The organism is Streptomyces sp. NPDC002588 (assembly GCF_040295925.1).
Lineage (GTDB): Bacteria > Actinomycetota > Actinomycetes > Streptomycetales > Streptomycetaceae > Streptomyces.
In genome coordinates this window covers 1-110351 of sequence record NZ_JBEOWF010000009.1, presented here as the reverse complement: position 1 = coordinate 110351, position 110351 = coordinate 1, and the positions used below count along the sequence as shown (strand labels likewise).

At 72.1% G+C, this 110351-nt stretch carries 112 protein-coding genes, 2 tRNA genes and 1 riboswitch (1 of these 115 running past the window's edge); of the genes, 35 read left to right on the top strand and 79 right to left on the bottom strand.

Features of this window, described 5'->3' with window-relative positions; all coding sequences use genetic code 11:
- Positions 1-855, top strand: the 3' portion of a protein-coding gene (locus ABT057_RS12575; RefSeq protein ID WP_352342688.1) for a class I SAM-dependent methyltransferase. It extends 213 nt beyond the left edge of the window; the window shows 855 of its 1068 coding nt (coding positions 214-1068); its start codon lies beyond the left edge, outside the window; it ends in the stop codon at positions 853-855.
- A 113-nt stretch (positions 856-968) separates the two neighbouring features.
- A complete protein-coding gene (locus tag ABT057_RS12570) occupies positions 969-1925 on the top strand; it encodes an alpha/beta hydrolase (RefSeq protein ID WP_352342686.1) in 957 nt (318 codons plus the stop codon).
- Between the two features lie 42 nt (positions 1926-1967).
- Here the strand turns inward: ABT057_RS12570 and ABT057_RS12565 are convergent, their stop codons facing one another.
- The 5 genes from ABT057_RS12565 to ABT057_RS12545 all read right to left on the bottom strand — a co-directional run bounded on the left by ABT057_RS12565 (position 1968) and on the right by ABT057_RS12545 (position 8449).
- A complete protein-coding gene (locus tag ABT057_RS12565; RefSeq protein WP_352342685.1) occupies positions 1968-3029 on the bottom strand; it encodes an Ldh family oxidoreductase in 1062 nt (353 codons plus the stop codon).
- 18 nt (positions 3030-3047) lie between these two features.
- The gene (locus ABT057_RS12560) at positions 3048-4757 is read right to left on the bottom strand and encodes a thiamine pyrophosphate-dependent enzyme (protein ID WP_352342683.1); all 1710 of its coding nucleotides are present in this window, start codon (positions 4755-4757) and stop codon (positions 3048-3050) included.
- Positions 4758-4769: 12 nt separating this feature from the next.
- Positions 4770-5630, bottom strand: a complete 861-nt coding sequence (locus tag ABT057_RS12555; RefSeq protein WP_352342682.1) for an amidohydrolase family protein — start codon at positions 5628-5630, stop codon at positions 4770-4772.
- A 135-nt stretch (positions 5631-5765) separates the two neighbouring features.
- A complete protein-coding gene (lhgD, locus tag ABT057_RS12550) occupies positions 5766-6974 on the bottom strand; it encodes an L-2-hydroxyglutarate dehydrogenase (protein ID WP_352342681.1) in 1209 nt (402 codons plus the stop codon).
- Positions 6975-7000: 26 nt separating this feature from the next.
- Positions 7001-8449 carry an aldehyde dehydrogenase family protein gene (locus tag ABT057_RS12545; RefSeq protein WP_352342680.1) on the bottom strand — a complete coding sequence of 483 codons (1449 nt, stop codon included), beginning with the start codon at positions 8447-8449 and terminating at the stop codon, positions 7001-7003.
- A gap of 177 nt (positions 8450-8626) precedes the next feature.
- On the opposite strand from ABT057_RS12545, the gene ABT057_RS12540 reads away from it, so the two are divergent.
- On the top strand, positions 8627-8914 hold the full coding sequence (locus tag ABT057_RS12540; RefSeq protein ID WP_352342679.1) for a putative quinol monooxygenase: 288 nt from the start codon (positions 8627-8629) through the stop codon (positions 8912-8914).
- A gap of 55 nt (positions 8915-8969) precedes the next feature.
- On the opposite strand, the gene ABT057_RS12535 is transcribed toward ABT057_RS12540, so the two are convergent.
- The 9 genes from ABT057_RS12535 to ABT057_RS12495 form a co-directional block, all read right to left on the bottom strand.
- Positions 8970-9974 (bottom strand): methionine synthase II (cobalamin-independent)-like protein, encoded by a 1005-nt coding sequence (locus tag ABT057_RS12535; RefSeq protein ID WP_352342678.1) that lies wholly within the window; start codon positions 9972-9974, stop codon positions 8970-8972.
- 3 nt (positions 9975-9977) lie between these two features.
- A complete protein-coding gene (locus ABT057_RS12530; RefSeq protein WP_352342677.1) occupies positions 9978-10454 on the bottom strand; it encodes a GlcG/HbpS family heme-binding protein in 477 nt (158 codons plus the stop codon).
- Positions 10451-11236, bottom strand: coding sequence for an alpha/beta fold hydrolase (locus ABT057_RS12525; protein WP_352342676.1), 786 nt, complete (start codon positions 11234-11236; stop codon positions 10451-10453). Before ABT057_RS12525 ends, ABT057_RS12530 begins: the two co-directional genes overlap by 4 nt.
- A gap of 26 nt (positions 11237-11262) precedes the next feature.
- Entirely contained in the window at positions 11263-11634 is a 372-nt protein-coding gene (locus ABT057_RS12520) for a VOC family protein (protein ID WP_352342675.1), read from the bottom strand.
- Positions 11631-12404, bottom strand: coding sequence for a fumarylacetoacetate hydrolase family protein (locus ABT057_RS12515; protein WP_352342674.1), 774 nt, complete (start codon positions 12402-12404; stop codon positions 11631-11633). The genes ABT057_RS12520 and ABT057_RS12515 overlap by 4 nt, the downstream gene beginning before the upstream one ends.
- On the bottom strand, positions 12401-13849 hold the full coding sequence (locus ABT057_RS12510) for an NAD-dependent succinate-semialdehyde dehydrogenase (protein ID WP_352342672.1): 1449 nt from the start codon (positions 13847-13849) through the stop codon (positions 12401-12403). Before ABT057_RS12510 ends, ABT057_RS12515 begins: the two co-directional genes overlap by 4 nt.
- A gap of 22 nt (positions 13850-13871) precedes the next feature.
- The gene (locus ABT057_RS12505; RefSeq protein WP_352342670.1) at positions 13872-14792 is read right to left on the bottom strand and encodes a VOC family protein; all 921 of its coding nucleotides are present in this window, start codon (positions 14790-14792) and stop codon (positions 13872-13874) included.
- Between the two features lie 97 nt (positions 14793-14889).
- Complete coding sequence (locus ABT057_RS12500; RefSeq protein WP_352342668.1) at positions 14890-15801, bottom strand: LysR family transcriptional regulator; 912 nt, start codon at positions 15799-15801, stop codon at positions 14890-14892.
- A gap of 172 nt (positions 15802-15973) precedes the next feature.
- A complete protein-coding gene (locus tag ABT057_RS12495; protein WP_352342865.1) occupies positions 15974-16513 on the bottom strand; it encodes a carboxymuconolactone decarboxylase family protein in 540 nt (179 codons plus the stop codon).
- A 203-nt stretch (positions 16514-16716) separates the two neighbouring features.
- Here ABT057_RS12495 and ABT057_RS12490 point away from each other — a divergent pair, with 203 nt between their 5' ends.
- Complete coding sequence (locus ABT057_RS12490) at positions 16717-17130, top strand: cupin domain-containing protein (protein ID WP_352342666.1); 414 nt, start codon at positions 16717-16719, stop codon at positions 17128-17130.
- 25 nt (positions 17131-17155) lie between these two features.
- On the opposite strand, the gene ABT057_RS12485 is transcribed toward ABT057_RS12490, so the two are convergent.
- From ABT057_RS12485 to ABT057_RS12445, 9 genes are all read right to left on the bottom strand, one after another.
- On the bottom strand, positions 17156-17944 hold the full coding sequence (locus ABT057_RS12485; RefSeq protein WP_352342664.1) for an alpha/beta fold hydrolase: 789 nt from the start codon (positions 17942-17944) through the stop codon (positions 17156-17158).
- A gap of 70 nt (positions 17945-18014) precedes the next feature.
- Complete coding sequence (locus ABT057_RS12480) at positions 18015-19337, bottom strand: MFS transporter (RefSeq protein ID WP_352342662.1); 1323 nt, start codon at positions 19335-19337, stop codon at positions 18015-18017.
- Positions 19338-19488: 151 nt separating this feature from the next.
- Positions 19489-20439, bottom strand: a complete 951-nt coding sequence (locus ABT057_RS12475) for a VOC family protein (RefSeq protein ID WP_352342660.1) — start codon at positions 20437-20439, stop codon at positions 19489-19491.
- Positions 20436-21512, bottom strand: a complete 1077-nt coding sequence (locus ABT057_RS12470) for a 4-oxalomesaconate tautomerase (protein ID WP_502973879.1) — start codon at positions 21510-21512, stop codon at positions 20436-20438. The genes ABT057_RS12475 and ABT057_RS12470 overlap by 4 nt, the downstream gene beginning before the upstream one ends.
- Before the next feature lie 32 nt (positions 21513-21544).
- Positions 21545-22249 (bottom strand): 4-carboxy-4-hydroxy-2-oxoadipate aldolase/oxaloacetate decarboxylase, encoded by a 705-nt coding sequence (locus ABT057_RS12465; protein WP_352342657.1) that lies wholly within the window; start codon positions 22247-22249, stop codon positions 21545-21547.
- Positions 22246-22998: a PIG-L deacetylase family protein gene (locus ABT057_RS12460; RefSeq protein WP_352342655.1), complete on the bottom strand. Its 753-nt coding sequence runs from the start codon at positions 22996-22998 to the stop codon at positions 22246-22248. Before ABT057_RS12460 ends, ABT057_RS12465 begins: the two co-directional genes overlap by 4 nt.
- Positions 22999-23045: 47 nt before the next feature.
- Positions 23046-23696 carry a GntR family transcriptional regulator gene (locus tag ABT057_RS12455; protein ID WP_352342654.1) on the bottom strand — a complete coding sequence of 217 codons (651 nt, stop codon included), beginning with the start codon at positions 23694-23696 and terminating at the stop codon, positions 23046-23048.
- A gap of 110 nt (positions 23697-23806) precedes the next feature.
- Positions 23807-24319, bottom strand: a complete 513-nt coding sequence (locus tag ABT057_RS12450; RefSeq protein ID WP_352342653.1) for a hypothetical protein — start codon at positions 24317-24319, stop codon at positions 23807-23809.
- Between the two features lie 38 nt (positions 24320-24357).
- Positions 24358-25356 (bottom strand): LacI family DNA-binding transcriptional regulator, encoded by a 999-nt coding sequence (locus ABT057_RS12445; protein WP_352342652.1) that lies wholly within the window; start codon positions 25354-25356, stop codon positions 24358-24360.
- A 153-nt stretch (positions 25357-25509) separates the two neighbouring features.
- On the opposite strand from ABT057_RS12445, the gene ABT057_RS12440 reads away from it, so the two are divergent.
- Complete coding sequence (locus ABT057_RS12440; protein WP_352342650.1) at positions 25510-26676, top strand: Gfo/Idh/MocA family protein; 1167 nt, start codon at positions 25510-25512, stop codon at positions 26674-26676.
- Positions 26677-26813: 137 nt separating this feature from the next.
- Positions 26814-27482: a hypothetical protein gene (locus tag ABT057_RS12435; protein ID WP_352342649.1), complete on the top strand. Its 669-nt coding sequence runs from the start codon at positions 26814-26816 to the stop codon at positions 27480-27482.
- Positions 27483-27526: 44 nt separating this feature from the next.
- Here ABT057_RS12435 and ABT057_RS12430 read toward each other — a convergent pair whose 3' ends face one another.
- Positions 27527-28561, bottom strand: a complete 1035-nt coding sequence (locus ABT057_RS12430; protein WP_352342647.1) for a LacI family DNA-binding transcriptional regulator — start codon at positions 28559-28561, stop codon at positions 27527-27529.
- A 116-nt stretch (positions 28562-28677) separates the two neighbouring features.
- Here ABT057_RS12430 and ABT057_RS12425 point away from each other — a divergent pair, with 116 nt between their 5' ends.
- Together ABT057_RS12425 and ABT057_RS12420 are read left to right on the top strand one after the other, a co-directional pair.
- Entirely contained in the window at positions 28678-29454 is a 777-nt protein-coding gene (locus tag ABT057_RS12425) for an SDR family oxidoreductase (RefSeq protein WP_352342645.1), read from the top strand.
- A gap of 60 nt (positions 29455-29514) precedes the next feature.
- Positions 29515-30519 carry a Gfo/Idh/MocA family protein gene (locus ABT057_RS12420; protein ID WP_352342643.1) on the top strand — a complete coding sequence of 335 codons (1005 nt, stop codon included), beginning with the start codon at positions 29515-29517 and terminating at the stop codon, positions 30517-30519.
- A gap of 60 nt (positions 30520-30579) precedes the next feature.
- On the opposite strand, the gene ABT057_RS12415 is transcribed toward ABT057_RS12420, so the two are convergent.
- The 5 genes from ABT057_RS12415 to ABT057_RS12395 form a co-directional block, all read right to left on the bottom strand.
- Positions 30580-30753: a hypothetical protein gene (locus tag ABT057_RS12415; protein WP_352342642.1), complete on the bottom strand. Its 174-nt coding sequence runs from the start codon at positions 30751-30753 to the stop codon at positions 30580-30582.
- 170 nt (positions 30754-30923) lie between these two features.
- A complete protein-coding gene (locus tag ABT057_RS12410) occupies positions 30924-31826 on the bottom strand; it encodes a sugar phosphate isomerase/epimerase family protein (RefSeq protein WP_352342640.1) in 903 nt (300 codons plus the stop codon).
- Position 31827: 1 nt separating this feature from the next.
- Complete coding sequence (locus tag ABT057_RS12405) at positions 31828-32745, bottom strand: ATP-binding cassette domain-containing protein (protein ID WP_352342639.1); 918 nt, start codon at positions 32743-32745, stop codon at positions 31828-31830.
- A gap of 5 nt (positions 32746-32750) precedes the next feature.
- Positions 32751-33827: an ABC transporter permease gene (locus ABT057_RS12400; RefSeq protein ID WP_352342638.1), complete on the bottom strand. Its 1077-nt coding sequence runs from the start codon at positions 33825-33827 to the stop codon at positions 32751-32753.
- Positions 33827-34843 (bottom strand): sugar ABC transporter substrate-binding protein, encoded by a 1017-nt coding sequence (locus ABT057_RS12395; protein ID WP_352342636.1) that lies wholly within the window; start codon positions 34841-34843, stop codon positions 33827-33829. The genes ABT057_RS12400 and ABT057_RS12395 overlap by 1 nt, the downstream gene beginning before the upstream one ends.
- Before the next feature lie 307 nt (positions 34844-35150).
- Between ABT057_RS12395 and ABT057_RS49165 the strand changes: the two genes are divergently transcribed.
- A complete protein-coding gene (locus tag ABT057_RS49165; protein WP_502973874.1) occupies positions 35151-35450 on the top strand; it encodes a hypothetical protein in 300 nt (99 codons plus the stop codon).
- A complete protein-coding gene (locus ABT057_RS12385) occupies positions 35434-36219 on the top strand; it encodes a GntR family transcriptional regulator (protein ID WP_352342634.1) in 786 nt (261 codons plus the stop codon). Before ABT057_RS49165 ends, ABT057_RS12385 begins: the two co-directional genes overlap by 17 nt.
- 9 nt (positions 36220-36228) lie before the next feature.
- On the opposite strand, the gene ABT057_RS12380 is transcribed toward ABT057_RS12385, so the two are convergent.
- The 5 genes from ABT057_RS12380 to ABT057_RS12360 form a co-directional block, all read right to left on the bottom strand.
- Entirely contained in the window at positions 36229-36987 is a 759-nt protein-coding gene (locus ABT057_RS12380; RefSeq protein WP_352342864.1) for an SDR family NAD(P)-dependent oxidoreductase, read from the bottom strand.
- Between the two features lie 2 nt (positions 36988-36989).
- Complete coding sequence (locus ABT057_RS12375) at positions 36990-38168, bottom strand: acyl-CoA dehydrogenase family protein (protein WP_352342633.1); 1179 nt, start codon at positions 38166-38168, stop codon at positions 36990-36992.
- Positions 38169-38317: 149 nt separating this feature from the next.
- Complete coding sequence (locus ABT057_RS12370; RefSeq protein ID WP_352342632.1) at positions 38318-38890, bottom strand: TetR/AcrR family transcriptional regulator; 573 nt, start codon at positions 38888-38890, stop codon at positions 38318-38320.
- A gap of 38 nt (positions 38891-38928) precedes the next feature.
- On the bottom strand, positions 38929-39915 hold the full coding sequence (locus ABT057_RS12365; RefSeq protein WP_352342630.1) for an aldo/keto reductase: 987 nt from the start codon (positions 39913-39915) through the stop codon (positions 38929-38931).
- A gap of 156 nt (positions 39916-40071) precedes the next feature.
- Positions 40072-40148 (bottom strand) — tRNA-Pro (locus tag ABT057_RS12360).
- Between the two features lie 100 nt (positions 40149-40248).
- Here ABT057_RS12360 and ABT057_RS12355 point away from each other — a divergent pair.
- Together ABT057_RS12355 and cobF are read left to right on the top strand one after the other, a co-directional pair.
- Positions 40249-40755: a DUF309 domain-containing protein gene (locus tag ABT057_RS12355; RefSeq protein WP_352342629.1), complete on the top strand. Its 507-nt coding sequence runs from the start codon at positions 40249-40251 to the stop codon at positions 40753-40755.
- A 53-nt stretch (positions 40756-40808) separates the two neighbouring features.
- Positions 40809-41582, top strand: a complete 774-nt coding sequence (gene cobF / locus ABT057_RS12350; protein WP_352342628.1) for a precorrin-6A synthase (deacetylating) — start codon at positions 40809-40811, stop codon at positions 41580-41582.
- A gap of 9 nt (positions 41583-41591) precedes the next feature.
- Here cobF and ABT057_RS12345 read toward each other — a convergent pair whose 3' ends face one another.
- Positions 41592-42365, bottom strand: coding sequence for a sulfite exporter TauE/SafE family protein (locus ABT057_RS12345; RefSeq protein WP_352342627.1), 774 nt, complete (start codon positions 42363-42365; stop codon positions 41592-41594).
- Between the two features lie 115 nt (positions 42366-42480).
- Here ABT057_RS12345 and ABT057_RS12340 point away from each other — a divergent pair, with 115 nt between their 5' ends.
- From ABT057_RS12340 to ABT057_RS12325, 4 genes are read left to right on the top strand one after another with little or no spacing between them, the layout of a single operon-like run.
- A complete protein-coding gene (locus ABT057_RS12340; RefSeq protein WP_352342626.1) occupies positions 42481-43317 on the top strand; it encodes an alpha/beta hydrolase in 837 nt (278 codons plus the stop codon).
- Between the two features lie 11 nt (positions 43318-43328).
- Positions 43329-43619, top strand: a complete 291-nt coding sequence (locus ABT057_RS12335; protein WP_352342625.1) for a WhiB family transcriptional regulator — start codon at positions 43329-43331, stop codon at positions 43617-43619.
- The gene (locus ABT057_RS12330) at positions 43616-44098 is read left to right on the top strand and encodes a Dps family protein (RefSeq protein ID WP_352342624.1); all 483 of its coding nucleotides are present in this window, start codon (positions 43616-43618) and stop codon (positions 44096-44098) included. The genes ABT057_RS12335 and ABT057_RS12330 overlap by 4 nt, the downstream gene beginning before the upstream one ends.
- A 23-nt stretch (positions 44099-44121) precedes the next feature.
- Positions 44122-44454 carry a DUF3140 domain-containing protein gene (locus ABT057_RS12325; RefSeq protein ID WP_352342623.1) on the top strand — a complete coding sequence of 111 codons (333 nt, stop codon included), beginning with the start codon at positions 44122-44124 and terminating at the stop codon, positions 44452-44454.
- Here ABT057_RS12325 and ABT057_RS12320 read toward each other — a convergent pair.
- Entirely contained in the window at positions 44444-45694 is a 1251-nt protein-coding gene (locus tag ABT057_RS12320) for an amidohydrolase (RefSeq protein ID WP_352342622.1), read from the bottom strand. The two genes, ABT057_RS12325 and ABT057_RS12320, sit on opposite strands and share 11 nt — an antisense overlap.
- An 86-nt stretch (positions 45695-45780) precedes the next feature.
- Positions 45781-46635 carry a Cof-type HAD-IIB family hydrolase gene (locus tag ABT057_RS12315; RefSeq protein ID WP_352342621.1) on the bottom strand — a complete coding sequence of 285 codons (855 nt, stop codon included), beginning with the start codon at positions 46633-46635 and terminating at the stop codon, positions 45781-45783.
- A 138-nt stretch (positions 46636-46773) separates the two neighbouring features.
- On the opposite strand from ABT057_RS12315, the gene ABT057_RS12310 reads away from it, so the two are divergent.
- The 6 genes from ABT057_RS12310 to murJ all read left to right on the top strand — a co-directional run bounded on the left by ABT057_RS12310 (position 46774) and on the right by murJ (position 52774).
- Complete coding sequence (locus tag ABT057_RS12310; protein ID WP_352342620.1) at positions 46774-47562, top strand: SAM-dependent methyltransferase; 789 nt, start codon at positions 46774-46776, stop codon at positions 47560-47562.
- 28 nt (positions 47563-47590) lie between these two features.
- Positions 47591-48994, top strand: coding sequence for a glutamine synthetase family protein (locus ABT057_RS12305; RefSeq protein ID WP_352342619.1), 1404 nt, complete (start codon positions 47591-47593; stop codon positions 48992-48994).
- A 1-nt stretch (position 48995) separates the two neighbouring features.
- Positions 48996-50129, top strand: coding sequence for an amidohydrolase family protein (locus ABT057_RS12300; RefSeq protein ID WP_352342618.1), 1134 nt, complete (start codon positions 48996-48998; stop codon positions 50127-50129).
- Between the two features lie 15 nt (positions 50130-50144).
- Positions 50145-50684 carry an NUDIX hydrolase family protein gene (locus ABT057_RS12295; protein WP_352342617.1) on the top strand — a complete coding sequence of 180 codons (540 nt, stop codon included), beginning with the start codon at positions 50145-50147 and terminating at the stop codon, positions 50682-50684.
- A gap of 5 nt (positions 50685-50689) precedes the next feature.
- The gene (locus tag ABT057_RS12290; RefSeq protein WP_352342615.1) at positions 50690-51088 is read left to right on the top strand and encodes a (2Fe-2S) ferredoxin domain-containing protein; all 399 of its coding nucleotides are present in this window, start codon (positions 50690-50692) and stop codon (positions 51086-51088) included.
- A 126-nt stretch (positions 51089-51214) separates the two neighbouring features.
- Complete coding sequence (murJ, locus tag ABT057_RS12285; RefSeq protein WP_352342862.1) at positions 51215-52774, top strand: murein biosynthesis integral membrane protein MurJ; 1560 nt, start codon at positions 51215-51217, stop codon at positions 52772-52774.
- Here murJ and ABT057_RS12280 read toward each other — a convergent pair.
- From ABT057_RS12280 to ABT057_RS12215, 14 genes are all read right to left on the bottom strand, one after another.
- Positions 52749-53711: an XdhC family protein gene (locus ABT057_RS12280; RefSeq protein WP_352342613.1), complete on the bottom strand. Its 963-nt coding sequence runs from the start codon at positions 53709-53711 to the stop codon at positions 52749-52751. The two genes, murJ and ABT057_RS12280, sit on opposite strands and share 26 nt — an antisense overlap.
- Positions 53712-53799: 88 nt before the next feature.
- A tRNA-Pro gene (locus ABT057_RS12275) sits at positions 53800-53876 on the bottom strand.
- Between the two features lie 90 nt (positions 53877-53966).
- A complete protein-coding gene (locus ABT057_RS12270; RefSeq protein ID WP_352342612.1) occupies positions 53967-54326 on the bottom strand; it encodes an MmcQ/YjbR family DNA-binding protein in 360 nt (119 codons plus the stop codon).
- A 30-nt stretch (positions 54327-54356) separates the two neighbouring features.
- Entirely contained in the window at positions 54357-54878 is a 522-nt protein-coding gene (locus ABT057_RS12265; protein WP_352342610.1) for a GNAT family N-acetyltransferase, read from the bottom strand.
- Entirely contained in the window at positions 54875-55450 is a 576-nt protein-coding gene (locus ABT057_RS12260) for a helix-turn-helix domain-containing protein (protein WP_352342609.1), read from the bottom strand. Before ABT057_RS12260 ends, ABT057_RS12265 begins: the two co-directional genes overlap by 4 nt.
- A gap of 40 nt (positions 55451-55490) precedes the next feature.
- Positions 55491-56393 (bottom strand): LysR family transcriptional regulator, encoded by a 903-nt coding sequence (locus ABT057_RS12255; RefSeq protein ID WP_352342607.1) that lies wholly within the window; start codon positions 56391-56393, stop codon positions 55491-55493.
- Positions 56394-56414: 21 nt separating this feature from the next.
- The gene (locus ABT057_RS12250) at positions 56415-57620 is read right to left on the bottom strand and encodes a glycine C-acetyltransferase (protein WP_352342605.1); all 1206 of its coding nucleotides are present in this window, start codon (positions 57618-57620) and stop codon (positions 56415-56417) included.
- Between the two features lie 17 nt (positions 57621-57637).
- The gene (gene tdh, locus ABT057_RS12245) at positions 57638-58666 is read right to left on the bottom strand and encodes an L-threonine 3-dehydrogenase (RefSeq protein WP_352342603.1); all 1029 of its coding nucleotides are present in this window, start codon (positions 58664-58666) and stop codon (positions 57638-57640) included.
- Between the two features lie 169 nt (positions 58667-58835).
- Positions 58836-59393 (bottom strand): GAF domain-containing protein, encoded by a 558-nt coding sequence (locus ABT057_RS12240; protein WP_352342602.1) that lies wholly within the window; start codon positions 59391-59393, stop codon positions 58836-58838.
- An 85-nt stretch (positions 59394-59478) separates the two neighbouring features.
- On the bottom strand, positions 59479-60192 hold the full coding sequence (locus ABT057_RS12235) for a GTP-binding protein (protein ID WP_352342601.1): 714 nt from the start codon (positions 60190-60192) through the stop codon (positions 59479-59481).
- Positions 60170-60541 carry a DUF742 domain-containing protein gene (locus ABT057_RS12230; RefSeq protein WP_352342861.1) on the bottom strand — a complete coding sequence of 124 codons (372 nt, stop codon included), beginning with the start codon at positions 60539-60541 and terminating at the stop codon, positions 60170-60172. The genes ABT057_RS12235 and ABT057_RS12230 overlap by 23 nt, the downstream gene beginning before the upstream one ends.
- 2 nt (positions 60542-60543) lie before the next feature.
- A complete protein-coding gene (locus tag ABT057_RS12225) occupies positions 60544-60978 on the bottom strand; it encodes a roadblock/LC7 domain-containing protein (RefSeq protein WP_352342599.1) in 435 nt (144 codons plus the stop codon).
- Positions 60979-61037: 59 nt separating this feature from the next.
- Positions 61038-63452: a sensor histidine kinase gene (locus tag ABT057_RS12220; RefSeq protein WP_352342598.1), complete on the bottom strand. Its 2415-nt coding sequence runs from the start codon at positions 63450-63452 to the stop codon at positions 61038-61040.
- Between the two features lie 352 nt (positions 63453-63804).
- Positions 63805-65034 carry an MBL fold metallo-hydrolase gene (locus tag ABT057_RS12215; RefSeq protein WP_352342597.1) on the bottom strand — a complete coding sequence of 410 codons (1230 nt, stop codon included), beginning with the start codon at positions 65032-65034 and terminating at the stop codon, positions 63805-63807.
- A gap of 137 nt (positions 65035-65171) precedes the next feature.
- Between ABT057_RS12215 and ABT057_RS12210 the strand changes: the two genes are divergently transcribed.
- On the top strand, positions 65172-66353 hold the full coding sequence (locus tag ABT057_RS12210) for a glutamate dehydrogenase (RefSeq protein ID WP_352342595.1): 1182 nt from the start codon (positions 65172-65174) through the stop codon (positions 66351-66353).
- A gap of 39 nt (positions 66354-66392) precedes the next feature.
- Positions 66393-67031, top strand: coding sequence for a TetR/AcrR family transcriptional regulator (locus tag ABT057_RS12205; RefSeq protein WP_352342593.1), 639 nt, complete (start codon positions 66393-66395; stop codon positions 67029-67031).
- An 84-nt stretch (positions 67032-67115) separates the two neighbouring features.
- Here the strand turns inward: ABT057_RS12205 and ABT057_RS12200 are convergent, their stop codons facing one another.
- The 3 genes from ABT057_RS12200 to ABT057_RS12190 form a co-directional block, all read right to left on the bottom strand.
- The gene (locus ABT057_RS12200; protein WP_352342591.1) at positions 67116-67901 is read right to left on the bottom strand and encodes an SGNH/GDSL hydrolase family protein; all 786 of its coding nucleotides are present in this window, start codon (positions 67899-67901) and stop codon (positions 67116-67118) included.
- 304 nt (positions 67902-68205) lie between these two features.
- Positions 68206-69141, bottom strand: coding sequence for a M23 family metallopeptidase (locus tag ABT057_RS12195; protein ID WP_352342590.1), 936 nt, complete (start codon positions 69139-69141; stop codon positions 68206-68208).
- A gap of 4 nt (positions 69142-69145) precedes the next feature.
- Positions 69146-69305: riboswitch (cyclic di-AMP (ydaO/yuaA leader) on the bottom strand.
- 302 nt (positions 69306-69607) lie between these two features.
- Complete coding sequence (locus tag ABT057_RS12190) at positions 69608-71695, bottom strand: alpha-galactosidase (RefSeq protein WP_352342588.1); 2088 nt, start codon at positions 71693-71695, stop codon at positions 69608-69610.
- A gap of 218 nt (positions 71696-71913) precedes the next feature.
- Between ABT057_RS12190 and ABT057_RS12185 the strand changes: the two genes are divergently transcribed.
- A complete protein-coding gene (locus ABT057_RS12185) occupies positions 71914-72711 on the top strand; it encodes a tyrosine-protein phosphatase (RefSeq protein ID WP_352342586.1) in 798 nt (265 codons plus the stop codon).
- A 19-nt stretch (positions 72712-72730) separates the two neighbouring features.
- On the opposite strand, the gene ABT057_RS12180 is transcribed toward ABT057_RS12185, so the two are convergent.
- The 20 genes from ABT057_RS12180 to ABT057_RS12085 form a co-directional block, all read right to left on the bottom strand.
- A complete protein-coding gene (locus ABT057_RS12180; RefSeq protein WP_352342584.1) occupies positions 72731-72853 on the bottom strand; it encodes a DUF6126 family protein in 123 nt (40 codons plus the stop codon).
- Complete coding sequence (locus ABT057_RS12175; RefSeq protein ID WP_352342583.1) at positions 72850-73470, bottom strand: helix-turn-helix domain-containing protein; 621 nt, start codon at positions 73468-73470, stop codon at positions 72850-72852. Before ABT057_RS12175 ends, ABT057_RS12180 begins: the two co-directional genes overlap by 4 nt.
- 68 nt (positions 73471-73538) lie before the next feature.
- Positions 73539-74924, bottom strand: a complete 1386-nt coding sequence (locus ABT057_RS12170; protein ID WP_352342581.1) for an aspartate aminotransferase family protein — start codon at positions 74922-74924, stop codon at positions 73539-73541.
- Entirely contained in the window at positions 74921-76822 is a 1902-nt protein-coding gene (dxs, locus tag ABT057_RS12165; RefSeq protein WP_352342580.1) for a 1-deoxy-D-xylulose-5-phosphate synthase, read from the bottom strand. Before dxs ends, ABT057_RS12170 begins: the two co-directional genes overlap by 4 nt.
- A gap of 27 nt (positions 76823-76849) precedes the next feature.
- Positions 76850-78007 (bottom strand): flavodoxin-dependent (E)-4-hydroxy-3-methylbut-2-enyl-diphosphate synthase, encoded by a 1158-nt coding sequence (ispG, locus tag ABT057_RS12160; protein ID WP_352342579.1) that lies wholly within the window; start codon positions 78005-78007, stop codon positions 76850-76852.
- Between the two features lie 4 nt (positions 78008-78011).
- A complete protein-coding gene (hpnH, locus tag ABT057_RS12155) occupies positions 78012-79034 on the bottom strand; it encodes an adenosyl-hopene transferase HpnH (protein ID WP_352342577.1) in 1023 nt (340 codons plus the stop codon).
- Between the two features lie 5 nt (positions 79035-79039).
- Positions 79040-79681 carry a phosphorylase family protein gene (locus tag ABT057_RS12150; RefSeq protein WP_352342575.1) on the bottom strand — a complete coding sequence of 214 codons (642 nt, stop codon included), beginning with the start codon at positions 79679-79681 and terminating at the stop codon, positions 79040-79042.
- Entirely contained in the window at positions 79681-81702 is a 2022-nt protein-coding gene (gene shc, locus ABT057_RS12145; protein WP_352342573.1) for a squalene--hopene cyclase, read from the bottom strand. The genes ABT057_RS12150 and shc overlap by 1 nt, the downstream gene beginning before the upstream one ends.
- 119 nt (positions 81703-81821) lie before the next feature.
- Positions 81822-82961, bottom strand: a complete 1140-nt coding sequence (locus ABT057_RS12140) for a polyprenyl synthetase family protein (RefSeq protein ID WP_352342571.1) — start codon at positions 82959-82961, stop codon at positions 81822-81824.
- Positions 82961-84361, bottom strand: a complete 1401-nt coding sequence (gene hpnE / locus ABT057_RS12135) for a hydroxysqualene dehydroxylase HpnE (RefSeq protein ID WP_352342569.1) — start codon at positions 84359-84361, stop codon at positions 82961-82963. The genes ABT057_RS12140 and hpnE overlap by 1 nt, the downstream gene beginning before the upstream one ends.
- The gene (locus ABT057_RS12130) at positions 84358-84462 is read right to left on the bottom strand and encodes a DUF6380 family protein (RefSeq protein ID WP_352342860.1); all 105 of its coding nucleotides are present in this window, start codon (positions 84460-84462) and stop codon (positions 84358-84360) included. The genes hpnE and ABT057_RS12130 overlap by 4 nt, the downstream gene beginning before the upstream one ends.
- 128 nt (positions 84463-84590) lie before the next feature.
- On the bottom strand, positions 84591-85541 hold the full coding sequence (gene hpnD, locus ABT057_RS12125) for a presqualene diphosphate synthase HpnD (RefSeq protein ID WP_352342567.1): 951 nt from the start codon (positions 85539-85541) through the stop codon (positions 84591-84593).
- Entirely contained in the window at positions 85538-86440 is a 903-nt protein-coding gene (gene hpnC / locus ABT057_RS12120) for a squalene synthase HpnC (protein WP_352342565.1), read from the bottom strand. Before hpnC ends, hpnD begins: the two co-directional genes overlap by 4 nt.
- Positions 86441-86803: 363 nt before the next feature.
- The gene (locus ABT057_RS12115) at positions 86804-87583 is read right to left on the bottom strand and encodes an ABC transporter ATP-binding protein (RefSeq protein ID WP_352342564.1); all 780 of its coding nucleotides are present in this window, start codon (positions 87581-87583) and stop codon (positions 86804-86806) included.
- Entirely contained in the window at positions 87576-88505 is a 930-nt protein-coding gene (locus tag ABT057_RS12110) for an ABC transporter permease (protein ID WP_352342563.1), read from the bottom strand. The genes ABT057_RS12115 and ABT057_RS12110 overlap by 8 nt, the downstream gene beginning before the upstream one ends.
- Positions 88506-88607: 102 nt before the next feature.
- Complete coding sequence (locus ABT057_RS12105) at positions 88608-89453, bottom strand: glycosyltransferase family 2 protein (protein ID WP_352342859.1); 846 nt, start codon at positions 89451-89453, stop codon at positions 88608-88610.
- Between the two features lie 32 nt (positions 89454-89485).
- Positions 89486-90265 (bottom strand): CDP-alcohol phosphatidyltransferase family protein, encoded by a 780-nt coding sequence (locus ABT057_RS12100; RefSeq protein WP_352342561.1) that lies wholly within the window; start codon positions 90263-90265, stop codon positions 89486-89488.
- Positions 90243-91304, bottom strand: coding sequence for an iron-containing alcohol dehydrogenase family protein (locus ABT057_RS12095; RefSeq protein ID WP_352342559.1), 1062 nt, complete (start codon positions 91302-91304; stop codon positions 90243-90245). The genes ABT057_RS12100 and ABT057_RS12095 overlap by 23 nt, the downstream gene beginning before the upstream one ends.
- A complete protein-coding gene (locus tag ABT057_RS12090; RefSeq protein ID WP_352342557.1) occupies positions 91292-92044 on the bottom strand; it encodes a phosphocholine cytidylyltransferase family protein in 753 nt (250 codons plus the stop codon). Before ABT057_RS12090 ends, ABT057_RS12095 begins: the two co-directional genes overlap by 13 nt.
- Positions 92041-93834 (bottom strand): DUF5941 domain-containing protein, encoded by a 1794-nt coding sequence (locus tag ABT057_RS12085; RefSeq protein ID WP_352342556.1) that lies wholly within the window; start codon positions 93832-93834, stop codon positions 92041-92043. The genes ABT057_RS12090 and ABT057_RS12085 overlap by 4 nt, the downstream gene beginning before the upstream one ends.
- Positions 93835-94387: 553 nt before the next feature.
- Here ABT057_RS12085 and ABT057_RS12080 point away from each other — a divergent pair.
- A complete protein-coding gene (locus ABT057_RS12080; protein ID WP_352342554.1) occupies positions 94388-95329 on the top strand; it encodes a cation diffusion facilitator family transporter in 942 nt (313 codons plus the stop codon).
- A gap of 207 nt (positions 95330-95536) precedes the next feature.
- Complete coding sequence (gene idi, locus ABT057_RS12075; RefSeq protein ID WP_352342552.1) at positions 95537-96130, top strand: isopentenyl-diphosphate Delta-isomerase; 594 nt, start codon at positions 95537-95539, stop codon at positions 96128-96130.
- A gap of 3 nt (positions 96131-96133) precedes the next feature.
- Here idi and ABT057_RS12070 read toward each other — a convergent pair whose 3' ends face one another.
- The gene (locus ABT057_RS12070; protein ID WP_352342858.1) at positions 96134-96676 is read right to left on the bottom strand and encodes an ATP-binding protein; all 543 of its coding nucleotides are present in this window, start codon (positions 96674-96676) and stop codon (positions 96134-96136) included.
- A gap of 212 nt (positions 96677-96888) precedes the next feature.
- On the opposite strand from ABT057_RS12070, the gene ABT057_RS12065 reads away from it, so the two are divergent.
- Complete coding sequence (locus tag ABT057_RS12065) at positions 96889-97638, top strand: enoyl-CoA hydratase/isomerase family protein (protein WP_352342551.1); 750 nt, start codon at positions 96889-96891, stop codon at positions 97636-97638.
- Here the strand turns inward: ABT057_RS12065 and ABT057_RS12060 are convergent.
- On the bottom strand, positions 97625-98260 hold the full coding sequence (locus ABT057_RS12060; RefSeq protein ID WP_352342550.1) for a DJ-1/PfpI family protein: 636 nt from the start codon (positions 98258-98260) through the stop codon (positions 97625-97627). The two genes, ABT057_RS12065 and ABT057_RS12060, sit on opposite strands and share 14 nt — an antisense overlap.
- A gap of 46 nt (positions 98261-98306) precedes the next feature.
- On the bottom strand, positions 98307-99269 hold the full coding sequence (locus ABT057_RS12055) for a GlxA family transcriptional regulator (RefSeq protein WP_352342549.1): 963 nt from the start codon (positions 99267-99269) through the stop codon (positions 98307-98309).
- Positions 99270-99410: 141 nt separating this feature from the next.
- Between ABT057_RS12055 and ABT057_RS12050 the strand changes: the two genes are divergently transcribed.
- The 4 genes from ABT057_RS12050 to ABT057_RS12035 all read left to right on the top strand — a co-directional run bounded on the left by ABT057_RS12050 (position 99411) and on the right by ABT057_RS12035 (position 103315).
- Complete coding sequence (locus ABT057_RS12050) at positions 99411-99542, top strand: LPFR motif small protein (protein ID WP_020129452.1); 132 nt, start codon at positions 99411-99413, stop codon at positions 99540-99542.
- Between the two features lie 93 nt (positions 99543-99635).
- Positions 99636-102056 (top strand): Tex family protein, encoded by a 2421-nt coding sequence (locus ABT057_RS12045; protein ID WP_352342548.1) that lies wholly within the window; start codon positions 99636-99638, stop codon positions 102054-102056.
- 48 nt (positions 102057-102104) lie between these two features.
- The gene (locus ABT057_RS12040) at positions 102105-102671 is read left to right on the top strand and encodes a putative glycolipid-binding domain-containing protein (protein WP_352342547.1); all 567 of its coding nucleotides are present in this window, start codon (positions 102105-102107) and stop codon (positions 102669-102671) included.
- A gap of 41 nt (positions 102672-102712) precedes the next feature.
- A complete protein-coding gene (locus tag ABT057_RS12035; protein WP_352342545.1) occupies positions 102713-103315 on the top strand; it encodes a DinB family protein in 603 nt (200 codons plus the stop codon).
- On the opposite strand, the gene ABT057_RS12030 is transcribed toward ABT057_RS12035, so the two are convergent.
- Entirely contained in the window at positions 103312-104952 is a 1641-nt protein-coding gene (locus ABT057_RS12030) for an ABC-F family ATP-binding cassette domain-containing protein (protein WP_352342544.1), read from the bottom strand. The two genes, ABT057_RS12035 and ABT057_RS12030, sit on opposite strands and share 4 nt — an antisense overlap.
- A gap of 75 nt (positions 104953-105027) precedes the next feature.
- Between ABT057_RS12030 and ABT057_RS12025 the strand changes: the two genes are divergently transcribed.
- Complete coding sequence (locus ABT057_RS12025; protein WP_352342542.1) at positions 105028-105984, top strand: NAD(P)/FAD-dependent oxidoreductase; 957 nt, start codon at positions 105028-105030, stop codon at positions 105982-105984.
- Positions 105985-105991: 7 nt separating this feature from the next.
- Here the strand turns inward: ABT057_RS12025 and ABT057_RS12020 are convergent, their stop codons facing one another.
- A complete protein-coding gene (locus ABT057_RS12020; protein ID WP_352342540.1) occupies positions 105992-107941 on the bottom strand; it encodes a Xaa-Pro dipeptidyl-peptidase in 1950 nt (649 codons plus the stop codon).
- 223 nt (positions 107942-108164) lie between these two features.
- Here ABT057_RS12020 and ABT057_RS12015 point away from each other — a divergent pair, with 223 nt between their 5' ends.
- Positions 108165-109649, top strand: a complete 1485-nt coding sequence (locus tag ABT057_RS12015; RefSeq protein ID WP_352342538.1) for a M1 family metallopeptidase — start codon at positions 108165-108167, stop codon at positions 109647-109649.
- Positions 109650-109784: 135 nt separating this feature from the next.
- The gene (locus ABT057_RS12010; protein ID WP_352342537.1) at positions 109785-109952 is read left to right on the top strand and encodes a hypothetical protein; all 168 of its coding nucleotides are present in this window, start codon (positions 109785-109787) and stop codon (positions 109950-109952) included.
- Positions 109953-110351 lie beyond the last annotated feature (399 nt).

Genomic DNA, 110351 nt, shown 5'->3' with positions numbered 1-110351 from the left:
CACACCTTCCAGAACCCCCGGCTGAGCGCGGCGGGACTGGAGTTCTACTACCGGGACTTCTACGACGGTCTGGGCGAGAAGAAGCTCGGGGACACCTTCGGCGGGCGGACGAAGGCGTACCGGGGGCGGGCCGAGTCGATGCTCCCGCACGATCCGCGGCCGAAGACCTGGCTGGACGTCGGTACCGGGCACGGGCATTTCTGCGCGGCCGCGCGGGACGTGCTGCCGGCGACGACGTTCGACGGGCTCGACTTCACCGACGGGGTCGAACTCGCCGAGCGCGAGGGCCGGGTGGAGCGCGGCCACCGCGGCTCCTTCCCCGACCTGGCGCCCGAACTGGCCGGCCGCTACGACGTGGTGAGCATGTTCCACTACCTGGAGCACTCCACCGATCCCGACCGCGAACTGCGGGCGGCGCGGGAGGCGGTGCGGCCGGGCGGGCATCTGCTCATCGAGGTGCCCGACCCCGAGAGCCGCTACGCCCGGCTGCTCGGCCGCTGGTGGCTGCCGTGGCTGCAGCCGCAGCACCTGCACCTCGTGCCCGTGGGCAATCTGCGGGACCGGCTGACGGAGCTGGGTTTCACGGTGGTCGCGGAGCAGCACGCCGAGCCGCACGATCCGGTGGATCTGCTGGCCGCGGTATGGCTCGCGCTGGACCACGTGGCGCCGCGCGAGGACGCGCCGTGGCTGACCGGCCCGCCGGGTGCCGCGCGCCGCGCTCTGCGGGCCGCGCTGCTGATCGCCGGGATCCCCGCGCTGATCGCGGGCACCCTGCTGGACCGGTTCGCGGTCCGGCCGTTCTCCCACCGGCTGGGGGTGTCGAACGCGTACCGGCTCGTCGCCCGGCGCGACTGACCGGTGACCGAAGGGTGTGCAGGTGGGTTTCCACGTGCTAGCTTCGGACCCGCTGAATCATCAGGATTCCTGGCGGTTGAAGGTTCAGGTACGGCTCGGAGAACGGAACGCGCATGTCCCTTCTGGCCAGACCGGCGGTGGCCGCCCGCGCCGCCCGGACGATGCAGGGGCTCACCCGGCTGGCGAGCCGCCGGCCGGGCGGCTCCGGCTCCACGGCCGCCTGGCAGGCCCGGCTCCCCGAGTACCCGCGCGACACCAGGGCGCTGACGGTCCCGACGACGGTCGCCCCGGCCCCGGTCACGGTGTACCTGCCGCCGGGCGGGACGGCGACCCGGCCGCCGGTGCACGTCAACTTCCACGGCGGCGGCTACGTCGTGTCGATGCCGGAGATCGACGACGCGCTGTGCCGGTTCCTCGCCGCCGAGGCGGGGGTGGTCGTGGTCAACGTGAAGTACGTCGTCGCCCCGCAGCACCCGTTCCCGGCCCCGCCGGCCCAGGCGTACGAGGTGGTGTCCTGGGTGGCGGAACACGGGGCGGAGCAGGGCTGGGACGGCGGACGGCTCACCGTCGGCGGGCAGAGCGCCGGCGGCGGCCTCACCGCGGCCGTGGCCCGGCAGGCCCTGGAGCGGGGCGGCCCGCGCATCGCGCTCCAGGTGCTGCACTATCCGCCGCTGGACCTCGCCACCGGAGCCAAGGACAAGGCCAGGGACACGAAGCCCGGCGCCGCCAAACCCGTGCTGCGGCCCTGGATGGCGGCGGTCTTCGACACCTCGTACGTGCCGGACCCGCGCGAGCGCGCCCACCCGCTCGTCTCCCCCGCGCACCCCTCCGACACCGCCGATCTGACGGGCATCGCGCCGGCGCTGGTGATCACGGCCGAACACGACCTGCTGCGGGCCGAGGCGACCCGCTACGCGGAGCGGCTGCGCACGGCCGGCGCGCTCGTCGAACACCACGAGGTCGCCGGCGCCGACCACGGCTACGACACGAACGACGACGAGAAGGCCCGCACCGGCTACGCCCTGATGGCCCGTCACATCCGGGGGGCCACCGCGCCCGACGCCTCCTGAGGGACGCCGGGCGCCGAGGTCCTGCCGGGAGCCGCTGTTCCCCTATTCGGCGGCTTCCGGCAGGGCGACCCCCAGTCTCCCGGCGCGCTCGACCAGCTCTCGCCACACCTTCGGCGCCACCGGGATGCCCTTCTCGCCGCGCCCCGCGGCCACGGCCGCACTGCGCTCACCGGGGTAGAACACGCCCTCCGCGCCGTCCGCCGCCGGCAGCCCCTTCAAGGTGCCGAGGGTTTCGTCGACGGCCTCGGTGAAGGCGTCCGCGCCGCCGAACGCGGCCGGGTCGACGGCGATCAGCAGGGCGTTCTGCCGGTGCTTGCGGCCCGCCGGGTCGTCCGAGTGGAACGAGGCGAAGATCGGCGCGCCGACGAGGACGCTGGTCAGCAGCTCGAACGCGAGGGACATCCCGGAGCCCTTCGCACCGCCCAGCGGCAGCGGCATGACCGCCCGCTCCGGGTCGGTGGTCGGGGTGCCGTCCTCGGTGGCGGCCGCCCCCTCGGGCAGCGGGGTGCCGCTCGCCTTCGCCTGGCGGATCTTCCCCAGGGCGATGGTGGCGGTGGCCATGTCGAGCAGCAGCGGTGCGTGCCGCCGCGCCGGTACGGCGACGGCGAGCGGGCTGGTCGCGACCGCCGCGCCCTTGACGCCCGTGTAGCCCATGTTCGGCATGCCGGCGACGAAGCCGATGCCGACCAGGCCCTGGTCGGCGATCCGTGACACGTAGTAGCCGATGGCACCGGTGTGCACCGTGCGCCGCACGCCCACGGCCGCGACACCGGTGGTCCTCGCCCGGCGCACGGCCTCGTCGGCGGCCGCGGACAGGGCGACCGGCCCGGGCGCGCGGTCGGCGTCCAGGACGGCGGCGGCCGGCGCCGCGGACTCGACGACGATCCGGGCGTCGGCGTTGGCGACGCCCTTCTCGAGCAGGTCGAGATAGGCGGGGACGCGGGCGATGCCGTGCGAGTCGACGCCGCGCTGTGCGGCCCAGACGAACACGTCGGCGGTGGTGCGGGCCTGCCCGGCGCTCAGGCCGCCCTTCTCGAGGAGGGCCGCGGAGAAGGCGCGCAGGTCCGCCGCGGGCACCAGGACCTTCGAAGACGGGGTGGACATCAGAGGGTGCCTCCTGGTTCAGCGGGTGACGAGGACGTCGACGACGGCGGTGGTTCCCTCCGCCACCGCCTTCAGGGCGCGCTGCAGCGCGGGCCCCAGCGCGTCCGGTGTGTCGACGGTCTCGGTGTGCATCCCGAACGGCTCGGCGAAGGCGGCCAGTCGGGGCAGCCGGTGCAGATCGGTGCCGAGCCACTCGCCGGTCTCGGCGGCCGCGCCGTCGGGGTAGAAGCGGCGGTGGTTGAGGTTCATCGACTTGTAGACGCGGTTGTTGAACACCACGATCAGCAGCGGGAGTTCGTACGCCCTGGAGGCGTCGTACGACGGGACGACCGGGTTGTAGGCGAACGCGCCGTCGCCGATGGTGAGGACCACCGGCCGCTCCCGTGCGGCGAGTTTGACGCCGAGGGCGACCGCCATGCCCTGACCGAGGCCGCCCTGCACGTAGAAGTACGAGTCGGGCTCGGCGGTCCGCAGATGACGCTTGACGACCCGGCTGTGGGTGATGGTCTCGTCGACGACGATCGCGTCCTGCCCGTCGAGCAGCTCCCGCAGGGTGGCGGCGACCAGCACGGGGTCGATGCCCTCGGACCGCCCCGCCTCGGCCTCGGCCTCCGTCAGGGCGGCCTGCTCACCGGCGAACCGGGCCTCCTGGGCCTTGCGCCGCGCGGTGACGACGCCCTCGTCCAGATCCCTGGCCCGCTTGGTCAGCTGGCGCAGGGTGTTGGCGACGTCGCCCTCCAGGTACCGGTCGGCGAACAGCACCTGGTAGACGACGTGCGGACGCTGCGGTACCTCGTCGATGACGACGACCCGCGCCTTCGAAGGGCGGCGGGACGGCGGGTAGAAGGGGGCACGGCAGTTGACCAGCAGGATCAGGTCCGCCGTGTCCATCCAGGGGCCGATGTCGCTGCCGGCGTGCAGCGGGTGGGTGCGCGGGAAGTTGCCGCACACCGCCGAGTCCGGCTCGACGACCGGGATGTTCCACGCCTCGGCGAAGGCGACCAGGGCCTCGAAGCCGCCAGCCTCCCGGCCGGCCGTCTCGGTGACGATCACCGGGTCGGCGGCCTCGCGGATCAGCTGCGCGACCGGGTCGACCTCCTCGGGCGAGCTGTGTGTGGAGCCCGGCGCGACGACCGGCCTGGCCTCCCGCCCGTCCCACTCCTGGAGGAGGATCTCGAGGGGGACGTTGAGGTACGCGGGTCCGGCCGGGGCGCGCCAGGACAGCTCTGCCGCCCGGGTGATCATGGTGGGCAGCGTGTGCACGCTCGCCGCCTCGGTGGACCACTTGGTGAAGGGCTGGGCGACGCCGTGCGGGCCGCCCACGATCGACAGGTTGCGGTACCACTGGCCGCCCGGGTCGTGCCCGGGGGCGTCGCCGTAGGTGGTCGACTCCGAGGAGGCGACCACCATCGGCACGCCCGCGAGCAGCGCGCCGTGCACGGCCATCGAGCCCTGCAGCAGTCCGGGGGCGGCGTGCAGCAGCACGCCCTGGGGGCGGCGCCTGAGCAGTCCGTAGCCGGTGGCCATGCCGACGGCGACGGTCTCGTGGGTCAGGTCCAGATATCCGGGCGCGGGCTCGCCGTCGCGACGGCGGCGGGCGAGGGACTCCCACACCGGGGCCCACTCGGAGCCCGAGGAGCAGAAGACGTAGTCGGCGCCGACGGCGTTGAAGGCGGCTACGAAGGCATCACCGCCGTCGGCACCGGGCGCGTTGGTGCTGTCGGTCATCTCTCGGTGTCCTCAGCCCTCGATCGGCCAGTTCAGGACCTCGGAGATACCGCGGCCCATGATCCACTCGAGCTCCTCGGGCGTGAAGTCCCAGTGCTTGGTGAACTGCTCGATGGTGTCGGTGTACGTGATGCCGTGGCCCAGCAGCCGTGTGATGTCCGTGCCGTAGAAGCAGCGCTGCGGGCCCATCTTGTCGACCATCTCGCGCACGTACTTCTGGATGTTGTTGTTCGGGAAGGGCTGCGTGGAGTAGCCCGGGAGCGCGGAGACCTTGACATGGATGTTGGGGTGGACGGCCAGGTCGGCGGTCTCCGACACCCAGTAGCCGATCGCGTCGTCGACGCAGCGGGCCATGATGCCCATGTGGTCGATGATGATCTTCAGCTCGGGGTGCTTCTCGGCGATCTGGCCGAGCTCACGCTTCCAGATCGGGGCGTGGACCATCGTCGGGATGCGCAGTTCCTCGGCGACCGGCCAGTACCAGTCGTTGGTGCCGTCGATCATCCAGTTGCGGTCGATCGGCCGGTGGAAGGTCAGGCGCGTGCCCTTGACGTGCGGGTTCTGCGCGAAGTCCTGGAGCATGGCCTTGCCCTCTTCGGGCTTGTTCTGCGGGATGCGCGCCATGATGCCGAAGCGGTCCGGATGCGCCTCGCAGGCCTCGAGGGCGTAGTCGATGCGGTCGCCCTCCCAGGACGGCGGCAGGATCAGCGCACGGTTCACGCCGGCCTCGTCCATCAGCTCGAGTGCCTCCTCGTAGGAGAAGGGGTCCTCGCGGTGGCCGTTGAGCCGGATCCGCTCGCGGGCGCCGGGGACCCAGGGCCGGTCCGGGGTCTCTTCCAGCCAGATGTGGATCTGTGTGTCGACGACGAACATGTCCCGTACTTCTCTCTCTCGGCAGGGCACGTGGTGGGGCGTTGCGGAGGGAACGCTAGGCGGGCGGAACTTCGTGCGCAGCCCCCCGGAGCGCAAGCTGTTGTTGCGTGAAATCGAGCGTTGAGCAGGGCGGTTTCACGTGGTGGAACCGGGCTCGAACACGGCTGCGGCGATGTGCTCGGCGATCGCCATGGAGGCGGTCGCCGCCGGCGAGGGGGCGTTGCGGACGGCGGTGACGCGGCCCGACCGGTGGATGCGGAAGTCGTCGACCAGGGTGCCGTCGCGGTCCAGGGCCTGGGCGCGCACACCGGCTCCGCCGCGTACGACGTCGCGGACGCCGACTCCGGGGACGTACAGCCCGGCGTCCTTCATGAAGGCGGCCGTGGAGAACGAGCCGCGGTACTCCCTGACGCCGGTGCGCCAGTGCCGGGCGGCCATCCTCCAGGTGCCGGGGTAGGCGGCGAGGCCGAGGAGGTCGCGGGGCGAGACCCTGGTCCGGGTGTAGCCCTCCCTGGCCAGGGCCAGCACCGCGTTCGGACCGACCTCGACGGAACCGTCGACACGGGGCGTGAAGTGGACGCCGAGGAAGGGGTAGCGCGGGTCCGGGACCGGGTAGATCAGGCCGCGCACGAGGTTCGTGCGCTCCGGTCTGAGCAGCATGTACTCGCCCCGGAAGGGCACGATCCGCGGCTCCTTCCGGTCCCGGGCGAGTTGCGCCACGGTGTCGGACTGCAGACCCGCGCACAGGATCAGCCGGTCGACCCGGACCCGCTCCTGTCCCGACGTCACCTCGATGCCGCCGGGCACCTCGGTGACGCCGGTGACCGGGAAGCCGAGCCGGACCTCGCCGCCGGAGTCGACGACGTCCTGGGCGAAGGCGCGGGCGATCGCCGGGTAGTCGGTGATCGCGGTCCGCGGGGAGTGCAGGGCGGCGATCCCGCCGGCGTGCGGTTCCAGCTCCCGGATCTCCTCCCGGGGGATCCTCCGCAGGTCGGGCACGTGGTTGTTCCCTGCCCGCTCGTAGAGGGCGTCCATCCGGCCCAGTTCGTCCTCGCGGACGGCCACGACCAGCTTGCCGATCTCCCGGTACGGCAGCGCTCGGTCCTGGCAGTACTCGCGCAGCAGGGCCACCCCCCGCACGCACAGGTCGGCCTTGAGGCTGCCGGGCGTGTAGTAGATGCCGGCGTGGACGACGCCCGAGTTGTGGCCGGTCTGGTGGAGGGAGACCGCCGGCTCCTTGTCGAGGACCACCACCCGGGTGCCGGGGCGGCTCAGCGCGATCTCGCGGGCCGTGGCCAGGCCCACGATGCCGGCGCCCACGATGCCGACCGTCTCGTCAGTCATCGGCGTGCTCCTTGCTCGTCATGTGCTCAGTCACCGAAGTGCACGGCGACCGTCTTGACCCGCGTGGAGAACCGCAGGACTTCCTCACCCTGCTCCTTGTAGCCGGTCCCGGAGTCGCGGAAGCCCCCGAACGGCAGATGGACGTCCCACCCGGTGGTGGTCGTGTTCACCGCGACCTGCCCGCACTCGGCCTCGTCCGCGAACCGGTACGCGCGGCCGAGGTCGCGGGTGAAGACGGCGGCGGCGAGCCCGAAGTCCGAGTCGTTGACCGCTTCGACGGCCGCGTCGAAGCCGTCCACCGCGCGCAGCGCGAGCACCGGTCCGAAGACCTCCTCGCGCCAGACGGCCGTCTCGGGCGTGACATCGCCGAGGACGGTGGGCTGCACATAGCAGCCGTTCGCCCGCTCGCCCCGGGTGTCGGCCCGGCCTCCGGTGAGGACGGTGGCGCCCTGCTCGACGGCCCCGGCCAGGTCGGCGAGCACGCTGTCGCGCTGCTTCGGGCTCGACAGCGGGCACAGGGTGGTCGCCGGATCGCTGCCGGGGCCGACCCGCAGCGCCTCCACCTCGGCGACCAGCAGCCGGGTGAACTCCTCGTACACCGGCCGGTCGACGATCACCCGGCTGGTGGCGGTGCAGCGCTGGCCCGCCTGCCCGAACGAGGCCGCGACGACGGCCTTCGCGGCGGCCGGCAGATCGGCGTCCGCCAGGACGACCGAGGCGTTCTTGCCGCCCAGCTCCCCCTGGAAGCGGACGTTTCGGTCGGCGAGCCGGCGGCGGATGCGGGCTCCGACGGCGTTGGAGCCGGTGAAGGTGATGCCGGCGATCCGCGGGTCGTCGAGGAGGGCCTCCTCGATCTCCGTCGTCCGCCCGGTGACGACGTTCAGCACACCGGGCGGCAGGCCCGCGTCGTGCAGGGCCCGCGCGAAGTGCAGGCCCGCGAGCGGTGTCTCGGTGGCCGGCTTGAACACGGCCGCGTTCCCGGCCGCGAGCAGCGGGGCGAGCTTGCGGGCCGGGGTGATCAGCGGGTCGTTCCACGGGCTGATCACCAGGATCACCCCGATCGGCTCGCGCTGGGTGTGCGTACGGTGCCGCGGGCGTACGTCGTGCAGGAGGGTGCCGTAGCCCTGGCGGGCGAGACCGGCGTAGTACTCCAGGAAGTCGGCGGCCTTGAGGGTCTCCCCGGTCGCCTCCCCGAGGGTCTTGCCGTTCTCGGCGGTGACGTCGGCGGCGATCTCGTCGACCCGCTCGCGGATCAGCCGGGCCGCGTCGATGAAGACCCTGGCCCGCTCGAAGGGGCTGGTGCGCCGCCAGAGTGCGAACCCTCGCTCGGCGTGGTCGTAGGCCCGGGTCACGTCCTTGGCCGTGAGGGCCGGGACGCGGGCGATCGGGCTGCGGACGTCGGCGGGGTCGAGCACGTCGATCCACTCGGCGCTCGCCGCCCACTCCCCGCCCAGGAGGGTTTCCACGGTACGCATGTCGGGGTCACTTCCTTCGTCGGGCACAGTGCGGAATGCGACAACACACCACGTCGGGGCGGTGGCGCCAGCCCCGTGACAGCAGGCATTGGTTGCGCCTCGCGCGGGCCGGTGCCGGACCGGTCCGTGCTGGAATCACCGGGCGGACCCGATCCGAGGACACAAGGAGACACGGACATGGCCTACGCAGTCGTCGCCCACTACCGCTGCGACCCCGCCGACGAGGCGACCGTGCGCGCCGCGCTGCTCGAGGCACGCGCGCGCACCCGCGCCGAACCCGCCAACGAGGGGTACGAGGTGCACGCCGTGGCGGAGGAGCCCGGCGGCTTCCTGCTGTACGAGCGGTACACGGACCGGGCCGGGTTCGAGGCGCACAAGGCGGCCGAGCACTTTCATGAGCTGATCGTGGACACGGTGTGGCCGCTGCTGACGGACCGCTCGGTCACCTTCGCCGAGGTGCTGTGACGTCGACGTGCGGTGACGTGACGGAAGGGGCCGGACGCGTGTCCGGCCCCTTCTCTCAGAACTCGTTGCCCCAGACGTACCGGGCGACGGTCTCCACCAGCACGATCTTGCGTCGCTGGTCCTCCGCGCTCAGCAACGGCCGCGACGCCACGTCGGCGAACCCGCGCGACGGCGAGACGGCCGCGTCCTCCAGGTCCTTGAACTCGCCGACCGCGTCGATACGGGCCATCACCGTGTCGATGTCCTCCGGTCCGGGCACGGTCGCGTCGGCCACGCCCAGGCACACGTCGCGGTCCTCCGGGAGCGCCCTGACCAGGTCCAGTTCGGCGCCGGTGCCCTGGTCGAGGGGCAGGATCCAGCGGTCGGCGCCGACCGTGGTGTAGAGCCGTTCGGCGCGGGCCCGGTCCACGGCCGCCGGGGCCCGCCATCCGGGCGCGACGCCGATGCGTACGCCCTCGGGCCGCCCGTCCAGCCGTACCGCCAGGCTGTCGACCGCGAGCGCGTCCTCGAAGGACAGCGCGCCCGGGTCGGCCGGGTCGGTGCCCAGCTGGCCCAGCAGGAGCGGGTTGGAGAGCTGGATGAGCCGGACGCCCTTCGACACCAGCAGCTCGATCTCCGCCTGGACGATCTCGGCCAGGGCCTCGCCCAGTTCACGGGCCGAGGACACGCCCTGGCCGGGCTGGAAGGTGGTCGCGGCGAGATACGCCGGGGAGGGCAGCGACGCCTTCGGCGCGATCACCGTGAGCTCGGCGAGCCGGGCCGTCCAGTCGGCGAGCAGTGGGCCGTTCGCCTTGGGAAGGGCCTCGGCGACCCAGCGGACCAGACCGTCCGCGTCCGTCTCCCCGGTACGGCGGAACCCGGAGACGCCGTCCAGGACGGCGCTGCGGAAGTCCTCTCGCGGGAAGTCGCCGTCGGTGACGACGGTGGAGCGCAGCCTGCGCTGGTAGGCCACCGCCTCCCGGACCGCCGCGGCCACGGCCTCGGGATCACGGGTGTCGAGTCCGGCGGGGCGGACCAGACTGCCGTGGTGGTCGATGCGGTAGTTGAACGTGTCCGCCATGGGTCACGCGTCCTTTCCGGTGCCGGCCGGCCCGCCCGCGACGCCCCAGGCGGCGAACTCCAGTTCGTAGCCGAGGGATTCGAGGACCTCGTCGGCGATCCGCTGGTCCTCGTCGGCGGTGCCGCCGGCGATGCCGAGGCCGCCGATGATCTCGCCGTCCTTCTTGATGGTGACGCTGCCCTCGGCGGCCATGATCGGCAGGGCGGCGCCGGGCAGCTGGGAGAGCTGGGAGAAGAAGACGGGCTGGCTCTCCTGCCACTTCTTCAGCATCTTGCCGGGCCGCTGCATGACGGCGGCGGTGTACGCCTTGGCACGGGCGATGTCCGGGGTGAGGGGGCGGGCCCCGTCCGGGCGGCGGATGGCGACGGGGAAGCCGCCGGCGTCCACGACGGCCACGCTCACCGCCTTGCCGATGGCCTGGGCGCGTTTGTGGGCGGCCTCGATGATCTCCTCGGCGGCGGCCAGGGTCAGGCTGGTCATACGGCGTCCTTCGGTGCGGTGAGCGTGCGGCGCAGGTGGGCGATCGCGGCGTTGTAGGGTGCCGGCGTCTCCCAGTACATGGAGTGCGGGGCGCCCGGGACGATCTCCAGGTGGGAGCCGGGGAGCAGTTCGTGGGCGCGGGTGACCGTCCTGACGCTCAGCACGGCGTCCTTCTCGCCCGCCAGGAAGGCGACCCTGACACCCGAGGCCTGGATCCCCTCCAGGGAGGGTCCGTCGGTGTCGAGGTTGCGCAGGTCGGCCATCTTCGCGACGTTGAACGTGCCCATCTGCTGGAACAGGAAGGTGAGATCGGCCCGCTCCTGCTGGAACCGCCGGGTCAACAGGCGGTCGATGACGGGAAGTCTGACGGCCTCGGCGCGGTCGGCGGCGGCCAGCTCCTTCAGTTCCGGATGGCTGATGCCGCCCAGGGAGTGGCCGAGGACGACCGAGGAGACCCGCTCGGGGCGCAGCAGACCGGCCCGCAGGGCGGCCACCGAGCCGATGGACTGGCCCACCAGCATGACGTCGGTGAGGTCCTCCTGGTCGAGGACGGCGACGACGTCACCGGGGAAGTCCTGGCCGTCGAACTCCGGCATGGAAGAGTCGGACTTGCCAAAGCCGCGGAGATCGAGGGTGACGACGGTGAACTCCTCGCGCAGCGCGGCGACCTGCTGCCACCAGGCGGCGTGGTGACCGCCGCTGCCGTGCACGAAGAGGATCGCCGGACCGGTGCCGTGGCGCTCGTAGTAGATGGAGGTGCCGTCGGAGTCGGCAATGGGCATGGGGGTGAACTCCTCAGCGACAGCGGTCAGTCGGGGCGCCTGGCGTGGTGGACCAGCTCGATCATGGTGTGGTCGGGGTCGTGGATGTAGCAGAACTTCGACTGGTTCTCGGGGCGTTGGATCGGCCGGGTGTGCCGGATGCCCAGCTCCCTGAGGTGGTCGAGGAAGTCGTCCCAGTCGTCGACCTCCACGGCGAAGTGGTAGGGCGCCATGCGCTCCATCTCCTCGACCGGGGTGAAGTGCAGGTCGAAGTTGCCGCGGGTCATCAGCACCACCCGGGTGTTGGACTTGGGCGTGATGCGCTTCATCCCGAAGACCTTGGTGTACCAGGCGGCCGTGCGATCGGGGTCGGTGGTGGGGAAGTTGACGTGGTGGATGTAGCGGGGTTCCGCGCTCATGAGTGGTGGTTCCCTTCGAGGTGTACGGGGTTGGACAGCACACCGATGCCGCTGATCTCGACCTCCACGGTGTCGCCCGGTTCGATTCCGCAGGTGGACTCCGCGCCCATCCACAGCACGTCACCGGGGCTGAGGGTGATGTACCGGGAGATCTCGACGAGGTGGTCGAAGGGGTCGAAGACCATGTCGCCGGTGGGGAACGAGGCACGCTCCGCACCGTTGACCCGCAAGGTGGTCCGCTGGGCCAGCGCGTCGACGTCGGTCTCGATCCACGGCCCCATGGGCTTGAAGGTGTCGCTGTTCTTGCTGCGCCAGAACGAGCGGTCCTGGTGCTGCCAGGTGCGGGCGCTGACGTCGTTGCCGATGGTCCAGCCGAAGACCGCCTCGGCCGCCTCCTCACGTGTGGCATGCCTGAGGGTGCGGCCGACGACGGCGACGAGTTCGGGTTCGGCCTCGAACCGTCCCTCCACGTCCGCCGGTCTGACGATCGGCGAGAGGTGGCCGGTGAGGGCGTTGTTGGCGCGGTAGCCGGCCTCGGGCCGGTCCGGGACCGCCGCACCGGCATGCTCGATGTGGCGCGGGTAGTTGAAGCCGACGGCGTAGAAGACGGGCGGCACGACCGGCGGCAGCCAGACGGCCGTGTCGCGCCGTACGCTGCCGACGACCTGCGGATCCCCCTCGATCGGCGAGCCGGACAGCAGCTCGACCTCGGACTCCCCCACCCGTCCCCACATCGCCCGGCCGCCGGCCGAGACACGCGCGTACCTCATGGCGCCAGCAGGTGGGAGACGCGCTTGGTGACCAGGTAGGCGTCCAGCGCCTCGGGCCCGCCCTCCCGGCCGTAGCCGCTGTCCTTGACGCCGCCGGAGGGCGCCTCGTGCACGGAGCCGCCGCAGTGGTTGATCGACAGGATCCCGGCCTCCAGGCGGGCCGACAGTTTCTCGGCGGTCGCGGCGGAGTCGGTGAAGCCGTAGGCGGCCAGCCCGTACGGCAGCGCGTTGGCGACGGCGAGGGCCTCGTCGAGGTCGGTGAAGGGCACGATCGGCGCGATCGGCCCGAACGGCTCCTCGGTCAGCAGTTCCGCGTCCTCGGGTACGTCGGTCAGGACCGTCGGCGTGAAGAAGTAGCCGGGGCGGTCCGGCCGTTCCCCGCCGGTGAGGACCTTCGCGCCGCGCGCGACGGCGTCGGCGGTGAGCCGTTCCAGGGACTTCAGCCGGCGCTCGTTGGCGAGCGGGCCCATGGTGGTGCCCTCGGCTAGTCCGTCGCCGACGACGACCGCCTCGGCGGCCCGTACGAACTCGGCGGTGAACTCCTCCACCAGGCTCTGGTGGACCAGGAAGCGGCTCGGCGAGGTGCAGACCTGCCCGGCGTTGACGAACTTCGCCCGCGCCGCCCTGCGCGCGGCCTTCACGGGGTCGGCGTCCGCGCAGACGATCACCGGGGCGTGGCCGCCCAGCTCCATCAGCGAGGGCTTCATGACCTCGCCCGCCCGGGCCGCGAGCAGCTTGCCGACGGGCACCGAGCCGGTGAAGGCGACCAGCCGGATCACCGGCGAGGCGATGAGGTGGGCGGAGACCTCGGCGGGCTCGCCGAAGACGAGGTTCAGCACTCCGGCCGGGAGCCCCGCGTCCACGAAGCACTTCACGAGCGCGGCGGCCGTGGCGGGGGTCTCCTCCGAGGCCTTGATGACGATCGAGCAGCCGGCCGAGAGCGCCGAGGAGATCTTGCGCATCGGGCCGCCCGCCGGGAAGTTCCACGGGACGAACGCCGCGACCGGGCCGACCGGCTCGCGGCGCACCGTGAGCAGCGTGCCCGGCGCCGAGGGGATGATGCGGCCGTAGGCGCGGCGGGCGTCGTCGGCGTGCCAGCGCAGGGTGTCGGCGACCCGGCGGGCCTCGCCGACGGCCTCCGCGAGGGGTTTGCCCTGCTCCAGGGTCATGATCCGGCCGACCTCGGCGGCGCGCTCGGTCAGCAGGCCGGCGGCGGCGTGCAGGATCGCGGTGCGCTCGGCGACCGGCGTGGCGCGCCACACCTCGAAGCCCGCGGCGGCGGCTCCCAGCGCGCGGTCCAGGTCGGCGGTGGTGGCCAGGGGTACCTCTCCGATCACCTCCTCGGTGGCCGGGTTCACGATCGGGGCGGTACGGCCGGTGCCGCCCTGGCACCACTCGCCCGCGATGTGGAGGCGGACGGCGGGGTAGCCGTGGTCGGTGGTCATGGGTGGGTGCCCTCTCAGGAATTCAGGAGGCCGGGCCGTCCTGCTGGTCGCGATTGGTGCGCAGGGCCCAGATGTGGTGCGGCGGGGTCGTCTCGTGGACGCGGGTCTCGTAGGAGTCGTCGACCCGGTCCATGTCGGCGGCGTACTCGACGCGGCCGCCGCACGGGGCGTGCAGGAAGCGGAAGACGTTGGAGCCGACGGTGTGCCGGCCGAGCCGGCGGGCCTCCCGCCAGCCCCTCTCGATCATGAAGTTGCCGCCCTCGACGACGTCGTCGAAGCCGGGCACCTCGTAGGCGATGTGGTTGACGCCGACGCGGTCGGGGCGGTGGCAGAGCAGCAGGGTGTGCTGGTCGTCGTCGCCCGGGGCCTGCATGAACACGCCCATCGGCCCGACGACGTCGGTGGGGCGGAAGCCGAGCAGGCCGGTGTAGAAGGCGACGGCCTCGTCCTTGCCGTCCACGGCGATGTTCAGCGCCACATGGCACATCCGCAGCGGGTACGCGCGGGTGAGCGGCTCCAGCGCGGTGTTCCAGCGGTTGACGCTGCCCGGGGCGTTGGCGGGCCGGGGCTCGACGGCCGCCTTCTTCGTCCGGGCGAGGGCGAGGCCCACCCCGAATCCGCTGCGGTCGACGGTGTGGAAGACCCCGTCGGCGCTCTCGCGCACCGGGTGCTCACGGGCCACGGCGGTCACCAGCCGCCGGAGTTCCTCGCCGGTGTCGACGCCCCAGACGACCTCACGCAGTGTGGGGCCCTCCTCGACGGGCGGCGGCAGCAGGGGACCCGGATCGGTGTCGAGGTGCAGGGTCTGCCCGGTGAGCGTCTCGAACACCGCGTGTTCCCCGGTCCGCTCCACCAGGAGCAGTCCGAAGTCGTCGAAGAACCGGACGCACGCGTCGAGGTCGTCCATGCCGTAGGTGACCGATTCGATTCTCTGGATTCCCATGGATTCCTCGTTTCCGGGTCGCCTGGTGAGCCTAGGTTCGGGCGTGGGAGGGCCTCAACGGCCCGAGCTCCCCCGAATGCGCAATCGTTTCTTGCGGTTACGGCCGCATCGCGGGAATGGGGTTCTGCGCGAACCACGCGGAGAGGAAGTCCAGGAACACGCTGATCTTGCGCGGGGTGTCCTGCCCGGGGCCGTAGATCGCGTACAGCGGCCGGTCGGGTACGGCGAGTTCCGGCAGCAGCACCCGCAGCCGTCCGGCGACGAGGTCGTCGTAGGCCGGGCGCTGCGGCAGCAGGGCGATGCCCCGGCCGTGCACCGCGGCCTTCTGCAGGGCCAGGTAGGAGTTGGAGGAGAAGGCGATGTTGCGGATCTTGTGCAGGGTGCTGGCGTGACCGTGGCCGATGCGCCACACCGGGTCGTTGACGTGCACCAGGCATTCGCGGTGGGCGATGTCGTTCGGGTGGTCGAGGGCGCCCTGGCGCCTGACGTAGTCCTCGGACGCGCACAGCACGAACGGCAGCGAGGAGATCTTCTTCAGCCGGACGGAGGAGTCCCGCAGATCCCGGGTATGGAAAGCCACGTCGAATCCGCTGTCGAGGAAATCGTAGGTGCGGTCGGACATTCCGCCGAGTTCGAAACGGACCTGGATTTTGGGATGCGCCGCGGAAAACGCGGCGATGGCGTCACCGAGGTCCAGACTGCCTATCCATTTCGGACAGATGATGCTGAGTGTGCCCTCCGCCCGGTCGTGGGAGTCGGCGAGCGCCGCGTCCTGGGCCTCGATCTCGTCGAGGATGCGGGCGGCGAACTCCGCGTACCGCTGCCCCGGCTCGGTGAGGCTCACCGAGCGGGCGGTGCGGTTGACCAGGCGGACCCCCACCTGGCGTTCCAGCTCCGCCACATGCCGTGAGACCAGTGATCCGGAGGAGCCCAGCTTCTTGGCGGCTCCGTTGAAACTTCCGGCCTGTGCCACGGTCACGAAGCTGTGCATCAGCAGCAAGCGGTCCATGCGTCCTTCTCACTTCGTGCAGTACGTCTCACCTCGGGCATCGCCGGGGTGCTTCACCCGCGTCGTCCTTGGTCATCAACACAAGAGGAATGTCGGCAATTCTGTCAACCTTCTTGCCGCCAGGCAGTCCGGCCCAGGCTCCTGATGACGCCCCGGACGCGCGGGACCGGCGTCAGGACACCCGTCCGTAGCCGCGGATGTCCGGGAAGGGGGGCTCCCTGTCGGCCTGGAGGTCCACCTGGAAGGTGTTCAGGCACATGCCGAGCATGGTGAAGTTGCCGAGCGCGCCGATGGTGTCGACGAGTCCCTTGGGGCCGAAGTGCGCCAGCGCGGCCGCGAAGGTCTCGTCGGTGACGAAGTGCTCGTCGAGGATCTCCCGGCAGAACCGGTAGAACGCCTGGTCGGCCTCGTCGTCGAAGACGGCTTCGCGCTTCTCGGCGATGGCCTTCACCGCGGCCTCGGGAATGCCGGCCTCGATCGCCTGCCGCACATGCGCGTTCCAGGAGTACTGCGCGTCCCAGTTGCGGGCGGCCATCAGCAGCGTCAGCTCGCGCAGGTGTTCGGGGAGGCTGCAGTCGAAGCGGGCGAAGGCGCCGAGGGACTCCGCGCGCTCGCACATCTCGGGGCTGTGCAGCCAGACCCGGAAGGGACCGCGGACGGCGCCGCGGCGGCCGGCGATCCGGGCGGCCAGCTCCTGCTGGCGCGCGTCCATTTCCTCTTCGCTGAGAACGGGGAGCCTCATGGAGCCGTTACCTGCCTTCTCTCTCCGGCGCGTCACGGGCACTGGTCGTGCGGCCGTGCGGTGCCAGGTGAAGGTACAGCCGGTCCGCAGCGGCTCACCCTCCTCGGAGTGCAAGGTAAAACTGCACGCCGGAGGGCCCCCTTTCGTGCGGGGGCGACCTAACGTCGTACGGCATGACCACCATCATCAAGGCCGCGTCCGTGCCGCTGCTCGACCGCGGCGGCGCGGTCGTGACGACCCCGCTCATCACCACCCCGTCGGCGAACGGGGAGAACCGGATCACCAGCGGGATGAGCGTCTATCCGGTCGGTTCCGGAGCTCCCCTGCACTCGCACAACTGCGACGAGCACGTCACGGTCCTGGAGGGCGAGGCGGAGGTGTGGGTGGACGGCGAGGTGACGAAGCTGGAGCGGTACGACACCACGTACATCCCCTCCCCGATCCCGCACCTGTTCCGCAACATCGGCGACGTCCCGCTGCGCATCCTGTGGGTGTACTCCTCGGGCCACGTCACCCGTACCTTCACCGAGACCGGCAGGACGGTGGAACACCTGTCGGCGGAGGACCAGATGGGCAGCGACGACTAAGGGCTGCGGGTCCCGGTGGGGTGGCTCAGCGGACCTCCGCGGTGACCGCCTCCGCGACGACCTCGGCCACGGCCGCCGGCTGGTCCACCAGGACCGCGTGCCCCGCGTCGGGCACGGACACCAGCCGGAGGTGCGGGCAGGCCTCCAGTCCGCGCCGCTCGTCGTCCGTCAGTCCGATCTCGTCGTGGTCGCCGCGCACCACCCAGGCCGGGACACCGGCCTCGCCCAGCCGGCGGACCAGGTCGGGATAGCGGTCCAGGTACGCGTAGTAGCGCCGTACGATCCGGCGGCAGGTCGCCGGATCGTTGCCGCTCATCGCCGCCGCCAGCGCCTCCGCGCGCCGCGGCGGCAGTTCGCGTCTCATCGCCCGGGGCAGCAGCCCCAGCATGCCGGCCCAGACCGCGGCGCCGAGCCCCGGCACCCGGCCCACGGAGTTCAGCACGGCCAGGGACTTCATCTCGTCGCCGCGGGAGAAGGCAGGCGACAGCAGCACCAGCGGCCCCCGGAACAGGCCCAGGGCGGCCATCTCGAGCGCCACGTTCGCGCCCAGGCTGTGCCCCACGACGACGTCACAGCCGGCCTCGGCGGCGAAGTCCGCCATCAGCCGGGCGTAGTGCTCCATGGACACGTCCTCGGGCGCCTCGGTGCCGCCGAACCCCGGCAGGGCCGCGGCGACCATCCCGAGGCCCGCCACCGCCGGCTCGGCCATGACGTCCGCGTAGAACTCGGTCGTGCACAGGGCCCCCGGGATCATCAGCACCCGGTGCGCGGCATCCGCCGGCCCCGCCCGCCGCACCTCCCAACGCTCACCCATACAACGAGCGTGACCCGGCACCTCGCCGCCCGCACCCGGAGCGGCCCCGCCCCCTTCCCGCGCTCGGCGGTCAGTGGGCGGCGACCAGCTGCCGGTCGTCGGCCCGGGGCGACCGCTTCGCGGTGCGCAGGGCCGCGATCCCGATGAAGACCATGGACGACACCCCGGCGAGCGCGAAGGCGGTGAAGCCCAGGTCGCCGTCACCCCCGGCGAGCAGCCGGCCGCCGAGCCACGGGCCGAACACGGCGCCGAAGCGGCCCATGCCGGAGGTCCAGCCGACGGCGGTGGCACGGTTGTCGGCGTCGGAGCGGATCGACACCGTCGCGTAGATCATCGTCTGGGCGCTGTTGAGGAAGACGCCGGTGAGGAAGACGACGACCATCGTGACGCCGGTGGGCATGTGCACGCTGAGCAGATAGACGCCGGCGGCGGTCAGCGCGAACCAGATCGCCGAGATGCGCGGGGCGCCGAAGCGGTCCGCGGCGCGGCCGGCGGCCAGCATGCCCACGATGCCGCCGAGGTTGAAGACGACGACGAAGGTCAGGGCGCCGGCGAGCGCGTAGCCCTCGGCGCGCATCAGGGTCGGCAGCCAGGTGGCGACGCCGTAGACGAGCAGCAGACCGCCGAAGGAGGCCAGCCAGTACAGCAGGGTCTGGATCCATTCGCCGCCGCGGAAGAGGTTCGCGAGGGCGTCCCAGCGGTCCCCGGCGGTCTTGCGGCCGGTCTTCACCGCGGGCAGCTCGACGTCGTAGCGGGTGGCGAGCGCGCCCGCCTCCTCGGTGCGGCCCTTGGCGACCAGGAAGCTCAGCGACTCGGGCAGGAACGCCATGACCGGCGCGAACAGCAGCGGCAGCACGCAGACCCAGAACGCGGCCCGCCAGCCGACCGGGTCCACCAGCCACTTGGCGACGTACGCGGAGAGGATGCCGCCCGCGTGGTGGGCGGTCATCAGCAGACCGATGACGATCGCGCCGCGGCCGCGCGGGGCGTAGTCGCAGACCATGCTGATCGCGGTGGGCAGCAGACCGCCGAGACCGACGCCCGCGAGGGTCCGGCCGAGGCCGAAGACCTCGACGCCGCCCGCGGTCGCGCACACGCCGGAGGCGAGCGAGAAGAGCACCACGCAGGAGACCAGCAGCTTCTTGCGTCCGATCCGGTCGGCCACGGTGCCCGCGGTGAGCGCGCCGACCAGCATGCCGAAGGTGGCGTAGCTGCCGAGGTCGCCGGCCTGGTCCGGGGTGAGGCCGAAGGTCCTGGTCTCCAGCAGGTGCGGGAGCACCGAGCCGTAGATGAACATGTCGAGGCCGTCGAAGAGGACGGCCAGCCAGCACAGACCGACGACCAGCAGGGCCAGTCTGCTGGCGCGCGGCGGCAGAGCGCGGGAGGAGGACATCTTTGTTTTCCTCTCGTCCAGGAGGGGTGCACTGGAGGGGACGTGGTGCGCAAACGCCAGGAAGCCCCCGAGCTGAGCGTCAACGTTTTCGTCAACAATCTAATCGGCAATTCAGGGGCTCCCGGACGCCGCGTGCCGGGAGCCGGCTCGGCTAGCCGACGGGCGGAGTGCCGTGCGTGTGGAACGACTCGATGGTCTTCAGGCCCCAGGCCTGCCCCTTCTTGCGCTCCTCCTCGGTCCAGGTGACGAGCGGCCAGTCCGGCGCCAGGACGAGCCGCGTGAGCGGGTTGCACAGTTCGATGCGGTTGCCGCCGGGCTCGTAGACGTACAGGAAGAACGTCTGCTGGATGGCGTGTTTGTGCGGGCCCGTCTCGATGAACACACCCGTGTCGATGGCCAGGTCGGCGGCCCGCAGGATGTCCTCGCGGGTGTCGGTCGCGAAGGCGATGTGGTGCAGTCGCCCGGCGCTCCCCGTCCAGTCCGAGGTGTAGACGACGTCGTACGACTTGTTCGTGTAGGTCAGCCAGCGCGCCGCGATCGTCCCGCTGTCGAGCCGGATCTGCTCGGTGGGCCGGGCGCCCAGCACCCGTTCCTGGAACTCGGCGCACGCGAGCACGTCGGCGGCGAGGAAGTTGACGTGGTCCAGTCGCCGTACGCCCACACCCCGGTTGGGCTTGGCCTGGGGCTGGTTCTTCAGCGCGGGCCTGAGCTCCTCGGGGGCCCGGTAGTGCTCGCTCTCCCAGTACAGGGCGTGCTCGTGGCCGTCCGGGTCGTGGGTGACGTACAGCTTGCCGAGGCCCGGTTCGTCCTCCACCCAGGTGCCGGTGCCGCCCGCCGCCTCGACCGCTTCGACCCGGCGGTGGAGGGCCTCCTCGCTGGAGGTGCGCAGGGCCAGCCGGCCGAGGCCGGGCCGCTCGCGGGCGGTGAGGACGAGGCTGTGGTGCTCGTAGTCGTCGAAGGTCCGCAGATGGACGGTGTCACCGTCCTCGCCGCACACCGTGAGGCCGAGGTAGTCGGTGAAGAAGGCGACACTGGCGTCCAGGTCCGGGGTGAAGAGCTGGACGTGCCCGATGTGGGCGATGTCGCCGAGCGGCGGGGTCATCGTCGACCTCCAAGGGTCTGCGGGGGGATCGGCGCCGTCTCGGCGGACCGGGGGAAGACCGTGCCGTCGAAGATCTTGCGGGCCGTGCGGACCACGGCGGTGCGACGCGCGGAGGGCAGGCCGTCGGGGGCGGTGCCGACACTGCTTTCGATGTCCAGGAATCCGGTGGGATGTTCTATGCGAATGCGGTCGCTTCCGGTCGTCAGTTGTGCGATCTCCGCCCCCACACTGCCTTCGATCCGCAGGCCGGCGGCGACGCCGGCCGCGCCGAGGACACCTATGGAGGGGTGGCAGCGGACGGGGATGAAGGTGCGGGTGGTGACCGCGCCGCCGATCCGGGGCGGGGCGAGCAGGGTGAGCTTGGGGACCGTGGTGGCGGAGACGTCACCGAGGCCCATCAGCCGGCCGGCCGCCAGGCGGATCGTGCGCAGGCGGTCGGCGAGGACCACGTCCTCCTCCAGGTCCCGGGGCGACTCGTAGCCGGTGGTGTGGAGGGCGGTGGCGGCGATCAGCACCGTCGGCATGCCGTTGTCCACACAGGTCACGGGGACGCCGTCGACGACGTCGCGGACTTTCCCGGTGGGCAGCAGCGGTCCGGCGCCCGGCGGGAACTCGATGACGACGGGCGCGGCCGACCCCGGCACACCCGCGATCTCGGCGTCTCCGGTGTAGCGCACCCGGCCGCCCGGCGTGGGAAAGGTCGCCGTCGCGTAGTCGCCGGTGTTGACCATCCGGATCCGGACGGCGGTCTCCGTCTCCCCCGCCGGCACGAGTCCGCGCTCCACGGCGAACGGCCCGATCCCGGCGAGGATGTTCCCGCAGTTCTGACGGTCGCTCACCTCGGGCCGGTCCACGGCGACCTGGAGGAACAGATAGTCGACGTCGGCCCGGGGATCGGCCGACCGGGACACCACCGCGACCTTGCTGGTGAGCGGGTGCGCCCCGCCCAGGCCGTCGATCTGGCGGTCGTCCGGGCTGCCCATGAGGCGCAGCAACAGCTCGTCGCGCAGGGCGGGTTGCGCGGGGAGGTCGTCGGCGAGGAAGTAGGCGCCCTTGGAGGTGCCGCCCCGCATCAGCAGACAGGGCACCTCCTCGGGCACGGAGGTCACCGCGGCTCCCCCGTGTACTCCTCGTACGTCCGGTACTCGACGCCGAGCCGCTGCAGGGTCTCCCTCAACCCGTAACGGTCCAGGCCGAGTTCGCCGTCGAGGAAGGCGGCACGGGACCGGGCCTCCTTCGTCTCGCGGGCCTCGGACGCCTCGGCGGCGGCACGGGCCCGCTCGCGCGGGACGACCACGACACCGTCGTCGTCCGCGAGGATCACATCGCCGGGGCGGATCACCTGGCCGTCGATCGCGACCGGCACGTTGACCGAGCCGCCGGTGGCCTTGACCGTGCCCTGCGCGGAGACCGCCCGCGACCAGGCCGGGAAGTCCATCTCGCGCAGCTCCTGGGTGTCGCGGATACCGGCGTTGATGATCAGGCCGCGCACCCCGCGCCGCTGGAGCGCGGTCGCGAACAGCTCGCCGAACATGCCGTCGGTGGACGGGGAGGTGGTGGTGACGACCAGGACGTCACCCTCGCGGCACTGCTCGACGGCCGCGTGGATCATGAGGTTGTCGCCGGGCCAGCTGAGCACGGTGACCGCGGTGCCGGCCATCCGTACGCCCTGCTGGATCGGCCGGATCCCCGGCCCCAGCAGCCCGGTCCGGCCCATCGCCTCGCTCACCGTGGCCACCCCGAAGGCGGCCAGCGCGTCGACGTCCTTCTGCTCCGCCTTCGGCGGGTTGGTGACGATCACGCCGCTCATGCCAGCTCCTTCGCGATCTGGGGGTACGGGCGCATGTACGCCTCGGCCATCGTCCTGTGTGCCAGGCCCAGGTTCGGGCCCGCGTTGCGCTTGAGCTGGACGCCGCGGCGTACGGCGAGGTCGGTGTAGTAGTCCCACAGGTGCTGCTGGGCACCCAGGCACTCCATCGCCCGCCGCTTGGTCTCCCAGACCTCGGTGATGTCGAGCAGGACCTCGGGCCGGAAGCCGCTCATCTCGGGCTGGTGCGGCTCGAAGTAGAAGACCGGCGGGGCGCCGATGATCTCGCCCTCGCCCGGGTAGCCGATGGCCTGCGCGAGGACCCGGGCCTCCATGGCCATGCGGTTGGCGGCCGGGTGGTCACCGTTGTACGGGTCCTCGGTGGGGTGGGTGAGGACGACGTCGGGCTGGGTCTCCCGGTAGACGGCGACCAGCCGGTCGGTCAGCTCGGCCGACGCGATGAGCGGGTAGTCGCCGGCGTCGAAGAAGCGGACCTCCGCGCCCAGGGCGGCGGCGGCGCGCTCGGCCTCGTCCCGGCGTATCGCCTTGATCTCGTCCAGCTTCCGGCCCTCGCGCCACGCCTTGGCGGACTCGCCGCGCTCGCCGAAGGTCAGACAGGCGATGGTGACCTTCTCGCCGCGGGCGGCGGCCAGGGCTATGGCGCCGCCCGCACGCCACACGAAGTCCCCGGCGTGCGCGGTGACGACGAGGGTCGCTCTGGGTGGACCGGCGGGCGCGTTGGCCTGGATCATTCCGTAATCTCCTTGGTCGGATGGGCGCCCGCCCCGCCCGGCCGTGATCAGTCGCGCAGAGCCTCGATCACGCTGGTGAGGTGGGCGCGGACGGCCGACTCGGCCGCCTGCGGATCCCTGGCCCGGATCGCTTCGATCATGGTCAGGTGCTCGTTCAGGGATTGCTGCGGACGCCCCGGCCGCAGCGCCAACTGGAAGCGGTGACGCACCAGTTGGGCGTTCAGCCGCTCCAGCAGCTCCTGCGCGGTCCGCTGGTCGGAGAACTCCCGGATGCGGACGTGCAGTTCGTGGTTGAGGTCGGAGTAGGTGACCGGCTCGCCGTCGGCGACGGCCTTGGTCATCGCCGTGCCGAGCTCCGTCAGCTGGAGCAGCTGCTCGTCGCTGGCCGCGACGGCCGCCTTCGCCGCGCACAGCCCTTCGAGGACCATGCGGCACTCGGTGATGGCGACCGCTTCGTCCACGGTCACCACCCGGACCCGCGAGCCCCGGTTGCGGATCCGCTCGACGAGCCCCTGGGACTCCAGATCGATGAGTGCCGCGCGGATGCTGGCCCGCGTCACACCGAACTGCTCGGCGAGCTCGTTCTCCACCAGCCGCTGCGCCGGTGCCATCTCGCCGTGCAGGATCGCCTGCCGCAGCTGCGCGAACGCGTGGTGCTTGGCCTGCTCCCCGGTGCCCGGACGGGCTTCCTTCGGCATCGTTGCCCTCCCTGAGTGAGTGCCTGTCGAACCTAAATCTAGCCAGACAACATTGTCAACAATTTTGTCCGCCATATCCGGGGGCGTGCGGCGGGAACACCCCGTTCGCGTCACTTGATCACGGCGTTGGCCACCACGACCACCACACCGAGCAGCGCGTCGACCACGCCGGTCCCGAGGGCCACCGGCCACGACCGGTGCGACCGGCGGGCGGTGAGGAGCCCCAGGCCGAACAGGAGGGCGATGTTCAGGGCGAACGCCGGGTACTCCACCCCGTTCGCCGGCCACCACCCCCAGCCCGCGCCCGCCAGCACCAGCACCGTCGGCACGACCGCCACGACCAGCGGCCATTCGTCACGCAGCGCGCGCAGGGCGTCCCCACGGCGGTGCGGGGCACGCTCGGCGATGTAGTGGGCGTAGCCGTGCGCGAGGGCGGAGGCGAGCGCGGTCACCAGCAGCCACAGGGCGTCGTAGCGGCGGCTGCCCCGGGAGGAGTGTCCGTACTGGGTGAGCGCGGCGACCATCGAGCTGGCGAGGACGGCGCCGTAGACCCCGCCGAACAGGAGGTTCTCATGGGCGTCGGGCGAGTGCCGCTCGACTGTCGCCGCCGTGGGCCGGGCCATGTGATCCACGATCTCCCGCTCCGGCCCGGCTCGCAGCTTCAGCGGGCCGGTGGGGCCGTCGTCCCCCGGATCTCCAGCAGTGGCGCGGCCAGCTGCACCCGCCCCGCTCCCCCGCGTCCCTCGAGCCGGTCGAGCAGGCAGCGGGCGGCCCGGCGCCCGACCTCGTGGCCGGCGTTGTCGACGGTGGTCAGCCACAGATGCCGCAGCCGGGACGTGCTGGTGTTGTCGTAGCCGACGACGGACAGGTCCCCCGGGACGCGCAGGCCGAGTTCCTCGGCCGCGGACAGCGCGCCGACGCAGGCGATGTCGTTGACGGCGAACACGGCGGTGGGCCGGTCCGGGCGGCCGAGCAGCCGTACGGCGGCCCGGTGGCCGCCCTCCTCCGTCATGTCGCTGGGCTCGACCAGGGCGTCCGGCACCCCGTGCGCCCGCATCGTCGCCTCGAAGCTGCGCCTCCTGAGCTCGCCGACCGCGCCGTAGCCCGCGATGTGCGCGACACGGCGGTGGCCGAGCCCGAGCAGGTGCTCGGTGACCAGGCGCGCGCCCCGTTCGTCGTCGCCCGCGACCACGTCGACCCCCGGCGGGACCGGTTCCCGGGCGCCCGCGACGACCACCGGGACCCGCTCGGCGACCGCGCCGAGCGCCGCCGGATCGGGCAGGGTGCCGACGACCACCAGCCCGTCGGCTCCCAGGTCCAGGAAGGGGCCGGCCGGATCCTGGCCGGCCCGCCGGTTGAGACGGGCGTCGGCGAGCAGCATGTGCAGTCCGCCGGCGTGCAGCAGCGAGTTGAGGCCGTCCAGGAGGTCGACGTACCAGGGGTTGCGCAGGTCGTGCAGGAGGACGCCGACGGTGCGGGTGCGCTGTTCGCTGAGGCTGCGCGCGGCCGCGTTGGGCCGGTAGCCGAGCTCGCGCACGGCCCGCAGCACGGCCTCCCGCTTCTCGGCGCGCACCTGGTCGGAGCCGCGCAGGACGAGGGAGACCAGCGACTTGGACACCCCGGCCCGGTCGGCGACGTCACGGATGGTCGGCGGTCTCATGCCCTGGACCGTTCCACGTCGCCCTGAGGTTGTCAAAGGATCACGAAGGGCTTGACACCCCTGAAGAAAGCCCCCCAGGGTGGCCTGGACAAGAAAATGGACCGGTCCAAATGAGGTCCAGTGGGACTGAGGGACTGAGAGGGGCTGTCGGTCATGGTGGAGTCCGTGGATGCGCTCGGTGTCGCCGTCGTCGGGTTCGGCTGGATGGGCCGGGTGCACACCCAGGCGTACGCGCGGGTCCGGCACCACTACCCGCGGCTCGCGCTGCGCCCGGAGCTGGTGACGGTCGCCGAGGAGGTCCCGGGCCGGGCCGAGGAGGCCGCCGCCCAGTTCGGCTTCGCCTCCACCACCCGGAACTGGCGCGAGGTCGCCGCCGACCCGCGAGTGCGGGCCGTGAGCATCACCGCGCCGAACTTCCTGCACCGCGAGATCGGCGTAGCGATGGCCGAGGCCGGCAAGCACATCTGGATCGAGAAGCCGGTGGGTCTCACCGCCGAGGACGCCCGCGCGGTGGCGGACGCGGTCGCGAAGGCCGGGGTACGGGGCGCGGTCGGCTTCAACTACCGCAACGCGCCCGCCGTCGAGACGGCCCGCGACCTGATCGCCTCCGGTGAGCTGGGCACGGTCACGCACGTCCGCATCCGCCTGTTCAGCGACTACGCGGCCCATCCGGACGGGGCGCTGACCTGGCGGTACGAGCGGGAGCGGGGCGGCAGCGGGGTGCTCGGCGACCTGGCCTCGCACGGCGCGGACCTGGCCCGCTTCCTGCTCGGCGACATCGCCTCCCTGACCGCGGACACGGCGGTGTTCGTCCCCGAGCGGGCCCGTCCGACCGGGGCGACGGCGGGCCACAGCCGCGCCTCGGGCGGCGAGCTGGGCCCGGTCGAGAACGAGGACTACGTCAACTGCCTGCTGCGCTTCGCCTCCGGCGCCCGCGGGGTCCTGGAGGCCTGCCGGGTCTCGGTCGGTGAGCAGAACAACTACGGCTTCGAGGTGCACGGCACGAGGGGCGCGGTGTTCTGGGACTTCCGCCGGATGAACGAGCTGGGCGTCAGCCGCGGCACGGCCTACCAGGACCAGCCGGTCAGCACGGTGTACGTCGGCCCGGGCGACGGCGAGTTCGGCGCGTTCCAGCCGGGCGCCGCCAACGCGATGGGCTACGACGACCTCAAGGTCGTGGAGGCGTACCGGTTCCTGCGCTCGATCGCCGAGGGCACTCCGCACGGGGCGACCCTGGCGGACGCCGTGCACAGCGCGACCGTACTGGAGGCGATGTCGCGGTCGGCGGAGAACGGCACGTGGGTGGACGTGCACCCGTAGGGGTGGCGGTGGAACCACCCCCGGTTCGGTTGCCAGGCCCAGGGACCGCACGCCCCGGGCACGGCAGGCTTCAAGGGCCGGCGAGCACGCGGACGCCGGCACCGGATCCGTCACACCGAGAACTCGGGGGAACTCCCATGTCCGAAGCCGTCGCCCGGCGCCTGACCGGCCTCGCGGCCCTCGTCGCCGCGGTCGCCCTCGTCGTCCAGGTGCCGCTGTACTTCATCTACCCGGGCCCGCCGCCGGACGGGAACGTCCTGTCCCGGCTACTCGTCGGGATCGTCGCGCTGGCGTCCCTGGTCGTGTTCGTCACGGCCTTCCGGGACCTGGTCCGGCGCGCCGGCCCCAGCCACGAATGGGCCGGCTCGATCGCCTTCTCCACCGGCCTCGTCTACGCGACGGTCACCCTGGTCTCCATGGGCCTGGAGGCGGGCGCGGTCATCGCCGTCGACCGCCCGATCGATCCGACGATCGACGTCAGCGGCACCTACCTTCTCTACGGGACCGTCTCCCGGCTGATGCTGGCGCTCTTCCTGGCCTCCCTCGGGTACGCCGTCTCCCGCACCCGGCTCCTGCCACGCTGGACCGGCCGCTCGGCGTACGTCCTGGCCGGGACCAACCTCGCCTTCGTGCCCTCGCTGTTCTTCGGCAACGACCCCGCGTTCTTCTACGCGGCGAACGGCTGGGGCACGACGGCGCTGATGGGGGCGGTGTTCAGCTACTGGCTGCTGGCGCTGGGCGTCGCGACGTACCGCAGCGCCGGACGCGTCGGCCGGGCGGCAGGCTCGCCGGCGCTCCGGCACTGAGGGAGACCGGCCGTCGAAACCGGCCGCCGCAGGTGACCGCCCCGTCAGCCGGCCGTCACCTGCGGCGGCATGTTGTACGGCGTCACCACCTGAATGGCCGAGGGCAGGGTGGGCCCGGCCGGCGGCAGCGCGCCGTGCGCCCGCATCACGAGGTGGCAGGCCTCCCGCATGTCCTGGCGCAGGTCGTGGTGGAGGACGGCGGACAGGCGCTCGTCCCGCAGCAGACGGGTGTTGTCGTGGTCGAGGTCGTGCGCGACGAACACGACGCATTCGCGGCCCGCGTCGGCGAAGGCACGGAGCGTCGCGATGTTCCCGCCGCCGATGGAGTACACCGCCCGGATCTCCGGATCGCGGTCGAGGGCCGCGCGGACGAGGTCGTACTGGGTGGCGTCGAGGCCCTGGCCCTCGGTGATCTCCACGAGGGTCCGCCTCGGGTGGCGGGCGCGCATGACGCCGCGGAAGCCCATCTCGCGCTCCTCCTCGTTGCGGAAGAAGCCGCTGGAGAGGCTGGTCAGGACGTTGCCGGGACGGTCGCCCAGCCACTGGCCCGTCAGGTAGGCGGCGGTGGCGCCGGCGGCCCGGTTGTCGATGCCGACATAGGCGAGGCGGGGGCTCGCGGGCAGGTCGGTGACCAGGGTGACCACCGGGATGCCGGCGGCGACCAGCCGGCCCACGGCGGCGGTGATCTCGGGGACGTCCGGCGCCTTGAGGATCACGCCCTGGGTGCCGCGCCGGGCGATCCGGTCGAGGGCGGCGACCTGCTCCCGGACCGGCCCGGTCTCCCGGAAGTGGAAGCGGGAGCGCAGCACGGCCGGGTGCAGGGAGGGCAGCTCGGCCTCCAGGGCGGCCCGTACGGCGGTGGTGAAGCGTTCCGGTGCCTGCATCACGATGTCGACCATGAAGGTGCGGCCGACCAGCCGGACCTGGGTGCGCTGGCGCTGCAGGTCGGCGACGGCCCGCCGTACCTCCTGCTCGGTGGACTCACGGACCCCTCCCCTGCCGTTGAGCACCCGGTCCACGGTGGCCTCGCTCAGACCAGCCTGACGTGCGATCTCACGGATGGGGAAGGGGTGGCCCACGGTCATCTCCTGCGCAGGCCGCTTGAGGGGTTTTTGATGGCTGCCTGCTGGTTGTTCGACGGGTTTGTCATGACAAGAATGGCAGTGCAGAGCCGCAGCCGAAAGGACTTCCGCACATGGGACTTCTCGACGACAAGGTCGTCCTCGTCAACGGCGGCAGCCAGGGCGTCGGCGCGGCCGTCGCGCGGGCCGCGGTCCGCGAGGGCGCCGCCGTCGCCGTCACCGGGCGCCGGCCCGAACCGGGCGAGGCGCTGGTCGCGGAACTGACCGCCGCCGGCGGCAAGGCCGTGTTCGTACGGGCCGACCTCGCGGACGCCGAGCAGGCGAAGGCGTCCGTGACGGAGACGGTGGCGGTGTACGGCCGGGTGGACTGCCTGGTCAACGCGGCGGGCCTGACCTCCCGGGGCACGCTCCTCGACACGTCGCCCGAACTGTTCGACCAGCACATCGCGATCAACCTGAAGGCCCCGTTCTTCGCCATGCAGGCGGCGGTGGCGGACATGCTGGCCCGTGAGGCGCCCGGCACCGTCGTCAACGTCATCACGTCCTCGGCGCACGGCGGGCAGCCCTTCCTCGCGCCGTACGTCGCCGCCAAGGCCGGACTGGCCGGTCTGACCCGCAACGCGGCGCACGCCCACCGCTTCGACCGGATCCGGATCAACGGCCTGAACATCGGCTGGACGGCCACCGAGGGCGAGGACGCGACCCAGAAGGCCTTCCACGGCGCGGGGGACGACTGGCGTGAGGAGGCGGCCGCGCGGCTGCCGATGGGCAAGCTCGGCCAGCCCGACGAGATCGCCGACTTCGTGGTGTTCCTGCTCTCCGACCGGTCCGGCGTGGTCACCGGTTCGGTGATCGACTGGGATCAGAACGTGCTCGGCGGCCTCGACTGAGGCCCTGGACCTCTCACCTCTCCCCGCCCCCCGTACGACCCCGCTAGGAGCTGCATCCCCATGCGTATCGGAATCCTCGGCCTCGGCCGCATCGGCGCCTTCCACGCCGAGACCCTCTCCGGACTCGACGCGGTCGAGTCGCTCGTCGTGGCCGACCCGTTCGCGGAGGCCGCCAAGTCCGCCGCCGAGCGGTTCGGCGCCGAGGTCGCGGACTCCCCCGAGGCCGTGCTCGCCGCCGGCGTGGACGGTGTCGTGATCGCCGCCGCGACCGACGCCCACCCGGGCCTCATCCTGGCCGCCGTGGAGGCCGGCGTCCCCGTGTTCTGCGAGAAGCCCGTCGCCAGGACCATGGCCGAGGGTGTCGCCGTGCTGGGGGCCGTCCAGGGAAGCGGCGTGCCGATCCAGATCGGCTACAACCGCCGCTTCGACGCCGGGTTCGTCGCCGCGCGGGCCGCCGTGCGGAGCGGTGAGCTGGGCAAGCTGCACACCGTGCGCTCGACCACCCTGGACCCGGCGCCGCCGCCGGCCGCGTACATCGCCGCCTCCGGGGGCATCTTCCGGGACTGTTCGGTCCACGACTTCGACATCATCCGCTGGGTGACCGGCCGCGAGGTGACCGAGGTGTACGCGGTCGGCGGCAACCGGGGCGCCGACTACATCAAGGAGGCGGGCGACGCCGACACCACCGGCGCGCTCCTCACCCTCGACGACGGCACCATCGCGGTGATCTCCAACTCCCGCCACAACGCCCGTGGTTACGACGTCCGCATGGAGATCCACGGCTTCACGGACTCCATCGCGGTGGGCCTGGAGGACAAGCTGCCGCTGCGCTCGGTCGAGCCCGGCGTCACCTTCCCCGCCGGCACCCCGCACGACTTCTTCATGGACCGCTTCACGGCCGCCTACCGCGCCGAACTCACCGCGTTCACCGAGGTCGTGGCCGGTACCCGGCCCTCGCCCTGCACGATCGAGGACGCTCTGGAGGCGGGCTGGATCGCGGAGGCCTGCACGCTCTCGCTGCACGAGCACCGGCCGGTGACCATCGCGGAGGTGCGGGCCTCCTGAGCCGGCTCTCCGCTGTCGGGGGCGGTCCCTGAGGGGCCGCCCCCATCGGCCCGGCCGGCCTCACAGGGCGTAGCGGACCAGCCAGTCGTCCGGGTCGTACGCGTCCCGCGCCGGGTCCTTCGGCGTGGCCGGGCGCTCCTCGACGGTGTCCTCCGGGCGCACCCGCTCGGGCAGTGTCCCGAACCTGGCCCGGCGCAGGTCCTCCGCGCTGCCGGACTGCTCTTCCTCCTGCATCTCACCCTCCCCGCTGACGGCTCCACGCACCTTCCACCCTCTCCAACGTCCTCGCCGCGCCGCCGGTTCCACCGGCAGGCCGCAGCCGACCGGCAGCAGGAGGGGCCACACGAACGCGGACGCGCCGCCGCCTCTCGGCGACGGCGCGAACCGGCTGCTCAGCGGGAGGGTCAGGCCCCGCAGGACCGCAGGAACTTCCGGGTGCGCACCGCGATGGGCAGCGGCCTGTCCGGCTCGCACGGGTACATGTCCTGCTCGACGATCGCGAACAGCTCCACACCGAGCCGCTGAGCCGCGACCAGCACCGGCTCCAACTCCGGTACACCGGAGGGCGGTTCGCACATCACCCCGCGCTGGACGGCCGGCCCGAACGGCACTTCGTCCCGCACCACGTCGGCGAGGACCGCCGGGTCGACCTGCTTGAGGTGCAGATACCCGATGCGTTCGCCGTAGGTCTCGATCAGCTTGACGCTGTCGCCGCCGCAGTAGGCGTAATGACCGGTGTCCAGGCAGAGGTTGACCAGTTCGTCGTCGGTGGAGTCCAGGAAGCGTTCGACGTGCTCCTCGGTGTCGATGTGGGTGTCCGCGTGCGGGTGGACGACGAGGTCGAGACCATAGGCCTCCTTCACCTCGTGGCCCAGCCGCTCCATCCCCTTGGTGAGATGGGCCCACTGTTCGGCCGTCAGCTCCGGGGGCTCCAGGATCTCGGCGGTCTTGTCGTCGCGCCAGAAGGACGGGATGACGACCAGGTGCCGCGCGCCCATCGCCCGGGTGAGCGCTGCCACTTGGCTCACATGCTCCCAGGTGGCCTCCCAGACCGACGGACCGCGGTGCAGGCCGGTGAAGACCGTGCCGGCCGAGACCTTGAGGTCGCGCCGGTTCACCTCGTCGGTGAGCCGGGCCGGGTCGGTCGGCAGATAGCCGTACGGCCCCAGCTCGATCCAGGAGTAGCCCGCCTCGGCGACCTCGTCCAGGAACCTTTCCCAGGGCACCTGCCGGGGGTCGTCGGGGAACCAGACCCCCCAGGAGTCCGGGGCGGAGCCGACGCGGATACGGTCCAGCGCCGCGCCCATCTCAGGACTTCCCCTCGCCCGCGCCGGCCACGGGGGCCTTGAGGTCCTTCTCCTCGGGGAGTTCTTCGACGTCGACGCCGCGGACCTGGGACAACTCGTGCTTGAGCGCGGCGAGTTCGGCGCCGCCGGCCATGTGGTTGGTGAGCTCCTCGAGGCTGACCTGTGCGCGGGAGGCGGAGAGTTCGAGGGTGCCCAGGCGCAGGACGCTGAAGTGGTCGCCGACCATGTAGGCGTGGTGCGGGTTGTGGGTGATGAAGATGACGCCGAGTCCGCGGTCGCGGGCGGCGGCGATGTACTTCAGGACCACGCCGGACTGCTTGACGCCGAGGGCGGCGGTGGGCTCGTCCAGGATGAGGACGCGGGCGCCGAAGTAGACGGCGCGGGCGATGGCCACGCACTGGCGCTGGCCGCCGGAGAGCGTCCCGATGGGCTGTTCCAGGTCGTCGAGGACGATGCCCATCTCGCGCAGTTCCTCGTCGGCCGTCCTCTTCATCTTCTCGATGTCGAGGCGGCGCACGGGCCAGGGGCCCTTGGTCATCTCGGAGCCGAGGAAGAAGTTGCGCCACACCGGCATCAGCGGGACGGTCGCGAGGTCCTGATAGACGGTGGCGATGCCCTTGTCGAGGGCCTGGCGGGGGGTGGTCAGACGGACGGGTTCGCCGTCGACGAGGAACTCGCCCTCGGTGTGCTGGTGCAGCCCGGAGATGATCTTGATGAGGGTGGACTTGCCGGCGCCGTTGTCACCCAGGACACAGGTGACCTCGCCGGGGAAGACCTTCAGGTCCACACCGTGCAGGGCACGGATGTTGCCGTAGGACTTGCCCGCGTTGCGCAGTTCGACGACCGCCCCGTCCGCCCCCGCGGCAGGGCTGTCCGCGATGACGGCGCCGTGGGTGGCGGCCTTGCTGGTGGATGTCATGTCGGTCACCTCCGGGTCGCCGTGCGGCTGACCCACAGATTGATCAGGACGGCGCCGAGGAGCATCACGCCGAGGAACGCCTTGAACCAGTCGGGGTTCCAGCCGGCGTAGACGATGCCCTGCTGGACCATGCCGAACATGAACGCCCCGAAGACCGGGCCGATCGCGGAGCCGGCGCCGCCGGTCAGCAGACAGCCGCCGATCACGGCCGCGGAGATGTAGATCAGCTCCTGGCCCACGCCCTCACCGGACTGCACCGTGTTGAACGTGAACAGCTGGTGCATGCCGACGAACCAGGCACCGAACCCGACCAGCATGAACAGCGAGATCTTGGTGAACCTCACGGGCACGCCGACCGCCCGCGCGGACTCCTTGTTCCCGCCGACCGCGAAGACCCAGTTGCCGTACCTGGTGCGCAGCAGCACCCAGGTCGCCAGCGCCGCGAAGACCAGCCAGTAGAAGATCGTGATCTTCACCTGGACCCCGCCGATGTCGAACGACGACGCGAAGACCTTCTTCGCCTGGCCGAACCCGTCCATGTCACTGATGTCGTCGGTCGCCACGTTCGTCGTGACCAGCTTCGTCACCGCCAGGTTCACACCCTGCAGCATCAGGAACGTGCCCAGCGTGATCAGGAAGCTCGGCAGACCCGTCTTGACGACCATCCAGCCGTTGAAGAACCCGATGGCGAGGGACACCAGCAGCGCGACCACCACACCGACCCACACGTTCATGGTCAGCTGGTAGCTGAGCATGCTCGCCGTCAGCGCCGAACTGATCACCGCGACACCGGCCGACAGGTCGAACTCCCCGCCGATCATCAGCAGCGCCACCGGCAGCGCCATGATCCCGATGGTCGACGACTGGTACAGGATGTTCGCCATCGAGGAGGCCTCGCGCACCGGCGGGGCCGCGACGAGGAAGAACACGTACACCGCGACCGCGCCGAGGAACACACCCACCTCGGGGCGCGCCAGCATCCGCAGGGCCAGCGGACGGTCGGTGGTCCGGCCGTCCGTCTTCCTCGGGCCGGAGGCCGGCGGTGTGGACACCGCCGGCTCGGCGTGCTGGGTCATGCTCATCACCGGGTTCCCTTGGCGGCGAACGCCGCGACCGTGTCGACGTTGGTCTTGTCGACGAAGGCCGGACCGGTCAGCACCGGCTGCTCCCCGCCGCCCATGTAGTTGCCGTTGTTCTTGTAGAGCCACAGGGAGTCGATCGCCAGGTAGCCCTGGAGGTAGGGCTGCTGGTCGACGGCGAACTGGATGGTGCCCTTGCTGATGGCTCCGGTCAGGTCCTTGTTCAGGTCGAAGGTGGCGATCTTCGCCTTGCTGCCGGCGTCGGACACCGACTGCACGGCGGTCAGCGCGAAGGGCGCGCCGAGCGTCACGACGTAGTCGATGGCCTTGTCCTGGCTCAGCTTGGCGGTGATCGTCGACTTCACCGACGGCATGTCGGTGCCGTTGACGTTGAGGACCTCGGTGGTGCCGGAGAAGGTCTTCTTGACGCCGTCGCAGCGCTGGGTCAGGCCGATGTTGCCCTGCTCCTGGATGACACAGACGGCCTTCTTGGCGCCGGCCTCGTTCAGGCGCTTGCCGAGCGCCTCACCGGCGACGGTCTCGTCCTGGCCGAAGAACTCCATGAGGCCGAGCTTCTGCCATTCGCTGACACCGGAGTTGAGGCCGACCACGGGTATGTTCGCGGCCTTCGCCTTGGCCACCACGTCCTTGAGGGCGTCGGGCTTGGCGAGGGTGACGGCGATGCCGTCGACCTTCTGGTCGATGGCGTTCTGGACCAGGTTGGACTGGTTGCCCGCGTTCGGGTCCGCGGAGTAGATGAGCTTGACGTTGTCCTTGGCGGCGGCGGCCTCGGCGCCCTTGCGGACGATGTCCCAGAAGGTGTCGCCGGGCGACTGGTGGGTCACCAGAGCCACGGTCATCTGCGGGGTGCTCGCCTTGCCCGCGGAGGCGGCGCCCGCGCTCTCCTCCGACTTCTTTCCGCCGGAACTGCTGGAGCAGCCTGCGAGGGTCAGGGCCACCGCCGCGGCCATGGCCACGACCGGGGCGATTCTGCGGGAACGGGGCGAAGAGCTGTCCATCTTTCCTGCACCTCACTGTGCGACGGGAATACGACCGGGGAAAGGGGAAGGCGATCTCGAGGATCCGGGGCCTGGTACTGCTCAGGGTGGGGCCATGAGGCCGGGTCCGCGACTGTTCGGTTGTGGACTCGGCTCGTGCGCTGCTGGGACGGGATCCAATCCCCTGATTCGTCCGCTGTCAATACTTTGTTAAGACATCATTGCAGGAGCAGGTCCGAATGTAAGAACAAACCATTGACAGCGGAGGCCACCGGGACCTACACCTGGGAGACGCCAGACCCCCCGACCACCGTGAGGAGCGTCGCGCATGGCCGAGCCTGCCCAGCCCCCGGACCTGATCACGATGGGTCGTGCCGGGGTCGAAATCTACCCCAGGCACACGGGCGTCGCCCTCGCACGCGTGGACGATTCGGGGAAGTTCCGCGAGAGTGCCGCGCCGGTCGCCTCCGGCGCCCCCGCGCAGCGCGCGCACCTCACCGGCGTACGCGAACCCCACCCCCGCGCCGAGGAGTTGCCCTTTCACGGGCCGCCGTCCGGCCCGGCGCGGAAACAGACGATCCGCCGCACGGCCGACTCAGGAGGTGCCCCCGATGGCGAGAACCGGTGAACGAACCCGCGCGGGGGCCGGCTCGGCACTGGACGGACTGCACTTCGCGCTCGACCGCGGCAGCCCGGTGCCGCTCTACTACCAGCTCGCCCAGCAGCTGGAGTCGGCGATCGAACACGGGGCGCTCGCCCCGGGCAACCTCCTGGGCAACGAGATCGACCTGTCGACCCGCCTCGGCCTGTCCCGGCCCACGGTCCGCCAGGCGATCCAGTCACTGGTCGACAAAGGCCTCCTGGTGCGCCGCCGCGGCGTCGGCACCCAGGTCGTACACAGCCAGGTGAAACGGCCGCTGGAGCTCAGCAGCCTCTACGACGACCTGGAAGCGGCCGGGCAGGGCCCCACCACGCACGTCGTGCGCAACGAACACGTCCCCGCGACCGCGGACGTGGCCGCCGCCCTGGGGATCGCGGAGGGCGCCGAGGTCACGCTCCTGGAGCGGCTGCGCTCGGCGCACGGCCAGCCGGTGGCGTTCCTCTGCAACTACCTGCCCCCGGCCCTGCTGGACCTCGACACCGGCCGGCTGGAGTCGACCGGCCTGTACCACCTGATGCGCTCCACCGGCATCACCCTGCACAGCGCCCGGCAGACCATCGGCGCCCGCTCCGCCACCGCCGAGGAGGCCGAGCTCCTCGGCGAGACGGCGGGCGCCGCCCTGCTGACCATGCAGCGCACGGCGTACGACGACACCGGGCGGCCGGTCGAGTACGGGACGCACATCTACCGTGCGTCCCGGTACGCGTTCGACTTCCAGCTGCTGGTCAGGTCGTAGCCGCGGGGGCTACCTCGGAGCCATCCGCAGGGCGCCGTCCATGCGGATGGTCTCGCCGTTGAGGTAGTCGTGGTCGACGATCGACAGGGCGAGCCGGGCGTACTCCTCGGGCCGGGCGAGCCGGCGCGGGAAGGGCACGCCCGCCGCGAGCCCGGCGCGGTACTCCTCGGACACGGTGGCCAGCATCGGCGTCTCCACGACGCCCGGCGCGATGGTGCACACCCGGATGCCGTACTGGGCGAGGTCGCGGGCCGCGGGCAGGGTCAGACCGACGACCCCGCCCTTGGAGGACGCGTAGGCCGCCTGGCCGATCTGGCCGTCGTAGGCGGCGATGGAGGCGGTGTTGACGATCACGCCCCGCTGGCCGTTGTCGTCGGCCTCGGTCTGGGCGATGGCCTCCGAGGCGAGCGCGAGCACGTTGAAGGTGCCGATCAGGTTGACCTGGATCACCTTGGCGTACAGGGCGAGGTCGTGGACGCCCTTCTTGCCGAGGATCCGCGCGGAGGGGCCGATACCGGCGCAGTTGACGACCGTCCGCAGCGGGACGCCCGCGCCCGCCGCGACGGCCACGGCGGCACGGACCTGCTCGGGGTCGGTGACGTCGGTGGGGACGTAGGTGACGCCTTCCACCTCGGGAGCCTGGTCCACGCCGTCCTTGAGGTCGAGGGCGAAGACCTTCGCACCCCGCTCGGCGAGCGCCTTCGCGGTGGCCGCGCCGAGGCCGGACGCACCGCCGGTGACGAGGGCGGCGGTGTTCTCGAGCTGCATCATCACTCCTTGCCGAGGGCGGTGAGCACACCGCCCTCGTTCCGGTCCAGCGCACGGGAGATGATCATGCGCTGGATCTGGTTGGTTCCTTCGAAGATCTGCATGACCTTGGCCTCGCGCATGTAGCGCTCGACCGGGAAGTCGCGGGTGTATCCGTACCCGCCGAGGACCTGCACGGCGTCCGTGGTCACCTTCATGGCGTTGTCCGTGGCCACCAGTTTGGCGATCGACGCCTCCCGGGTGAAGGGCAGACCGAGATCCTTCAGCCGCGCGGCGGACAGCGCGGTGGCCCGCGCCGACTCGATCGCGGCACCCATGTCGGCCAGGACGAACGCCAGCCCCTGGTGCTCGATGATCGGCTTGCCGAAGGTCTCCCGCTCACGCGCGTAGCGCACCGCGTGGTCCAGGGCGCCCTGGGCGAGGCCGGTGGCGACGGCGGAGATGCCGAGGCGTCCGCAGTCCAGGGACGCGAGTGCGATCTTCAGACCCTGTCCCTCCTCCCCGATCCGCCGCTCCACGGGCACCCGGACGTCGTCCAGCCGCATGGTGGCCGTCGCCGAGCCGGTCAGACCCATCTTCCGCTCCGGCGGGTCGGCGCTCAGCCCCGGGGTGTCCGCCGGGACCAGGAAGCAGGAGATGCCGTGGGCGCGGTCGTCGGAGGTGCGGGCCATGACCGTGTAGAAGTCGGCGTAGCCGCCGTGGGTGGTCCAGGCCTTGGCGCCGTTCAGGACGTACGAGTCGCCGTCGCGGACCGCGCGGGTCAGCATGGCCGCCGGGTCGGAGCCGGCGTGCGGCTCGGACAGGCAGTACGCGCCGAGCAGCTCACCGCCCAGCATGTCGGGCAGCCAGCGCCGCCGCTGTTCCTCCGTGCCGAACCGGTCCAGCGGGAAGCAGGCCAGCGCGTGCACCGAGATGCCCACGGCGACGCTCGACCAGACCGCGGCGACCTCCTCCAGCACCTGGAGGTAGACCTCGTACGGCTGGCCCGCCCCGCCGTACTCCTCGGCGAACGGCAGCCCGAGCAGCCCGCTGCGGCCGAGGGTACGGAAGACGTCCCTGGGGAACGCCCCGTCCGCCTCCGCGTCGGCGACCCGGGGTGCGAGTTCCTTGGCGGCGAGGGTCCGCGTGAGCTGGATGAGCTCGACGGCCTCCTCGGTCGGCAGGGCGCGAGTGGCAGGCATGGTGACCTCCACGTAGTAGTACTGAGAGTGATACTGCGGTGCGTACGCACGTATCATTTACAGTACGGCAAAGAGGTGTGCCCCAGCCAGGCGGAAAGCGGCCCGATCGTCACAACGGGATGGCCGGAACTGATGGCCGGGACGGCTCGTCAGGACGAGACGGCGTGCACGATCAGCGAGGCGAGCTGCTCGTACGCCTCCGCGTCGGTCAGCCCGGTGCGCGCCTTCAGCTCGCCCTGCTGGATCTGCCGCATGGTCGCGGCGGCGACCTCCCCGACGAACGCGGTGTGCACGTCCCGGAAGGCGCCGCCGGACACCCCCTCGGCGATCAGCTGCCGCACCCGCTCCGCGGCCATCCGCGTGTTGGCCTCGTACACCTCGCGCGCGGGCGGGAAGTCCGCCACGTCGTCGAGGAAGCGGCGGGAGAGCGGGCGCAGCTGTTCGGCCACGGTGGTGAGGTACACCCGGACGCGGTCCGAGGGGTCCACGGTCTGCGCCACCCGCTTCTCCACGGCCTCCGTCGCCCCGCGGAAGTAGTGCTTGGCCGCCTCCACCACCAGCCCCTGCTTGCTGCGGGCGAGCTGGTAGAGGGTGGTCTTCGAGCAGCGCAGCCGCTCGGCGAGGTCGTCGAGCGTGAGGTCCGAGAAGCCCTCCGCCGTGAGCAGCGCGACGAGTCGTTCCAGCAGGTCGGCCTGTCGGGCGGTACGGCGGGTGGACGGCATGATCCCAGCGTAGCGCCGGTGGCCCGGCCGCCCGGTCCTCAGTGGACGGTGTCCAGCCTCGCCCGCTGGTCCTCGGTCAGCTCCAGGTCCACAGCCGCGAGGTTCTCCTCCAGCTGCGCCACCGAGGAGGCACCGGCGAGCGGGACGACCGGCAGCTCGCCGCCCAGCTGCCAGGCCAGTACGACCTGGTTGACGCTCGCGCCGGTCTCGCGTGCGACCTCGCCCAGGACGGCGAGCCGGGCCGGGGTGCCCGGGTGGTCGTAGTCCGGCGGCAGCGGCCGGTCCCGGCGGGTGTACGCGCCCCTGAGCAGCGGCGAGTACGCGACCAGGGTGAGGCCGGGCTCGGCCCGCAGATAGCCGAGGAGTTCCGGGCCTGCGTGGCCGAGGCCCCCGTCGGGGAAGAGGTCGCTCGGGACGTCGGAGCGCGGGCGCAGATGGCTGTGGTGGTACTGCAGCACCTCGTAGCCGGGCAGACCGGCCGCGGCGGCCAGGGCGCGGGCCCGCTCCACGCGCCAGATCGCCTGGTTGCTCACGCCGAGCAGTCCGACCGTGCCCTCCGCGACGAGCGCGCCGAAGGCCTCGACGGTCTCGCGCTGCGGGACGGTGTGGTCGTCGATGTGGGCGTAGAGCAGGTCCAGCTTCTCCACGCCGAGCCGCTCGCGGCTGCGCTCGGCCGACTCCCGGATCACCTTCGCCGAGAGGCCCTCCGGGTTGTCGGTGTAGCTGGTGCCCGGGGCCAGGGGGCGGGCGCCGAGCTTGGTGGCGAAGACGATCTCGTCGCCGACGCCGCGGCTGCGCCGCCACCGGCCGAGCAGTTCCTCGCTCTGGCCGCCCTGGCCGCCGTCCTCCCAGAACGCGTAGTTGTCGGAGGTGTCGACGAAGGTGCCGCCGGCCTCCGTATATCGGTCGAGGATCGCGAACGACGTCTTCTCGTCGGTCCGCGACCCGAACAGCATCGCGCCGAGCGCGAGCACGCTGACCTCACGGCGGGTGGCGGGATCGGTGCCTATGGTGCGGTACTTCATGGTGAATCCTCCCGTTCGGCCGGATCCATCGGATCTCCCCGGCTCGAACAGGAGTCTTCAACTTGAAGTGCGCTTCAGCGCAAGGGCTTTGTCCGGGCGCACGAGAAAGGCCGCCCTCCCATCACTGAGAAGACGGCCTCCGACCGGCAACAAAGCTGGTCGGGACGACAGGATTTGAACCTGCGACCCCTTGACCCCCAGTCAAGTGCGCTACCAAGCTGCGCCACGTCCCGGTGCGCGAGCGCCGCGGAGTTCCGCGTGATCGCGCGAACAGCACTTTACCCCACCCCGGGCGCCGCGCCGAAAATGACCCCGGCGCGGGACAATCGGCGCATGCGACGGGAACAGGGACAGGAGCCGGAACGGGACCGGGACGCGGAGGGCCGGGCACGCAACGCCCGGCCCCGGGACGGGCTGGGCAGGCCCCTGCCCTACGGCGCGGGCGGGGTGGAGCGGCAGCCGGAGGGCGTCGTACGGACCCCGGAGCGGACCGTCACCGAGGCGCAGGCCCTGCTGGACGCGGGCAAGCCGTTCCACGCGCACGAGGTCTTCGAGGACGCCTGGAAGTCCGGCCCCGAAGCGGAACGCGCGCTGTGGCGCGGACTCGCCCAGCTCGCGGTCGGTCTCACGCACGCGGCCCGGGGCAACCTCGCGGGCGGGCCGCGGCTGCTGCGGCGCGGCGCCGGGGCGGTGGAGGACTGGGCGGCGGGCGAGAGGCGGCCGCGGCCGTACGGAATGGATCTCGCGGGGCTGGCCGGCTGGGCGCGGGAGCTCGCGGCGTCGGTGGAGCGGACGGGCGAGGCGGTGGACGCGCGGGAACACGCGCCGCGGCTGCGCTGACCGGGCCGGCACCCGCCCCGGTCACTGTCAGTGGCGTAGGGCAGACTCGAGGTGTGCGAAGGATTCATGTCATCGGTATCGGAGCGGGCGACCCCGACCAGCTCACCCTGCAGGCCGTGCGGGCGCTGCGGAGCACGGACGTGTTCTTCGTCCTGGACAAGGGCGAGGTGAAGAGCGATCTGACGCGGCTGCGCCGGGACATGCTGGACATCCACGCACCGGAGGGCGCCTACCGGGTGGTCGAGGCCGGCGATCCGCCGCGGGACCGCCGGGCCGACGGCTCGGCCTACTCCCCCGCGGTCGGCGACTGGCGCAGCGCCCGCGCGGAGATCTACGAGCGGCTGATCCGCGAGGAACTCGGCGAGGAGGAGAGCGGAGCGTTCCTGGTGTGGGGCGACCCGGCGCTGTACGACAGCACGCTGGGGATCCTCGAGGAGGTGCTGGCCCGGGGCGCGGTCGCCTTCGAGTACGACGTCGTACCGGGCATCAGCAGTGTCTCGGCGCTCGTCGCCCGCCACCGCACCGGTCTGAACCGGGTGGCGCGGCCCGTGCAGATCACCACCGGGCGGCGGCTCGCCGAGGGCTTCCCGGAGGGGGTGGACGACGTGGTGGTGATGCTGGACGCCCACCAGACCTTCCGGCAGTACGCCGACGACGACATCGACATCTACTGGGGCGCGTACATAGGCACCCCGGACGAGATCCTCGCCTCCGGGCCGATCGCCGAGGCCGGCCCCCGCATCGAGCGACTGCGTGCCGAGGCGCGCGAGCGCAAGGGCTGGATCATGGACACCTACCTGCTGCGCCGCAACCCCGACCGCCGGTAGCCGGCCGCGCTACCGCAGCAGCAGCTGTACGCCGCCCACGACCGTCGCCGCGATGACGAGTTGTTCGAACAGCCGCTGGTTGATGCGGTGCACGGCCCACCTGCCGAGCAGCGCGCCGGGGACGACGAACGCGGCGAGCGCGGCGTCCAGGAGGAGGGACCGGCCGTCGATCAGGCCGAGACCGGCGCTGAACGGGACCTTCGAGAGGTTCACGATGAGGAAGAAGAACGCGGAGGTGCCCAGGAAGCCGAGCTTGCGGAAGCCCGCCGAGAGCAGGTACATCGACATCACCGGTCCGCCCGCGTTCGCGACCATCGTGGTGAATCCGCCGAGGACGCCGTAGGAGCGCGCCTTGACGCGGCCCGCGCGGGTCACCACGGCGTCGGGATCGTCGGCCGCCTCGGCCGAGCGCCGCCGCCACACCGTGACACCCGCCATCAGCAGCAGGATCGCGCCGATCGAGGTGCGGACCGCCCCGTCGTCGGCCCAGACCAGGAAGAGCGTCCCCAGGACCACTCCGGCCGCGACCGCGGGGAACAGCCGCCACAGGGTGGGCCAGTGCGCGTGCCGCCGGTAGGTGAGGACGGCGAGGACGTCGCCGGCGATCAGCAGCGGCAGCAGGACGCCCGTGGAGGCGCGGGCCGGCAGCACCGCGGCGAAGATCGCGAGACTGACGGTGTTGGCGCCGCTCACGGCCGTCTTGGAGAAGCCGACCAGCAGGGCCGCGAAGGCGAGGGCGGCGAACTCCCAGCCGGTGATGTGCCACAGAGTCATCGTGTTCATGCGGAAACCGATGCTACGCACAGCCATCCGTCGGCTGTAAGGACCGTCTCGCCAGTCGGCCATGTGCACTGAAAGGATTCCGCATGCGCCCTGGAACGCCGAAACGGGAGAAGCCATGACCGCACACGTCCTCGCGGGCACTCGAGGCACCCTGTTCGCCCACGAGTGGCCGCACCCGCGGCCCCGGTACGTCGCCCTCCTCGTCCACGGATACGGCGAGCACGCCGGCCGCCACGCGGAACTCGCCGGTGTCCTGAACGGGCACGGCGCGGCCGTCTTCGCGCCCGACCACATGGGACACGGAAGGTCGGCGGGCGAGCGGGTGGTGATCGAGGACTTCGAGGACGTGGTCACCGACGTGCACGCCGTGGCGGACCTCGCCCGGGCCGCGCACCCCGGCCTTCCGCTGGTCGTGATCGGTCACTCGATGGGCGGCCTGATCGCGGCCCGGCACGCACAGCGGTACGGCGGCACGCCCGCCGCGCTCGTTCTCTCCGGGCCGGTCATCGGCGACTGGGAGCTGCCCCGGCGCCTGCTGGCCCACCACGAGATCCCCGACGTCCCCGTCCACCCCGCCGCCCTCTCCCGCGACCCCGCCGTCGGCCGGGCGTACGCGGCGGATCCCCTGGTGTGGCACGGGCCGATGAAGCGGCCGACGCTGGAGGCCTTCGTACGGACCCTGGGGGCCGTCGCCGAGGGCGGTGGCGTCGGCCGGCTCCCGCTGCTGTGGCTGCACGGCGAGGACGACCGGCTGGTGCCCCTGTCCGGCAGCCGGACCGGCGTGGAGCGGCTCGCCGGGAGCGGGAGCGGGAGCGGAAGGGGAGGCGGGGTGACCGAGCGGATCTACGCCGGGGCCCGGCACGAGGTGTTCCACGAGACGAACAGAACCGAGGTGTTCGAGGACCTGACGAGCTTCCTGGACGGGGTGCTCGACGCCACGCCCGGCCACTGAGACCCGGCCGTTTGCACCGGTTCGCCCTGGGCACCCGCGCCTCCATGGAGTGGTTGCGCAGTGCCGCCTGCGTGGGCGAGGACCCCGACCTGTTCTTCCCCGTGGGCACGACCGGACCGGCCCTGCGGGACACCGCGGCCGCGAAACGCGTGTGCGCCCGCTGCCGGGTGACCGCCGACTGCCTGGCCTACGCGCTGGGCATCGGGCAGACCTCGGGTGTGTGGGGCGGTACCGACGAGGCGGAACGAGCGGAACTGCTCCGTACCGTCAGACAGGACGCGACGAGAAGGAGCACGGTATGACTGTCGTGAAGAGCTTTCTTCCCGAACCCGGCCGCCAGGTCACCTTCGACGCGTTGCAGAGCACCCTCGTGGATCTCCTCGGTCTCTCGCTGATCGGGAAGCAGGCGCACTGGAACATCGTGGGTCCGCGGTTCCGTTCGATCCACCTCCAGCTCGACGAGGTGGTCGCGACGACCCGTGCCTACGCCGACACGGTCGCCGAGCGGGCCGCCGCGCTCGGCCTGCCGCCGGACGGCCGTCCGGAGACGATCGCCTCGGCGTTCACGCTGCCCGGCCCGAAGGACGGCTGGCTGCGGGACGACGAGGTGGTCGGTGTCGTCGCCGAGGCGCTGGGGTCGGCGATCGGCCGGCTGCGGGAGCGGATCACGGCGACCGCGGAGCCGGACCCGGTCACCCAGGACCTGCTGATCGGCATCACCGCGGAACTGGAGAAGCAGCGGTGGATGTTCGAGGCGGAGAACCTGCCCCGCGAGCACTGATTTCCGTGAGGAGAGGCCCTGCCATGACCGACGCCCTCGAACTCGACGCGCTGTGGGAGGAGTTCCACCGCGTGGTGAACATGACCTCGCAGGAGCTGGCCGCCTGGCTGCGGGTGCGGGACGCCGACGAGAACGCGGAACCCCTCCCCGACGAGGCGGGGTCCCCGACCGGGCAGCACGTCCTGGCGATCCTGCAGAAGCGGCGCACCGACCTCACCGACGACGACGTACGGGTGATGTACCGGGTCGTGGACACGGTGACCGCGCAGACCGACCCGGAGAGCGAGCCGGTGGCCGAGGACACCGGTCTGCGCCACCGGTTGATGACGATCGGCCACGATCCGCTCAAGCCGTGACGCCGAGCCGCGCCAGCGCGGCGGACACCAGGGTGCGCACCCCCGGCGCCAGCACCGAGAGGTCCGGTGCGAACAACGGGCTGTGGTTTCCCGGCACGTTGAGGACCTTCTCGGTCAACTCCTCCCCCGGCGCCGCCTCCCACACCGCCGCCGGGGTCGAGGTCACGTACCAGTAGTCGTACGGCACGCCCTCGGGCGCGAGCAGCGAGAAGTCCTCGCTGCCCATCGCCTGCCCGAAGTCGAACACCGTGTGCTCGCCGAAGAGCCGGCGGTGCACGGCGGCGATCTCGCCGTCCAGGGCGGCGTCGTTGACGGTGTTCGGATAGCCGGGCAGGACCGTGACCTCCGGCGGCACCGGGCAGCCCGCGGCGGCGCACTCCCCCTCGACGATCCGCCGCACCGCGGTGAGGACGCGCTCGCGCACCCGGCCGTCCTGGGTGCGCACGTTCAGCGCGAGCCGGGCCTCCGCGGGGATGATGTTGGACTTCGTCCCGGCGTGGAACCGCCCCACCGTGAGCACCGCCGACTCCCCGGCCGCTATCTCGCGGGCGACGACCGTCTGCAGCCGGGTGACGATGTAGGCACCGGTCACCACGGGGTCGACGGTCGACTCGGGCCGCGAACCGTGCCCGCCCACCCCGTGCACCACGACGTCGATGTCGTCCGAGGCCGACAGGGTCAGTCCGGGGGTGTGCGGGTAGAACCCGGCGAGCCCGGGCGCGGCATGCTGGCCGAACAGCGCGTCGGGGCGCGGGAAACGCTCGTGGATCCCGTCCGCGACCATCGCGGCCGCGCCTCCCCCTGCCTCCTCGGCGGGCTGCCCGACCACCACGAGCGTGCCGGACCAGGTGTCCCGGGCGGCGGCGAGGACCTCGGCGGCGGCCGCGAGCCAGGTGACGTGCAGATCGTGGCCGCAGGCGTGCATGACCCCGTCGACCGTGGAGGCGTACGGCAGCCCGGTCGCCTCGCGCACCGGCAGCGCGTCCATGTCGCCGCGCAGCCACACCACCGGCCCGTCGCCGTGTTCGAGCACCCCGACCACGCCGGTGCGGGCGACCCCCTCCGTCACCTCGTACCCGGCCGCGCGCAGCCGCCCGGCGAGACTCCCCGCGGTGCGGTGCTCCCGGAAGGCGAGTTCGGGGTGCCGGTGCAGGTCCTGGTAGAAGGCCTCCAGCTCTCCCGCCCTGAGGTCGGCGGTGATGTCCCGGGTGACACGGGCGACGGCGGCCGGTTCGGTCATACGCGGAGGGTACGGCGTGATCGGCCGGACGGTCGAGGAACCGGCCCGCCGTCCCTGGCCGTTCGGCCGAGCCCCGGCCGTGAGCCTCAGAGGGCGAGCACCCGGGCGATGGTCCGCAGCACGCCGTCGTCGTTGTTGGACGGCGCGAGGTGGCGGGCCCGGCGGACCACCTCGGGGTGGGCGTTGGCCATGGCGAACGACCAGTCGGCGGCGTCCAGCATCTCCAGGTCGTTGAGGTAGTCGCCGAACACCATGGTCTGGGCGGGGGTGATGCCCAGCTCGGCCTGGAGCCGGCGCAGGGCCGCGCCCTTGTTGGCGGTGCGGTTCATGACGTCCACCCAGTGCTCGCCGGAGACGACGACCTGGTGGGTGCCGGCGAACGGCGCGAGCGCCGGGGCGGTGGTCTCCGCCGCGGACCCGAAGTCGAACAGGGCGACCTTGATGAACTCGTCGTCGACGGCGGTCAGGTCGTCGACGGTCTCGCACCGCAGGTAGTACCTGCGCACCTCGGCCAGGAAGGCGTCGTCGGCCCGCTCGACGTACGCGGACCGCTTCCCGCAGACGACGGCGCCCACGTCGACCCCGCCCGCGGCGAGGCGCCGTACGGCCGCCACCACCCGTGCGGCCACCCCCGGCTCCAGCGGATCGGAGCTCAGCTCCCGGCCGTCGCGCACCACAAGGGTGCCGTTCTCCGCTATGAACACCATTCCGTCCGCGACCTCGGCGAACTCCGCGGCCAGCGTGGCGTACTGGCGTCCGCTGGCCGGGCTGAACAGCACCCCGCGTTCCCGCAGCCGGGCCAGCGTGTCCCACAGGCCCACGGGCACCTTCTTGTCGTCGTCGAGCAGCGTGCCGTCCATGTCGGTGACGACGAGACGGATGTCGACGGGCCCGGCCGGGAGCTCGGGAGCGGTGGGGCGGGGGGCGTGCGAGTACGGCATGTCCTGCTTTTCTGTCGGGGCGACCGGATCGTCACCCTATCGGGGGACCCGGTGAAACCCGGGACAACGGTGATCATCCGGCGGCAGAATGGCAGCCGGAGGATCGGGCTCGACGAGGCGTGAGAAGGAGCGAGGGACGTGAGCGGGACACGGCTGGACACCAGCGTTGCGCACAACGCACGGGTGTGGAACTACTGGATCGGCGGCAAGGACAACTACGAGGTCGACCAGCGGGTCGGCGAGCACGTAGCCGGGATGTTCCCGCTGATCCGGGACATCGCCCGCGCGGACCGCTGGTTCCTGGGCCGGGCGGTGACGTTCCTCGCCGAGGAGCGCGGGGTGCGGCAGTTCCTGGACATCGGCACCGGACTGCCGACCGCCGACAACACCCACGAGATGGCACAGCGGATCGCGCCGGACTCGCGGATCGTGTACGTCGACAACGACCCGATCGTGCTGGCGCACGCCCGCACCCTGCTCACCGGCACCTCCGAGGGCGCCACCGACTACATCGACGCCGACGTCCACGACCCGGCCGCGATCCTCTCGCGGGCCGCCGGCACGCTCGACTTCGGCCGCCCCGTCGCGGTGATGATGCTGGGCATCCTCAACTTCGTCCTGGACTACGAGGAGGCCCGGAGCATCGTCCGCGACGTCATGGCCGAAATGCCCTCGGGCAGCTTCCTGGTCCTCACCCACCCGACGTACGACCCCGAGGTCGGCGGCGAGGGCCAGATCCCGGCGATGAAGTTCTGGAACGAGAACGCCACCCCGCCGATCACCGCCCGCGCCGGCACGGAGATAGCGGCGTTCTTCGAGGGCCTGGACCTGCTGGAGCCGGGTCTGGTGTCCTGCTCGCGCTGGCGCGACGAGGGCGATTCCGGCGCGGTGGTGCCGCAGTTGGGCGCGGTGGCCGTGAAACCCTGACGAAAGGCGCATCACTCCTGGAGGACGCATGACCACCTTTGCCGACCCCGTCCCCGGCGGACGTCCCGGAGACGTCGAGCGGGCGTCCGCGCTCGGCGGGGAGCTGTCCGGCAGAGGGGTGCACGGCATCGTCCTGTCCTACGTCGACACCGCGGGCGTCGGCCGGGTCAAGACGGTCCCGACGGCGGGACTGGCCTCGGCCGCGGCCTGGGGCGTCGGGATGTCCCCGGTGTTCGACACGTTCCTGGCGAACGACCACATCGTCACCACCGACACGCTTGGTTCCCCCGACGGCGATCTGCGGCTGTACCCCGACCTGGACGGGCTGGTGGTGCTGGCCGGGCAGCCGGGGTGGGCGTGGGCGCCGGTGGACCGCGTCACCCAGGACGGCGAACGGCATCCGGGCTGCTCCCGCACCTTCCTGCGCCGGATCGTCACCGACGCGGCCCGCGAGCACGGCCTCTCCTTCAAGGCGGGCATCGAGATCGAGTGGGCCGTCGGCCTGGACTCCGCGCCCGCCGGGGAGTTCGTGCCGGCGACGACCGGACCGGCGTACGGCGCGACCCGGCAGGTAGAGCTGAGCGAGTACACCGGCGACCTGATGGCCGCGTGCGCGGCGCAGGGCGTGCAGGTCGACCAGATCCATCCGGAGTACGCGCCCGGCCAGTTCGAGATCTCCGTGGGCGCCCTGGACCCGGTGGCGGCGGCCGACCACAGCGTCCTGGTCCGGCAGACCATCCGGGCGGTGGCCCGGCGCCACGGCCTGCGGGTCTCCTTCTCGCCCGCCGTCGCGGCGGAGGGCGTCGGCAACGGCGGGCACGTCCATCTGTCCGTCTGGCGCGGCGGTGTCAACCTGTTCGCCGGGGGCGAGCGACGGCACGGCCTCACGGCCGACGCGGAGGCCTTCACCGCCGGTGTGCTGGCCCGGCTTCCCGCGCTGACGGCGGTGACCGCGCCCAGCCCGGCGAGCTATCTGCGGCTCAAGCCCTCCCAGTGGGCGGGGGTGTTCACCGCGTGGGGCCTGGAGACCCGCGAGGCGGCGATCCGGCTGGTCCGGGGCACGGCGGGCCGGCGCTCGGAGCAGGCGAACCTGGAGGTGAAGCCCGTGGACCTGGCCGCCAACCCCTACCTCCTCCTCGGCTGTCTGATCGCCGCCGGCCTGGACGGGCTCGCGAAGGCCGCCGTCCTCCCCGGCGAGACCACCGGCGACCCGGCGCACCTCGGCACCGACGAGGCCCGGGCGAGGGAGGTCCGCAGGCTGCCGGCCTCGCTCACCGAGGCCCTCGCGGAGTTCCGGGCGGACGAACTGCTGCGGGCGGCGCTGGGCCCGGTCCTCACCGACGCGGTGACGGCCGTACGGCAGGGCGAGATCGACGCCGTGTACGGGCTGGACGACGAGCAGGTCGCCGCCGCCTACCGCTGGGCGTACTGAGATGGGCATTGGACCCGTCCACGAGGCGCTCGACGCGCTGGCGTTGGTGGACCACCACTGCCACGGGGTGGTCACCGGCCCCCTGGACCGGCCGGGTTTCGAGGCGCTGCTCACCGAGGGCGGGAGCTGGCCCGGCGTCTCCTCCTTCGACACCCCGGCGGGCGTGGCCGTGCGCCGGCACTGCGCGCCCCTGCTCGGCCTGGACCGGCACGCCCCCGCCGACGCCTATCTCGCCCGGCGCGCCGAACTGGGCCCGCGGGAGGTCGACCGGCGGTTCCTCGCGGCGGCCCGCACGGGCGTGTTCTGCGTGGACACCGGCTACACCCCGCACCCCCTCACCTCGCCCGCCGACCTGGCGACGGCGGGCGGCGGCGGCGCCCACGAGGTCGTACGGCTGGAGTCGGTGGCGGAGGCCGTGGCCGCGCGCGGTGTCGACGCGGGCGGGTACGCGGACGCGTTCCGGGCGGCCGCGCTGGACGCGGTGCGCCGGCCCGGGGTGGTCGGGGTGAAATCGGTGGCCGCCTACCGCACCGGCTTCGACCTGGACCCGGCCCGCCCCTCGGAGGCGGACGTCACCCGGGCGGCCCGGCGCTGGCTGGCGCGCGGCGGACGCCTCGACGCACCTGTCCTGGTACGTCATCTGCTCTGGACGGCCGTGGACCTGGGCCTCCCGCTCCAGCTGCACACCGGCTTCGGCGACAACGACATCCGGCTGCACCGGGTGGACCCCGCACATCTCACGGACTGGCTGCACCTGATCGCGGGCAGCATCCCCGTGCTGCTCCTGCACTGCTGGCCCTACCAGCGGCAGGCCGCCTACCTGGCGGCCGTGTTCGAGCAGGTGTACCTCGACGTGGGGCTCACCCTGCACCACGTCGGCCCGGTCCGGGCGCGGGCGGTGCTGGAGGAAGCGTTGGAGATCACACCGTTCCGCAAACTGCTGTACAGCTCTGACGCCTACGGTGTGTCGGAGTTCTACGCACTCGGTGCGCTGGCGTTCCGCCGGGGCCTCGGAGACCTCCTCCAGGACCGGGTGGACGCGGGCGAACTGGGCCTGCCCGACGCGCTGCGGCTGGCGCGCTGGGCCGGAGCGGACAACGCCCGCCGGGTCTACCGGCTTCCCGACGGACACTGAAAGTATGATCAAGCAATGTCAGATCTGACCGATACCACGCCCGGTTGGCTGAGCTCCGACGAGCTCGAGATGGCCCGCGCCCGGATGCCGATCCTGTACGTCGAGGCCGTGCCCGTGCGCGTCGACGACAGCGGCGAAGTCACCAGCATCGGCATGCTGCTGCGCATAGGACCGGACGGCAACGTCAGCCGGACCCTGGTCTCCGGCCGGGTCCTGCACCACGAGCGCGTCCGCGACGCCCTGCTGCGCCACCTGGAGAAGGACCTCGGCCCGGTGGCGCTGCCCCGTCTGCCGGCCTCCCTCCAGCCGTTCACGGTCGCGGAGTACTTCCCGACACAGGGCATCACGCCGTACCACGACCCCCGTCAGCACGCGGTGTCGCTGGCCTACATCGTGCCGGTGACCGGTGACTGCCAGCCCCGGCAGGACGCGCTGGACCTGGTGTGGTTCGACCCGCAGGAGGCGGCGTCGCCCGCGGTGCAGAGCGAGATGCCGGGCGGACACGGGTTCCTGCTCCGGCAGGCCCTGGCCCACGTCGGCCTCTCCGCCTCCTGACCGGGATGGATGCCCCGAGGCCCCGGCAGCGCCCCTGCACGCTCGTGGTGTGCAGGGGCTGCTGCTGCGGCGACGCCCGCAAACACCCCGGCCACGACCACGACCGGCAGCTGCGCCGGCTGATCGCGGCCGCCGCCGACTCCGCGGGCGCCTTCGAGGTCCGTACGACGGACTGTCTCGGCCCCTGCGATCAGGCCAATGTGATCGTCGTCGGGCCCTCCGCCGAAGGACGCCGGGCGGGCGGCCGGCCCGCCTGGGTCGGCTTCGCCATGGACGACGACTGCACGGACGAGGTCCTCCAGTGGGCGGGGTCCGGCGGCCCGGGCCTCGCCCCGCCACCGGTCACGCTGGAACTGCAGTTCATCGAGCCGCCGAGAAACGCGCGGGTCCGCAGTCGCCGTTAGCAACCACCGCCCGCGCTGAGCGAGTTGGGCTCGCGGATCTTGATGCCGTACGTTGGGCCGATGGGGGCGACGACACAAGAGCGGGCGCGGAAACGTTCCGGCGGGGCGGCCCGGTCCTCGGTGCTGATGGCACTGGGCACGGTGGTGTCCCGGGCGACCGGGCTGATCCGGATGGTGCTGCAGGCAGCCGCGCTGGGCACCGGACTCCTGGCGACCACGTACAACACCGCGAACACCGTGCCGACCAGCCTGTACACGCTGCTGATCGGCGGCGCGCTGAACTCGGTGCTGGTGCCGCAGCTGGTGCGGGCCCGCGCCACCCACCCGGACGGCGGCCTGGCCTATGAGCAGCGGCTGGTCACGCTGGTCGGGTCGGTGCTGGCCGTGGGCACCGCGCTGGCGGTGTGGGCGGCACCGCAGATCGTGAGCCTGTACCTGCGCGACACCCCGGACGACCACGAGGCGTACCGGCTGACGGTGGTCTTCGCCCGGTTCCTGCTCCCGCAGATCTTCTTCTACGGCCTGTTCAACATGTACGGGCAAGTCCTCAACGCCCGTGAGAAGTTCGGCGCGATGATGTGGACGCCGGTCCTCAACAACGTGGTCCTGATGGGCATGTTCGGGGCCTACCTCGGCCTGATGACCGTGCCCGAGCGGGTGGCGGACATCACCGACGCCCAGGTCAGGCTGCTCGGCATCGGCACGACGGCCGGGATCGCGGTGCAGGCGCTGGCGCTGGTGCCGTTCGCCCGTGCGGCCGGTTTCCGGCTGCGGCCGCGCTTCGACTGGCGGGGCTCGGGGCTGGGCTCCGGGGTGCACGCCGCGAAGTGGACCCTGCTGTTCGTCCTGACCAACCTGGTCGCGCTGACCGTGGTGACCAACTACGCGAACGCCGCCGACCAGGCGCTGCCGGACGCCGGCGCGGGCTACACCGCGTACTCGTACGCGCAGACGATGTGGATGCTGCCGCAGTCGGTGGTCACCGTCTCCCTGGTGACCGCGCTGCTGCCCCGGATGAGCCGGGCGGTGGCGGAGGGCCGGATCGGGGACCTGCGCGCGGATCTGTCCCGCGGGCTGCGGGTGAGCGGGGCCGTGATCGTCCCGGCGGCGTTCCTGTTCCTGGCGCTCGGTCCCCGTATCGCCACGCTGCTGTTCGCGCACGGTGCCGCCGACGCGGCCTCCGCACGGCCGCTCGGGTACATGCTCCAGGCGTTCGGCCTCGGTCTGATCCCGTTCTCGGCGCAGTACCTGCTGCTGCGCGGCTTCCACGCCTTCGGGGACACCCGGACGCCGTTCTTCCTGGCGGTGTGGATCTCGGCGGTGAACATCGTCCTGGCCACCGCCTGCCATCTGCTGCTTCCGGTCCGCTGGGCGGTGACCGGCATGGCCGGCGCCTACACGGTGTCGTACCTGGCCGGACTCCTCCTCACCGCTCGCCTGGTGCGGCGGCGGGTCGGCGGCCGGCTGGACGACGGGGCACTGCGCCGGACGTACACGCGGCTGATCGGCGCCGCGGTCCCGGCGGCGGCCCTCGGCTGGGCGGCCGACCGGGCCTGCGGGCAGTGGCTGGGCGCGGGGACCGTCGCGGTCGGTCTCGCGCTGACGGCCGGCTCCCTCGTGCTGGGCCTGGTCTTTCTCGGGCTGGCCCGGCTGCTCGGGGTCAGGGAGCTGCGGCGAGCGTCGTGAGGATCTCGGCGCAGATCGCGAGGGCCGTCTCGGCGGGTGTACGGGCGCCGAGGTCGAGGCCGATCGGCCCGTGCACGCGCCGCAGGTGCTCCTCGTCGAGGCCGGCGGCGCGGAGGGCGGCGGCACGGCGGTCCTGGGTGTGCCGGGAGCCCAGCGCGCCGACATAGGGCACGCCGGTGGTGAGCGCGGTGTACAGGGCGGGGACGTCGACGCCGGGTTCATGGCTGAGGACGACCAGGCAGAGGGCGGCGGGACGACCGGCGATCAATTCGCGCACCCGCTCGGACGACTCGGTCACCGTGGCCCGCCACCCGAGCAGCCCCGCCTGGGCGACGAGGAGGTCGGCGAGTTCGCCGCCGCCGACGACGAGCAGATGCGGGACGGCCGGGCAGCTCTCGACGAGGAGCGGTCCGGTGCCGGTGTCCAGCAGCTCACGCCCGGCCCGGTGGCGGGCGAGCAGCCGGCGGGCCGACTCGACGGCCCGCGGCGGGGTGGCGGGATCCGCCGCGGCCGGGGTCACCACCGTGCTCCGCGCACGGGTGCGCTCCCCGTCCAGCCGGGTGACGAGTGCGGCGTCGGCGCCCTCGGCCATCAGCTCCCACCAGCGGACCGGGATCGTGTGCAGCGCCTGCAGGAGGATCTCGGCCTGGCCGCCGCAGGTCAGCCCGGCCTCCTTGACGGCCTCGTCGTGCACCGCGACCGCCCGGATCCGGGCGGTGTGCCCGGCGGAGACGAGCGCGGCGGCCTCCTCGGCGAGCCGCCGGTCGGCCGCTCCCCGGTACAGGCTGCCCCGGCACTGTCCGCCCGGGCCGGCGTCGACGAGAAGCGCGTCCGCGGGCCGCTTGGGTCCAAAGCCCTTCTCGGTGACCGGCCGTGCGAGCACCGCCGTACGGCCTTCGCGGGCCCACTCGCGGGCCGTCCGTGCCAGCTCACGCATGCCCGTGACCTCCTCGCAGCCGCCTGCACATACGACGAAGGCCGCTTCCCCATCTCTGTGGAAACGGCCTGCCGACCTGCGGTGAAGCTGGTCGGGACGACAGGATTTGAACCTGCGACCCCTTGACCCCCAGTCAAGTGCGCTACCAAGCTGCGCCACGTCCCGATGCCCGCCTGACCTGGGGTTTCCCCTGGCCGAACGCGCATGGAAACAATACCGCACTCGGGTCGGTGGTCGCGCACCCGTTTATCGCCGTCATCCCTCCTGGGGCACTCCCAGCGCGGGATACGCCTCCAGCAGCCGGGTGGGGGCCGCCTGCCGCCAGGAGTCGGCGAGGATGTCGCGCAGCTCCTCCTCGCCCTCGATCGCGGACAGGCGGGCCCGCACCCAGGCGAACTGGGCCTCGTGGGAAGCGATCCAGAACTTGCCGGGCTCGGCGAGGACCAGTTCGTCGCGCTCCTCCTTGGGGCAGCGCACGGCGATGGACGTCTCGTCCTCGGGCAGGGTCGCGAACATCTTTCCCGCCACCCGGAAGGTGGGCATGTTCCAGGCGGTCTTCTCCGTCGTGTCCGGCAGGGAAAGCGCGATACGGCGTACGTCTTCGGCGTCGGGCATGCTTCGCACGGTAGCCGCTGCCACTGACAGTCACCCGGCCGCGATCCGTCTGTAGTACAGCGTGGTCGGGCGCAGGACCCCGGCCGGGTCGGTCGCGTAGTCGGGGATCACTCCGGCCCTGGTCCAGCCGGCCGTGCGGTAGAGGTGCTCGGCGGGGCTGTCGGTCTCGGTGTCCAGGTGGAGCAGGGTGACCCCGGCGGCGAGGGCGGCCCGCTCGGCGGTGGCGAGGAGCGAGCGGCCGAGGCCCCGGCCGCGGGCGTCGCGGTGGACCATCAGCTTGACGAGTTCGGCGCGGTGGCGGCTGTTCGGCTTGTCGGGGAAGGCCAGGCTGACGGTCCCGACGACCCGGTCCCCGTCGTGGGCCGCCCAGACGGCCAGCTGTCCGCGGGCCACCCCGGCGGCCCGCCCGCGCCACCAGGCGACGGCCTCGGCCCGGTCCAGGGGGGCGAGGAAGCCCACCGAGGCGCCCCCGTCCACCGTGTCGACCAGCAGATCCGCCAACTCCTCGACCCGGTCCCCGAGTTGCGCGGCGTCGAGACGGATCGTCGTCATGGCAGCACCACCGCCAGCACGTACCGTGCCTCCGTGTCGCCCGCGCACCGGAACCGGGTCGGCCCCCACACGCGCAGCCGCAGGCAGTCGCCGGTGTCCAGGTGATGTCCGACGTCCCCGTCCGTCACGTCGAGGGTGCCCGCCAGGACCCAGATGTGCTGTTCCAGTCCGGGGAGGGGCGGGCGGTCGTAGGCGATGTCGGCGCCGGCGGCGAGCCTGCCCTCGACCAGTTCGCCGCGCAGGCCGGGATGCGGCGGGGACACCGACCGCCGGACGAACCCGGAGCTCCTGTCCTCCCACACGGGCTGCTCGGCGGCGCGCAGGAGCGGCGCGGGATCCTCCTCGACCTCGCTGAGCAACCGGGACATGGTGCGTCCGTAGACCTGGCAGAGGCGGTTGAGCTGTGCGGCGGTGGGGCTGGTCTCCGCGCGTTCGGCCCGGGAGAGGGTGGAGCGGCTGATGCCGCTGCGCTCGGCCAGCTCGCCCAGGGACCAGCCGCGTTCGTCCCGCAGCTCGGCGAGCCTGAGGCCGAGGCGGATGTCCACTCTCTCCGACACATCTCCCTGTTTCATATTCGGGACGATATCCCAGATGTGAAACGGGGCGGCGAGGTCACACGGTCGCCGCCTCCCGCAGCGCGTCCAGCACCGGCCGGATCAGCGGATGCTCCTCCGCGCCCCGGCGTACGGCCGCGAAGACCCGGCGGGTCGGGGCGGACCCGTCTATCGGGCGGACGACCACGCCGCCGAGGTCCATGCCGCGCAGGGCCGAGCGCGGGACGAGGGCCACGCCCGCGTCGGCCGAGGCCAGGGCGACGACCGCGCGGAAGTCGTCCGAGGAGTGTTCCAGCCGGGGCTGGAAGCCCGCGTTCTCGCAGGCCAGGACGACCACGTCATGGCAGGGGTTGCCGGGATAGGGGCCGATCCAGGGGTCCTTGGCCAGCTCGGCGAGAGGCACCACGCCTGCGTCGGCGAGGCGGTGCGTCACCGGCACGACCGCGTCGAAGGGCTCGGCGTACAGCGGGATGTGCGCGAGCCGGGGGTCGTCGGCGGCCGGGGCGCCCCGGTACTCGACGGCCACGGCCACGTCGACCTGCCTGTCGAGGACCATCGGCAGGCTGGCGTCCCCCTCGGCGTCCTGGACGCGGATCCTTATCCCCGGCGCGGTGTGGGCGAGCCGGGCCACGGCGGGCGCGACGACCAGGGCGATGCCGGTGGCGAAGGCGGCGACGGTGACCGTGCCGGCCGCCCCCGAGCTGTAGGCGGCCAGTTCGGCCTCGGCCCGCTCCAGCTGGGCGAGGACCGCGTGGGTGTGGCCGAGCAGGATCTCGCCGGCCGGGGTGAGCCGTACGCCCTTGGCTCCGCGTTCGACCAGGCGGTGGCCGGTCTCCTGTTCCAGGGCGGAGAGCTGCTGGGAGACGGCGGAGGGGGTGAGATACAGCGCGGCGGCCGCCGCCGTCACGGTGCGGTGGTCGGCCACCGCACGCAGGATGTGGAGCCGCCGCGCTTCGATCACGGGATCGATTATTGCAATATGTCAGGCTTCCCTGTGCGCTTCCATCTGCGCCCGTGCCGCGACGAAGGCGTCCACGGCGCGGTTCACGTCGTCCGTGGAGTGCGCGGCGGACAGCTGGACGCGGATGCGGGCCCGGCCCTGCGGGACGACCGGGTAGGAGAAGCCGATCACGTACACCCCGCGCTCCAGCAGCAGTTCGGCCAGCCGGCCGGCCTTCGCCGCGTCGCCGATCATCACGGGGGCGATGGCGTGGTCGCCGGGGAGGACGTCGAAGCCCTCGTCCGTCATCCGGCGGCGGAACAGGGCGGTGTTCTCGGCGAGCCGGACCCGCAGGTCGTCCGCCGACTCCAGCAGGTCGATGACCTTCAGGGACGCCGCCGCGATCACCGGGGCGAGGGTGTTGGAGAAGAGGTACGGGCGGGAGCGCTGGCGCAGCAGGGCGACGATCTCGGCGCGGGCGGCGACATAGCCGCCGGAGGCGCCGCCGAGTGCCTTGCCGAGCGTGCCGGTGACGATGTCGACGCGGTCCATCACGCCGTGCAGTTCGGGGGTGCCGCGGCCGCCGGGGCCGACGAAGCCGACGGCGTGCGAGTCGTCGACCATGACCATCGCGTCGTAGCGGTCGGCGAGGTCGCAGATCTCGCGCAGGGGCGCCACATAGCCGTCCATGGAGAACACGCCGTCGGTGACGACCAGTCGGCGGCGGGCGTCGGACGCGTCCTTCAACTGCCGTTCCAGGTCCTCCAGATCGCGGTTGGCGTACCGGAAGCGGCGGGCCTTGGACAGCCGGATGCCGTCGATGATCGAGGCGTGGTTGAGGGCGTCGGAGATGACCGCGTCCTCGGGACCGAGGAGGGTCTCGAAGACCCCGCCGTTGGCGTCGAAGCAGGAGGAGTACAGGATCGTGTCCTCCTGGCCGAGGAAGGCCGAAAGACGGGCCTCCAGCTCCTTGTGCACCTCCTGCGTGCCGCAGATGAAGCGCACGGACGCCATGCCGTAGCCCCAGCGGTCCAGGGCCTCGTGGGCGGCGGCGATCACCTCGGGGTGGTCGGCGAGGCCGAGGTAGTTGTTGGCGCAGAAGTTGAGCACCTCGCCGGGGCGGCCGCCCGCGGTGACGGCGACCGTGGCGGACTGCGGGGTGCCGATGACGCGTTCGGGCTTGTGCAGTCCGGCGGCGCGGATCTCGTCGAGGGTGGCGCGCAGGTCGTCGCGCACGGAGTCGAACATGGTGAGTCCCTTGGGGGTCAGAGGGTCCAGTCGAGGATGACCTTGCCGCCGCGGCCGCTCGCGGCGTCGGCGAACGCCGCCTCGAAGTCGCGGTGGCCGTACCGGCCGGTGATCACGGGAGCGAGGTCGAGGCCGCCCTCCAGCAGCACCGACATGGCGTACCAGGTCTCGAACATCTCCCGGCCGTAGATGCCCTTGATGGTGATCATCGAGGTGACGATCCGGGACCAGTCGACGGGGAACTCCTCGGACGGCAGGCCGAGCATCGCGATCCGGCCGCCGTGGGTCATGTTGGCGATCATTTCGCGCACGGCTTCGGGGCGGCCGGACATCTCGAGTCCGATGTCGAAGCCCTCGCGCAGTCCCAACTCCCGCTGCCCGTCAGCGATCCGGGTCTGCGACACATTCAGGGCGAGGCTCACGCCGATCTTGCGGGCGAGTTCGAGACGCTCCTCGCTGACGTCGGTGATCACGACGTTGCGGGCGCCCGCGTGCCGGGCGACGGCGGCCGCCATGAGTCCGATCGGCCCGGCGCCCGTGATCAGCACGTCCTCGCCGACCAGCGGGAAGGACAGCGCGGTGTGCACGGCGTTGCCGAACGGGTCGAAGATCGCGGCGACGTCCAGGTCCACCGGCACCCGGTGCACCCACACGTTGGACGCGGGCAGCGCGACGTACTCCGCGAAGGCCCCGTCCCGCCCGACTCCGAGACCGACCGTGGCCCGGCACAGATGGCGGCGCCCGGCGAGACAGTTGCGGCACTTGCCGCACACGAGGTGTCCCTCACCGCTCACCCGGTCGCCGACCCCGATGTCGGTGACGTCCCGTCCCGTCCCGACGACCTCACCGACGAACTCGTGGCCGATGACGAGCGGGGTGCGGATCGTCTGCCGCGCCCAGCCGTCCCAGGCCCGGATGTGCAGGTCGGTGCCGCAGATACCGGTCCGCAGGACCTTGATCAGCACGTCGCCGGGCCCGACCTCGGGTTCCGGGACGTCCGCGAGCCACAGCCCGGGCTCCGCCTTCTCCTTGACCAGCGCCTTCAAGCTGCGGCTCCTGTGGTGAGGCCCCGAAGGCGCGCGGGCAGGCCGAAGCGCCCCGCTGCCGGGGAGGGTTGTGGATTCGTGCAGCAATCTGCCGCATCCCGCCCGCCCGGTCCATCGATCTTTTCTTAAGCGGAGCAACAGCTTTCCTTCACACCGTGCTCCGTCCGGGCTACGGCGGTGTCCGCGCCTCGAGCCGTACGACGAGGTCGGCGGCCGTCGCCTTGATGGTCTCCAGTCCGGCCTTCCCCCAGGGGCGGGGCGCGAAGTCGGCGACGCACACCGTGCCGAGGACCATGCCGGTGGTGTCGATCAGCGGGGCGCCGAGGTAGGAGCGGATGCCGTACTCGTCGACGACCGGGTTGCCGGCGAACCGCGGATAGTCGCCGACGTCCTCCAGGACCAGCGCCTTGCGCCGGGCGACGACGTGCGGGCAGTAGCCGTGGTCGCGGGGCAGCCGCCGGCCCACCTCGGGCTTGCCGCCCCGGGCGGCCCGTCCGCCCGCCGGGGTGTGCAGTCCGGCGAAGAACTGCCGCTGCGCGTCGAGGAAGTTGACCATGGCGTAGGGCGCGCCGGTCAGTTCGGCGAGGCGGTCGGCGAACGCGTCGAGGGCGGGCTCCGGCAGCTCCCCCAGGCCGAGCCCGCGCAGCCTCCGGGTGCGGGCGGGAGCATCGTCGTCCTCCGGTGTGAGCAGCAGGCGGCCGACCGGGCGCGGCGGGTCGTAGCTCATGGGCGTGCTCCCGGCCGTGTTCCCTCGCGGGGGGTGTCGGGGACCTCGTCCGTCATATGCGGCTCCATGGCGTGGGGTGCGGGGGTCACATGCGCGCGCCGGGGCTCGTCCGGGGTGCGGCCGGCGCGTGGGCGATCAGGTGCCGGACCAGGGTGAGCAGGGTCTGCACACCGGAGGCGGAGATCCTGGCGTCGCAGCGCACGACCGGGACCGCCGGGTCCAGGTCGATGGCGGCGCGCACCTCCTCGGGGTCGTAGCGGTGGGCGCCGTCGAACTCGTTGACGGCGATGATGAAGCCGAGGCCGCGTTCCTCGAAGAAGTCGACGGCCGCGAAGCACTCCTCGAGCCGGCGGGTGTCGGCGAGGATCACCGCGCCGAGCGCCCCTTCGGACAGCTCGTCCCACATGAACCAGAACCGCTCCTGTCCGGGAGTGCCGAACAGGTACAGCACGTGCTCCGCGTCGAGCGAGATACGGCCGAAGTCCATGGCGACGGTCGTCTCGACCTTGTTCTCGATGCCGTCCAGGTTGTCGGTCGCGGCTCCGACCGTGGTGAGCAGCTCCTCCGTGCTGAGCGGCGCGATCTCGCTCACGGCGCCGACGAAGGTCGTCTTGCCGACCCCGAACCCGCCCGCGACCAGGATCTTCAGCGCGGTCGGAAAGGGATCGGCACGGCCGTCGGCACAGGCCTCGTGAGCCTCGTGGGTGTCGTGGGCCTCGTGGGCTCCTGGCGACCCGGACGCGCCGTACGGGTCGTACGGGTCGTACTCGTCGCTGTCAGAGCTGTCGTCGTAGTCCATCGAGCACTGCCTCCAGTAGGGCCCGGTCGGTGGGGTTGTGGTGGAACTCGGGGGGCTTGGTGGTCAGGGCCCCGCAGTCGACGAGGTCCGAGAGCAGCACCTTGGTGACCGCGGCCGGCAGCTTCAGGTGGGCGGCCACCTCGGCGACCGGGACGGGGGCCCGGCACAGGTCGAGGGCCTGTGCGTGCTCGGGTCCGAGATAGCCGAGGGGGGTCGCCCCGGTGGCCATCACCTGGGACATGAGGTCGAGGGCGACGGTCGGTCTGGTGCGTCCGTTGCTGACCGTGAAGGGGCGCACCAGCCGCCCGGCCGCGTCGTCGAGCCAGGGCCCGTCGCCGGCCGTCACCACGCTCAAGGCCCCATCACCGACGGTTCGACGGCGTGCTGCCGGGGCGCGGTCGTCAGATACGGCCGGACGCTCTTCACGAGCATCGCCATCTCGTAGCCGAGCACGGCCGCGTCGGCCTCCCGACCGGCGAGCACGGCGAGACAGGTCCCGGATCCGGCGGTGGTCACGAACAGCAGCGTCGCGTCGAGTTCGACGACGACCTGCCGTACGTCCCCGCCGTCGCCGAAGCGGACACCCGCGCTGCGGCCGAGGGAGTACAGGCCGGAGGCGAGTGCCGCCATGTGGTCGGCGCTGTCGGGGTCGAGGCCGTGGACCGACTTCACCAGTCCGTCGCAGGAGAGCAGCACGGCGCTCGTGGTGTGCGGCACGCGCTGCACGAGGCCGCTCATCAGCCAGTCGAGATCGGATACATGGCCGGTCGGCGCTTCGCTCGCCATGGTGGATCGACTCCTTGGGGTACGAAGGTCTGCGGGAGCGCTGGGGGTGGGGGAACCGCTCATCCCGCGGACGCGCTCCCGTCGGGGCGGGGGGTGTGGTGGCCGGAACCGGGACCGGTCGCCGGCTCGGCCGGGTCGTCCCGCACGCCGTACGCCCGGGGGGAGGGCGTGTGCGCGGGCGGCGCGTCGGATATGCGGGACGGGGGGACGGGGGCCGCGTACGGGGTGTACGAGGCGTGCGGGGCCCCGTCGTAGGCGGCCGCCGGGTCCGGCGCCGACGGGGCCGGATGCGGGGCGGGATGCGGGGCGGGAGCCGCCGGAGCCGGGCCCGTCGGATCCGGGTGCGGGGCCGGGGCCGGGGAGTCCGCGGGTCGGTCCGCGGGCCGGCCGCCCCGGGTGTGGTCCGAGACGGGCGGTGCCGGGTCCGTGGCCCGGGGCGTGCGGCGGGGCAGGCCGAAGGGGTCGGGCGCCGGGTAGGAGCTGCTCTCCAGGGCCTCCCACTCCGGGAGCGGGGCCGATTCCCGGCCCTCGGCCTCCAGGCTCTGCCGGGTCTCGGCGAGGCCGATTCCCCGCTGGAAGGCGGCCATCAGACCGGGGTCGTGACCGGCGGGCTGTTCGGCGTCCGGGCGGGGGGCCGGGCCGCCGCGCAGCTGGGGCGCGATGTGCTCCTGGGCGCGGCGGCGCGGCAGCTGCGGCTTGCCCATCGTGCCGCGGACGGCGCTCGAGCGGGGCACGGGTGCGATGCCCGCGTGGTCCTCCACGACGGCCCGGTCTCCCGGCCGGATACCGGGCACGGCCTCTGCCGGGTTGGCGCGGTCCTCCCGGGCGCCGCGCAAGGGCAGCGGGGCCGGACCGTGGCCGCCCGCCCCCGGCAGCCCCTCCGGAGCCGGGGGCTGCTGCGGTCCCGTACCCGCGGCGGACGTCTCCCGGCCGCCGGGCCCCGCGGCCCGCTCCTGCGCGGCCGGTCCGCGGCCATGGCGTGAGCCGGGCCCGGGTTCCCCCGAGGTGTGCCGGGTCCGCGACGGATCCGGCAGCGGGCCGGAACCGGTGGCGTTCCGCGCCCCTGGCGGCGGCCCCGGCGGCCGGCCGCCGACGCCCGCGACGTCCTGCCGCCCGGCCGGCCGTCGGTGGCCGGTGTCCTGGAGCCCGGCCGCGGCCGCCTCCGGCCCTCGTCCCGGGTCCGGCACGGTGCCGGGCGCGAGCGGCGCCTGCGGGGTGGCCGGGACGTCTGCGGTGAAGGGGTCCTGTCGCACCGGTACGGCCCCGGGGGCGTTTCCGAGCAGCGCCTGCGGCACGACCAGGACCGCCTGGACGCCGCCGTAGATGTTGGAATGCAGACGGACCCGGATGCCGTGCCGTCGGGCCAGCTGGGAGACGACGAAGAGTCCGATGCGGCCGTCGGCCAGCAGGCGGCCCACGTTGACCTGGTCGGGGTCGGCGAGCAGGGCGTTCATCCGGCTCTGCTCCTCGACGGGCATGCCGAGGCCGCGGTCCTCGACCTCGACGGCGAGCCCGGAGGTGACGAGGCCCGCGCGCAGCAGCACCTGGGTGTGCGGGGCGGAGAACACCGTGGCGTTCTCCACGAGTTCGGCGAGCAGGTGGATGACGTCGGCGACGGCGTGCCCGCGCAGCTCGCCGTCGATCGGCGGGACCAGCTTGACCCGGGAGTACTGCTCGACCTCGGCGATGGCGGCGCGCAGCACCTCCGTCATGGAGACCGGGTTGCTCCACTGGCGTCGGGAGACCGCGCCGCCGAGGACCGCGAGGTTCTCGGCGTGGCGGCGGATGCGGGTGGCGAGGTGGTCGACGTGGAAGAGGCCCTTGAGGAGCTCGGGGTCCTCGATCTCGCTCTCCAGCTCGTCGAGGATCGAGATCTCCCGGTGCACCAGGGACTGAAGCCTGCGCGCGAGGTTGACGAAGACCTCGAGCTTCTGCTCGCTGCCGGCCTGGCTGGACAGCTGGGACGCCTGCACCACGGCGGTGAGCGCGCCGTCGTGCGCACGGGCGAGGTCCGCGGCGAGCAGCTCGAAGTCGTCGGCGTCCCCGGGCGGCCCGCCGCGCGACTTGCGCGCGGGCGGGACCTCGCCGCGGCGCAGGGTCTCGACGATCGCGCGCAGGTCGGCCTCCCCGCGCGCGCTGCTGCGCCGCAGCGCGGCGACGCGCTCGCTGACGGAGCGGGCGGCGCGGTCGGCCGCCACGGCCGCGACCAGGATGCCCACGCCGGTCACGGCCACCGCGCCGGCCAGTACGGCCCACAGGACGGGTCCGGGCCGGGTGCCGGTGGAACGCACGGTGAACAGGACGACCGCGCAGGCGCTGAGGGCGACCGCGGTCGGCGGGAGCACGGCGAGCCGCAGCAGCTGGGGCCGTATGGGCGTCTCGGCGGGCGCGGGTTGCGTGCGGGCTACCGGCCGTCCGTGCCGCCCGCCCTCACGGCGGTCTGCGCGTGCGGCCGGTGCGCGGAGGTGAGACATCGGTGTCCTCGTCCTGGGTTTCCGGGTGTCCGGCGTGTCCGGGGTGTCCTGGTCCGTCGGGCCTGGCCTGGTGGTCGGTCGGGAGCCGAGGAATTCGAACCTCACGCCACCCGACGGACACTCACAGTAGTCGTCAACCTGTCAGGTGCGGTGGGCAGTTGACAAAGTCCCCCAGCGGGCGTCCCGCTCTGGTATGAGCCTTCGTACGGCAGACCGATAAGAGCGCGAGGTCCGGGACACGACTCGGAAAGGAAACGATCATTCCAGGTCACGGGTGGTCCAAAACAGACGGCGAGGGTCGGGGAGCAGGACGCTCCCCGACCCTCGCCGTTGTCCGGCCGATCGCTTCCGGTCAGCCCGCCGGAACCGCCTCCGGCTCCTCGCCGCCCTCGGCGGCACCCTTCGGAATGTCACTCTCGGTATCGGCCTTGGCCTGCACCACGGTGTCCCCCAGGGGCCGCCAGCCGCCGGCCGGGGCCAGGGCCGCACCGCGCCACCAGGGCTCGCCCGGGACACTCTCACCCTCGGGCTCGAAAGGCTCACCCGGACGGGGCAGCGCGACCTGCGCCCCGACCGCCTGCCCGGCGGCCAGGGTGCCCTCGCCCGGGTCGGTCCACCCGTGCGTGGCGAGGTTGAAGGTGGCCCAGTGGATCGGCAGCAGCACCCCGGCGGGGCCGCTCTGGAGGTCGAGGTGGGCGCGCACGCCCTCCTCCGGTGTCATGTGGATGTCGGGCCAGAAGTCCGAGTACGCCCCGATCTGGATCATCGTCGCGTCGAACGGGCCGTGCTCGGCGCCGATGTCCTTGAAACCCTCGAAGTAGCCGGTGTCGCCGCTGTGGTAGATCCGGTGCTCCTCGCCGGCGACGGCCCAGGAGGCCCACAGGGTGTGCTGGGTGTTGCGCAGTCCCCGGCCGCAGAAGTGGCGGGCCGGGGTGGCGGTGAGGGTGAGTCCGCCGACCTTGGTCGCCTCGTGCCAGTCCAGCTCGCGCAGCCGGTCCGCGGACACGCCCCAGTGCTCGAGGTGGGCGCCGACGCCCAGCGGCACCGCGAACAGGGTGTCCGTGCCGGCCAGCGCCTTGATCGTGGGCATGTCCAGGTGGTCGTAGTGGTCGTGGGAGATGACGACGACGTCGACCGGGCCCAGCGCGGCCAGCGGCAGCGGGACGGGGTGCAGCCGCTTGGGCCCCGCGAAGGAGAACGGGGAGCAGCGCTCACCCCACACCGGGTCGAAGAGGACCCGCCGCCCGTCGATCTCGGCGAGCACGCTGGAGTGCCCCATCCAGGTCAGGCGCAGTCCCGTGACCGGCGGCCGGGACAGGTCGGCGAGGGTGGTGGCGTGCACCGGGACCGTGCCCGCGGGAGCACGGCGGGGGCGCTGTTCCTTGTCGAAGAAGACCTTGGCGAAGTCGAGCGTCGAACCCGAGGGACGGGTGCGCGCAGGGCCGCCGGGGTTCTGGAAGACCCCGTCCTTGAAGTGGGGCGATCTGCGGATGCGCGCCAGGCGCTCACCGCTCGGATCCGCGCCGAAGGCCTCGGGCTGCAAGGCGCGGAGCCCGGAGCTCAGGGTACGGAAACCGGACACGGTACCTCCAGGTGGAGTCGCTGAGGAATTCCATTATGGTCGCCCCCTCCGACAACGCGTTGACAGCCCTCGCCCCGGCTCCCGATACTGACCTACCGTTCAGTAAGCTTCGTGATCGCCCTGCGCGAGGAGTCCGCATGACCGACGCCCCCCTGTTGTCCCTCACCTGGACGGACGACGTCACCGGCCGACAGGGCTTCCTGGTCGTCGACCGGCTCGTGCGCGGGGTGTGCAGCGGCGGTCTGCGGATGCGGGAGGGCTGCACCCTGGACGAGGTGACGGGCCTCGCGCGCGGGATGAGCCTCAAGGAGGCGCTGCACTACGACCCGCGGGCACGCTACGTCCCCCTGGGCGGCGCCAAGGGCGGCATCGACTGCGACCCGCGGGACCCGGAGGCGTACGGCCTCCTGGTCCGCTATCTGCGCGCGGTGCGGCCGTACGTGGAGAGTTGCTGGACCACCGGCGAGGACCTGGGGCTGACCCAGGACCTGGTGGACCGGGCCGCGGCGGAGGCGGGCCTGGTGTCGTCCGTGCAGGCCGTCTACCCGCTGCTCGACGACGAGGCGGCGGCCCGCGCGCGACTCGCGGACGCCTTCGCGGTCGAGGTGGACGGCATCGGACTGGACGAGCTGGTCGGCGGGTGCGGGGTCGCCGAGTCGGTGCTGACGGCCCTGGACCGGGCCGGGGTGCCGTACACCGGGACGCGGGTGGCGCTCCAGGGGCTCGGCACCATGGGCGGGGCCACGGCACGCTTCCTCGCGCGCGCGGGGCTCACGGTCGTGGCCGTCGCCGACGTCAAGGGCACGATCGCCAACCCCGACGGGCTCGACGTGGAGGCCCTGTTGGCCGCCCGGGACGGCCACGGCACCGTGGACCGCGGCGTCCTGCGCCCCGGCGACCGCGAGCTGCCGGGTGACGCCTGGCCGGCGGTGGAGGCGGAGGTGCTGGTGCCGGCGGCCGTGTCGTACGCGATCGGGGTGGAGGAGCAGCGGCGGATCACGGCCCGCTGGATCGCGGAGGCGGCCAACATGCCGGTCCTGCCGGAGGCGGAGCGGCTGCTCCACGCGCGCGGGGTGAGCGTCCTGCCGGACGTCGTCGTCAACTCGGGGACGAACGCCTGGTGGTGGTGGACGCTGTTCGGCGACATCGGCGCGGACGCGGACGAGGCGTTCGCGTACACGCGCCGCGCGATGCGTGCCCTGGTGGAGCTGGTCCTGACGCGGGCGGAGGCGGACGGCACGACCCCGCGGGCCGCCGCGCACGCGCTCGCCGAGGAGCGGCTGCCGGTGATCGCGGAGCGCTTCGGCCGCCACCGCTGAGCGCGTCGGCGCAGCTCGGGGTGGCTGTAGGGTGACGGCGTGGCGAGGGTCCGGTTGAGCGTGGCCGAGCGGCGCGAGGAGTTGCTGAGGGCCGCCATCGAGCAGATCGAGGCGCGGGGCGTGGCGGCGGTCAGGATCGCCGACGTGGCCGCGACGCTCGGCGTGAGCAACGCCCTTGTCCTCTACCACTTCTCCACCAAGGAGAAGCTGGTCGCCGCGGCCTTCGCGTACGCCGCCGGGGACGACCTCGCGCGTCTGCGCAGACTCCTCGGCCGCCGTACGACGGCGCTGCGCCGTCTGCGGTCGGCCGTGCGCTGGTACGCGCCGACGGGCCAGGCCAAGGGCTGGCGGCTGTGGATCGAGGGCTGGGCGGTGTCGCTGCGCGAGCCCGCCCTGCGGGAGGTGGCCCGGGACCTCGACCGGAAGTGGAAGGCGGCGCTGGCCGAGGTGATCGCCGAGGGAGTGGCGGCGGGCGAGTTCACCTGCCCGGACCCGCCCGCCACGGCCCTGCGTCTGACGGCTCTCCTGGACGGCCTCGCCGTACAGCTGACGTCGTACCAGGGCGGGGTGTCCCGGGCGAGAGCCCAGGAGTGGGTGGACGCGGCGCTCGCGAGGGAACTCGGCCTGGGGCGACTCTCCGAGGCCGGTCCGCATCACCCCAGCCCGTCCGGCGTTTGAGGACGAGGCCCTTTGCGGGCCGAAAGGGAGGTCTGGGGGCGCAGCCCCCAGGGTGGGGGCGGGGGAAGCCGCCCCCACCCCCGTTCACGCCACCGCGGCGATCCGCATCCGGATGTCCTCCGGCGACAAGGCGCCCTTGGCGGTCACATGGTCACCGGACGACTCCCCGCGCAGCCGCCGCCCGATCCACGGCACGAGATACTCCCGCGCCCAGTGGACGTCGTCCCTGCGCACCTCGAGCGTGCCGCGGGGCGGCAGCACCGGCCAGGGCTGCTCGGGGTCGGCCGGCACCGGGAGCCCCAGGACCTGCCCGGCCCGCAGCGCCACCCGCGTGTGCCCCTCCGGGGACAGGTGGAGCCGGTCGTCGTCCCAGGCCCTGCGGTCCTGCACGGACCGCAGGGACCACAGGTCGAGGACGGGACAGCCGTACCGGTCGGCGACGGCCCGCACATGTCCGTTGTAGGTCGCGATCTTCCCGCGCAGATGCTTGAGCACGGGAACGCCGCGGGTGTCGAAGCCCGTCGTCACCATGACCGTGCCGGCGACGGCGGACAGTGAGGCGACCGCGCGCTCGAAGCGCTCGGCGACCTCGTCGGGGTCGGTGCCGGGACGGAGGATGTCGTTGCCGCCCGCGCAGAAGGAGACCAGGTCCGGGGCGAGCTCCACCGCCTGCGGAAGCTGGTCCTCCATGATCTGGTCGAGCAGTTTCCCGCGCACCGCCAGGTTGGTGTACTCGAAGTCGCCTTCGGGCCGGCGGTCCGCGAGCAGTACCGCGAACCGGTCGGCCCAGCCGACGAACGCCCCGTCGGGGCCGGGGTCGCCGACGCCCTCGGTGAAGCTGTCCCCCACCGCCACGTACGACCCGATCACTGATCTGTTGTCATTCTTCGAATCGTCTGCCACAGCAGATCATCATTCACCTTCGAATGTGACTTACGCGATCGTAGGAAGGGGTTGACGGGCGGTGAGATAAGCCACTGCTAAAGAGTTGGCCAATCAGGGAATAGGAGACCGTACGCGGAAGTTGGCGATCCGGAAGTGGCTCCACGTGGTCCGGAAGGCGAAGTGCCCGAGCCGGACCACTCCGTGGCGGCACCGGAGGCCGGACCCGGGGATCGGGGTCCGGCCTCCGGCCGCGTGTCAGGCAGGTGGTTCTCGGGGGCTGCCGGCCGGGTCAGCCGACGGCGACGCCGTGCGAGCGGAGGTAGGCGACCGGGTCCACGTCCGAGCCGTAGTCCGGCGTGGTGCGGATCTCGAAGTGGAGGTGCGGGCCGGTCACGTTGCCGGTCGCACCGGAGAGGCCTACCTGCTGGCCCTCGGTCACGGTCTGGCCGGCCGAGACGGAGAGCTGGGAGAGGTGGGCGTACTGGGCGTAGTAGCCGTCACCGAGCTTGATGACGACCTGGTTGCCGTACGCGCCGCCCCAGCCCGCCGAGACGACGGTGCCCGCGGCCACGGCCTTGACGGAGGTGCCGGTCGGGACCACGAAGTCGACGCCGGTGTGGTAGCCGCTGGACCACATGCTGCCCGCCACGTGGTAGCCGGTGCCGATGGTGGCACCGGACACCGGGAGGGTGTATCCGCCGGAGGAGCCGGAGGAGTCCGCCCCGGTCTCGGCGGCGGTCCGGGTGGTCGCCTTGCCGGACGACTTCGTCTCGGAGGCCGACGACGACTTCGACGCCGACGAACCGGACGAACCTGACGAACCGGACGAGGACTTGGTCCCGGCCGCGGCCCTCTTGCCGATCGACAGCTTCAGGCCGGGGTGGATCAGCGACGGGTCGCCGCCGACGGCCTCGCGGTTGTCCTCGTACAGCTTGCGCCAGCCGCCGCTGACGTGCTGCTCGTCGGCGATCTTCGAGAGATAGTCGCCGGGCCGGACGGTATAGGTCCGGACGGCCGCTGCGGCGGCCTTCTTCTGTGCCACTGGAGCCGCCTGCACGGCCTTTTCCGAGACGGAGGCGGAGGAGGCGGACTGCGGGGTGGCCGCGTGGGCACCGGTGGCCCCCATGAGCGGGAGGGCGAGTGCGGCCCCGCCGGTTCCGGCGACGGCTATCGAACGGGTGAAACGCCGGCTCTTGAGACGGCGGTGCTTACCCTTCGCGGGCATGGCGAATTCCTCTCCGGCGCCTGCGAGGTGAGCTGTCGGGTGCGGACTGGAGATGCCCGGCCGCGCCGAGGCGCGGCTTTACCCCAAAGCCTGTTCCGGAGGCCGGAACAGGCGGTACTGCCTGTGGGTCCCCCGCTCCTGCCATGTACGGGTGAGTGTGCGGATTCCGGACGGTGACAGGATTCGGCGTCCGCCCGGATTGGTCTGGAACGTAAGCGACCAAGACGCACAGGAACAAGCAGAGGTTGCCCTGTTCACGCATTTCTCTTGATCCGCTGTGCGAATTCCCGGTGACACTCCGTGAATCGAGAGCGCTTTTTCCGCCTAACACCCTTGAAAAGCCTGGTCATTACGTGAACATGACGGGCGACGGTCGGTCACGAATATGACGCTGCTCACGTGATTCTCTCCAGAATCCCTTATTCCAGAGCGAGTTGTAACGAAGGATCCAATTCGGACACATCTCTCAGATGCGACGCAGCCGGATAACCATCGCATCGAGGTCGCCGCGCAGCCCGGTCCGCAGCCCGTGGTGCAGCAGCACCGCCCCGCGGTGGACTTCGCCCGTTTCACGGCATTCGTACGCCGCCGTCGGGTCGAGGCCCCGCAGCCGCAGCGCGGGAACGGGCTCGCCGTACCGCTGCGCCTGGAGCCAGGCCAGGACGACGGTCTCGTCACCGCGGACGTACTGCACGGCGCTCAGACCGCCCGTCGGCGGCCGCAGCCGGTAGAGGTCGCCGTGCTGCACGAGGGGCCGGATCTCCTTGTAGAGCTCCACCCACTCACGGGCCTCGGCGAGTTCCTCCTCGCTCCACTCGGAGAGGTCGCCGCCGACGCCCAGCACCCCGGCCATGGCACTGACGAAGCGGAAGCGCAGCGAGCTGGTCCGGCCGTTGAGCTGCACGTTGGGGCTGTCGGTGACCCAGGCGGCCATGACGCGCGCGGGGTGGATCTGGCTGAAGCCGTGCTGGATGTCGAGGCGGTCGAGCGGGTCGGTGTTGTCGGAGGTCCACACCTGGTCGGTACGGGCCAGGACCCCGAGGTCGATCCGGCCGCCGCCGCCCGAGCAGGACTCGAAGGCGACGCCCGGGTGGGCCGCCCGCAGCCGGTCCAGGAGTCCGTACAGGGCCCGTACGTGGTCGACCCAGAGGCGCTGGGGGTAGGGGTCGTCGGGCCAGCCCGCGTCGGTGAAGCAGCGGTTGAAGTCCCACTTGACGTAGTCGACGGGCGCGCTGGAGAGGAGTCCGTCGAGCTGCTGCCAGAGGTACTCCTGAACATCCTCGCGCGCGAGGTTCAGCACGAGCTGATTGCGGAACTCCGTCCGCTTTCGTCCCGGCTGGAACTGCACCCAGTCGGGGTGCGCCCGGTACAGCTCGCTGTCCGGGTTGACCATCTCGGGCTCGACCCAGATGCCGAACTGCATGCCGAGCGCGTGCACGTAGTCCGCGAGGGGCTTCAGTCCCTTGGGGAAGCGGTCCGGGTTGGGCCGCCAGTCGCCGAGCCCCGCACGGTCGCTGGTACGGGCGCCGAACCAGCCGTCGTCGACGACGAACAGCTCGACGCCGATCGCGGCGGCGCGCCGGGCGAGGGTGGCCTGCTGCTCCTCGGAGATGTCGAAGAAGGTGGCCTCCCAGGAGTTGAACAGCACCGGCCGGTCCTGCTCGGCGTCCGGGATCACGTGGGCGCGCTGGTAGGCGTGCCAGGTGCGGCTGGCGCCGCCGAAGCCGCCGTCGCTCCACAGGCCGGCGAAGAGGGGCGTGGTGAAGGACTCGCCCTCGGCGAGGCGCAGCAGGCCCGAGTCGTCGTATCCGGCGCCGCCGGTGATCTGCACGCGTGCGTCGGGGAGTTGGGCGACGGCGACGCGCCAGGAGCCGGACCAGCCGAGGGCGCAGCCGTAGACCTCGCCGCGCTCCTCGGTGGCGTCGGTGTCGAGGGCGACCCAGGGCAGGTGCTGGTGGCCGGTGTGGCCGCGGCGGCTGCCGATGATCTTCTCGCCGTAGGTGAGGGGGGCGCGGACGAGCCGGGACTCCGCGGCCCAGCGGCCGTGCAGCTGGGAGAGGTGCCAGCCGTCCCGTTCGGGCAGGGTCCAGGTGGCGGAGTCGGCGCGCAGCAGCTCCTGCGGCTCCTCCCCCTCGTTGCGCAGGGTCGTCCAGCGCTCCACCACGTCGCCGCGCATCCGGTAGTGCAGGGTGATGACCAGGCCCCCGTCCCGGAAGCGCAGCCGCAGCTCGTCGGCCTCGGTCTCGGCGGTCTCGAAGGTCCATTCGGTGCCCCGGCGCCCGGCGGTGCGCACGGACAGGGCGGGCCGGACGAAGCGGGGGCCGCCCTCCGCCGGGTACTCCTCGTGGCCGTCGAGGGGGGACTCGAAGGAGGCGCGGCCCGCGCGCGGGGCGGCGGCGAGGGCCTCGGCGTCGGCGAGCGCGATCCTCGGGCCCCAGTGCAGATGGATCAGCTCGTCGGCCTCGGTGAGATGGAGGGCGTAGCTGCTCGTGGGCCCCGAAAGGAGCCAGGTGCGGCCGCCCGCGGCGATCTCGGGCTTCACGGTCTCGGGCATCAAACCCCCACTGTTTCGAACAGGTGCGATCAAGCATCAACATCATCGGTGGCGCGCCCCGTGCCTGCAACGCCTGTGGACAAACCGTTCACCTGGGGAGACGGAGGATCGGCCGCCCTGTGGACAACTCGTTGCCCGGGGAATCCATGTCGTATGGTCGAGGAGGCCCGTCGGCCACCAGGAGCCGCGCCGGCGAGCCCGACCGGGAGGGAGCCCCCGTGACGCAGCAGATCCCGTCGATCGAACCCGAGTTGGCCGGCGTCCGCAATTTCCGTGACGTGGGCGGTCTGCCGACCGTCGACGGGCGGCGGGTGCGCCACGGAGTGCTGTTCCGCAGCGGCCATCTCGCGCACGCGACCGACGAGGACGCCGCGTTCCTGTCCTCCCTGGGCCTGCACACGATCTTCGACTTCCGCAACGCGGCGGACCAGAAGCTCGAGGGCCCGGACGTGGAGCTGCCGGGCGTGCGGAACGTGAACCTGCCGCTGTCGGACCCGGCGGACGGCGCCGAGTTCTGGAAGATGGTCCGCGACGGCGACCTCGACCAGCTGCGCGGCATACTCGGCGACGGCAGGGGCGCGGGCCGCATGATCGCCTCCTACCGCAAGATCATCAAGGAGCGGACCGCGGAGCACACGCACGTGGTGCACGCGATCGCCGAGGACAGCGTCCCCGTCCTCATGCACTGCGCGGCCGGCAAGGACCGCGCGGGCCTGTCCGTCGCGGTGACACTGCTCGCCGTGGGGGTGGAGCACGAGGCCGTCCTCGGCGACTACCTGGAGTCCAACGCCAAGCACCGCCGCTACAGGGTGCGGCGCAACGGCTCGGCGGCCTCCGCCTACACCCCCGAGGTGATGGAGCTGCTCAGCCCCCTGTTCGAGGCCCGGGCGGAGTACCTCACGGCGGCGCTGGAGACCATCGAGGAGACCTGGGGCGGCGTCGACGCCTATCTGGAGCAGGCACTCGGGCTCACCCCCGAGCTCCGGGAGCGGCTGCGCGAGCGCCTGCTCGACTGAGTCTCCCGGCGAGCGAGGCCTACTGCTTGGCGCCCACCTCGAACAGGAACCATATGAAGGCCGCGAGGACGTGCCCCACCGCGATGTAGATGATCAGCCGGATCCACAGGGCACGCGGGAACCGTTCCTCCATGTCGCTCATGGCGTCTCTCCGGGGGTGGGGCCCAGGCACAGGGCGGCCGTGGGACTCTGCAGCAGGGTGTGGACGAAGAGCAGTTCGACCCCGTCGGGGTCCTGCGCGGCGAGCCGGTGCGGGGTCAGCGAGTCGAAGTGCGCGCTGTCGCCGGGTCCGAGCAGATGCGCGGTGTCCCCGAGGCGCAGCCGCAGCCGTCCGCGCAGGACGTGCAGCCACTCCTCCCCGGGATGCACACGCACGATGTCGCCCTGGGAGCCGTGCGGGACGTGCACGCGCAGGGCCTGCATCCCGCGGCCGGAGGCACCGGCCTGCCAGTACGTCCAGCCGCCCGCACGGGTCGGCTCCATGTCGGCGGCCCGCACGACGGCGTCCCGGTCGGCGACCGTCTCGCCGAGCAGTTCCGAGACCGTCGTACCGTAGACGCGGGCGAGCGCGAGCAGCATCGGCAGCGAGGGCTGGCGCTGCCCGGTCTCCAGCCGGGAGAGATGGGCGGGCGACAGCCCCGCCGCGCGGGCCGCGGCCTCCAGGGTGAGGCCGGCCCTGCGGCGCAGCGACCGCAGTTGCGGGGCCACGGCGGGAAGGGCCTCGGACCCGGACGGGGCCTCGGGCTCAGGTGGGCTCATACGTCCATTCAGCCGCACTCTTGCCTCTGGGGCAATTTTCTTGCCTCAGAGGCAAAAGCCACGGCTGCTCAGCGGTTCGCCACCGCCTGCTTGATGAGCGTCCTGCCGAAGTCCCACATCAGCCCGTTGCCGCCGTGGGCGTCGTCCATCACCTCGGTGAAGGCGTCGACGAACCGGTCCACGTCCCGCTCGTCGATCACCAGCGGCGGGATCAGCTTGATCACCTCCAGGTGATCCCCGGAGACCTGGGTGAGGATCCGGTGCCGCTGGAGCAGCGGTACGACCACCATCTGGGCGAACAGACCCTTGCGCGCGGCCTGCAGCATGGTCCAGCGGCTGCGCAGCTTCAGCGACCTCGGCTTCCCGAACTCGATGCCGATCATCAGGCCCCTGCCTCGGACGTCGGCGAGCAGTTCGTACTTCTCGGTCAGGGCCGCCAGCCGCGACTTCAGCCGGTCGCCCGTCATCCGGGCGTTCGCGACGATCTGCTCGTTCTCCATCACCGACAGGACCGCGAGGCCGGCCGCCATCGCCTGGGCGTTGGAACCGAAGCTGGCCGAGTGGACCAGCACCCGGTCGATCGACGAGAACACCTTCTTGAAGATCCAGTCCTTGCCGAGGGTGGCGCCGACCGGCACATAGCCGCCGGAGAGCGCCTTGGCCACGCACACCAGGTCCGGTTCGACACCGTCCTCGTGCTGGTAGGCGTAGAAGTCGCCGGTCCGGCCGAGGCCGGTCTGCACCTCGTCGGCGATGAGCAGCGCCTTGTGCCGGTGCAGCAGTTCCTGCGCGGCGCGCAGATAGCCGGGCGGGGCCTCGTGCACGCCCTTGCCCTGGATCGGCTCGACGATGAGGGCGGCGACGTCGCCCTTCTTCAGCTCCCGGGCCAGCGCGTCGAGATCGCCGAGAGGTACGGCCGTGTCGGGCAGCAGCGGGGCGAAGCCGTCGCGGAAGCCGTCCTCTCCGTTGACCGAGAGCGAGCCGGTGGTCAGGCCGTGGAAGGCGTGGTCGCAGTAGAGGACGCGGGGCTTGCCGGTGGCGCGCCGGGCGAACTTCAGCGCGGTCTCGACGGCCTCCGTGCCGCTGTTGCCGAAGAAGACCCGGTCCAGGTGCGGGCTGTGGGCGAGCAGCCGCTCGGCGAGGAGTCCGGGCAGCGGCTGGCAGTCGAAGCGGGTGAGGTCGGCGAGGGAGGCGTCCAGGACGTCGTGCAGCGCCTTGCGGACCACGGGGTGGTGGCGGCCCAGGCCCATCACCCCGAACCCGGCGAGCATGTCCAGATGGTCGGCCCCGTCCGCGTCCCAGAAATGCGCGCCCTCGGCCCGCTCGTAGACCTTGTCGAAGCCGATGGTGTGCAGCATGCGCGGGAGCTGGTGGTTGAGGTACTTGGCGTGCAGCTCGTAGCGCTCGGCTCCGCGCTCGGCCAGGAGGGCGCCGAGGTCGAACTCCTTGGTCATGCGTCTTTCTCCTTGACTGGGCCGTCGGCTTCCTTGGCCGCCAGACTCGCGCTGATCCGTCCGGCGACCTCGACGGGTGTGAGGCCGATGTCGGCGAGCACCTCGCCGCGCTTGGCGTGCGCGAGGAACTGCTCAGGGATCCCGAACCGCCGTACGGGCACGTCGACTTCGGCGTCCCCGAGGGCCAGTGCCACCGCCGAACCGACGCCCGCGGCACGGCTGTTGTCCTCGACGACGGCCACGAGACGGTGCTCGGCGGCGAGACCGGGCAGGGCCGGGTCGACGGGTTTGACCCAACGGGGGTCCACGACGGTGCAGTTGATCCCGCGCGCCTCGAGCAGCTCGGCGGCCTGAAGACACACCGGGGCCATGACGCCGACGGCCACCAGCAGCACCTGCGGCCGCGCGGCGCGGTGCAGTACGTCCATGCCGCCCACCGCGGCGACCGCCGGGATCCTCGGCCCGACCGACTCCTTGGGGAAGCGGACCAGGGTCGGTGCGTCGTCGACCGCGACCGCCTCCCGCAGCTGGGCCCGCAGCTGGTCGGCGTCGCGCGGCGCGGCGATCCTGAGTCCCGGGACGACCTGGAGGACGGACAGGTCCCACATGCCGTTGTGGGAGGCCCCGTCGACGCCCGTCACCCCGGCCCGGTCCAGCACGAAGGTCACCCCGCACCGGTGCAGCGCGACGTCCATCAGCAGCTGGTCGAAGGCGCGGTTGAGGAAGGTGGCGTACACGGCGACGACCGGGTGCAGGCCGCCGGTGGCGAGGCCGGCCGCGCTCACCGCCGCGTGCTGTTCGGCTATGCCGACGTCCCACACCCGCTCCGGGAAACGCTCGGCGAACCCGCCGAGCCCCACCGGATGCAGCATGGCGGCCGTGATCGCGACGACGTCGTCGCGCTCCTCGCCGATCCGCACGATCTCCTCGCCGAACACCGAGGTCCACGACGGTCCCGTGGACGGCGTGAGCGGTGCGCAGGTCAGCGGGTCCATCACCCCGACGGTGTGGAAGCGGTCCTCGTCGTGCGCCAGGGCGGGCTCGTAGCCGCGCCCCTTCTCGGTCAGGCAGTGCACCAGCACCGGTCCGTGGAACCGCTTGGCGCGCCTGAGGGCCGACTCGACGGCCTTGACGTCGTGCCCGTCGATCGGCCCGACGTACTTCAGCCCGAGGTCCTCGAACATGCCCTGCGGGGCGAAGGCGTCCTTGAAGCCCTTCTTCGCGCCGTGCAGCGACTCGTACACGGTGTGCCCGACGACCGGGGTCCGCAGCAGTACGTCCTTCCCCCAGGCCAGCACCTTCTCGTAGCCGTCGGTGGTGCGCAGGGTCGCGAGGTGGTTGGCGAGACCGCCTATGGTCGGGGCGTACGAGCGCTCGTTGTCGTTGACGACGATGATCAGCGGCCGGTCCTTGGCGGCCGCGATGTTGTTCAGCGCCTCCCAGGCCATGCCGCCGGTGAGCGCGCCGTCGCCGATGACCGCGACGACATGGCCCTTCTCGCCCTGCACCTGGCGGGCCTTGGCGAGCCCGTCGGCCCAGCCGAGGGCGGTGGAGGCGTGGCTGTTCTCGATGACGTCGTGCTCGGACTCCTCACGGGAGGGATAGCCGGACAGGCCGCCCTTGCCACGCAGCTTGGAGAAGTCCTGACGCCCCGTCAGCAGCTTGTGCACATAGCTCTGGTGACCGGTGTCCCACAGGATGCGGTCGTCCGGTGACTCGAAGACCCGGTGGAGCGCGATGGTGAGTTCCACCACCCCCAGGTTGGGCCCGAGGTGTCCGCCGGTCCTGGCGACGGCGTGCACCAGGAAGTCCCTGATCTCTTCGGACAGTTCACCGAGCTCCGGCTCGGACAGCGCCTTCAGGTCGCGTGGTTGCCGGATGTTCTCCAGGATCGTCACGATCGGGCCCCCTTCGGTCCGTGCTGTTCAACTCACGGTGACGGCCGGCTCCCCCGCCGCGACGCCGTCCTGTTCCATCTGCTCGGCGATCTTCATCGCCTCCTCGATGAGGGTCTCGACGATCTTCGACTCGGGGACGGTCTTGATCACCTCGCCCTTCACGAAGATCTGTCCCTTGCCGTTGCCGGAGGCGACGCCGAGGTCCGCCTCCCGCGCCTCGCCGGGGCCGTTCACCACGCACCCCATGACCGCCACGCGGAGCGGGACCTCCATGCCCTCCAGGCCCGCGGTGACCTCGTCGGCCAGCCTGTAGACGTCCACCTGGGCCCGGCCGCAGGACGGACAGGAGACGATCTCCAGGCGCCGCTGCCGCAGGTTCAGCGACTCCAGGATCTGGATGCCGACCTTGACCTCCTCCGCGGGCGGCGCGCTCAGCGAGACCCGGATGGTGTCCCCGACGCCCTGCGACAGCAGCGCCCCGAAGGCCACGGCCGACTTGATCGTGCCCTGGAACGCGGGGCCCGCCTCCGTGACGCCGAGGTGCAGGGGGTAGTCGCACCGGGCGGCCAGCTGCCGGTACGCCTCGATCATCACGACCGGGTCGTTGTGCTTGACCGAGATCTTGATGTCGCGGAAGTCGTGCTCCTCGAAGAGGGACGCCTCCCAGAGGGCGGACTCGACGAGCGCCTCCGGGGTCGCCCTGCCGTACTTCTGGAGCAGCCGGCGGTCCAGGGAGCCGGCGTTGACCCCGATCCGGATCGGAGTGCCGTGGTCCTTCGCGGCGCGCGCGATCTCCTTGACCTTGTCGTCGAACTGCTTGATGTTGCCGGGATTGACACGGACGGCCGCACAGCCCGCCTCGATCGCCGCGAACACGTACTTGGGCTGGAAGTGGATGTCCGCGATCACCGGGATCTGCGACTTGCGGGCGATGGTCGCGAGGGCGTCCGCGTCGTCCTGCGTGGGGCAGGCGACACGGACGATCTGGCAGCCCGAAGCAGTCAGCTCGGCGATCTGCTGAAGGGTGGAGCCGATGTCCGACGTACGGGTCGTCGTCATCGACTGCACCGACACCGGGGCCCCGCCCCCGACCGCCACCGGCCCGACGTGGATCTGCCGCGACACGCGCCGCTCGGCGATCGGCCGGGCCGGTACCTCGGGGACGCCCAAGGAGATGGCGGTCATCGGGTCACTCCCGGTTTCCGGTGACCGTCTCGCGCATGGCCCGCAGCGACTCCTTCAGGGAGCCCATGGTGGCCAGGACGGCGGTGGGCTCGTAGCCGCAGTGCGCCATGCAGTTGGCGCAGCGCGGGTCCTTGCCGCGGCCGTACTTGTCCCAGTCGGTCTCCTCGATCAGCTCGCGGTACGTCGGCACGTACCCGTCGCTCATCAGGTAGCAGGGGCGCTGCCAGCCGAAGAGCGAGTAGTTCGGGATCGCCCACGCGGTGCACGGGAAGTCGACCTTGCCCTCCAGGAAGTCCAGGAAGAGCGGGGAGTGGTTGAGCCGCCACTTCTTGCGGTTGCCGCCCGAGAAGGCCTTCTTGAACAGTTCCCGGGTCTGCTCCACGCCGAGGAAGTGCTCCTGGTCGGGTGCCTTCTCGTAGGCGTAGGCGGGCGAGATCATCATCTCGTCGACGCGCAGGTCGTCGTTGAGGAAGTTGAGCACCTCGATGATGGTCTGCGGGGTGTCGGTGTTGAAGAACGTCGAGTTGGTGGTGACCCGGAAGCCGCGCCGCTTGGCCTCCTTGATCGCCGCCACGGCCTCGTCGAACACGCCCTCCTTCGCCACCGACTCGTCGTGCCGCTCCCGCAGCCCGTCGATGTGCACGGCGAAGGCGAAGTACGGGGAGGGCTTGAACTTGTCCATCTTCTTGCGCAGCAGCATCGCGTTGGTGCACAGGAAGACGTACTTCCTCTTCGCCACCAACTGCCGCACGATCTCGTCGATCTGAGGGTGCATCAGGGGCTCACCGCCCGCGATGGACACCATCGGCGCACCGGACTCCAGCACCGCGCCCACGGCCTGGGCCACCGGCATGCGCTGCTTGAGCACCCCCGCCGGATGCTGGATCTTGCCGCAGCCCTCGCACTTCAGGTTGCAGGCGAAGAGCGGTTCCAGCTCCACGATCAGCGGAAACTTGTCCCGCTTGCGGAGTTTCTGTTCGGCCAGGTAGGTAGCGACCTTGATGGACTGGCGCAGTGGCATGGCCATTCGGCTCACCTCCGGGGGAGCAGCACATTACGGTGCCATTCGAAGAATGCAGGCAGGACGGAACGAAGGACACGGAAAGCCGATATTCCACCGCGCACCGTGCCGATCCGGACGAGTTCATGTTCTGGAGCGTCCACGACCACCCGGACGGCCGCAACCGGGCGTCCGTCCGCGCGCACGGCGCTCAGGAGGGTGGCCGCCGATTCCATGTCGACCGCGATCGCGCCGGTCGAGAGCAGGTCGGCCCGCTCATGACCGCGCACGACGTGGTCGGAGCCGGTGAGGGGGCCGGTGTGGACGGTGCGCCCGGGCAGGGTGCGCGCGAGCTCCTTGACGAGCATCTCGGTACCGACGCAGGGGACGGTGCCGCGCGGGTCGCGGGTCTCCTCGGCGACGACCAGGTCGCCGGGGTGCATTCCGGAGGCGAGCCCGGCGCAGAAGCCCGTGGCCAGCACGGCCGCGCCGTCGAGCACCGGGGCGGCGAGGACCCGGGTGACGGACCGCTCGGCCGCCTTGGGCCCCATGCCCGTGCGCAGGACGGTGACGGGCCCGCCGGCCCCGCTGCGGTCGCCCATCCGCAGGGCGAGGTGCTCGATGCCGAGGGCGCAGGCGATCAGCAGCGGGGCGGGGACGGGCCGGGTGCTCATCAGCTCGCCTCGGCCTCTGCGGAAGCCGCCTCGGGACCGGACTTCCCGCTGAACGGCTCGCCGTGCACGTACCGGCCGAGCGCGGTCAGCGGGAAGACCTGCCGGTACAGGTGGTAGTTGATGGAGAAGTCCCAGGGGAAGCCGGTGCCGGTGAAGTGGGGCTCGTCCCAGGAGCCGTCCTCCCGCTGGGTCTCGGCGAGCCAGGCGACGCCCCGCTCGACGGCCTTGGAGTCCTTCTCCCCCGCCGCCAGCAGGGCCATCAGCGCCCAGGCGGTCTGGGACGCGGTGGAGGCGCCGCGGCCGCTCCAGCGGGCGGCGTCGTGGTAGGAGCGCAGGTCCTCGCCCCAGCCGCCGTCGTCGTTCTGCACCCGCTCCAGCCAGGCCACGGCCCGGCGGATCGCGGGGTGCCGGGCGGACAGTCCGGCGGCGGTCAGGGCGGGCACCACCGAGCCGGTGCCGTAGACGTAGTTCACGCCCCAGCGGCCGAACCACGAGCCGTCCGGCTCCTGTTCGGCGAGCAGCCACTCGATGCCGCGCCGGGTGCGCGGGTCGTGCGAGAGCCCCTCGACGGCGAGCATCTCCACGACGTGCGCGGTGACGTCCGCCGACGGCGGGTCGATGACCTCGCCGAAGTCGCAGAACGGCAGCCGGTTGGGGAACCTGCTGGTGTTGTCGACGTCGAAGGCGCCCCACGCGCCGTTCCTCGACTGCATCCCGAGGTTCCAGCGCACCCCGCGCGCGATGGCCTTCTCCACCCGCTGGGGGTCGTGGTGCCGCACGCGGCGCAGCGCGAGGACCACCTCGGCGGTGTCGTCGATGTCGGGGTAGTTGTCGTTGTGGAATTCGAACGCCCAGCCGCCCGGAGGCAGGTGAGGGCGGCTCACCGACCAGTCACCCGGCCGTACGATTTGCTCGCCGAGCATCCAGTCGGCGGCCTTGACCAGTTGCGGGTGGTCGGCGGGCAGGCCCGCGTCGGCGAGCGCGATGGTCGCCAGGCAGGTGTCCCACACCGGCGACTGACAGGCCTCGATCATCCGGGCGCCGTCCTCGCGCCACACGGCGTAACGGTCCAGCGACTTCAGCCCCTCGCGCATCACGGGGTGTTCGAGGTCGTAGCCGAGCAGGTGCAGGGCGATCATCGAGTACACGGCCGGGGGCTGGATGCCGCCCCAGCAGCCGTCGTTCTCCTGCCGCTCGACGATCCAGCGCGCCGCGGAGTTCAGGGCCGACCTGCGCAGGCGGCGCACCGCCACCGTGCGATAGCCGCGGACGACCTTGTCGAGCCGCTGGAAGAGTCCGTCCCAGCTGTTCACCGGGGCGAGCGGCACGGGCGGGTTGGGGTTCGCGGGGTCGGTGTGCAGCTCGTCGAGCGGGAAGGGCGCCGGGCGCACCGGCCGTTTCGCCGAGACGACGGTGAGCGGGACGATCGTCTGCCGGGCCCAGCAGCCGAAGTTGTAGATGCTGAGCGGGAACCAGCGCGGGAAGTACAGGAGTTCCGGCGGGAGTTCGGGCAGGTCCTCCCACTTCCACCAGCCGAACAGGGCCAGCCAGATCCGGGTGAAGACCCGGGCGGCGGCGATGCCTCCGTGGGCGCGGACATGGGCGGACGCCTTGAGCATGTGGGGCGCGTCGGGGGCGTCGCCGGCCAGGCGCAGGGCGACGTACGCCTCGATGGTGGTGGAGAGTTCGGGCGGGCCGCCGTAGAAGGTCGCCCAGGTGCCGTCCTCGCGCTGTTCGCCGCGGATGAAGAGGGCGGCGGCCTGGGTGGTGGCGTCGTCGCGGATGCCCAGGAACTGGCGGAGCAGCAGGTCCTCGGCGTCCATGGTGACGTTCGTCTCGAGGTCGCCCTTCCACCAGCCCTCGGTGTCCTGCAGGGCGAGCAGGAAGTCGGTCGCGCGGTGCACCGCGCGCACGGCGGCTTCTTGTACCCCGGCCGCCACGGGGATGGTGATGTCGGTTTCGCTGGCCGCGGCAGCGCGGGGCGGCAGGGCCCCGGCGCTTCCGTCGGTCGTCGCTGTCATGGCTTCCCCTTCGTGCAGTCGTGCGAAGTCGTGCTGCTGTGGGAACGCCGTCGGCCGGTGCCTTTCTCGCCTCGCTGCACCGGCCGGCGACTACGCGAGGACTATTCGACCGATAGTGATCATCTCTTTCGTACGACGACGAAGTCGGCGAGCGCCGTGAACCGGGCCCGCACCTGCTCGGGCATGTCGACGGCGTTCAGGGCCTCGATGGCGACGGTGTGCTGACGGCGGGCCTCCTCGGCGGTCCACTCCCGGCCGCCGGCGTCCTCGATCAGCGCGGCGCGGGCCGCGAACTCCTCCTCGGAGAAGTCCTCGGAGTCGCTGCTCTTGGCGTCGGCGGCGAGCATCTCGCCGAGCCGCTCGGAGGCGGGGCCGCCCGCCGCGAGCGCCGCCACCACCGGCAGGGACTTCTTGCGCTGGCGCAGGTCGCTCCAGGTCTGCTTCCCGGTGGCGACCGGGTCGCCCCAGATGCCGAGGAGGTCGTCGACGGCCTGGAAGGCCAGACCGAGGTGGTAGCCGTACTTCTCCAGCGCGTCGGCGGCGGCCTCGTCGGCGCCGCCGAGCACCGCGCCGATGGACGAGGCACAGGCCAGCAGGGCGCCGGTCTTGTTGCCCTCCATCTCCAGGCACTCCTCGACACTGACGCGGTCGCGGTGCTCGTAGGAGATGTCCTGGGCCTGGCCGTCGATCAGCGCGCGGGTCGCGGTGGTCAGGCGGCGGGTGGCGCGGCCGGCCTCGACCGTGCCGAGCTCCAGCAGGACTTCGTTGGCGAGGGCGAACAGGGCGTCGCCGACCAGGATCGCCTGGGCGGGGCCGTGCACCTTCCACACGGTGTCACGGTGGCGGCGCTGCTCGTCGCCGTCCATCAGGTCGTCGTGCAGCAGCGAGAAGTTGTGGACCAGCTCGACGGCGACCGCGCCGGGCACGCCGACCTGCGGGGACGCGCCGGTGACCTCGGCGGAGAGCACCGCGAGCGCGGGGCGCACGGCCTTGCCGCCGTCGCCGTCGGTCGGGTTGCCCTGGGCGTCGATCCAGCCGAAGTGGTAGGCGGCGACCGTGTCCATGGGCGGCGCGAGTCGGTCGACGGCCGCCCGGAGCACCGGAGTGGCCAGGGTGCGGCCGCGCTCCAGGAGCGCGGTCACGTCCACCGCGGTCCTGCGAGCGGCCGGCGAGGCCGGTGGCACAGTGGGCACAGTTTCTCCTCTTGTAGCGGTACCGGAGGGGGTGCGGGGGTGTGCCGAGCCGTGCTGATCGAGCATCAGGCCGCCTCCTCTAGCTCGAAGAGGTGGTGGGGTCGGGGCCGGCCGAGGGCGCTCAGCGCGGCGTCCGCCGCACTCACGCCGCTGCGGACCGCACTCTCCATGGTCGCGGGCCACCCTGTGGCGGTCCACGCACCGGCCAGATACAGGCCGGGGGCCTTGGTGCGGGCGCCGGGCCGCAGACGGCCGACGCCGGGGGTGGGAGCGAACGTCGCGGTGCGCTCCCTGGTCACGAAGAAGTCCCGCACCGCGGCGCCGCGCGTGCCCGGCAGCAGCCGCCGCAGCTCGGGCAGATAGCGTGCGCGGAGTTCGGCGACGGGGGTGTCGATCTCGTCCTGCGCCGCCGACTGCGACAGGGCGAGGTACTGGCCCTCGCGCAGCCCGGAGGCCTCGGTGCGGTCGAAGACCCACTGCACGGGGGTGCCGAGCGCCGCGAGGAAGGGCGCGTCGAGGACCTTGCGGTCGTAGACGACATGGACGTTGAGGATCGGCGCGGTGCCGATCCCGAGCAGCCGCTCCGGTGCGTCGAGCGCCCCGTCGGGCAGCAGGCCGAGGGTCTCGCGCTGCGGTACGGCGAGGACGACGGCGTCGGCTTCCAGGTTTTCGCCGGGAACCTGAACGCTCCAGGCCCCGTTTCCGTCAGTGGAGACGGAGGTGACGCGTGTACGGACCTCGGTACGCACGCCCGCGGAGTCGAGCGCCTTGCGGGCCAGCCGGTCATGCAGTTCGCCCAGCGGGACGCGCGCCCAGCCGATGTCGGCCGCGCCCGGGTCGGACAGCAGACCGGTCTTGAACACCATCGCGGCGAGCGCCAGTGAGCAGGTGCCCGCGTCCGCGTTGAGGGTGGCGATCCCGACCAGGTCCCACAGTGCCTCGACGGCGCGTGCCGACTGACCGTGCGCGGTCAGCCAGCTACCGAAGTCCTGCGCGTCCAGAGCCGGATCGGCGAGGTCGAGCCCCTTGAGCGCGAGTGCGGCCCGGCCCACCCTGGCGCGTTCGGCGAGGGAGAGGTGCGGATACGTGGCGAGGCTGCGCCCCAGGTGCAGGGGCACCGGCAGCGCGTCGCGCCGCAGTCTGCCCAGCCGGCGTCCCTCGGGTCTCGCGACGTCGACGACGGGCACGTCGAGACGATCCTGCAGCGGTGCCAGCGCGGTGCCCTCGATGCGGTCGAGGAACCAGCGGTAGGCGGTGCAGCAGCGCAGGTAGACGTGCTGGCCGTTGTCGACGGTCAGCTCGCCGCGACGGAAGGAGAAGGCCAGGCCGCCGAGCCGGGGCCGGCCCTCCAGCAGCGTCACGCGGACGCCCGCGTCGGCGAGTGCGAGCGCGGCGGTGACGCCGGCGAGTCCGCCGCCGACCACGACGGCGTGCCGCCCCTCGGCGAGCCGTTGCCCCTCGCTCATCGCGCACCCTCCCCTGCGGCCCCGCCGCGGTAGGTGCACTCTGCACGGCGGGCCGTCGCAGTCAGGGACGCCGCGCCGGACCGGAGGGTTGCGTGCCGCATTTCTGCGGTTCCTGCGGTTCCTGCGGTTCCTGCGGTTCCTGCCGTTTCTGCGATTTCCGCCGTTTCTCCGGTTCCTGCGGTTTCTCCGGCGGAATCACCTCGGCCCACTTCGTCGTCGGCGTTCTCCATCAGACGTGCCTCCGGACGGTCTGCCGCGACACGTGCCGGGTGTCCAGTCCCGACAGGCCGCGCACGGCGACGTACGCCTTCTCCCGGCCGGGCAGCGACACCCGGCCGCGCAGTACGGCCTCGGGGTCGCGCTCGATGCGGTCGAGGAGCCGCCGGTAGATGCCGGCCATGGCGGCGACACAGGCACCGCTGCGCCGGTCGAGCATGGGCAGCAGCCGGTAGCCCTCGGCGAAAAGAGTGCGGGCCCGTCGCACCTCGAAGTGGACGAGGCCCGCGAAGTCGGAGCCCTCCGGCGGCTCAGGCCCGTCGAACCCGGCCGAGCAGCCGAACTTGGCGAGGTCGTCGGCGGGCAGATAGGTGCGGCCGCCCGCCGCGTCCTCGCGGACGTCTCTGAGGATGTTGGTCAGTTGGAGCGCGAGCCCCAGGGTGTCCGCGTACTCCGGTGCGCGCTCGGCGCCGCGCGCCCCCGGTTCCGTGCCGAACACGCCGAGCGAGAGACGTCCGATGGCGCCCGCGACACAGCGGCAGTACACCTTCAGGTCGTCCCAGGTCTCGTAGTTCTCGCCGCGCACGTCCATCAGCACGCCGTCGAGCAGCTCGTCCAGCCCGCCCAGCGGGACCGGGAAGGCCCGGGCGGTGTGGGCGAGGGCGACCGCGACGGGGTCGGTGTCGTCCTCCTCGACCTCACCGGCGCGGACCCGGGTGAGCAGCGCGCGGGTGTCCTCGAGCCGGGCGGTCTTGACGTCGCCGGCCAGCGCGCCGTCGCCGATGTCGTCGACGCGGCGCGAGAACGCGTACAGCGCCGACATCGCGCGGCGCTTGGCGGTGGGCAGCAGCCTGATGCCGTAGGCGAAGTTCCGGGCCTGCTGCCCGGTGACGGCCTCGCAGTAGCTGTAGGCGGCGAGTACCGGTGCGGACACGTGCGGTGACGACTCCACGGTCCGGATCACCCCTCTCCTCGCAGGGTCACGCCCACCTCGCGCAGCAGCCGGAGCTTGCCTGGCTTGGGCGGGCCGGGAAGGACGTCGTGTTCGGCGGCGGCGATCGCGCGGATCGCCGCCCTTCCCCCCGCCACGAACCCCGCCAGCAGCAGTCTCAGCCTGCCGTGGACGCTACCCACGAGGGGGGCGCCTTCATTCAGGAGATCGCGAGCGCGTTGGGCTTCGTACGCGACCAGGGCGCGTACGGACGCGCTCGCGGTCGGTGCGGCGAGATCCGTCTCCTGCACGTGGAAACGTTTCATGTCCGCGGCGGGCAGGTAGACGCGGTCGCGGCCGAGGTCCTCGGCCACGTCCTGGAGGTGTTCGACGATCTGCAGCGCGGTGCAGACGGCGTCGGAGCGGCGGATCCGCTCGGGGGTCGAGGTGCCGGTGACGGCGAGGACGAGCCGGCCCACGGGATTGGCGGACAGTTCGCAGTAGGCGAGCAGGTCGTCGTAGGTCTCGTAGCGGCTGACCAGCTGGTCCTGGCGGTTGGCGGCGATCAGACGGAGGAAGGGCTCGGGGGTGAGGGAACGGCGGCGGACGGTCGGCCGGAGGCGACGCAGCAGGGGGTGGCGCGGCTCGCCGTCGAAGACCCTGCGCAGGTCGGTCTCGAAGGCGTCCAGGAGGACCGTCCGGTCCTCCGCCTCGGTGGCCGAAACGCCGAGCATGCGGGCGTCGGCGCCGCCGGGGGCGAGGTCACCGTCACCGATGTCGTCGACGAGGCGGGCGAAGCCGTAGACGGCCATGAGGTCCTCACGCCAGGCCCTGGGCAGGAAGAACGGGGCCACCGGGAAGTTCTCGTCCGCGGCCTTGGCGAGGGTGCCGCGCTCCGGGGCGCCGGTGTGCGCGGCCGCCGGGGCCGTCACCGTCGGCTACCCGGGGCACGGACGGCACATGCTGCGTTGAGCTGGGGAGTTTCCGTAGCCATTGCCGTCACATCTCCCGTTCTACACCGCCGACCCAAGACACACTATTTCGGACACGCCGCCCGGCCGCCCATGGGGCAGCCCCGACTCAGGGTGTCGTGCATTATCGCCCCACTTGACGCGTTTCGGGCCCGGTCCAGCTTACGTTGTACAACGCAGGGCGGTTCGCGCAGGTGTCCTGCACATCACAACAACACACCGATTGGCGTCAAGATTCCTGAGCGCGGACGGAGTTGACGTTTCCTTTGCAGACGCGTGGCCCGGCCGGCCAGTTCCGGCGGGGGCCACGGGCCGGTCCGGCCGCTACTTGCCGGTGAACTTCTCGTACTCCTTGAGGACCTCTTCGGTCGGGCCGTCGAGGCGCAGTTCGCCGCGTTCCAGCCAGAGCACGCGGTCGCAGGTGTCGCGGATGGACTTGTTGCTGTGGCTGACCAGGAACACCGTGCCCGCGTGCTTGCGCAGTTCCCGGATGCGTTCCTCGGAGCGCTTCTGGAACTTGCGGTCGCCGGTGGCCAGCGCCTCGTCGATCATCAGCACGTCGTGGTCCTTGGCGGCGGCGATGGAGAACCGCAGCCGGGCCTGCATGCCGGAGGAGTAGGTGCGCATGGGCAGGGTGATGAAGTCGCCCTTCTCGTTGATGCCGGAGAAGTCGACGATCTCCTGGTAGCGCTCCTTGATCTGCTCGCGGGACATGCCCATGGCGAGGCCGCCGAGGATGACGTTGCGCTCGCCGGTGAGGTCGTTCATCAGGGCGGCGTTGACGCCGAGCAGCGAGGGCTGGCCGTCGGTGTAGACCTTGCCGCTCTCCGGCGGCAGCAGCCCGGCGATGGCGCGCAGCAGGGTGGACTTGCCGGAGCCGTTGGAGCCGATCAGACCGATGGCCTCGCCGCGATAGGCCACGAAGGAGACGCCGCGCACCGCGTGCACCTTGCGCACGCCGCGCTCCTCGCCGCGCTTGAGGATGCGGCTCAGGGCTGCGGTGGCGCTGCCCTTGCCGGTCTTGGCGCCGTTGACGCGGTACACGATGTGCACCTCGTCGGCGATGACGGTGGGGACGCGCTCCCCGGGGATCAGGTCAGCCACGGCCGTACCTCTCCTCCGCCTTCCAGAAGTACAGGAACCCGCCGACGGCGAGCAGCAGCGCCCAGCCGCCGGCCACCGCCCACACGTGCTCGGGCAGGTTCTCGGCGCCGTACTCCTCGATGAGCGCGAAGCGCATCAGGTCCATGTAGATGGCGGCCGGGTTCCACTGCAGGATGTCGGCCACCCACTGCGGCTTGTCCGCGAGGAAGACGGGGATGGAGAACATCACGCCGGACGCGTACATCCAGGTCCGCATCACGAACGGCATCAGCTGCGCGAGGTCCGGGGTCTTCGCGCCGGCCCGGGCGAACACCAGCGCCAGACCGGTGTTGAAGGCGAACTGCAGGACGAGCACCGGGACGATCAGCGCCCAGGAGGCGTCCGGGTAGCTGCCGAACCCGATCACGACCAGGAACAGCACGAGCATCGAGTACAGCAGCTGCTGGAGCTGCTGGAGCGCGAAGGAGATGGGCAGCGCGGCCCGCGGGAAGTGCAGGGCGCGGACCAGGCCGAGGTTGCCGGAGATCGCGCGGACGCCGCTCATCACCGAGCTCTGCGTGAAGGTGAACACGAACACACCCGTGACCAGGAAGGGGATGTACACGTCCTTGGACATGCCCCGGCTGGCGTTGAGCAGCACACCGAAGATCATGAAGTACACGGCAGCGTTCAGCAGCGGCGTGGCCACCTGCCACAGCTGGCCTAGCTTGGCCTGGCTGTACTGCGCGGTCAGCTTCGCCCGGGAGAACGCCAGGATGAAGTGGCGCCGTCCCCAGAGCCGGCGGACGTACTCCCGCACCGAGGGCCGGGCGCCGCTCACGGCCAGCCCGTACTTGGCGGCCAGCTGGGCGGCCGTCAGGCCCGCGTCGGGCGACGGAAGTGCGCTCACCGCGACTCCGCCGTCATGCGTTGTCTCACTCACAGGTAGAAAACTTTCGTCTTCGCGATGCGCAGCCTCGAGATGGCTGGCACGAGCCGGGGGGCGGCCCTGGGTACGGCCCGGGGCGCCCTCAGGACGAGCTTGTCAGATCACCGGGGGCCGGCCCAGTCGGGTCAGCCGCCAAACGGTACGCCACTTGATGGGCCTGCGTTCACCGCACGGTGTCGTCCAGCCTTCCCGGAAACCGCCGAACCACGCCCTGAGCGCGGACCGCGAGGGGCGGCGCGCCAGGGTGAGCAGCAGCCACACCCCGAGGTAGACCGGGACGAGCACGGCGGGCAGGTTGCGGCGGGCCAGCCAGACCCGGTTGCGGGCGACCATCCGGTGGTAGACCGCGTGCCGGGAGGGCGCGGTGGTGGGGTGGTAGAGGACCATGTCGGACCGGTAGTCGATCATCCAGCCCGCGTCGAGGGCCCGCCAGGCCAGGTCGGTCTCCTCGTGGGCGTAGAAGAACTCGTCCGGCAGTCCGCCCACTTCCGCGAAGACCTTCGTGCGTACGGCGTTGGCGCCGCCGAGGAAGGTGGTGACCCGGGAGGAGCGCATGGGGTCGGAGGCCCGCAGCCGCGGGACGTGCCGGCGCTGGGTGACGCCGGTGTCCGGGTCGGCGATGCGGAAGCTGATGACGCCGAGGCCGGGGTCGGCCGCGAAGGCCTCGCGGCACAGCTGCGCGGTGTCGTGGCCGGCGAGGAGGCCGTCGTCGTCGAGGAAGAGCAGGATGTCGACCTCACGGCCGCTGGGGCCGAAGGCCTCGATGCCGACGTTGCGGCCGCCGGGTATGCCGAGGTTCTCGGACAGCTCGACCGTGCGTACGCCGTCGGGGACGTCCGGGACGGGCGAGCCGTTGCCGACCACCACCACCTGGACCGGGTCGCCGTCCTGCTTGGCGACCGAGTCGATCAGGGCCCTGAGCTCGGCGGGGCGGTTGCCCATCGTGATGATCACCGCGCCGACCCGCTGGGCGCTCACTTGAGCCTGCTCGACGCGAGGATGGACACCAGGTGCAGCAGCGTCTGCAACAGCGCGATGCCGGCCAGTACGGCGACGCCGAGCCGGGAGAAGAAGAGGTCGCCGCGGGCCTGGTCGACGAAGGCGATGACCAGTATCAGCAGCGAGGCCTCGATGCCGAGGATCAGCCGGTGGAACTTGAGCGCCGCGGCGGCCCGGCGGGCCAGCGCCATGCCGGAGGAGCGCATCTCGGCGGCGGCCTCCTGGACCGGCGGCTTCCCGGTCTGGTGCCGGGCCACGCCGACCAGGTCGGTCTCGGCCTTGATCAGGATCGCGCCGAGCGCGGCCAGCGTGCCGAGGAACGCCCACAGCCAGTCGATCCGGCCGCCGCCCCACAGGTCGGCGGCGCGCAGCCCGAAGCCGACGAGGACGGCGGCGTCGGTGAGGTACGCGCCGACCCGGTCCAGATAGACCCCGCCGAGCGAGTACTGCTTCTTCCAGCGCGCTATCTCACCGTCCACGCAGTCCAGCAGCAGGTACATCTGCACGCAGACCACCCCGAGCACGGCGCCCCACACCCCCGGCACCAGGAGCGCCGGCGCCGCGAGGACGCCGAAGACGGTCATCAGGTACGTGAGCTGGTTGGGCGTGACCCTGGTGTTCACCAGGTAGCGGTCCACCCGCAGGGACACCTCACGCATGTAGAGGCGCCCCATCCAGTGCTCACCGCTGCGCCGGTCCTTCACCCCCGGGGGGTGGACGACCGGCCTGAGTTCAGCTACCGATGGCCTTGACATAGTCGGCGTAGTTGTCCTTGATCTGTTCGGTCTTGAGGTCGAGGTGTTCGAGGATCGTGTAGCGGCCGGGCCGGGTCTCGGGGGCGAACTCCACGGCGCGGACGAACTCGTCCACGGTGAAGCCGATCTCCTCCGCCAGCACCGGCAGCCCGTGCCGCCTGAGCACCCCGGCCATGCAGGCCGCCTCCTCGTGGGCTCCGCGCAGGTACATCGCGAAGGCGGCACCGAGGCCGCACTGCTCACCGTGGGCGGCGGCCCGCTTGGGGAAGAGCAGGTCGAAGGCGTGGTTGATCTCGTGGCACGCGCCGGAGGAGGGGCGGGAGTCGCCCGAGACCGACATGGCGACACCGGTGAGGACCAGCGCCTCGGCCAGGACCTGGAGGAAGGCGTCGTCGCCGACCCCGCCCGGGTGCCGCAGCACCGCCTCGCCGGCCTGGCGGGCCATGGCGGCCGCGAGGCCGTCGATCTTCTCCCCGTTGACGCGGTTGGACAGCTCCCAGTCCGCGACCGCGGAGATGTTGGAGATGGCGTCGCCGATGCCGGAACGGACGAAACGGACGGGGGCCTCACGGATCACGTTGAGGTCGATGACGACCGCGATCGGGTTCGGCACACCGTACGATCCGCGCCCCGCGTCGTTGTCGAGGGTGGCGACCGGTGAACACAGACCGTCGTGCGCGAGGTTGGTGGCGACGGCCACCAGGGGGAGGCCGACCCGCGCCGCCGCGAACTTGGCGCAGTCGATGATCTTTCCGCCGCCGAGGCCCACGACCGCGTCGTAGCGGCCGGCCTTGATGTCGTTCGCGAGCCGGACCGCGTCGTCGATGGTGCCGCCGCCGACCTCGTACCAGGTGGCGCCGGGCAGGGACGGGGCGATCCGTTCGCGCAGCCGCGCGCCGGAGCCGCCGCTGACCGCGATGGCGAGCCTGCCCGACTGCGAGATGCGCTCGTCGGCGAGCACACAGGCCAGATCGTCGAGGGCACCCGGGCGGATGTCGACGACGACCGGCGAGGGGATGAGCCTGGTCAGTACTGGCACGCGATCTCCCGTCCACGGGCGAGGTCGTCGTGGTTGTCGATCTCGACCCACTTGACGTCGCCGATCGGCGCCACGTCGATCCGGAAGCCTCGGTGCACGAGCTCCTGGTAGCCGTGCTCGTAGAACTGCTGCGGGTCGGTCTCCCAGACCGTCTTCAGCGCGTCGGCGAGCTCGGGGGCGGCGTCGCCCTCGATGAGCGTGACGCCGATGTACTCGCCGGTGGCCTCGGCCGGGTCCATCAGCTTGGTGATCTTCGTCATGCCCCGCTCGGGGTCGACGACGACCTTCATCTCCTCGTCGGCGAGGGACTTCACGGTGTCGAGGGCGAGGATGATCCTCCTGCCCTCGCCGCGGGCGGCGAGCAGGGTCTTCTCGACGGAGACCGGGTGGACGGTGTCGCCGTTGGCGAGGATCACGCCGTCCTTGAGGGCGTCACGGCCGCACCACAGGGAGTAGGCGTTGTTCCACTCCTCGGCCTTGTCGTTGTCGATGAGGGTCAGCTTGAGGCCGTACTTCGCCTCCAGGGCCGCCCTGCGCTCGTACACGGCCTCCTTGCGGTAGCCGACGATGACCGCGACCTCGGTCAGCCCGATCTCGGCGAAGTTGCCGAGGGTCAGGTCGAGGACGGTGATCGAGTCCTCTATGCCCGCGGGCCCCACCGGCACCAGCGCCTTCGGCAGGCTGTCGGTGTAGGGGCGCAGACGCCGTCCGGCGCCGGCCGCCAGCACGAGGCCGATCATGCGGGTTCTCCTTCATCGTGTACGGCGGGCGCCCCTGAGGACACCCAGAAGCGGATGCTCTCCACGAGCACCACCAGGGCAACGGCCACGGCCAGGGCCGTGAGCGCGGCCTTGAACCGCGTGGCGGTGAGCAGGGCGGCCAGCGCGGCGACGAGCAGCGTCCGCCCCTCCTGCCCCCCGATGGCGCGCACCAGCCAGGCCGGCGGCGCTCCGGCGTTGCCGCGGATGCGGTACACCGTGTCGTAGTGATGGTAGGCGACGGCGGCCACCAGCCCGAAAGCCGCAGGAAGCGCTCCGTTCACGTCCGCTTTGGCCGCGAGGATCAGGACGGTGCCGTATTCGGCGGCGCGGAAGAGCGGGGGGACGAGCCAGTCGAGGGCTCCCTTGAGGGGCTTCGCGACGGCTTCGCAGGAGAGCAGGACGTAGACGACGGCACACCCGACGACCGACCATCCCGGGCCGTCGAGCCAGGCCGCGAGCGGCACGAGTACGGCCCCGACGGCGGCCCAGAGGAAGGCGGGGAGCGGGGACCTGCCGGGCAGGATCCGCGCCGCCAGTTCGGCCGACGGCCCGTTGTCCGCCAGGTCGGTCAGCGCCTGCGCGGCCCGGTCCGTGCGCCGCGCCTTGCGGGTCACCGAGCGCAGCACCCGCCCGGCCGTGGTGTAGGTCGCCGCCAGGGCGCAGCCGATCAGCAGCACGTAGAAGGTGATGCGGGGGGTGGTGAGAGCCGTCAGGACGGCGATCATGGCCCATCGTTCGCCGATGGGCAGGACTATCATCCGCCGCACCCAGACCGTCCAGCCGACGCTGTCCAGCTTGTCGGAGAGGGCGGCGGTGGGGCTGGTGTTGGCGGTGGCGTCGTGGTTGGCCTCGTTGAAGGAGAAGTCGACCACGTGCCGGCAGGTCTGCAGGATCATCGCGCCCAGGGCGAGGGCCCACACGTCGTCGCCGCCGCGGGCCGCCCCGAGGGCGAGACCGGCGTAGTAGGCGTACTCCTTGGCCCGGTCGAAGGTGGCGTCCAGCCAGGCTCCGAGCGTGGAGTACTGCAGGGAGTAGCGGGCGAGCTGGCCGTCGGTGCAGTCCAGGACGAAGGACGCGATGAGCAGCACGCCGGCGGCGACGAACCCGCCGCGGGTTCCGGTGGCCGCGCAGCCCGCCGCGACGAGCGCGGTGAGGAGGGAGGCCGTGGTGACCTGGTTCGGGGTGAGGCCGCGGCGGGCGCACCAGCGGGCGATGTAGCGGGAGTACGGGCTGATGAAGAAGGTGGTGAAGAAGCCGTCGCGGGCCTTCACGGCCGACTTCAGGCGTACGGCCTCGTCGTCGACGGCGGCGACGGCCTGCCTCGCCTCGTTGCGGGCCTGCGGGTCGGCGGGGACCTCGGCGACCAGGCTGCCGAGTTCGGGGTGGTGGATGTCCGCCCCGTCGGCGTCCAGGGCTTCGGCGACGCGGTCGGCGAGGCTGTCCACGGCGAGAGCGGTGCCGCCGCCCGCCGAGTTCTCCCGGGCCAGCGCGCGGGTGAGGGCCTGGCGGCCGGCGGGCTGCGCGGTGAGCGCGCCGGGGATCGCGGCGAGCGGGAAGCGGGGGTCGGTGAGGCCCAGGCGCAGGGCGTGCGCGTGGCCCACGAAGCGGGCGTCGACCACCGCGACCCGCTCCTGGGCCGGCACGGCGGCCAGCAGGGCTTCGGCGTCGGCCGCGTCGGCGGCCGGCCGGACCTCGAAGCCGAGGGACCGCAGATCGCCCTCCAGCGACGATCCGGGCACCGGCTGACCGGTGAGGATGGCGGTCGGCAACCGAACTCACTCCCTGCCTCCCGGCGCGTGCGCGCCGGTCGTGTACACGGTGGGGGCGCCCTTTGGATTGCGCCGGTCGGGGCCGGGCGGGCGGCATGTCGGCAGAGGCTATCGGATGCCGGGAAAGCCGTGTTCACCGGCCGTTCAGCTCCGGTCAACGCGATTCGCCGGCACGGTTCGCCCGTGCTCTGCCGAGATCATCATCGGTGATCGGCCGCCCGACCGACAAACCGCACCCCCGGAGCAGCAGCTCACCCGCGGCGAGGCATCGCGTCCCCGGCTCGCGCGCCGAGAAGCCGGTGTCGCGCTCGGTCGCCTCCGCGGCCGGCCGCGGAGGAACTCGGCCGGACGGCCCGGTGCGAGGTGCGCGAGAGGGTGGAGCCGGCCCGGCAGGGCCGGCGCTGTCCACCGCGGAAACCGAACTGAGGGTGCCCTGACCTGCACTTGGTTTCTGCAGGTCAGGGCACATGACAACGGTGTTCAGTGCCGCGTTGCCGGATACCCCCTACCCGTAGTTCACTGTGATCCCGGGCAACCACAGGAGGGTGTTTCCATGGGGGCAGGGCACGACCACGGCCATGGGCACGCGCACGCGCCGACCACCGGCACGGCTGCCGCGGCCTACCGGGGCACACTGCGCGTCGCGCTGTCGATCACGCTCGCGGTGATGGTGGTCGAGATCGTCGGCGGGATCCTCGCGGACTCGCTGGCGCTGGTGGCGGACGCGGCGCACATGGCGACGGACGCGCTGGGCCTCGGCATGTCTCTGCTCGCCATCCACTTCGCCAACCGGCCCGCGAGCACCAACCGCACCTTCGGGTTCGCCCGCGCCGAGATCCTGGCCGCGCTCGCCAACTGCCTGCTGCTGCTCGGGGTGGGCGGCTACGTCCTGTACGAGGCGGTCCAGCGGTTCTTCACCCCGGCCGCCACCGAGGGCGGGCTGATGATCTGGTTCGGCGCCGTCGGTCTGGTCGCCAACATGATCTCGCTCACGCTGCTGATGCGGGGTCAGGCGGAGAGCCTGAACGTGCGCGGGGCGTTCCTGGAGGTGGCGGCGGACGCGCTGGGCTCGGTGGCGGTGCTGATCTCGGCAGGGGTGATCCTGGCCACCGGCTGGCAGGCGGCCGACCCGATCGCCTCGCTGGTCATCGGCCTGATGATCGTGCCGCGGACCGTGAAGCTGCTGCGCGAGACGCTCGACGTGCTGCTGGAGTCGGCGCCCAGGGACGTCGACATGGCGGAGGTGCGGGCCCACATCGTCGCCCTGGACGGGGTGGAGGACGTGCACGATCTGCACGCCTGGACGATCACCTCGGGGCTGCCGGTGCTGTCGGCGCACGTGGTGGTGCGCTCGGACGTGCTGAACGCCATCGGCCACGAGAAGATGCTGCACGAACTGCAGGGCTGCCTGGGCCACCACTTCGACGTGGAGCACTGCACCTTCCAGCTGGAGCCGAGCGGCCACGCGGAGCACGAGGCGCGGCTCTGTCACTGAGCCCGCCCGCTGCCCGTCCGAGCCCGTCCGGCCGTCCCCGTAATCGCACACTCGTTCAGGACGGTTCTCCGCCCCGGGCTCCGGGCAAGATCAGCCATCGGGGCCCGTTGCCGCGCGCGGGGACATGCGCGGCGTTCGCGCGAAGTGCCGGGAGGGCCGCGCGCGTACGGCAGACTGGGGACGCGAGGACCGATGCTAAGGATGGGTATGCCGATCACACCTGCCACCGCGACGTACAGCTCGTCGGAAGGCACCGCGGACGCGATTCTGCTGGAACTGGTCGACGAGAACGGCGTGACGATCGGCACCGAGGAGAAGCTCGCCGCCCACCAGCCGCCGGGCCGGCTGCACCGCGCGTTCTCCGTGTTCCTCTTCGACGAGCGGGGCCGGCTGCTGATCCAGCAGCGGGCGCTCGGCAAGTACCACTCCCCCGGTGTGTGGTCCAACACCTGCTGTGGTCACCCCTACCCCGGCGAGGCGCCGTTCGCGGCGGCCGCCCGGCGCACCTTCGAGGAGCTGGGGGTGTCCCCGTCGCTGCTGGGCGAGGCGGGCACGGTCCGCTACAACCATCCGGACCCGGCGTCCGGCCTGGTCGAGCAGGAGTACAACCATCTGTTCGTCGGCATGGTGCAGTCGCCGCTGCGGCCGAACCCGGACGAGGTCGGCGACACGGCCTTCGTGACACCCGCCGAACTGGCCGAGCGGCATGCGAAGGACACGTTCTCCGCCTGGTTCATGACGGTGCTGGACGCGGCCCGGCCCGCGGTGCGGGAGCTGACGGGGCCGTCGGCCGGCTGGTGATCCTCAGGGCGTCCGGACGGGTTTGAGCGGCAGGGCGGCCCAGATCACCTTGCCGCCGCCGGAGGTGTGCTCGACGTCGCACGCCCCGCCCGCCTCCCTGGTGATCTCCCGTACCAGGAGCAGTCCCCGGCCGCCGGTCTCGTCGTGGTCGGCCTCCAGGGCGGTCGGGCGGTAGGGGTGGTTGTCCTCCACGGCCACCCGCACCCACTCGGCCCCGACGGCCACCTCCACGGCGAGCATCGGCGACAGCAGCGCCGCGTGCCGGACGGCGTTGGTGACCAGCTCGGAGACGATCAGCAGCAGCCCCTGGAGCAGGTCGTCGGAGACGGGCACTCCCTGGCGGTACAGCAGGTCCCGTACGGCGTGTCGCGCCTGTGGGACGGAGGCGTCCACGGCGGGCGCGGTGAACCGCCAGACTCCCTCGTAGGGAAGCGGCCCGGGAACCGGATCGGCGGCCGGCCCGGGGTCCGGGTCCTCGGCGGACCCGAGGGGTGCGTCCGCGCCGCCCGCTGGGCGTGGGTCGGGCCCGCGCCCGTGGTTGTCCATCGTCCGGTCGCCGCCCTCGCGCTCGATTGTCACCACGCGTCGAGTGTTGGTAACGAGGGGCATCCCCCCGGAGGACTGAACAGAAGTCAGCGATTATCGAGTGTTTCCGACTGTTTCCGTATGCCCCCGCCGCATCGGAGACTGTTTCTGTCGCGGCGATGCCGGGTTCGCGCATTATTCGTGTTGTACGGCCCGGGGTTAGCATCCGGGCCATGGAGCCCGAACTGCTGCACGGCGTCACCGACGGGGTCGCCACCGTCGTCCTGCACCACCCGGCGAAGCGCAACGCCATGACGGCCGCGATGTGGGCCGCGCTGCCGCCGCTGCTGGACGGGCTGGCCGCCGACGACGGGGTCCGGGCACTGGTGGTGACGGGCGCGGGCGGCACCTTCTGCGCGGGCGCCGACATCTCCACGCTGCGGGGATCGGCGGACGAGGCGCAGCAGCTGGCGGTACAGGCCGAGGAGGCCCTCGCGGCGTTCCCGAAGCCGACGCTGGCGGCCGTGAAGGGGCACTGCGTGGGCGGGGGCGCGCAGCTCGCGGTGGCCTGCGATCTGCGGTTCGCCGAGGAGGGCTCTCTGTTCGGGGTGACCCCGGCGAAGCTCGGCATCGTCTATCCGGCCTCCGCCACCCGGCGGCTGGTGGCGCTGGTCGGCCCGGCGACCGCCAAGTACCTGTTGTTCTCGGGCGAGTTGATCGACACTCCGCGGGCGCTGCGCACCGGCCTGGTCGACGAGATGCTGCCCGCGGACGAACTCGACAAGCGCGTCGAGGAGTTCACCCGTGTACTGGTGTCGCGTTCACAGCTGACGCAGGCCGCCGCGAAGGAGTTCGCGAACGGCCGCACGGACCGGGACGCCCACTGGGCCGCGCAGGCCCGTGGCAGCGGCGACACCGCGGAGGGTGTCGCCGCGTTCCTGGAGCGCAGGGAGCCGCGCTTCACCTGGACTACGTCAGGATGAAGCGGGAGCGCGCCCTGAGCCGGTCGACGAGGTGGGCCGGGGCCTTCGCGGGCGAACCGGCGTCGTAGGGCGGCTGCGGGTCGTACTCCGTGCCCAGTTGGACGGACCGGGCGTGGTCGTCGCCCGCGATCCGGCCGAGCAGCGCGAGCCCCATGTCGATGCCGGAGGAGACCCCGGCGGCGGTGACGTACTTGCCGTCGAAGACGACGCGCTCGCCGGTGGGTTCGGCGCCCAGCGCCCCGAGCTGCTCCAGGGCCAGCCAGTGGGAGGTGGCCCGGCGTCCCTCGAGGAGGCCCGCTGCGGCGAGCAGCAGGGAGCCGGAGCAGACGGACGTCGTCCAGGTACTGGTGGCGTCGGCGGTCCTGAGCCAGTCGAGCAGGGGCTCGTCGGCCATGAGCGCGCTCTGGCCGGGGCCGCCGGAGACGACCACGACGTCGGGAGCGGGGACCTCGGACAGCGCCCTGTCGGCGGTGAGTGCCAGAAAGCCGGACTCCGTGCGGACGGGCCCTCTCTCCCGGGCCACGAAGACGGCCTCCGCGTCCGGGGCGCGGGAGAGGATCTCGTACGGCCCCACGACGTCGAGTGCGGTGAAACGGTCGTAGACGACGAAGGCGATCTGCATCGGGTCCCCTCCAGTGGGTGGCACAGCTCGGTGGGTGGTGGCGGGCTCAGTGGGTGGTGGCGGGCCGGAATCGGCGGCGGTACTCCGCCGGGGCCGTCCCGAGGGCCTTGACGAAGGCGCGCCGCATCGCCTCGGGGGTGCCGTAGCCGCTGGCGCGGGAGATCTCCTCGACGCCGTCGGCGGTGTCCTCCAGGAGCCGGCGGGCGTGTTCGAGGCGGACCCGGTCGACATAGCGGCCGGGGGTGGTGCCCGTGTCGGCGAGGAAGGCGCGGGCGAAGTGCCGGGGCGAGAGCCGGGCGCGGGCGGCGAGCGACTCCACGCTCAGGTCGTCGGCCGGATGCTCGGTGATCCACTGCTGGACCTCGCGCAGCGGCTCCCGGCGTGCCGTCTGGGCGGCGAGCTGGGCGCTGAACTGGGCCTGGTTCCCGGGCCGGCGCAGGAAGACGACCAGATGGCGGGCGATGGCGAGGGCCGCGTCCCGGCCGAGGTCCTCCTCGACCAGCGCGAGGGTCAGATCGATGCCGGAGGTGACCCCGGCCGAGGTCCAGACGGCGCCGTCCCGGACGTAGATCGGGTCGGGGTCGACCTCGACGGCGGGGTGGTCGCGGGCGAGCCGGTCGCAGTACGCCCAGTGGGTCGTCGCCCGGCGGCCGTCCAACGCCCCGGCCCGGGCCAGCAGGAGCGCGCCGGTGCACACCGACACCAGCCGCTTCGCGCGCGGGGCGTTCGCGCGCAGCCAGTCCGTGAGCGGCCGCGCGTCCGGCCCCCGGGTGCCCTGGCCACCGGGTACGAGAAGCGTGTGCGGGGCACGCGCGCGCGTGAGGACCTCGTCCGGTACGAGGGTCAGCCCGCTGGAGGTACGCACCGGGCCGCCGTCCAGGGAGGCCGTACGGATGCGGTACGTGCCCGGGGTGTGCCGCTCGGCGCCCGTGAAGACCTCCAGGGGGCCGGTGACGTCGAGGCTCTTGACGCCGTCGAAGAGGACGACGAGGACGGTTCGCTGCGCCATGAGGACGATTCTTCGCGCGCCGCGGCATGGCGGCAATGACGGGCTCCCCACCTTTTCTGCCATCGCGCGGTGTGACCGGGAGCCGCCGAGGTACTCGGCGGCTCCCGGGCCGTCGGGGCCGGGTGACGAAAGGGGAGACTCGTGTTCCGTGCCATCGCAGACGTGCTGCGACAGATCGGCGGCGCCGTCGCCACCGTGGTGACGCTGCCCTTCCGGGCCCTGGCCCGGCTCTTCGGCGGCGCGTCGGGCTCCACCAGGAGCCGCAGGGCCTGACGCGCGGCCCGATGTCCGCGCCCTGATCCCCGAGTGTCGGCGCCACCTGCCACAATTGCCGCGCAACCTTGAGCGAGAAGGCGGTACGGGATCGTGACGACAGCCGGATCCATCGAAGCAGGGTCCATCGAGGGCAGGATCGCCGAGGAGCTCGGCGTACGGGAACGGCAGGTGAAGTCCGCCGTGGAGCTGCTGGACGGCGGCTCCACGGTGCCTTTCATCGCCCGCTACCGCAAGGAAGCGACCGAGATGCTCGACGACGCGCAACTGCGCACGATCGAGGAGCGGCTGCGCTATCTGCGGGAGCTGGAGGAGCGCCGGACGGCGATCCTGGAGTCGGTGCGCGAGCAGGGCAAGCTCACCGAGGCGCTCGAGGCGCAGATCCGCGGCGCCGAGACGAAGGCACGGCTGGAGGACATCTACCTGCCGTACAAGCCCAAGCGGCGCACCAAGGCACAGATCGCCCGCGAGGCCGGTCTCGAGCCGCTCGCCGAGGGGCTGCTGGCCGATCCGTCGGTCGACCCCGTCGCCGCCGCGGCCGCGTTCGTCGACGCCGACAAGGGCGTCGCCGATCCGCAGGCCGCGCTCGACGGTGCGCGGGCGATCCTGACCGAGCGGTTCTCGGAGGACGCCGACCTGATCGGCGAGGTGCGCGAGCGGATGTGGGTGCGCGGCCGGCTGGCCGCCAAGGTACGGGAAGGCAAGGAGGAGGCCGGCGCGAAGTTCGCCGACTACTTCGATTTCGCCGAGCCGTTCACCGAGCTGCCCTCGCACCGGATCCTGGCGATGCTGCGTGGTGAGAAGGAGGAGGTCCTCGACCTCGTCCTGGAGCCGGAGGAGCCCTCCGAGCAGCCCGGCCCGTCGTCCTACGAGGGGATCGTCGCGTCGAGGTTCGGGATCGCCGAACGGGGCCGCCCCGCCGACAAGTGGCTGACGGACACGGTCCGCTGGGCCTGGCGCACCCGCATCCTCGTCCACCTGGGCATCGACCTGCGGCTGCGGCTGCGCACGGCCGCCGAGGACGAGGCGGTGAACGTGTTCGCGGCGAACCTGCGCGACCTCCTGCTCGCCGCGCCGGCCGGCACGCGCGCGACGCTGGGCCTGGACCCCGGCTTCCGCACGGGCGTGAAGGTGGCCGTCGTCGACGCCACCGGCAAGGTCGTCGCGACCGACGTCATCTACCCGCACGTCCCGGCCAACAAGTGGGACGAGGCGATCGCCAAGCTCGCGCGGCTGGCGAAGGAGCACGCGGTCGAGCTGGTCGCGATCGGCAACGGCACGGCGTCGCGGGAGACCGACAAACTCGCCGGCGAGCTGATCACGAAGCACCCGGAGCTGAAGCTCACCAAGGTGATGGTGTCGGAGGCGGGCGCCTCCGTGTACTCGGCGTCCGCGTTCGCCTCGCAGGAGCTGCCCGACATGGACGTGTCGCTGCGCGGCGCGGTCTCCATCGCCCGCCGGCTCCAGGACCCGCTGGCCGAACTGGTGAAGATCGACCCGAAGTCGATCGGCGTCGGCCAGTACCAGCACGACCTGTCCGAGGTGAAGCTGTCGCGTTCGCTGGACGCGGTGGTGGAGGACTGTGTGAACGGCGTGGGCGTGGACGTCAACACCGCCTCCGCGCCGCTGCTCGCCCGGGTCTCCGGCATCACCTCCGGGCTCGCCGAGAACATCGTGGCGCACCGGGACACCAACGGGCCGTTCACGTCCCGTACGGAGCTGAAGAAGGTGGCGCGGCTCGGTCCCAAGGCCTACGAGCAGTGCGCGGGCTTCCTGCGGATCCGCGGCGGCTCGGACCCGCTCGACTCCTCCAGCGTGCACCCCGAGGCGTACCCGGTGGTGCGGCGCATGGTGAAGACCTCCGGGCAGGAGGTGGCCTCCCTGATCGGCAACACCGGTGTGCTGCGCTCGCTGCGGCCGACCGACTTCGTGGACGAGACGTTCGGTCTGCCGACCGTCACCGACATCCTCAAGGAGCTGGAGAAGCCCGGGCGCGACCCGCGGCCCGCCTTCAAGACGGCCACCTTCAAGGACGGCGTGGAGAAGATCTCCGACCTGTCCGCCGGGATGGTCCTGGAGGGGGTCGTGACGAACGTGGCGGCCTTCGGGGCGTTCATCGACGTCGGCGTCCACCAGGACGGTCTGGCGCACGTCTCCGCGCTGTCGAAGACGTTCGTCAAGGACCCGCGGGACGTGGTCAAGCCCGGTGACATCGTCAAGGTGAAGGTCCTCGACGTCGACATCCCGCGCAAGCGGATCTCGCTGACGCTCCGACTGGACGACGAGGCGGCACCGCAGGGCCAGGAGCGGTCCTCCGGCGGCGGCCGTCCGCAGCGGGGCGGCGGGCGTCCGCCGCAGCAGCGGCAGCAGGCCGACGGCCGGCGCGGGGGGAACGGCGGGCAGCGCGGCGGCGGAGGCGGTGGCGGGCGTCCGGCTCCGCCGCCGGCCAACAGCGCGATGGCCGACGCGCTGCGCCGGGCGGGGCTGCTCGACCCGAAGAAGGGCCGGGGCTGAGAGAGGCGGGCCGGGCGCACCCGCCCGGCCCGCTCGTACAGTGACCGTATGACCACTTCCCGTGTCCTCACCTGGAAGGTGCCGGCGAGCGGCGGTTACGAGACCGCGTGGGCCGACGCCGGCGACGGAGAGCTGCGGGCACGGGGCCGCGCGGTCGGAATCGTGCCGGAGCCGTACTGGGTGTCGTACGACCTCGACACCGCGGGCGGGTTCGTGACCCGTCGGCTGCGGGTGACGGTGGAGACCGCCGAGCGGACCCGGTCGCTGGATCTGCGGCACGACGGGCGGGGCGGCTGGACCGCCGACGGGGAGCGGCTGCCCGGGTTCGGTCCCGCCGTCGACTGCGACCTGGGCCTGTGCCCCCTCACCAACACGATGCCGGTCCTGCGGCACGGCCTGCACCGGGGGCCGGGCGAGCGGCGGCTGCTGACGGTGTGGGTGTCGGTGCCGGCGCTGACCGTGCGGCCGTCCTGGCAGACGTACACGTATCTGAGGGCGGGCGAGCGCGGCGCCGCGCTGGTCCGGTTCGCCTCGGGGACGTTCCGCGGCGACGTGGAGTTCGACGCGGACGGGTACGTGGTCGACTACCCGGGGCTGGCGACGCGTCTCGCCTGAAAACCGGTTGTCGGCGATCTTGCCGTCGGCAGACTGACCGTATGACGGACGCCGAACCCAAGAAGGATCCCAAGAAGGATCCCAAGAACGATCTCCAGACGTATCTGCAGGACGCCCGTGACGCGCTGGTGTGGAAGCTCGACGGGCTGTCGGAGTACGACGTACGCCGGCCCATGACGCCCACCGGCACGAATCTGCTGGGCCTGGTCAAGCATCTCGCCGGTGCCGAGGCGCTGTTCTTCGGGGCGGCCTACGGGCGGCCGTTCGCCGGGACACCGCTGTGGATCACCGGGGACGCCGAGCCGAACGCCGACCTGTGGGCGCGCGCCGACGAGACCCGGGAGGAGATCGTCGATCTCTACCGGCGGGCCTGCGCGCACGCGGACGAGACCATCGCGGCGCTGCCGCTGGACGCGGTCGGCCGGATTCCCGGCGGACCGGGCACCGAGGTCACTCTCCATCACAGCCTCGCCCACATGACCGCCGAGACGCAGCGGCACGCGGGACACGCCGACATCGTGCGGGAACTGATCGACGGGGGCACGGGACAACGGCCGGGCGGTGCCAACACGCCCGAGAAGGACGCGGACTGGTGGGCAGCCCACCGGGACCGGGTGGAGCGGGCTGCGCGGGACGCCCGTTAGCGCTCCGTCACCTTGCCGTCGGCGACCTCCAGGCGTCGGGTGACACTGACCGCGTCGAGCATGCGGCGGTCGTGGGTGACCAGCAGGAGTGTGCCCTCGTAGGCGTCGAGGGCCGACTCCAGTTGCTCGATGGCCGGGAGGTCGAGGTGGTTCGTGGGCTCGTCGAGGACGAGGAGGTTGACACCCCGGCCCTGGAGGAGGGCGAGCGCGGCACGGGTGCGTTCACCGGGCGACAGGCTGACCGCCGAACGCCGGACGTGGTCCGCCTTCAGGCCGAACTTGGCCAGCAGGGTGCGGACTTCGACGGGTTCCGTGTCGGGGACGGCCGCGCAGAACGCGTCGAGCAGCGACTCGGAGCCGAGGAACAGCCCGCGTGCCTGGTCGACCTCGCCGACCAGGACGCCCGAGCCGAGGGCGGCGTGTCCGGCGTCCAGGGGGACACGGCCGAGCAGCGCGCCGAGCAGGGTCGACTTGCCCGCGCCGTTCGCGCCGGTGACCGCGACCCGGTCGGCCCAGTCGATCTGCAGGGTCACCGGACCGAAGGAGAAGTCGCCGCGCCGTACTTCGGCGTCCCGGAGCGAGGCGACCACGGCGCCGGAGCGCGGGGCGGCCGCGATCTCCATGCGCAGCTCCCACTCCTTGCGGGGCTCGTCCACCACGTCCAGTCGTTCGATCATGCGCTGGGTCTGCCGGGCCTTCGCGGCCTGCTTCTCGCTGGCCTCGCTGCGGAACTTGCGGCCGATCTTGTCGTTGTCGTTGCCCGCCTTGCGGCGCGCGTTCTTCACACCCTTGTCCATCCAGGAGCGCTGGACCTGGGCCCGCTCCTGGAGGGCCGCCTTCTTGTCGGCGTACTCCTCGTAGTCCTCGCGGGCGTGCCGGCGGGCCACGTCCCGCTCCTCCAGGTAGGCGTCGTAGCCGCCGCCGTAGAGATTGATCCGCTGCTGGGCGAGGTCGAGTTCGAGGACCTTGGTGACGGTGCGGGTGAGGAACTCGCGGTCGTGGCTGACCACGACCGTGCCGGCGCGCAGGCCCGTCACGAAGCGCTCGAGGCGCTCCAGGCCGTCCAGGTCGAGGTCGTTGGTGGGCTCGTCGAGGAGGAAGACGTCGTAGCGGGACAGGAGCAGGGAGGCGAGGCCCGCGCGGGCGGCCTGGCCGCCGGACAGGGACGTCATCGGCTGGTCCAGGTCCACGCCGAGGCCGAGGGAGCCGGCGACCTCCTCGGCCCGCTCGTCGAGGTCGGCGCCGCCGAGGCCGAGCCAGCGCTCCAGGCTCGTCGCGTACGCGTCGTCCGCGCCCGGCGCCCCGTCGACCAGCACCTGGGTCGCCTCGTCCATGGTGCGCTGCGCCTCGGCGACACCGGTGCGGCGGGCGAGGAACTCTCGCACGCTCTCCCCCGGCCGGCGCTCCGGCTCCTGGGGCAGATGGCCGACGGTCGCGGCCGGCGGGGAGAGCCGGAGCTCGCCCTCCTCGGGCGCGGTCAGCCCGGCGAGCAGCCTGAGCAGGGTGGACTTGCCGGCGCCGTTGGCACCGACCAGCCCGATCACGTCTCCGGGGGCGACGACGAGGTCGAGCCCGGAGAAGAGGGAGCGGTCGCCGTGCCCGGCGGCGAGGTTCTTGGCGACGAGGGTGGCGGTCACAGGTCGTAGATCCTAGCGGCCCGCGTTCCCCCGCCGGACTCGCCGTCCGCCGGCCCGTTCGGCTACCGTCCCCGCGTGAACAGCAGCGGGAACGGCGAAGTGATCGTGGTGGGCAGCGGGGTCGTCGGTCTGGCGACGGCCGTCGTCCTGGCCGAGCGCGGTGTGCGGGTGCGGGTCTGGACCCGGGACCCGGCGGAGCGGACCACCTCGGCGGTGGCGGGCGCGCTGTGGTGGCCGTACCACATCGAACCGATGGCGGCCGCGCGGCGGTGGTCGCTGCGCTCGCTGGAGGTGTACGAGGAACTGGCCGAGCGGCCCGAGGAGACCGGCGTGCGCCTGGTCGAAGGGGCCATGGGCGGGACGGACCCGGCGGAGGTCGCGGGCTGGGCGGCGGGCCGGCTGGCGGTGCTGCGGCGGGCCACGGACCGCGAGTACCCCGCGGGCGGCGCGATGTGGGCGCGGCTGCCGCTGATCGACATGGCCGTGCATCTGCCGTGGCTGCGCCGGAGGCTGCTGCGGGCGGGCGGCACGGTCGAGGAGCGCGCGGTGAGCGATCTCGCGGAGGCCGGGGCGCCGGTCGTCGTCAACTGCGCGGGCCTGGGCGCGCGGGAACTGGCGGGCGACCGGTCGGTGCGGCCGCAGCGCGGACAGCTGGTCGTGGTCGAGAACCCCGGCGTCGACACCTGGCTCGTCGGCGAGACCTCGGGCCACGAGCTCGCGTATCTCTTCCCGCAGCCCGGGCGGCTGCTGCTGGGCGGGACGGCCGAGGACGACGCGTGGTCGCCGGAGCCGGACCCGGCGGTGGCCGAGGCGATCGTACGGCGGTGTGCGGCCCTGCGTCCGGAGGTCGCCGGGGCGCGGATCCTGGAGCACCGGGTGGGGCTGCGGCCGGTACGGCCGGCCGTACGGCTGGAGCGCCGGACGCTGCCCGACGGGCGTGTGGTGGTGCACCACTACGGGCACGGCGGGGCAGGCGTGACGGTGGCGTGGGGGTGCGCGGAGGAGGCGGCCGCGCTGGCCGCCTCCTCGTAGCGGGCCGTTACGGGATGCGGTGCGTGTTCCGCTGGTCTCGTACGCCGTCCAGCGGGGCGGCGCCGGGGGTGGGAGCGGCCGCCCGGGTTCCGGCGGTGGCGGCGGCGAAGGCGTCCGCGCCGCCGACGACCGGGACCCGGGCGGAGGTGCGGGCCAGGTCCAGGGTGAGGGTCGGGGTGTCGGCGGGCGGGTCGATGAGGTCCTTGTCGGTGCCCGCGACGATCAGGCCCAGCCGGTGGCCGGCCGGGACGACGTGGTCGGTGGCGGCCAGGTCGAGGGTGATCGTGTACGCCCGGCCCGGGGTGAGCGGCACGCCCTTGCCGGGGTCGGCGTAGGTGCCGAGGTCGGCCCAGCCGCGGCTGAGGACCGTCTGCTCGACGGCGGTGGTCTTCGCCCTGGTCTCCTTGAAGCAGGCGCTGTCGCCGGCGGTGCTCTCGCCCCAGCAGGTGCGGTCGGTGAGGGTGGTGATGCCCTCGCCGCTCGCCGCGTAGTCCCGGATGGTGTCGGGGCCGAGGTCCACCAGGACGGCGGTGAGATGGGCCGTCGGTGTGGTGGGGGTCGCGGTGACGGTGACCTTCGAGGAGCCGGACAGGCGCAGGTCGCGGGTGAGGGGTCCGGTGGCGAAACCGGCCTTGGCGGAGGTCGGAGTGTCGATCAGCGCGGCCCAGTCCGTCTCGCTCAGCCCAGGGTCGTCGGTGAAGGTCTCGGTGCCGGTGCCCTTGCGCAGGCCGAGGGTGCCGACGCCCGGCAGGGTCCCGGTGGCCGGGCGCAGGGTCGTGGCCCGGGTGCCGCGCGGCGGCCAGACCTTCGAGGTGGCCCACTGGTCCGGGTGGCGTTCGACGTCGGCCATCGGCTCGCGGTCGATACCGTTGTCGTAGCCGAGGAGTTCGTGGTCGAACCAGCGGTGCAGGGTGTCGACCCAGGCGGCGCGACGGAAGTCGAAGGGGTCGACGTGACCGGTCTGCGACAGCCAGACCTTCCGCTCGACGCCGTTCTTCGCGAGGGCGTCCCACCACTGGCCGAAGTGCTTGGTGCGGACGTTGAGGTCCTGCAGGCCGTGGACGGCGAACACGCTCGCCTTCACCTTGCCGGCGTCCTTGACGTAGTCCCGCTCGGTCCACAGGGACGTCCAGTCGCCCGTGCGCGGGGCGTCGTCGACGAGTTTCTGCTGGACGGCGGCGCACTTGGCGCGGGCGTCAGGGCTGTCGACGTAGCCGGAGAGCCAGTCGGGGCCGGAGTCGTAGAGCGGGGCGCCCTGGGCGAAGTAGTAGTCGTACCAGGAGGAGATGGCGGCGATCGGGACGATGGTCTTCAGGCCCTTCACTCCGGTGGCGGCGACGCCGTTGGCGATGGTGCCGTCCCAGCTCTTGCCGATCATGCCGGTCGTGCCGTCGGTCCAGCCCGCCTTCGCTCTCGTGGTGCCGGTGCGGGTGGTGTACGCCTTGGCGCGGCCGTTCAGCCAGTCGACGACGGCCTTCGCGGAGAGGATGTCGGAGCGGCCGCCGACGTCGACGCAGCCGTCGGAGCGGTTGGTGCCCGCGAGGTCGACGCCGACGAACGCGTAGCCGCGGGGCACGAAGTAGTTGTCGTAGAACAGCGGCATCTGCACGACGTTCCCCGCCGTGTCGTACGTCTTGAGCTGGCTCTCGTTGCCGCGGCCGCAGCAGGAGTAGTAGGGGCTGGCGTCCATGATGACGGGCACCTTGCGGCCACGGGCGGTGGGTTCGCGGGGGCGGACGATGTCGACCGCGACGCGGTCCCGCTTCCCGTCCCCGTCGCCGTCGAGTCCGGTGTCGACCCACACGGCCTCGCGGATGGCATCGGCGTAGGAGTAGACGGGTCTGCTCTCGCGCGGGCTGCCGTGGGCTGCCACCGGGGTGAGTAAGGCGGCCACCAGAAGGGTGAGGGCGGCGGTCGCGAGCGTTCTCCAGGTCGTGAAGCGCATGCGTATCGGCATGCGCGGACGGTACATCGGTCAACTCCCGTGCAGAAGAGGACGACTGTGCGTCCCGGTGCGGGACGGGGGGCGCGTGACGTGGCGGAAAGGAGCCCGTGGGAGTGGTGCGCCCATGACGGCCGAATGGCGATCGTGTGACAGGGGTGGCGCTGGACACCCCTGCGCGCACAACGAGTCAATAGGCTCCGAACAGCCCTTGGTTTCCCCACGACTTGGAGCTCCTGTGCACCGCAGAATCCTCACCCCGGGCGTACTCGCCGCCGCGTCCGTGCTGCTGGCGATCCCGGCGTCCGCCGCGAGCGGCGCCCCCGGCGCGCCGGGCATCGGCGATCCCTACTACCCGGCCTACGGCAACGGCGGATACGACGTCTCCCACTACGACCTGCGGCTGCAGTACCAGCCGGCGACGGACGAGCTGGCGGGGACGGCCACGATCCTGGCGCGGACCACCGAGGACCTGTCGAGCTTCGACCTGGACTTCCTGCTGGACGTCAGCGAGGTGCGGGTGAACGGCGCCACCGCGTCCTTCGCCGCCTCCGGCGAGCACGAACTGGTGGTGACCCCGCAGAAGCCCCTGCCGAAGGGCACGCCCGTCACCGTCGTCGTCCGCTACAGCGGGGTGCCGTCGACGAAGAGCGCCTACGGGTTCTCCACCTGGCACCGCACCCCGGACGGCGCGGTCGCTGCGGACGAGCCCGAGTCGGCCTGGTGGTGGTTCCCGAGCAACGACCACCCGCTGGACAAGGCGACCTACGACGTGTCCGTGGCCGTCCCGGACGGCACCCAGGCCATCTCGGGCGGCACGCTCCAGTCGACGACCTCACGGCTCGGCTGGACGCGCTACAACTGGCGCCAGAACAAGCCGCAGGCGACCTATCTGGCCACGCTGGCACTCGGCAGGTTCGATGTCACGACCGGCACCTCGGAGGGCGGCATCCCGGTCGTCAACGCCTACAGCAAGGACCTCGGCGACGACGACGGGGCCGCGCGGGCGAGCGTGGAGCGCACCGGGGAGATCGTCGACTGGCTCAGCGGCTACTTCGGGCCGTATCCCTTCGGTTCGGCGGGCGGGTACGTGCCGAACACCACCACCGGGTTCGCGCTGGAGACACAGACCCGCGTGTACTACAGCCCGCGGCAGTTCGCCGGCGGCTCCAACACCTCGGTGGTCGTGCACGAGCTGGCCCACCAGTGGTACGGCGACTCCGTGTCGCTGAAGGGCTGGAAGGACATCTGGCTCAACGAGGGCTTCGCCCGGTACGCGCAGTGGCTGTGGTCCGAGCACGAGGGCGAGGGCACGGCGCGGGAACTGGCCGACTACGTGTACGCCTCGCACCCGGCGGACGACGCGTTCTGGACGGTGAAGCCGGGAGACCCCGGCGCGGACAAGCAGTTCGACATCGCGGTGTACGACCGGGGTGCCCTGGCGGTGCAGGCGCTGCGCGACGAGATCGGCGACGAGGCGTTCTTCGCCGTCCTCAAGGGATGGCCGCAGAAGTACGCGTACGGCAACGCCGACATCGCCGACTTCCGGGCGTACGCCGAGCAGGTCTCGGGGAAGCCGCTCGGGGCGCTGTTCGACACCTGGCTGTTCCAGCCGTCGAAGCCGGCGGCACCGGCCGCGCTCGCGAAGGCCGCCGCTCCCGCGCAGCCGAGGTCGTGGAAGAAGATCGCGGCCACGAACGACCTTCACGTCCAGGAGCGTTGAATCCGGACCCGAACTCCTGCCTGATCCGCGACGGCTCTGGGTAACAAGGCGTGAAGGGTTCCCGGAGACCGGGTTCCCGAAGACGGATCCCTGGAGACCGGGTCTCCGGAGACCGTGGGCGGAGGGGAGAGGGTCATGGCGGGCACGCAGAACGGCAACGAGGGTCTGTGGCGGGTCCTGGCGGGCGTCGGGGCGGTGGGGGTCGGCATCGGCCTGATCGGCGGTGTCCCCCTGCTGACCCTGCTGGGAGCCCTTCTCGCCTTCGTCGGCCTGATCGGGCTGGCGGTGACCCGACGCAAGTGAGGGCCCTAAGGGCTGTCCCGTAATCCCCGGTGGTCTCGGGAACTCGCGATGCCGAGGGCGGTGGTCGCCTCAGACCTTCCGCCCTTCGGCATGGCCGTTGGCCATGAGGTGAGTGTGGGCACGAGCACTGCCATGGTCCCGGTCCTGCCCGTGACAAGGCTTGCAGCCTGACGGGACACGGCGAAGTTCAACTCCCGCGCCGCCTCCTCGACGCGGGCGCGAACCTCCGGCGAGACGGTCCGGTGCGGCGAGAGTGCGTGCCGGACGTCGCGACGCCGCGGAGATCCATCAGAAGGGCCCTAGTTGTATTGCCCTGTGAGGTTGGGGACGCGGCTGGCGGGTGGTTGGCCTTGCAGCGCGGTGTGTCCGCGGTGGTGATTGTAGGTGTGCAGCCACTGG

What these genes read in the sequence shown, in the direction of transcription:
- hpnH (WP_352342577.1), bottom strand. Translation starts at nt 79,034, where the DNA reads ATGGCCATGCCACTGCGCCAGTCCATCAAGGTCGCTACCTACCTGGCC.
- ABT057_RS12555 (WP_352342682.1), bottom strand. Translation starts at nt 5,630, where the DNA reads ATGTTCGTCGTCGACACACAGATCCACATCTGGCTGGAAGAGACCCCG.
- ABT057_RS12380 (WP_352342864.1), bottom strand. Translation starts at nt 36,987, where the DNA reads ATGCAGCTCGAGAACACCGCCGCCCTCGTCACCGGCGGTGCGTCCGGC.
- ABT057_RS12465 (WP_352342657.1), bottom strand. Translation starts at nt 22,249, where the DNA reads ATGAGCGGCGTGATCGTCACCAACCCGCCGAAGGCGGAGCAGAAGGAC.
- ABT057_RS12090 (WP_352342557.1), bottom strand. Translation starts at nt 92,044, where the DNA reads ATGATCGGCCTCGTGCTGGCGGCCGGCGCCGGACGGCGTCTGCGCCCC.
- ABT057_RS12495 (WP_352342865.1), bottom strand. Translation starts at nt 16,513, where the DNA reads ATGGACGCGCGCCAGCAGGAGCTGGCCGCCCGGATCGCCGGCCGCCGC.
- ABT057_RS12395 (WP_352342636.1), bottom strand. Translation starts at nt 34,843, where the DNA reads ATGGACAGCTCTTCGCCCCGTTCCCGCAGAATCGCCCCGGTCGTGGCC.
- ABT057_RS12525 (WP_352342676.1), bottom strand. Translation starts at nt 11,236, where the DNA reads ATGCCCATTGCCGACTCCGACGGCACCTCCATCTACTACGAGCGCCAC.
- ABT057_RS12475 (WP_352342660.1), bottom strand. Translation starts at nt 20,439, where the DNA reads ATGACCCCGCCGCTCGGCGACATCGCCCACATCGGGCACGTCCAGCTC.
- ABT057_RS12250 (WP_352342605.1), bottom strand. Translation starts at nt 57,620, where the DNA reads ATGTTCGACTCCGTGCGCGACGACCTGCGCGCCACCCTCGACGAGATC.
- ABT057_RS12235 (WP_352342601.1), bottom strand. Translation starts at nt 60,192, where the DNA reads ATGGACTACGACGACAGCTCTGACAGCGACGAGTACGACCCGTACGAC.
- ABT057_RS12410 (WP_352342640.1), bottom strand. Translation starts at nt 31,826, where the DNA reads ATGGGCGCGGCGCTGGACCGTATCCGCGTCGGCTCCGCCCCGGACTCC.
- ABT057_RS12515 (WP_352342674.1), bottom strand. Translation starts at nt 12,404, where the DNA reads ATGAGGTACGCGCGTGTCTCGGCCGGCGGCCGGGCGATGTGGGGACGG.
- ABT057_RS12355 (WP_352342629.1), top strand. Translation starts at nt 40,249, where the DNA reads ATGCGACGGGAACAGGGACAGGAGCCGGAACGGGACCGGGACGCGGAG.
- ABT057_RS12485 (WP_352342664.1), bottom strand. Translation starts at nt 17,944, where the DNA reads ATGGGTGAGCGTTGGGAGGTGCGGCGGGCGGGGCCGGCGGATGCCGCG.
- ABT057_RS12560 (WP_352342683.1), bottom strand. Translation starts at nt 4,757, where the DNA reads ATGACCGACAGCACCAACGCGCCCGGTGCCGACGGCGGTGATGCCTTC.
- ABT057_RS12105 (WP_352342859.1), bottom strand. Translation starts at nt 89,453, where the DNA reads ATGGGCAACCGCCCCGCCGAGCTCAGGGCCCTGATCGACTCGGTCGCC.
- ABT057_RS12340 (WP_352342626.1), top strand. Translation starts at nt 42,481, where the DNA reads ATGACCGCACACGTCCTCGCGGGCACTCGAGGCACCCTGTTCGCCCAC.
- ABT057_RS12225 (WP_352342599.1), bottom strand. Translation starts at nt 60,978, where the DNA reads ATGGCGAGCGAAGCGCCGACCGGCCATGTATCCGATCTCGACTGGCTG.
- ABT057_RS12415 (WP_352342642.1), bottom strand. Translation starts at nt 30,753, where the DNA reads ATGCAGGAGGAAGAGCAGTCCGGCAGCGCGGAGGACCTGCGCCGGGCC.
- ABT057_RS12210 (WP_352342595.1), top strand. Translation starts at nt 65,172, where the DNA reads ATGACCGACGCCCCCCTGTTGTCCCTCACCTGGACGGACGACGTCACC.
- ABT057_RS12455 (WP_352342654.1), bottom strand. Translation starts at nt 23,696, where the DNA reads ATGCCGAAGGAAGCCCGTCCGGGCACCGGGGAGCAGGCCAAGCACCAC.
- ABT057_RS12270 (WP_352342612.1), bottom strand. Translation starts at nt 54,326, where the DNA reads ATGCCCGACGCCGAAGACGTACGCCGTATCGCGCTTTCCCTGCCGGAC.
- ABT057_RS12435 (WP_352342649.1), top strand. Translation starts at nt 26,814, where the DNA reads ATGTCCGAAGCCGTCGCCCGGCGCCTGACCGGCCTCGCGGCCCTCGTC.
- lhgD (WP_352342681.1), bottom strand. Translation starts at nt 6,974, where the DNA reads ATGACTGACGAGACGGTCGGCATCGTGGGCGCCGGCATCGTGGGCCTG.
- ABT057_RS12060 (WP_352342550.1), bottom strand. Translation starts at nt 98,260, where the DNA reads ATGCAGATCGCCTTCGTCGTCTACGACCGTTTCACCGCACTCGACGTC.
- ABT057_RS12065 (WP_352342551.1), top strand. Translation starts at nt 96,889, where the DNA reads ATGGAGCCCGAACTGCTGCACGGCGTCACCGACGGGGTCGCCACCGTC.
- ABT057_RS12445 (WP_352342652.1), bottom strand. Translation starts at nt 25,356, where the DNA reads ATGAGACCGCCGACCATCCGTGACGTCGCCGACCGGGCCGGGGTGTCC.
- ABT057_RS12405 (WP_352342639.1), bottom strand. Translation starts at nt 32,745, where the DNA reads ATGACATCCACCAGCAAGGCCGCCACCCACGGCGCCGTCATCGCGGAC.
- ABT057_RS12265 (WP_352342610.1), bottom strand. Translation starts at nt 54,878, where the DNA reads ATGACGACGATCCGTCTCGACGCCGCGCAACTCGGGGACCGGGTCGAG.
- murJ (WP_352342862.1), top strand. Translation starts at nt 51,215, where the DNA reads ATGGCACTGGGCACGGTGGTGTCCCGGGCGACCGGGCTGATCCGGATG.
- ABT057_RS12080 (WP_352342554.1), top strand. Translation starts at nt 94,388, where the DNA reads ATGGGGGCAGGGCACGACCACGGCCATGGGCACGCGCACGCGCCGACC.
- ABT057_RS12545 (WP_352342680.1), bottom strand. Translation starts at nt 8,449, where the DNA reads ATGCGTACCGTGGAAACCCTCCTGGGCGGGGAGTGGGCGGCGAGCGCC.
- ABT057_RS12520 (WP_352342675.1), bottom strand. Translation starts at nt 11,634, where the DNA reads ATGAGCGCGGAACCCCGCTACATCCACCACGTCAACTTCCCCACCACC.
- ABT057_RS12540 (WP_352342679.1), top strand. Translation starts at nt 8,627, where the DNA reads ATGGCCTACGCAGTCGTCGCCCACTACCGCTGCGACCCCGCCGACGAG.
- ABT057_RS12510 (WP_352342672.1), bottom strand. Translation starts at nt 13,849, where the DNA reads ATGACCACCGACCACGGCTACCCCGCCGTCCGCCTCCACATCGCGGGC.
- ABT057_RS12150 (WP_352342575.1), bottom strand. Translation starts at nt 79,681, where the DNA reads ATGAGCACCCGGCCCGTCCCCGCCCCGCTGCTGATCGCCTGCGCCCTC.
- ABT057_RS12035 (WP_352342545.1), top strand. Translation starts at nt 102,713, where the DNA reads ATGACGGACGCCGAACCCAAGAAGGATCCCAAGAAGGATCCCAAGAAC.
- ABT057_RS12570 (WP_352342686.1), top strand. Translation starts at nt 969, where the DNA reads ATGTCCCTTCTGGCCAGACCGGCGGTGGCCGCCCGCGCCGCCCGGACG.
- ABT057_RS12330 (WP_352342624.1), top strand. Translation starts at nt 43,616, where the DNA reads ATGACTGTCGTGAAGAGCTTTCTTCCCGAACCCGGCCGCCAGGTCACC.
- ABT057_RS12195 (WP_352342590.1), bottom strand. Translation starts at nt 69,141, where the DNA reads ATGCCCGCGAAGGGTAAGCACCGCCGTCTCAAGAGCCGGCGTTTCACC.
- hpnE (WP_352342569.1), bottom strand. Translation starts at nt 84,361, where the DNA reads ATGAGCGAGGGGCAACGGCTCGCCGAGGGGCGGCACGCCGTCGTGGTC.
- ABT057_RS12175 (WP_352342583.1), bottom strand. Translation starts at nt 73,470, where the DNA reads ATGAGCCCACCTGAGCCCGAGGCCCCGTCCGGGTCCGAGGCCCTTCCC.
- ABT057_RS12130 (WP_352342860.1), bottom strand. Translation starts at nt 84,462, where the DNA reads ATGCGGCACGCAACCCTCCGGTCCGGCGCGGCGTCCCTGACTGCGACG.
- ABT057_RS12500 (WP_352342668.1), bottom strand. Translation starts at nt 15,801, where the DNA reads ATGGACCGCTTGCTGCTGATGCACAGCTTCGTGACCGTGGCACAGGCC.
- ABT057_RS12375 (WP_352342633.1), bottom strand. Translation starts at nt 38,168, where the DNA reads ATGCCTGCCACTCGCGCCCTGCCGACCGAGGAGGCCGTCGAGCTCATC.
- ABT057_RS12490 (WP_352342666.1), top strand. Translation starts at nt 16,717, where the DNA reads ATGACCACCATCATCAAGGCCGCGTCCGTGCCGCTGCTCGACCGCGGC.
- ABT057_RS12320 (WP_352342622.1), bottom strand. Translation starts at nt 45,694, where the DNA reads ATGACCGAACCGGCCGCCGTCGCCCGTGTCACCCGGGACATCACCGCC.
- ABT057_RS12240 (WP_352342602.1), bottom strand. Translation starts at nt 59,393, where the DNA reads ATGAGCTACGACCCGCCGCGCCCGGTCGGCCGCCTGCTGCTCACACCG.
- ABT057_RS12365 (WP_352342630.1), bottom strand. Translation starts at nt 39,915, where the DNA reads ATGAAGTACCGCACCATAGGCACCGATCCCGCCACCCGCCGTGAGGTC.
- ABT057_RS12480 (WP_352342662.1), bottom strand. Translation starts at nt 19,337, where the DNA reads ATGTCCTCCTCCCGCGCTCTGCCGCCGCGCGCCAGCAGACTGGCCCTG.
- ABT057_RS49165 (WP_502973874.1), top strand. Translation starts at nt 35,151, where the DNA reads ATGGCCGAGCCTGCCCAGCCCCCGGACCTGATCACGATGGGTCGTGCC.
- ABT057_RS12345 (WP_352342627.1), bottom strand. Translation starts at nt 42,365, where the DNA reads ATGAACACGATGACTCTGTGGCACATCACCGGCTGGGAGTTCGCCGCC.
- ABT057_RS12020 (WP_352342540.1), bottom strand. Translation starts at nt 107,941, where the DNA reads ATGCCGATACGCATGCGCTTCACGACCTGGAGAACGCTCGCGACCGCC.
- ABT057_RS12420 (WP_352342643.1), top strand. Translation starts at nt 29,515, where the DNA reads ATGCGTATCGGAATCCTCGGCCTCGGCCGCATCGGCGCCTTCCACGCC.
- ABT057_RS12400 (WP_352342638.1), bottom strand. Translation starts at nt 33,827, where the DNA reads ATGAGCATGACCCAGCACGCCGAGCCGGCGGTGTCCACACCGCCGGCC.
- ABT057_RS12170 (WP_352342581.1), bottom strand. Translation starts at nt 74,924, where the DNA reads ATGACCAAGGAGTTCGACCTCGGCGCCCTCCTGGCCGAGCGCGGAGCC.
- ABT057_RS12190 (WP_352342588.1), bottom strand. Translation starts at nt 71,695, where the DNA reads ATGCCCGAGACCGTGAAGCCCGAGATCGCCGCGGGCGGCCGCACCTGG.
- ABT057_RS12140 (WP_352342571.1), bottom strand. Translation starts at nt 82,961, where the DNA reads ATGCTCGATCAGCACGGCTCGGCACACCCCCGCACCCCCTCCGGTACC.
- ABT057_RS12535 (WP_352342678.1), bottom strand. Translation starts at nt 9,974, where the DNA reads ATGGCGGACACGTTCAACTACCGCATCGACCACCACGGCAGTCTGGTC.
- ABT057_RS12220 (WP_352342598.1), bottom strand. Translation starts at nt 63,452, where the DNA reads ATGTCTCACCTCCGCGCACCGGCCGCACGCGCAGACCGCCGTGAGGGC.
- ispG (WP_352342579.1), bottom strand. Translation starts at nt 78,007, where the DNA reads ATGACCGCCATCTCCTTGGGCGTCCCCGAGGTACCGGCCCGGCCGATC.
- idi (WP_352342552.1), top strand. Translation starts at nt 95,537, where the DNA reads ATGCCGATCACACCTGCCACCGCGACGTACAGCTCGTCGGAAGGCACC.
- ABT057_RS12385 (WP_352342634.1), top strand. Translation starts at nt 35,434, where the DNA reads ATGGCGAGAACCGGTGAACGAACCCGCGCGGGGGCCGGCTCGGCACTG.
- ABT057_RS12565 (WP_352342685.1), bottom strand. Translation starts at nt 3,029, where the DNA reads ATGTCCACCCCGTCTTCGAAGGTCCTGGTGCCCGCGGCGGACCTGCGC.
- ABT057_RS12300 (WP_352342618.1), top strand. Translation starts at nt 48,996, where the DNA reads ATGGGCATTGGACCCGTCCACGAGGCGCTCGACGCGCTGGCGTTGGTG.
- ABT057_RS12440 (WP_352342650.1), top strand. Translation starts at nt 25,510, where the DNA reads ATGGTGGAGTCCGTGGATGCGCTCGGTGTCGCCGTCGTCGGGTTCGGC.
- ABT057_RS12040 (WP_352342547.1), top strand. Translation starts at nt 102,105, where the DNA reads ATGACCACTTCCCGTGTCCTCACCTGGAAGGTGCCGGCGAGCGGCGGT.
- ABT057_RS12315 (WP_352342621.1), bottom strand. Translation starts at nt 46,635, where the DNA reads ATGCCGTACTCGCACGCCCCCCGCCCCACCGCTCCCGAGCTCCCGGCC.
- ABT057_RS12055 (WP_352342549.1), bottom strand. Translation starts at nt 99,269, where the DNA reads ATGGCGCAGCGAACCGTCCTCGTCGTCCTCTTCGACGGCGTCAAGAGC.
- ABT057_RS12425 (WP_352342645.1), top strand. Translation starts at nt 28,678, where the DNA reads ATGGGACTTCTCGACGACAAGGTCGTCCTCGTCAACGGCGGCAGCCAG.
- shc (WP_352342573.1), bottom strand. Translation starts at nt 81,702, where the DNA reads ATGACAGCGACGACCGACGGAAGCGCCGGGGCCCTGCCGCCCCGCGCT.
- ABT057_RS12070 (WP_352342858.1), bottom strand. Translation starts at nt 96,676, where the DNA reads ATGGACAACCACGGGCGCGGGCCCGACCCACGCCCAGCGGGCGGCGCG.
- ABT057_RS12505 (WP_352342670.1), bottom strand. Translation starts at nt 14,792, where the DNA reads ATGGGAATCCAGAGAATCGAATCGGTCACCTACGGCATGGACGACCTC.
- ABT057_RS12530 (WP_352342677.1), bottom strand. Translation starts at nt 10,454, where the DNA reads ATGACCAGCCTGACCCTGGCCGCCGCCGAGGAGATCATCGAGGCCGCC.
- ABT057_RS12325 (WP_352342623.1), top strand. Translation starts at nt 44,122, where the DNA reads ATGACCGACGCCCTCGAACTCGACGCGCTGTGGGAGGAGTTCCACCGC.
- ABT057_RS12295 (WP_352342617.1), top strand. Translation starts at nt 50,145, where the DNA reads ATGTCAGATCTGACCGATACCACGCCCGGTTGGCTGAGCTCCGACGAG.
- ABT057_RS12450 (WP_352342653.1), bottom strand. Translation starts at nt 24,319, where the DNA reads ATGGCCCGGCCCACGGCGGCGACAGTCGAGCGGCACTCGCCCGACGCC.
- ABT057_RS12370 (WP_352342632.1), bottom strand. Translation starts at nt 38,890, where the DNA reads ATGCCGTCCACCCGCCGTACCGCCCGACAGGCCGACCTGCTGGAACGA.
- ABT057_RS12180 (WP_352342584.1), bottom strand. Translation starts at nt 72,853, where the DNA reads ATGAGCGACATGGAGGAACGGTTCCCGCGTGCCCTGTGGATCCGGCTG.
- ABT057_RS12260 (WP_352342609.1), bottom strand. Translation starts at nt 55,450, where the DNA reads ATGAAACAGGGAGATGTGTCGGAGAGAGTGGACATCCGCCTCGGCCTC.
- ABT057_RS12290 (WP_352342615.1), top strand. Translation starts at nt 50,690, where the DNA reads ATGGATGCCCCGAGGCCCCGGCAGCGCCCCTGCACGCTCGTGGTGTGC.
- ABT057_RS12305 (WP_352342619.1), top strand. Translation starts at nt 47,591, where the DNA reads ATGACCACCTTTGCCGACCCCGTCCCCGGCGGACGTCCCGGAGACGTC.
- ABT057_RS12010 (WP_352342537.1), top strand. Translation starts at nt 109,785, where the DNA reads ATGGCGGGCACGCAGAACGGCAACGAGGGTCTGTGGCGGGTCCTGGCG.
- ABT057_RS12100 (WP_352342561.1), bottom strand. Translation starts at nt 90,265, where the DNA reads ATGTCAAGGCCATCGGTAGCTGAACTCAGGCCGGTCGTCCACCCCCCG.
- ABT057_RS12470 (WP_502973879.1), bottom strand. Translation starts at nt 21,512, where the DNA reads ATGCGGGGCGGCACCTCCAAGGGCGCCTACTTCCTCGCCGACGACCTC.
- ABT057_RS12280 (WP_352342613.1), bottom strand. Translation starts at nt 53,711, where the DNA reads ATGCGTGAGCTGGCACGGACGGCCCGCGAGTGGGCCCGCGAAGGCCGT.
- ABT057_RS12460 (WP_352342655.1), bottom strand. Translation starts at nt 22,998, where the DNA reads ATGATCCAGGCCAACGCGCCCGCCGGTCCACCCAGAGCGACCCTCGTC.